Annotated in this window: 110 protein-coding genes and 3 tRNA genes (1 of these 113 cut by a window edge); 63 read left to right on the top strand and 50 right to left on the bottom strand. The window is 68.5% G+C overall.

The features are described from left to right. Positions 1–52 precede the first annotated feature (52 nt). From mscL to J2X34_RS08850, 4 genes are all read right to left on the bottom strand, one after another. Entirely contained in the window at positions 53–493 is a 441-nt protein-coding gene (gene mscL / locus J2X34_RS08865; protein WP_114718212.1) for a large-conductance mechanosensitive channel protein MscL, read from the bottom strand. 80 nt (positions 494–573) lie between these two features. Next, positions 574–1,281 carry an SAF domain-containing protein gene (locus J2X34_RS08860; protein ID WP_114718213.1) on the bottom strand — a complete coding sequence of 236 codons (708 nt, stop codon included), beginning with the start codon at positions 1,279–1,281 and terminating at the stop codon, positions 574–576. A gap of 101 nt (positions 1,282–1,382) precedes the next feature. Continuing rightward, entirely contained in the window at positions 1,383–1,673 is a 291-nt protein-coding gene (locus J2X34_RS08855; protein WP_429516653.1) for an FmdB family zinc ribbon protein, read from the bottom strand. An 80-nt stretch (positions 1,674–1,753) separates the two neighbouring features. Next, a complete protein-coding gene (locus J2X34_RS08850) occupies positions 1,754–2,380 on the bottom strand; it encodes a 5-formyltetrahydrofolate cyclo-ligase (protein WP_429516651.1) in 627 nt (208 codons plus the stop codon). A gap of 59 nt (positions 2,381–2,439) precedes the next feature. Between J2X34_RS08850 and J2X34_RS08845 the strand changes: the two genes are divergently transcribed. From J2X34_RS08845 to J2X34_RS08835, 3 genes are read left to right on the top strand one after another with little or no spacing between them, the layout of a single operon-like run. After that, positions 2,440–3,360, top strand: a complete 921-nt coding sequence (locus J2X34_RS08845) for a UTP--glucose-1-phosphate uridylyltransferase (RefSeq protein ID WP_114718215.1) — start codon at positions 2,440–2,442, stop codon at positions 3,358–3,360. A gap of 51 nt (positions 3,361–3,411) precedes the next feature. Continuing rightward, positions 3,412–4,671, top strand: coding sequence for a molybdotransferase-like divisome protein Glp (gene glp, locus J2X34_RS08840; protein WP_114718216.1), 1,260 nt, complete (start codon positions 3,412–3,414; stop codon positions 4,669–4,671). Positions 4,672–4,678: 7 nt separating this feature from the next. After that, the gene (locus J2X34_RS08835) at positions 4,679–5,314 is read left to right on the top strand and encodes a GNAT family N-acetyltransferase (protein WP_114718217.1); all 636 of its coding nucleotides are present in this window, start codon (positions 4,679–4,681) and stop codon (positions 5,312–5,314) included. Positions 5,315–5,383: 69 nt separating this feature from the next. Here the strand turns inward: J2X34_RS08835 and J2X34_RS08830 are convergent, their stop codons facing one another. Further along, the gene (locus tag J2X34_RS08830; protein WP_254622835.1) at positions 5,384–6,040 is read right to left on the bottom strand and encodes an MspA family porin; all 657 of its coding nucleotides are present in this window, start codon (positions 6,038–6,040) and stop codon (positions 5,384–5,386) included. Positions 6,041–6,659: 619 nt separating this feature from the next. Here J2X34_RS08830 and sepX point away from each other — a divergent pair. After that, a complete protein-coding gene (gene sepX / locus J2X34_RS08825) occupies positions 6,660–7,490 on the top strand; it encodes a divisome protein SepX/GlpR (protein ID WP_114718219.1) in 831 nt (276 codons plus the stop codon). Between the two features lie 162 nt (positions 7,491–7,652). Continuing rightward, positions 7,653–7,725: transfer RNA gene (locus J2X34_RS08820), tRNA-Ala, on the top strand. Between the two features lie 87 nt (positions 7,726–7,812). On the opposite strand, the gene J2X34_RS08815 is transcribed toward J2X34_RS08820, so the two are convergent. Continuing rightward, on the bottom strand, positions 7,813–8,229 hold the full coding sequence (locus J2X34_RS08815) for a helix-turn-helix domain-containing protein (RefSeq protein ID WP_114718220.1): 417 nt from the start codon (positions 8,227–8,229) through the stop codon (positions 7,813–7,815). Positions 8,230–8,462: 233 nt separating this feature from the next. Between J2X34_RS08815 and J2X34_RS08810 the strand changes: the two genes are divergently transcribed. Next, complete coding sequence (locus J2X34_RS08810) at positions 8,463–8,606, top strand: hypothetical protein (protein WP_174907146.1); 144 nt, start codon at positions 8,463–8,465, stop codon at positions 8,604–8,606. Positions 8,607–8,730: 124 nt separating this feature from the next. Next, entirely contained in the window at positions 8,731–9,570 is an 840-nt protein-coding gene (locus J2X34_RS08805; RefSeq protein WP_114718222.1) for an SDR family oxidoreductase, read from the top strand. On the opposite strand, the gene J2X34_RS08800 is transcribed toward J2X34_RS08805, so the two are convergent. Both J2X34_RS08800 and J2X34_RS08795 read right to left on the bottom strand, forming a co-directional pair. Continuing rightward, positions 9,554–10,264: an ABC transporter ATP-binding protein gene (locus tag J2X34_RS08800; RefSeq protein WP_429516646.1), complete on the bottom strand. Its 711-nt coding sequence runs from the start codon at positions 10,262–10,264 to the stop codon at positions 9,554–9,556. The genes J2X34_RS08805 and J2X34_RS08800 overlap by 17 nt on opposite strands. 34 nt (positions 10,265–10,298) lie before the next feature. Next, a complete protein-coding gene (locus tag J2X34_RS08795; protein ID WP_429516644.1) occupies positions 10,299–11,366 on the bottom strand; it encodes an ABC transporter permease in 1,068 nt (355 codons plus the stop codon). Between the two features lie 128 nt (positions 11,367–11,494). Between J2X34_RS08795 and J2X34_RS08790 the strand changes: the two genes are divergently transcribed. Genes J2X34_RS08790 through J2X34_RS08780 form a run of 3 tightly spaced genes read left to right on the top strand, consistent with a single transcriptional unit; the run spans position 11,495 to position 13,846 of the window. Continuing rightward, positions 11,495–12,694 carry a sensor histidine kinase gene (locus J2X34_RS08790; RefSeq protein ID WP_114718225.1) on the top strand — a complete coding sequence of 400 codons (1,200 nt, stop codon included), beginning with the start codon at positions 11,495–11,497 and terminating at the stop codon, positions 12,692–12,694. Then, positions 12,691–13,317, top strand: a complete 627-nt coding sequence (locus J2X34_RS08785) for a response regulator (RefSeq protein ID WP_114718226.1) — start codon at positions 12,691–12,693, stop codon at positions 13,315–13,317. Before J2X34_RS08790 ends, J2X34_RS08785 begins: the two co-directional genes overlap by 4 nt. 22 nt (positions 13,318–13,339) lie before the next feature. After that, entirely contained in the window at positions 13,340–13,846 is a 507-nt protein-coding gene (locus tag J2X34_RS08780; protein ID WP_429516641.1) for a DUF2505 domain-containing protein, read from the top strand. Between the two features lie 7 nt (positions 13,847–13,853). On the opposite strand, the gene soxR is transcribed toward J2X34_RS08780, so the two are convergent. Then, positions 13,854–14,315 carry a redox-sensitive transcriptional activator SoxR gene (gene soxR / locus J2X34_RS08775; RefSeq protein WP_114718228.1) on the bottom strand — a complete coding sequence of 154 codons (462 nt, stop codon included), beginning with the start codon at positions 14,313–14,315 and terminating at the stop codon, positions 13,854–13,856. Positions 14,316–14,407: 92 nt separating this feature from the next. Here soxR and J2X34_RS08770 point away from each other — a divergent pair, with 92 nt between their 5' ends. Further along, a complete protein-coding gene (locus tag J2X34_RS08770; RefSeq protein ID WP_429516639.1) occupies positions 14,408–15,634 on the top strand; it encodes an arginine deiminase in 1,227 nt (408 codons plus the stop codon). Between the two features lie 7 nt (positions 15,635–15,641). Here J2X34_RS08770 and arsC read toward each other — a convergent pair whose 3' ends face one another. Next, on the bottom strand, positions 15,642–15,989 hold the full coding sequence (gene arsC, locus J2X34_RS08765) for an arsenate reductase (glutaredoxin) (protein ID WP_181818639.1): 348 nt from the start codon (positions 15,987–15,989) through the stop codon (positions 15,642–15,644). A gap of 82 nt (positions 15,990–16,071) precedes the next feature. Between arsC and J2X34_RS08760 the strand changes: the two genes are divergently transcribed. The 4 genes from J2X34_RS08760 to J2X34_RS08745 all read left to right on the top strand — a co-directional run bounded on the left by J2X34_RS08760 (position 16,072) and on the right by J2X34_RS08745 (position 19,334). Then, a complete protein-coding gene (locus J2X34_RS08760; protein ID WP_114718231.1) occupies positions 16,072–16,758 on the top strand; it encodes an NAD(P)-binding oxidoreductase in 687 nt (228 codons plus the stop codon). Between the two features lie 43 nt (positions 16,759–16,801). Then, positions 16,802–17,161: a GntR family transcriptional regulator gene (locus J2X34_RS08755; RefSeq protein WP_114718232.1), complete on the top strand. Its 360-nt coding sequence runs from the start codon at positions 16,802–16,804 to the stop codon at positions 17,159–17,161. 102 nt (positions 17,162–17,263) lie between these two features. Beyond that, entirely contained in the window at positions 17,264–17,695 is a 432-nt protein-coding gene (locus J2X34_RS08750; RefSeq protein ID WP_114718233.1) for a DoxX family protein, read from the top strand. Between the two features lie 82 nt (positions 17,696–17,777). After that, positions 17,778–19,334, top strand: coding sequence for a BCCT family transporter (locus J2X34_RS08745; protein ID WP_429516636.1), 1,557 nt, complete (start codon positions 17,778–17,780; stop codon positions 19,332–19,334). 11 nt (positions 19,335–19,345) lie between these two features. Here J2X34_RS08745 and J2X34_RS08740 read toward each other — a convergent pair whose 3' ends face one another. Together J2X34_RS08740 and J2X34_RS08735 are read right to left on the bottom strand one after the other, a co-directional pair. Next, on the bottom strand, positions 19,346–20,401 hold the full coding sequence (locus J2X34_RS08740; protein ID WP_429516634.1) for a phosphatidylinositol-specific phospholipase C domain-containing protein: 1,056 nt from the start codon (positions 20,399–20,401) through the stop codon (positions 19,346–19,348). A gap of 65 nt (positions 20,402–20,466) precedes the next feature. Further along, positions 20,467–22,026 (bottom strand): dolichyl-phosphate-mannose--protein mannosyltransferase, encoded by a 1,560-nt coding sequence (locus J2X34_RS08735; RefSeq protein ID WP_114718235.1) that lies wholly within the window; start codon positions 22,024–22,026, stop codon positions 20,467–20,469. A gap of 23 nt (positions 22,027–22,049) precedes the next feature. Between J2X34_RS08735 and rsmI the strand changes: the two genes are divergently transcribed. Together rsmI and J2X34_RS08725 are read left to right on the top strand one after the other, a co-directional pair. Continuing rightward, entirely contained in the window at positions 22,050–22,889 is an 840-nt protein-coding gene (rsmI, locus tag J2X34_RS08730; protein WP_114718236.1) for a 16S rRNA (cytidine(1402)-2'-O)-methyltransferase, read from the top strand. Positions 22,890–23,405: 516 nt separating this feature from the next. Further along, positions 23,406–27,461 (top strand): NACHT and WD repeat domain-containing protein, encoded by a 4,056-nt coding sequence (locus tag J2X34_RS08725; protein WP_429516631.1) that lies wholly within the window; start codon positions 23,406–23,408, stop codon positions 27,459–27,461. Here the strand turns inward: J2X34_RS08725 and J2X34_RS08720 are convergent. The 3 genes from J2X34_RS08720 to metG form a co-directional block, all read right to left on the bottom strand. Further along, positions 27,382–28,677 carry an aminodeoxychorismate synthase component I gene (locus tag J2X34_RS08720; protein ID WP_114718238.1) on the bottom strand — a complete coding sequence of 432 codons (1,296 nt, stop codon included), beginning with the start codon at positions 28,675–28,677 and terminating at the stop codon, positions 27,382–27,384. The genes J2X34_RS08725 and J2X34_RS08720 overlap by 80 nt on opposite strands. A gap of 88 nt (positions 28,678–28,765) precedes the next feature. Next, positions 28,766–30,001, bottom strand: coding sequence for a DUF2786 domain-containing protein (locus tag J2X34_RS08715; protein ID WP_174908824.1), 1,236 nt, complete (start codon positions 29,999–30,001; stop codon positions 28,766–28,768). A gap of 43 nt (positions 30,002–30,044) precedes the next feature. Next, entirely contained in the window at positions 30,045–31,640 is a 1,596-nt protein-coding gene (gene metG / locus J2X34_RS08710) for a methionine--tRNA ligase (protein ID WP_429516629.1), read from the bottom strand. Between the two features lie 20 nt (positions 31,641–31,660). Between metG and J2X34_RS08705 the strand changes: the two genes are divergently transcribed. Further along, positions 31,661–32,500, top strand: a complete 840-nt coding sequence (locus tag J2X34_RS08705) for a TatD family hydrolase (RefSeq protein WP_429516627.1) — start codon at positions 31,661–31,663, stop codon at positions 32,498–32,500. Positions 32,501–32,570: 70 nt separating this feature from the next. On the opposite strand, the gene J2X34_RS08700 is transcribed toward J2X34_RS08705, so the two are convergent. Beyond that, a complete protein-coding gene (locus J2X34_RS08700; protein ID WP_429516625.1) occupies positions 32,571–33,575 on the bottom strand; it encodes a pirin family protein in 1,005 nt (334 codons plus the stop codon). Positions 33,576–33,776: 201 nt separating this feature from the next. Here J2X34_RS08700 and J2X34_RS08695 point away from each other — a divergent pair, with 201 nt between their 5' ends. The 5 genes from J2X34_RS08695 (at position 33,777) to J2X34_RS08675 (ending at position 39,524) form a co-directional block, all read left to right on the top strand. Beyond that, positions 33,777–34,904: a resuscitation-promoting factor gene (locus tag J2X34_RS08695; RefSeq protein ID WP_114718542.1), complete on the top strand. Its 1,128-nt coding sequence runs from the start codon at positions 33,777–33,779 to the stop codon at positions 34,902–34,904. Between the two features lie 9 nt (positions 34,905–34,913). Continuing rightward, a complete protein-coding gene (locus tag J2X34_RS08690; RefSeq protein ID WP_114718243.1) occupies positions 34,914–36,041 on the top strand; it encodes a resuscitation-promoting factor in 1,128 nt (375 codons plus the stop codon). Positions 36,042–36,070: 29 nt separating this feature from the next. After that, positions 36,071–36,964 (top strand): 16S rRNA (adenine(1518)-N(6)/adenine(1519)-N(6))-dimethyltransferase RsmA, encoded by an 894-nt coding sequence (gene rsmA / locus J2X34_RS08685; protein WP_114718244.1) that lies wholly within the window; start codon positions 36,071–36,073, stop codon positions 36,962–36,964. A gap of 165 nt (positions 36,965–37,129) precedes the next feature. Then, positions 37,130–37,750, top strand: a complete 621-nt coding sequence (lppU, locus tag J2X34_RS08680) for an LppU family putative lipoprotein (protein ID WP_254622836.1) — start codon at positions 37,130–37,132, stop codon at positions 37,748–37,750. A 181-nt stretch (positions 37,751–37,931) separates the two neighbouring features. Next, complete coding sequence (locus J2X34_RS08675; protein WP_429516621.1) at positions 37,932–39,524, top strand: ABC transporter substrate-binding protein; 1,593 nt, start codon at positions 37,932–37,934, stop codon at positions 39,522–39,524. A 69-nt stretch (positions 39,525–39,593) separates the two neighbouring features. Here the strand turns inward: J2X34_RS08675 and J2X34_RS08670 are convergent, their stop codons facing one another. From J2X34_RS08670 to J2X34_RS08660, 3 genes are read right to left on the bottom strand one after another with little or no spacing between them, the layout of a single operon-like run. Further along, positions 39,594–41,852, bottom strand: a complete 2,259-nt coding sequence (locus J2X34_RS08670; protein WP_114718246.1) for a heavy metal translocating P-type ATPase — start codon at positions 41,850–41,852, stop codon at positions 39,594–39,596. Continuing rightward, a complete protein-coding gene (locus tag J2X34_RS08665; protein WP_429516619.1) occupies positions 41,852–42,763 on the bottom strand; it encodes a hypothetical protein in 912 nt (303 codons plus the stop codon). Before J2X34_RS08665 ends, J2X34_RS08670 begins: the two co-directional genes overlap by 1 nt. 8 nt (positions 42,764–42,771) lie before the next feature. After that, positions 42,772–42,981: a heavy-metal-associated domain-containing protein gene (locus J2X34_RS08660; RefSeq protein ID WP_429516617.1), complete on the bottom strand. Its 210-nt coding sequence runs from the start codon at positions 42,979–42,981 to the stop codon at positions 42,772–42,774. A 323-nt stretch (positions 42,982–43,304) separates the two neighbouring features. On the opposite strand from J2X34_RS08660, the gene cspE reads away from it, so the two are divergent. Together cspE and J2X34_RS08650 are read left to right on the top strand one after the other, a co-directional pair. After that, the gene (gene cspE, locus J2X34_RS08655; RefSeq protein WP_031940068.1) at positions 43,305–43,508 is read left to right on the top strand and encodes a transcription antiterminator/RNA stability regulator CspE; all 204 of its coding nucleotides are present in this window, start codon (positions 43,305–43,307) and stop codon (positions 43,506–43,508) included. Between the two features lie 162 nt (positions 43,509–43,670). Beyond that, positions 43,671–44,162, top strand: a complete 492-nt coding sequence (locus J2X34_RS08650) for a nuclear transport factor 2 family protein (RefSeq protein WP_114718248.1) — start codon at positions 43,671–43,673, stop codon at positions 44,160–44,162. Here the strand turns inward: J2X34_RS08650 and J2X34_RS08645 are convergent. Continuing rightward, the gene (locus J2X34_RS08645) at positions 44,147–45,115 is read right to left on the bottom strand and encodes a helix-turn-helix transcriptional regulator (RefSeq protein ID WP_429516615.1); all 969 of its coding nucleotides are present in this window, start codon (positions 45,113–45,115) and stop codon (positions 44,147–44,149) included. The two genes, J2X34_RS08650 and J2X34_RS08645, sit on opposite strands and share 16 nt — an antisense overlap. Positions 45,116–45,225: 110 nt before the next feature. Here J2X34_RS08645 and J2X34_RS08640 point away from each other — a divergent pair, with 110 nt between their 5' ends. The 6 genes from J2X34_RS08640 to J2X34_RS08615 all read left to right on the top strand — a co-directional run bounded on the left by J2X34_RS08640 (position 45,226) and on the right by J2X34_RS08615 (position 50,775). Continuing rightward, positions 45,226–46,185 carry an ATP-binding cassette domain-containing protein gene (locus tag J2X34_RS08640; RefSeq protein WP_429516613.1) on the top strand — a complete coding sequence of 320 codons (960 nt, stop codon included), beginning with the start codon at positions 45,226–45,228 and terminating at the stop codon, positions 46,183–46,185. Between the two features lie 50 nt (positions 46,186–46,235). Continuing rightward, entirely contained in the window at positions 46,236–46,979 is a 744-nt protein-coding gene (locus tag J2X34_RS08635) for an ABC transporter permease (protein ID WP_429516611.1), read from the top strand. Between the two features lie 62 nt (positions 46,980–47,041). Then, positions 47,042–47,980 (top strand): 4-(cytidine 5'-diphospho)-2-C-methyl-D-erythritol kinase, encoded by a 939-nt coding sequence (locus J2X34_RS08630; protein WP_114718250.1) that lies wholly within the window; start codon positions 47,042–47,044, stop codon positions 47,978–47,980. Next, positions 47,980–49,770: an ABC-F family ATP-binding cassette domain-containing protein gene (locus tag J2X34_RS08625; RefSeq protein ID WP_429516609.1), complete on the top strand. Its 1,791-nt coding sequence runs from the start codon at positions 47,980–47,982 to the stop codon at positions 49,768–49,770. The genes J2X34_RS08630 and J2X34_RS08625 overlap by 1 nt, the downstream gene beginning before the upstream one ends. Before the next feature lie 112 nt (positions 49,771–49,882). After that, the gene (locus tag J2X34_RS08620) at positions 49,883–50,380 is read left to right on the top strand and encodes a nuclear transport factor 2 family protein (RefSeq protein ID WP_114718252.1); all 498 of its coding nucleotides are present in this window, start codon (positions 49,883–49,885) and stop codon (positions 50,378–50,380) included. Further along, a complete protein-coding gene (locus J2X34_RS08615; RefSeq protein ID WP_114718253.1) occupies positions 50,377–50,775 on the top strand; it encodes a VOC family protein in 399 nt (132 codons plus the stop codon). The genes J2X34_RS08620 and J2X34_RS08615 overlap by 4 nt, the downstream gene beginning before the upstream one ends. Here J2X34_RS08615 and J2X34_RS08610 read toward each other — a convergent pair. Beyond that, positions 50,765–52,117 carry an MFS transporter gene (locus J2X34_RS08610; RefSeq protein ID WP_114718254.1) on the bottom strand — a complete coding sequence of 451 codons (1,353 nt, stop codon included), beginning with the start codon at positions 52,115–52,117 and terminating at the stop codon, positions 50,765–50,767. The genes J2X34_RS08615 and J2X34_RS08610 overlap by 11 nt on opposite strands. Positions 52,118–52,237: 120 nt before the next feature. Between J2X34_RS08610 and J2X34_RS08605 the strand changes: the two genes are divergently transcribed. Then, a complete protein-coding gene (locus tag J2X34_RS08605; RefSeq protein ID WP_114718255.1) occupies positions 52,238–52,954 on the top strand; it encodes a pyridoxine/pyridoxamine 5'-phosphate oxidase in 717 nt (238 codons plus the stop codon). 29 nt (positions 52,955–52,983) lie between these two features. Next, entirely contained in the window at positions 52,984–54,021 is a 1,038-nt protein-coding gene (locus tag J2X34_RS08600) for an enoyl-CoA hydratase/isomerase family protein (RefSeq protein ID WP_114718256.1), read from the top strand. A gap of 6 nt (positions 54,022–54,027) precedes the next feature. On the opposite strand, the gene J2X34_RS08595 is transcribed toward J2X34_RS08600, so the two are convergent. The 6 genes from J2X34_RS08595 to J2X34_RS08570 all read right to left on the bottom strand — a co-directional run bounded on the left by J2X34_RS08595 (position 54,028) and on the right by J2X34_RS08570 (position 59,823). After that, positions 54,028–55,332 (bottom strand): HAMP domain-containing sensor histidine kinase, encoded by a 1,305-nt coding sequence (locus J2X34_RS08595; protein WP_429516605.1) that lies wholly within the window; start codon positions 55,330–55,332, stop codon positions 54,028–54,030. Continuing rightward, complete coding sequence (locus J2X34_RS08590; protein ID WP_114718258.1) at positions 55,329–56,030, bottom strand: response regulator transcription factor; 702 nt, start codon at positions 56,028–56,030, stop codon at positions 55,329–55,331. Before J2X34_RS08590 ends, J2X34_RS08595 begins: the two co-directional genes overlap by 4 nt. Positions 56,031–56,052: 22 nt before the next feature. Then, positions 56,053–56,454 carry a hypothetical protein gene (locus J2X34_RS08585; protein WP_114718259.1) on the bottom strand — a complete coding sequence of 134 codons (402 nt, stop codon included), beginning with the start codon at positions 56,452–56,454 and terminating at the stop codon, positions 56,053–56,055. A 108-nt stretch (positions 56,455–56,562) separates the two neighbouring features. Next, positions 56,563–57,426: an LLM class F420-dependent oxidoreductase gene (locus J2X34_RS08580; RefSeq protein ID WP_114718260.1), complete on the bottom strand. Its 864-nt coding sequence runs from the start codon at positions 57,424–57,426 to the stop codon at positions 56,563–56,565. Positions 57,427–57,454: 28 nt separating this feature from the next. After that, positions 57,455–58,135: a nicotinamide riboside transporter PnuC gene (gene pnuC, locus J2X34_RS08575; protein WP_429516603.1), complete on the bottom strand. Its 681-nt coding sequence runs from the start codon at positions 58,133–58,135 to the stop codon at positions 57,455–57,457. Continuing rightward, entirely contained in the window at positions 58,135–59,823 is a 1,689-nt protein-coding gene (locus tag J2X34_RS08570; RefSeq protein WP_114718262.1) for a peptide chain release factor 3, read from the bottom strand. The genes pnuC and J2X34_RS08570 overlap by 1 nt, the downstream gene beginning before the upstream one ends. A 252-nt stretch (positions 59,824–60,075) precedes the next feature. Here J2X34_RS08570 and J2X34_RS08565 point away from each other — a divergent pair, with 252 nt between their 5' ends. After that, positions 60,076–61,704: a fatty acyl-AMP ligase gene (locus J2X34_RS08565; protein ID WP_114718263.1), complete on the top strand. Its 1,629-nt coding sequence runs from the start codon at positions 60,076–60,078 to the stop codon at positions 61,702–61,704. A 9-nt stretch (positions 61,705–61,713) separates the two neighbouring features. Here J2X34_RS08565 and J2X34_RS08560 read toward each other — a convergent pair whose 3' ends face one another. Continuing rightward, the gene (locus J2X34_RS08560) at positions 61,714–62,580 is read right to left on the bottom strand and encodes a ribonuclease H family protein (protein WP_429516601.1); all 867 of its coding nucleotides are present in this window, start codon (positions 62,578–62,580) and stop codon (positions 61,714–61,716) included. Between the two features lie 202 nt (positions 62,581–62,782). Here J2X34_RS08560 and J2X34_RS08555 point away from each other — a divergent pair, with 202 nt between their 5' ends. From J2X34_RS08555 to J2X34_RS08510, 10 genes are all read left to right on the top strand, one after another. Continuing rightward, positions 62,783–64,858, top strand: coding sequence for a hypothetical protein (locus tag J2X34_RS08555; protein ID WP_429516599.1), 2,076 nt, complete (start codon positions 62,783–62,785; stop codon positions 64,856–64,858). Positions 64,859–64,860: 2 nt separating this feature from the next. Beyond that, positions 64,861–66,474, top strand: coding sequence for a type I restriction-modification system subunit M (locus J2X34_RS08550; protein ID WP_429516597.1), 1,614 nt, complete (start codon positions 64,861–64,863; stop codon positions 66,472–66,474). After that, entirely contained in the window at positions 66,471–67,685 is a 1,215-nt protein-coding gene (locus J2X34_RS08545) for a hypothetical protein (RefSeq protein WP_429516595.1), read from the top strand. The genes J2X34_RS08550 and J2X34_RS08545 overlap by 4 nt, the downstream gene beginning before the upstream one ends. Next, positions 67,682–68,149, top strand: coding sequence for a hypothetical protein (locus J2X34_RS08540; protein WP_429516594.1), 468 nt, complete (start codon positions 67,682–67,684; stop codon positions 68,147–68,149). Before J2X34_RS08545 ends, J2X34_RS08540 begins: the two co-directional genes overlap by 4 nt. A 49-nt stretch (positions 68,150–68,198) precedes the next feature. Next, positions 68,199–68,528, top strand: coding sequence for a hypothetical protein (locus tag J2X34_RS08535; protein ID WP_429516591.1), 330 nt, complete (start codon positions 68,199–68,201; stop codon positions 68,526–68,528). Beyond that, positions 68,513–68,641, top strand: coding sequence for a DUF6508 domain-containing protein (locus J2X34_RS08530; protein WP_429516589.1), 129 nt, complete (start codon positions 68,513–68,515; stop codon positions 68,639–68,641). The genes J2X34_RS08535 and J2X34_RS08530 overlap by 16 nt, the downstream gene beginning before the upstream one ends. An 89-nt stretch (positions 68,642–68,730) precedes the next feature. Beyond that, positions 68,731–69,486, top strand: a complete 756-nt coding sequence (locus J2X34_RS08525) for a PASTA domain-containing protein (RefSeq protein ID WP_429516587.1) — start codon at positions 68,731–68,733, stop codon at positions 69,484–69,486. Positions 69,487–69,531: 45 nt separating this feature from the next. Next, positions 69,532–70,407, top strand: a complete 876-nt coding sequence (locus J2X34_RS08520; RefSeq protein ID WP_429516585.1) for a hypothetical protein — start codon at positions 69,532–69,534, stop codon at positions 70,405–70,407. A gap of 37 nt (positions 70,408–70,444) precedes the next feature. Continuing rightward, positions 70,445–70,594 (top strand): hypothetical protein, encoded by a 150-nt coding sequence (locus J2X34_RS08515; RefSeq protein ID WP_429516583.1) that lies wholly within the window; start codon positions 70,445–70,447, stop codon positions 70,592–70,594. A 51-nt stretch (positions 70,595–70,645) separates the two neighbouring features. Next, complete coding sequence (locus tag J2X34_RS08510) at positions 70,646–72,214, top strand: DUF222 domain-containing protein (protein ID WP_429516581.1); 1,569 nt, start codon at positions 70,646–70,648, stop codon at positions 72,212–72,214. A gap of 60 nt (positions 72,215–72,274) precedes the next feature. Here J2X34_RS08510 and J2X34_RS08505 read toward each other — a convergent pair whose 3' ends face one another. From J2X34_RS08505 to J2X34_RS08495, 3 genes are all read right to left on the bottom strand, one after another. Beyond that, a complete protein-coding gene (locus J2X34_RS08505; RefSeq protein ID WP_429516579.1) occupies positions 72,275–74,092 on the bottom strand; it encodes a hypothetical protein in 1,818 nt (605 codons plus the stop codon). Between the two features lie 88 nt (positions 74,093–74,180). Beyond that, on the bottom strand, positions 74,181–74,861 hold the full coding sequence (locus J2X34_RS08500) for a DUF4352 domain-containing protein (RefSeq protein ID WP_429516577.1): 681 nt from the start codon (positions 74,859–74,861) through the stop codon (positions 74,181–74,183). Between the two features lie 44 nt (positions 74,862–74,905). After that, on the bottom strand, positions 74,906–75,424 hold the full coding sequence (locus J2X34_RS08495) for a hypothetical protein (protein ID WP_429516575.1): 519 nt from the start codon (positions 75,422–75,424) through the stop codon (positions 74,906–74,908). Positions 75,425–75,600: 176 nt separating this feature from the next. Here J2X34_RS08495 and J2X34_RS08490 point away from each other — a divergent pair, with 176 nt between their 5' ends. After that, complete coding sequence (locus J2X34_RS08490) at positions 75,601–78,792, top strand: type I restriction endonuclease subunit R (RefSeq protein ID WP_302675477.1); 3,192 nt, start codon at positions 75,601–75,603, stop codon at positions 78,790–78,792. A 20-nt stretch (positions 78,793–78,812) separates the two neighbouring features. Here J2X34_RS08490 and pth read toward each other — a convergent pair whose 3' ends face one another. The 5 genes from pth to J2X34_RS08465 all read right to left on the bottom strand — a co-directional run bounded on the left by pth (position 78,813) and on the right by J2X34_RS08465 (position 83,899). Next, positions 78,813–79,391 (bottom strand): aminoacyl-tRNA hydrolase, encoded by a 579-nt coding sequence (gene pth / locus J2X34_RS08485; RefSeq protein ID WP_114718270.1) that lies wholly within the window; start codon positions 79,389–79,391, stop codon positions 78,813–78,815. 125 nt (positions 79,392–79,516) lie between these two features. Then, complete coding sequence (locus tag J2X34_RS08480) at positions 79,517–80,116, bottom strand: 50S ribosomal protein L25/general stress protein Ctc (RefSeq protein ID WP_114718271.1); 600 nt, start codon at positions 80,114–80,116, stop codon at positions 79,517–79,519. 272 nt (positions 80,117–80,388) lie between these two features. Beyond that, entirely contained in the window at positions 80,389–81,864 is a 1,476-nt protein-coding gene (locus J2X34_RS08475; protein ID WP_174908891.1) for an FAD-dependent oxidoreductase, read from the bottom strand. Positions 81,865–82,024: 160 nt separating this feature from the next. Then, positions 82,025–82,582, bottom strand: coding sequence for a hypothetical protein (locus J2X34_RS08470; RefSeq protein ID WP_114718273.1), 558 nt, complete (start codon positions 82,580–82,582; stop codon positions 82,025–82,027). Positions 82,583–82,726: 144 nt separating this feature from the next. Further along, positions 82,727–83,899 carry an aminotransferase class V-fold PLP-dependent enzyme gene (locus J2X34_RS08465; protein WP_429516571.1) on the bottom strand — a complete coding sequence of 391 codons (1,173 nt, stop codon included), beginning with the start codon at positions 83,897–83,899 and terminating at the stop codon, positions 82,727–82,729. A gap of 86 nt (positions 83,900–83,985) precedes the next feature. On the opposite strand from J2X34_RS08465, the gene egtA reads away from it, so the two are divergent. Genes egtA through egtD form a run of 4 tightly spaced genes read left to right on the top strand, consistent with a single transcriptional unit; the run spans position 83,986 to position 88,239 of the window. Beyond that, positions 83,986–85,215, top strand: coding sequence for an ergothioneine biosynthesis glutamate--cysteine ligase EgtA (egtA, locus tag J2X34_RS08460; RefSeq protein WP_429516569.1), 1,230 nt, complete (start codon positions 83,986–83,988; stop codon positions 85,213–85,215). Continuing rightward, positions 85,176–86,504 carry an ergothioneine biosynthesis protein EgtB gene (gene egtB / locus J2X34_RS08455; protein WP_429516567.1) on the top strand — a complete coding sequence of 443 codons (1,329 nt, stop codon included), beginning with the start codon at positions 85,176–85,178 and terminating at the stop codon, positions 86,502–86,504. Before egtA ends, egtB begins: the two co-directional genes overlap by 40 nt. Beyond that, a complete protein-coding gene (gene egtC / locus J2X34_RS08450; RefSeq protein ID WP_174908899.1) occupies positions 86,504–87,232 on the top strand; it encodes an ergothioneine biosynthesis protein EgtC in 729 nt (242 codons plus the stop codon). Before egtB ends, egtC begins: the two co-directional genes overlap by 1 nt. A gap of 35 nt (positions 87,233–87,267) precedes the next feature. Beyond that, positions 87,268–88,239: an L-histidine N(alpha)-methyltransferase gene (egtD, locus tag J2X34_RS08445; protein WP_174908901.1), complete on the top strand. Its 972-nt coding sequence runs from the start codon at positions 87,268–87,270 to the stop codon at positions 88,237–88,239. Here egtD and J2X34_RS08440 read toward each other — a convergent pair whose 3' ends face one another. The 6 genes from J2X34_RS08440 to J2X34_RS08415 all read right to left on the bottom strand — a co-directional run bounded on the left by J2X34_RS08440 (position 88,240) and on the right by J2X34_RS08415 (position 93,116). Further along, positions 88,240–88,749 (bottom strand): N-acetyltransferase family protein, encoded by a 510-nt coding sequence (locus J2X34_RS08440; protein WP_429516564.1) that lies wholly within the window; start codon positions 88,747–88,749, stop codon positions 88,240–88,242. 16 nt (positions 88,750–88,765) lie between these two features. Then, entirely contained in the window at positions 88,766–89,443 is a 678-nt protein-coding gene (locus J2X34_RS08435; RefSeq protein WP_114718547.1) for a hypothetical protein, read from the bottom strand. 145 nt (positions 89,444–89,588) lie between these two features. After that, positions 89,589–90,221: a DUF2461 domain-containing protein gene (locus tag J2X34_RS08430; protein WP_114718280.1), complete on the bottom strand. Its 633-nt coding sequence runs from the start codon at positions 90,219–90,221 to the stop codon at positions 89,589–89,591. A gap of 65 nt (positions 90,222–90,286) precedes the next feature. Further along, on the bottom strand, positions 90,287–91,267 hold the full coding sequence (locus tag J2X34_RS08425) for a ribose-phosphate diphosphokinase (RefSeq protein WP_114718281.1): 981 nt from the start codon (positions 91,265–91,267) through the stop codon (positions 90,287–90,289). Beyond that, positions 91,264–92,742 (bottom strand): bifunctional UDP-N-acetylglucosamine diphosphorylase/glucosamine-1-phosphate N-acetyltransferase GlmU, encoded by a 1,479-nt coding sequence (gene glmU, locus J2X34_RS08420; protein ID WP_429516561.1) that lies wholly within the window; start codon positions 92,740–92,742, stop codon positions 91,264–91,266. The genes J2X34_RS08425 and glmU overlap by 4 nt, the downstream gene beginning before the upstream one ends. A 303-nt stretch (positions 92,743–93,045) precedes the next feature. Next, positions 93,046–93,116, bottom strand: a tRNA-Gln gene (locus J2X34_RS08415). A 220-nt stretch (positions 93,117–93,336) separates the two neighbouring features. Between J2X34_RS08415 and J2X34_RS08410 the strand changes: the two genes are divergently transcribed. From J2X34_RS08410 to J2X34_RS08400, 3 genes are all read left to right on the top strand, one after another. Continuing rightward, a complete protein-coding gene (locus J2X34_RS08410; RefSeq protein WP_114718283.1) occupies positions 93,337–93,927 on the top strand; it encodes a TetR/AcrR family transcriptional regulator in 591 nt (196 codons plus the stop codon). A 166-nt stretch (positions 93,928–94,093) separates the two neighbouring features. Next, positions 94,094–97,741, top strand: coding sequence for a transcription-repair coupling factor (gene mfd, locus J2X34_RS08405; protein WP_429516559.1), 3,648 nt, complete (start codon positions 94,094–94,096; stop codon positions 97,739–97,741). 5 nt (positions 97,742–97,746) lie between these two features. Next, positions 97,747–98,430, top strand: a complete 684-nt coding sequence (locus J2X34_RS08400) for a MazG family protein (protein WP_114718285.1) — start codon at positions 97,747–97,749, stop codon at positions 98,428–98,430. A gap of 69 nt (positions 98,431–98,499) precedes the next feature. On the opposite strand, the gene J2X34_RS08395 is transcribed toward J2X34_RS08400, so the two are convergent. From J2X34_RS08395 to efeU, 4 genes are all read right to left on the bottom strand, one after another. Beyond that, on the bottom strand, positions 98,500–99,240 hold the full coding sequence (locus tag J2X34_RS08395) for a class I SAM-dependent methyltransferase (protein WP_114718286.1): 741 nt from the start codon (positions 99,238–99,240) through the stop codon (positions 98,500–98,502). A gap of 128 nt (positions 99,241–99,368) precedes the next feature. Further along, positions 99,369–100,691 carry an iron uptake transporter deferrochelatase/peroxidase subunit gene (gene efeB, locus J2X34_RS08390; RefSeq protein ID WP_114718287.1) on the bottom strand — a complete coding sequence of 441 codons (1,323 nt, stop codon included), beginning with the start codon at positions 100,689–100,691 and terminating at the stop codon, positions 99,369–99,371. Then, complete coding sequence (gene efeO, locus J2X34_RS08385) at positions 100,672–101,805, bottom strand: iron uptake system protein EfeO (RefSeq protein ID WP_429516557.1); 1,134 nt, start codon at positions 101,803–101,805, stop codon at positions 100,672–100,674. Before efeO ends, efeB begins: the two co-directional genes overlap by 20 nt. Positions 101,806–101,817: 12 nt before the next feature. Then, positions 101,818–102,714 (bottom strand): iron uptake transporter permease EfeU, encoded by an 897-nt coding sequence (gene efeU / locus J2X34_RS08380; RefSeq protein WP_114718289.1) that lies wholly within the window; start codon positions 102,712–102,714, stop codon positions 101,818–101,820. A 194-nt stretch (positions 102,715–102,908) separates the two neighbouring features. On the opposite strand from efeU, the gene J2X34_RS08375 reads away from it, so the two are divergent. The 6 genes from J2X34_RS08375 to J2X34_RS08350 all read left to right on the top strand — a co-directional run bounded on the left by J2X34_RS08375 (position 102,909) and on the right by J2X34_RS08350 (position 107,598). Further along, positions 102,909–103,739, top strand: a complete 831-nt coding sequence (locus J2X34_RS08375) for a lytic transglycosylase domain-containing protein (protein ID WP_114718548.1) — start codon at positions 102,909–102,911, stop codon at positions 103,737–103,739. Between the two features lie 207 nt (positions 103,740–103,946). Then, entirely contained in the window at positions 103,947–105,242 is a 1,296-nt protein-coding gene (eno, locus tag J2X34_RS08370) for a phosphopyruvate hydratase (RefSeq protein ID WP_114718290.1), read from the top strand. Then, the gene (locus J2X34_RS08365; RefSeq protein WP_429516554.1) at positions 105,242–105,961 is read left to right on the top strand and encodes an FtsB family cell division protein; all 720 of its coding nucleotides are present in this window, start codon (positions 105,242–105,244) and stop codon (positions 105,959–105,961) included. The genes eno and J2X34_RS08365 overlap by 1 nt, the downstream gene beginning before the upstream one ends. Further along, positions 105,958–106,494 carry a DUF501 domain-containing protein gene (locus tag J2X34_RS08360; RefSeq protein ID WP_114718291.1) on the top strand — a complete coding sequence of 179 codons (537 nt, stop codon included), beginning with the start codon at positions 105,958–105,960 and terminating at the stop codon, positions 106,492–106,494. Before J2X34_RS08365 ends, J2X34_RS08360 begins: the two co-directional genes overlap by 4 nt. Beyond that, positions 106,491–107,447, top strand: a complete 957-nt coding sequence (locus J2X34_RS08355; RefSeq protein ID WP_429516552.1) for an exopolyphosphatase — start codon at positions 106,491–106,493, stop codon at positions 107,445–107,447. The genes J2X34_RS08360 and J2X34_RS08355 overlap by 4 nt, the downstream gene beginning before the upstream one ends. A 77-nt stretch (positions 107,448–107,524) precedes the next feature. Next, positions 107,525–107,598 (top strand) — tRNA-Leu (locus J2X34_RS08350). Positions 107,599–107,793: 195 nt separating this feature from the next. On the opposite strand, the gene J2X34_RS08345 is transcribed toward J2X34_RS08350, so the two are convergent. Further along, on the bottom strand, positions 107,794–108,039 hold the full coding sequence (locus J2X34_RS08345; RefSeq protein WP_147283438.1) for a hypothetical protein: 246 nt from the start codon (positions 108,037–108,039) through the stop codon (positions 107,794–107,796). A 404-nt stretch (positions 108,040–108,443) separates the two neighbouring features. Between J2X34_RS08345 and J2X34_RS08340 the strand changes: the two genes are divergently transcribed. Both J2X34_RS08340 and J2X34_RS08335 read left to right on the top strand, forming a co-directional pair. Further along, positions 108,444–108,896, top strand: a complete 453-nt coding sequence (locus J2X34_RS08340; protein ID WP_114718294.1) for a hypothetical protein — start codon at positions 108,444–108,446, stop codon at positions 108,894–108,896. 163 nt (positions 108,897–109,059) lie between these two features. Further along, on the top strand, positions 109,060–109,263 hold the full coding sequence (locus J2X34_RS08335) for a cold-shock protein (protein WP_114718550.1): 204 nt from the start codon (positions 109,060–109,062) through the stop codon (positions 109,261–109,263). 81 nt (positions 109,264–109,344) lie between these two features. Here the strand turns inward: J2X34_RS08335 and J2X34_RS08330 are convergent, their stop codons facing one another. The 3 genes from J2X34_RS08330 to J2X34_RS08320 all read right to left on the bottom strand — a co-directional run bounded on the left by J2X34_RS08330 (position 109,345) and on the right by J2X34_RS08320 (position 111,999). Next, positions 109,345–109,530 (bottom strand): hypothetical protein, encoded by a 186-nt coding sequence (locus J2X34_RS08330; protein ID WP_429516549.1) that lies wholly within the window; start codon positions 109,528–109,530, stop codon positions 109,345–109,347. A 100-nt stretch (positions 109,531–109,630) separates the two neighbouring features. After that, positions 109,631–109,972, bottom strand: a complete 342-nt coding sequence (locus tag J2X34_RS08325) for a GNAT family N-acetyltransferase (protein ID WP_114718296.1) — start codon at positions 109,970–109,972, stop codon at positions 109,631–109,633. A gap of 389 nt (positions 109,973–110,361) precedes the next feature. Then, the gene (locus tag J2X34_RS08320) at positions 110,362–111,999 is read right to left on the bottom strand and encodes an acyl-CoA dehydrogenase family protein (RefSeq protein ID WP_114718297.1); all 1,638 of its coding nucleotides are present in this window, start codon (positions 111,997–111,999) and stop codon (positions 110,362–110,364) included. 145 nt (positions 112,000–112,144) lie between these two features. Between J2X34_RS08320 and J2X34_RS08315 the strand changes: the two genes are divergently transcribed. The 3 genes from J2X34_RS08315 to J2X34_RS08305 form a co-directional block, all read left to right on the top strand. Beyond that, entirely contained in the window at positions 112,145–113,233 is a 1,089-nt protein-coding gene (locus J2X34_RS08315; RefSeq protein WP_429516546.1) for an LLM class flavin-dependent oxidoreductase, read from the top strand. Continuing rightward, the gene (locus tag J2X34_RS08310; protein WP_114718299.1) at positions 113,230–113,856 is read left to right on the top strand and encodes an FMN reductase; all 627 of its coding nucleotides are present in this window, start codon (positions 113,230–113,232) and stop codon (positions 113,854–113,856) included. Before J2X34_RS08315 ends, J2X34_RS08310 begins: the two co-directional genes overlap by 4 nt. A gap of 62 nt (positions 113,857–113,918) precedes the next feature. After that, positions 113,919–114,325, top strand: the 5' portion of a protein-coding gene (locus J2X34_RS08305) for an alpha/beta fold hydrolase (RefSeq protein ID WP_114718300.1). Its footprint extends 649 nt past the window's final position; only the first 407 of its 1,056 coding nucleotides appear in the window; its start codon is at positions 113,919–113,921; the stop codon falls past the right edge of the window.

Below are 114,325 nucleotides of genomic sequence, written 5' to 3'. Positions count from 1 at the left end.
GATGGTGCTGTCGCGTTTCCCAGGGAAACAGGACGGAACGGGTCGGAACGGGCTATTCCGGGACGCGGGAGTGCTTGCCGTCCGGATCGATCGAGTCGGCTGCCTCACCGATCCGTCCCTCGGCGAGGATGTCGCGGATCTGGATGAGGAGATCGGCCTCGCTGGCCTTCGTGTCCTCTTTCTCCGTCGCGAAGCGAGCCTTGACGGCGTTCGCCGGCACGATCAGCACGAAGTACACGACGGCGGCGATGATGACGAAGTTGATGATCGCGGTCACCACGGCGCCGACGTCGACGAACGTCGCGTCGTTGCCGGGGATGATCTCCCGGCCCCAGCCCAGTTCGTCGGATCCGCCGACTGCGGCCACGAGCGGATTGATGATGTTGTTGGTGAACGCGGTCACGATCGCCGTGAACGCCGCGCCGACGACAACGGCGACGGCAAGATCCAGAACGTTTCCTCGGAGCAGGAAGTCCTTGAACCCCTTCAGCATATGGATCCCCTCTGATGTCGGTGTCTCGAGGTCGTGTCGAGACTAGTTCAGAGAGGCCGGGACCGGCGCGCCGTGCGCCTCTAGTGCAGCGTCACGGTGATCGCATCGGTCAGCGACGCCGCGGCGACCGCGCCCGCCGCGGGGGCCGGAAGCGCCAACATCACGACGCGATCCCGTCGCTCGGTTCCCGATGACCGCTCCGGGGACACCAGGACGACGGTGGCGCCGGAGGCCAGGATCTCTGCCGAGGGTGGTCGTGAGTCGGTGGTCTGCCGCGACTGGTCGACGGTGAGGACGTCCACCCGGTCGCCTTCACGGATGAGCGCGGCGAGTCCGGAGTCGGACAGTCGCACGGGCACGATCCGTGCGTCGGCGGATCCGACGGCGGCCTCCGCGAGGCGGGGACCCAGGAGTCGGACATCGGTGAGGATCTCGCCCTCTCGGACGGGCGACGACACCGTGCGTCCGAGTGCGGCATCCGGTGCGGGGACGGAGCCTGCGGGGGTGTCGGCTCCGGAGCGATCGACCGTGCGCAGGTCTGCGTCGGACAGGACTTGGCCGGGTGTGAGGTCCCGGGCAGCGACGACGACAGGTTCACCGACATCATCGGGATTGCCTCGGACCAGGAGTATCCCCGCGGCGACGACGAGCACCACCGCGGTGGTGCGCCGCGCGGCGTCGGTTCGTGCCCAGCCCGGACGCGTCATCCGGCCGAGTCGGTCACCGAGCGTCGGGGCCAGCGGTCCGTTGCGGTCGGACACGCGTCGGCGAAACGGGATGGTCAGCATGACGGAAGGCTAGGCCGGGGTGCGGAGACCCGATCCCGTCACGACGGCGACGCGAGCCCGCCTGTGGATGAGCGGCGGGCTGTGGACAGACCGCCCCCTGGTCAGCTGGCGGCGGCGGGGGCGCTGGACGGCGCGGGCGCAGCCGAGGACGACGAAGTCGAGGAAGACGAGGAAGACTCGGACTTCTTTGCGGGCTCGCTCGCCGTGCTCGATCCGCCGCGGCTGTCGGTGCGGTAGAAGCCACTGCCCTTGAAGACGATGCCGACCGAGTTGAACAGCTTGCGGAGCTTGCCGGAGCACTCCGGGCACACGGTCAGGGTGTCGTCGGTGAACGACTGCACGATGTCGAACCGGTTGTCGCATTCGGTGCAGGCGTACGAATAGGTGGGCACTGGGTTCCTCCGCATTGTGTAGTCAAACCGCAGGTGTTGGCACTCTACAGTCGACAGTGCCAACAGTGCGAACCAGATGCCTATTCCTGCGCAGCCCCCGGATCCTCGGTATCGCGCGCGGCGAGGCGCACCAGGCCACGCCCCGGCGTGAGCGCCCACCCCATCGCGACATCGTGCGGATCGGCGGGCAGTCCGGCCACCAGTTCGCTGTCCCGGACCACGGCGACCAACGCCGCCGTGGGATCCGCGAGCCCGAGCGTCCGGTCGTAGAAGCCGGCCCCGCGACCGAGTCGGACACCGTGCTCGTCCACTGCCAACGCCGGTATGAACACCACCGAAGCGGCGCCGACCTCGGCCGACGGCAGAACGGGGCCGTTCGGTTCGCGTAGCCCGTAGCCGGCCGCGACGAGGTGGTCGCGGCCGGTGAACTCGGCCCACGCAAGGGGGCCGGGGTCGCCGGTGACCGGCACCAGCACTCGCGATCCCGCCTGCCGGAGGGCCTCGAGCATGTCGACGGACCCGGGCTCCGTGCCGACGGGGACATACGCGCACACCGTGAGATCGGGTCGTTCCCCTGCCAGAGTCGACACGGCGGATGTGACGAACGAGACCAAGGACGCGTCCTCCGAGACTCGGGTTCGGTCGTCCACAGCTCGGCGTTCCCGGAGGATGTGGCTCCGCCATTCGGTCTTGGACAGCGATTTCATGATCGCCACCTTAGGATCGTGCGACCGGCCGCGGGGGCCGGTGGATAGGGTGGTGAGTTATGACAGATGCCGTCACCAACGACAACAGGTGCTTTCGGACGGCGGTTGTGCCCGCTGCAGGGATGGGAACGCGGTTCCTACCTGCCACGAAGACTGTTCCGAAGGAGTTACTCCCGGTGGTCGACACCCCGGGCATCGAATTGGTGGCGGGGGAGGCGGCCGACTCCGGAGCGAACCGACTGGTCATCGTGACCTCGCCGGGCAAGGACGGTGTCGTTGCTCACTTCGTCGAGGACCTGGTGCTCGAGAGCAAGCTCGAAGCCAGTGGCAAGTACCACCTGCTCGAGAAGGTGCGGAAGGCTCCGGGCCTGCTCGAGGTCGATTCCGTCGTGCAGGAGGAGCCGCTCGGGCTCGGGCATGCCGTCGGGTGTGCCGAGGCCGTCCTCGACGACGACGAGGATGCGATCGCCGTCCTGCTGCCCGACGATCTCGTGATGCCGCGCGGCGTACTCGAGACGATGTCGCGGGTTCGTGCGAAGCGCGGTGGTTCGGTGCTGTGCGCGATCGACGTACCGAAGGACCAGGTCAGCGCCTACGGCGTGTTCGACGTCGAGACCGTCCCGGATGCCACCAACCCAGATGTCCTGAAGGTCGTCGGCATGGTGGAGAAGCCTGCGATGGAGGACGCTCCCTCCACGTTCGCCGCGGCCGGTCGCTACCTGCTCGATCGTGCGATCTTCGACGCGCTGCGCCGGATCACTCCCGGTGCGGGTGGTGAGTTGCAGCTCACCGATGCGATCGCATTGCTGATCGCAGAGGGACACCCGGTGCACGTCGTCGTCCACCGCGGATCTCGACACGATCTGGGAAATCCCGGCGGCTACCTGCGTGCTGCGGTTGACTTTGCGTTGAACAGCGAGGAGTACGGCCCCTCGCTGCGCGAATGGCTGGTCGAGCGGCTGAAGCCGGCCGGCGAGTAGACGTCAGCAGTACGCGGTCGGGTCGACAGGGTCGGGAGGACGAGGAACCACATGCGCTCGGTTGAGGAGCAGCAGTCGAGAGTGACTGCTGCCGCGGTGGCGCCCCGGCCGGTCCGGGTGGCGATCTCCGAGGCACAGGGATTGCTGTGCGCCGAAGAAGTGGTGACCGAACGGCCACTGCCAGGCTTCGACCAGGCCGCGATCGACGGCTACGCAGTTCGAAGTGTCGACGTTCTCGCCGCGGGTACCGATATCCGCGGCGAGGACGGCGAGCCCACCGAACTCACCCTTCCCGTGGTCGGGGAGGTGACGGCGGGTTCGCGTCAGCCGATCCGGCTGCAGCCGCGTCAGGCCGTCCGAGTCGACACCGGTGCTCCGCTGCCGACCCTCGCCGACGCGGTCCTGCCGATGGACCGCACCGACGGCGGCCACGCCCGAGTCAAGGTCTACAAGCCGGTCCGCTCCGGTGACTACGTCCGCCGGGCCGGTGACGACGTCCAGCCGGGCGATGTCGCGGTGCGGGCGGGCACCATCATCGGCGCCGCGCAGGTGGGCCTGCTGGCCGCGGTGGGCCGCGACAAGGTCCTGGTGCATCCGCGGCCGCGTCTGTCGGTGATCTCGGTGGGCGGGGAACTGGTCGACATCGACCGCACCCCGGGACCGGGCCAGGTCTACGACGTCAATTCGTACGCGCTCGCGGCCGCGGCGCGTGACGCCGGCGCCGACGTCAACCGGGTCGGCATCGCGACGATGGATCCGCGCCGACTGCGAGAGGTCGTCGAGGGCCAGCTGATCCGGTCCGAGATCGTCGTCATCGCGGGCGCGGTCGGTGGTGGGGCGTCGGACGAGGTCCGGGACGCGCTGGCCGATCTCGGTGACCTCGAGGTCGAGCGGGTCGCCATGCACCCGGGTTCGGTCCAGGGTTTCGGGCAGCTGGGGCGCGACGAGGTCCCGACCTTCCTGCTGCCGTCCAATCCGGTGAGCGCGCTCGTCGTGTTCGAGGTGATGGTGCGGCCGCTCATCCGGATCGCGCTGGGGCGCCGTCAGCCCATGCGCCGGATCGTCACCGCCCGCACGGTCGCTCCGATCACATCCATCGCCAATCGCAAGGGATTCCTGCGCGGCCAGCTGATGCGTGACGAGTCGACGGGGGAGTACCTCGTGCAGGCGCTCGGCGGAGCGCCCGGAGCGTCGTCACACCTGCTTGCGACGCTCGCCGAGGCCAACTGCCTCGTTCTCGTCGAACCGGACGTCACTGAGGTTCGCGCCGGTGAAGAGGTGGAAGTCGCTTTCCTTGCGCAGCGGGGCTGAAAGAACCGTGTCTGTGCATCCGGGGTGGCCGGCTCGGCTCGGACCGTTGGGGGTTGTCGGCGGTCGCGTGACGGTGCGGCCCGTTCGTCTGCGGGATGCTGCCGTGTGGAGTCGGCTCCGCATCGCCAACCAGGAACACCTCGAGCCGTGGGAGCCGACCGGTCAGGCTCCCTGGGCGGACCGGCATCACATCACGGCGTGGCCGGGGTTGTGTTCGAGTCTTCGCTCGGAGGCCCGCAAAGGTCGCATGCTGCCGATGGCCATCGAGTTGAACGGCAGCATGTGCGGTCAGATCACCGTCGGCAACATCGTCCGCGGTGCGCTGTCGTCCGCGTGGATCGGTTACTGGGTCTCGAAGGACGTGGGCGGGCAGGGCATCGCGACGGCTGCACTCGCGCTGGGGCTCGACCATTGCTTCGGTCCGATGGGGTTGCACCGGGTGGAGGCCACCGTTCGTCCGGAGAATCTGGCGAGTCAGGCGGTACTGCGGCATGCAGGTTTCCGCGAGGAGGGACTGCTGCGGCGGTACCTCGACGTCGACGGTCAGTGGCGCGATCATCTGCTGGTCGCGATGACCGTCGAGGAGGTACCCGGTTCGGTGTCCGATCGTCTGGTGCGGGCCGGACGGGCCACCTGGAGCTGATGGGCGAGCGCCCGGACAGCCGAACGGCCCCGCCGGGGCCCGAGCCCGACGAGGCCGTTCGGCCACAGGTCACACGATGACCGGCGGACCGTAGCTGACGACGACGTCGTCCGCGACATCGGTGGATGCCGTGAAGATGGCGTAGGAGCGGACCGACACCGAGCCGAGGGCGTGGTTGACCTCGAGATGGACATCACGCAGCGTGATGGCGCACTGGGTGGACTTGCACTCCTTCTTCTGCACCGGAACCGTCGCGATGGTGCCTGGCGCGACCTGCGTGGACAGGTTGCCCTCGACCGGGGTCTCGATACCCAGCTCGAGTGCCTGACCGTTGAACAGGTCGACGACCGGCGGGATGTTGGGGTCCGCGGTGAGGTGCACGGTCTCCGCCTGTTCCGGGATGTAGACCACGCCCGGGGTCAGCCCGGCATTGCCGGTGATGACGGCACCGTTGGAGACGTCGGCCTGGTAGCCGATCTGGTATCCCACCTCGAGCACGCCGCCGGTGTAGGGGGAGCCGCCGTTACCGCTGACAGTCGCGAGCGCTCGTCCGCTCGCGAAGATGTCGCGCGTGAACTGATTGCCGGACAGCGGGGCGACGCTGTTGAGCGATTGACCGGTCTGGTCGATGTGGAGCTCCCAGCCGTCGAAACTGACGGCGTGGGCGGAGGTGTCCTGCTGGAATGTGGCTTCGGCGCCCGCCGAACCGACGGAAACCGTGAGCATCACGGCGGCTGCTCCGGCAATGACGGCAGAAGCGGATCGCGTAAGCCTGCGGCGAAGAAAAGACCGGTGATTCACGTGCATGGGAATTCCTCGTCTTCGATTGTTCGCGACCGGAGCGCGCCGGCCTCGGGCAGAGTTCGGGACGACTACGACAATCGTGGACGCCCGGTTGCAGTATTGGTTCTCTGTCACTGATCCGTAAGGTTTTGGCGACTTGTTTTCTCAAATTTGATAAAGAGACGCTAACGATTCTGTTTCGACGGCGAATTGTCGCTGTTATCACTTTCGCGTGAACGGTCGGGAAAAGGCGGGTCCGGGTGTGTGCCCACGCGCCGGCCCGGTTCGGGCGCCGGGCGCAGTCGGTCGCCGGGGTCCGTATCGGGCGGCGTCGCAGGCGGCCGAGTGCCGGCGGCGACGCGGGTATGCGGGGAGTGGTCTTGGGCTCACTTGAATCTCGAGGCTGCAATTTCCTTCTCGAGAGGTGATAATCGAGTGACGGGTGTGACACCTGCGAAACCTGAGTCGGCGCGCCTGCGACGGCAACGGTGCGGATGCCACTAGCCTGAGCAGGTCATTGGCGTCATCAGTGCTGGTAGACGAATGGGAGGAGGTCGTCGGTATGCCGAGTTCCTCGATCATCTGGATCGCGCTGGTTGCCGTCTGGCTGTTCGTCCTTGTTCCGATGCTTGTCAGCAAGCGGCCCCGGATCCGGCAGACGACGGATGCGGCGCTCGCGACTCGAGTGCTGCATCGTGGCGACGCGGAACGCCCGGCACGCGGGCCCGCGGCCGGACATCGGAGCGATCCGAACTGGCGCCCGGCGTCGGTACGGCTGCGCGGTGACACCTACGGCGACGACTCATACGGCACGGATGCGGAGGATCGAATGGACGCTCACGCCGACGCGAACATGATGGACGATGCGATCGACCGCACGCGCGGCGCAGCCCGGGACTACGTCCCGAATCGGCGCGGCCGGGGTGGATTCGATCCCGAGGCCGACGCGATCGCCAGCGCGGCCCGGTACCAGTTCCGTCAGCGCACGGTGCTCGGGTTGATATTCGCGACGATCCTGACGGCCGCGCTCGCCGTGGCGTTGACCCCCGTGATGTGGTGGGTCTCCGCCTTCTCGGTGGTCGCCCTCGTGGGCTATCTCGCCTACCTGCGTCGGCAGGTCCATCTCGAGCAGGAGATCCGCGGTCGCCGCATGGCCCGCCTCGGTCGTTCGCGACTGGGCGTCGAATCGGACTCCGACGAGGAGCTGCGACTGGTCCCGGCGCGGCTGCGCCGGCCCGGCGCTGTGGTTCTCGAGGTCGACGACGGTGACCCGGCGTTCGATCATCTCGACCACTACGACGCGGAGTTCGTCGAGCGTGGCGACCGTGGCCGGCACGACGACTACGAGGTGTCCTACCGCGACGACGGTATGAGGCGCGCGTCCGGGCAGTGATTTCCCGGCAAATTCCTCTTCCGGCTTCAGGGCGCCCGATCACCACGGTGATCGGGCGCCCTGCCGTTTTCGACCATTTTTTGCCGCTGGCCAGGCGATTCGTTATCTCGGCGCGTGTCCTGTTAGAGTTGCCGAGCGGTCAGCGAAAGCGGATCGCGGTTCGGGGCTGTGGCGCAGTTGGTAGCGCGCTTCGTTCGCATCGAAGAGGTCAGGGGTTCGATTCCCCTCAGCTCCACAATAAAGAGGCCCTCTCCTTCGGGAGAGGGCCTCTTTCGTGTTCCGGTACTTCTCGCGTGTCGCGTGTCGCGTACCGCAGGTTCCGTCAGCGCGAGGCGTCCGGCGGGATCTCGGGCAGGCCTTCCGCCGCCCGCAGCTTCTCCGCGAGCGTGGTCAGCAGCGTCTGCGATTCCTCGGACAGATCGAATGCCCGGGTCGCCAGCCGCCGCAGCCCGTAGCCCTGGAGCTGCGTGACCAGTTCGAGGTCATGGTCGACCTTCGAGGCGTAGATGTCGTTGAAGAAGTACGCCGGCTTCACTTTGAAGAACTTCGCGAAGGCCGCGACGGTCTCGTCCGAGGGATTGCTTCTCTGGCCGGAGCGCAGCTGCGATATGTACGGCTTGGATATCTTGTGGCCGTCCGCGATGAGGGCGTTCGCCACTTCCGCATTGGTATGCGGCTTCCGGCCCGGTGGATGGACGGTTTCGAAGAGCTTGTTGAGCCGTGCGGCGAAGTCAGACATCGCGACGATCTTAACACCGGAGATAACCGGCGGGTAGCTCGAATGTATTGATTGATCAATCGTTCGAAACCTGCCGCCGTGGCGCCGTTCGGGACGGTGGAACGCTGCCTTGGCATACGAATAACCTTGTGGTAGCTCACGGCCAACCGCTTGGTCTCGAATCGCTACCACCAGCGCGCGACGCCTGGAAAATGGCGCCCGCGACGGGGAAACTGGGAGGCATGGACCGCAGAATGAGCGACAACGAATTGCGCCGGGCGATTCACGTGCTGCGTGACCGGGCCGACGAGGCCCGCAGCCACGGTCGTCCCGAGGACGCGGAGGGGCTCGAGAAGACCATCCGCGACTACCAGGACGAGATGGCGCAGCGTCTCTGACGCGGCTCCACCGAACCTGCCCGAATCGGCGCCGCAGATCGTCCGGCGCCGATTCCGGTGTGCGCCACGTACACTGCCGAAACGGACTGAACCTGAACCGATCGAAGGCGGGGAACTGCAGGCGATGGCGATCAAGACGCTCGACGGTAAGAAGTGCCTGATCACCGGGGCGGCCAGCGGAATCGGTCGGGCCACGGCTCTCGCGGCGGCCGCGGAAGGTGCCCGGTTGTTCCTCACCGACATCGACGCGGTGGGACTCGAGGAGACCGTCGGCCTCTGCGAGCACGCCGGCGGCACCGTCGAGTGTTCGCGGGCCCTCGACGTGTCCGACTTCGACGCGGTCACCGCGTTCGCCGACGAAATCCACGAACAGTTCGGCAGCCTCGACGTCGTCATGAACATCGCGGGCATCTCGGCCTGGGGCACCGTCGAGAATCTCGAGCATCGCCACTGGAAGTCGATGGTGGACGTGAACCTGATGGGCCCGATTCACATCATCGAGCGGTTCGTGCCCCCGATGATCGCGGCCGGGCGCGGCGGACACCTCGTGAACGTGTCGTCGGCCGCCGGCCTGCTGGCGCTGCCGTGGCACGCGGCTTACAGCGCCAGCAAGTTCGGTCTACGCGGGGTGTCCGAGGTCCTGCGGTTCGATCTCAAGCGGCACGGTATCGGCGTGAGCCTGGTGGTGCCCGGTGGCGTGAAGACGCCGTTGGTGGGCACTGTGCAGATTGCCGGTGTGGACCGCGACGATCCCCGCATCCGTAAGCTCACGCACCGATTCGAGAAGCGCGCCGTGACTCCGGAGAAGGTCGCCGACTGCATCATCGCCGGAATCGAGAAGAACCGGTATCTGGTGTACACGTCCAACGACATCCGATTCGGCTACTGGTGGGCGCGAAAGTTCGCTCCGCCGTACGAGTTCGTGATGCAGAAGGCGAACGACCAGTTCAGTAAGCTGCTGTAGCTGTAGCCGCTGCGATCCCAGCGCCGCGGGGACGCAATGCGCCGCTGTGCATCTCGTAGGCGGCATCCACCAGGTCCAGCTGGCTGAGATCGTGCGTCACCATCACCGTCGCGACCGAACGCTCGCGGCTCAGCTCGGCGAGCAGCGCGACGATCTCGCGGCTGCGTTCCTCGTCCAGCGCCGACGTCGGCTCGTCGACCAACAGGACCGCGGGATCGTTCACGATCGACCGGGCGATCGCGACGCGCTGACGCTGGCCGCCGGAGAGCTGGTTCGGGCGTCGGTCGAGCTGGCCCTCGAGTCCGAGGCTGCACAGGAGTTCCCGGGCCCGCTTGCGGCTTTCGCGCACCGAACCGCCGTTCAGGTGCGTGATCATCTGCAGCTGCTCGGTCGCGGTGAGCGACGGCAGCAGGTTCGACTGCTGGAAGACGAAGCCGAGCTTCTCCCGGCGCATGTCGGTGCGCGCTGCGCGATCGAGGCCCGTGACGTCGGTGCCGTCGATCGCGACGGTGCCCGACTCGGGCGAGATCAGCAGTCCGGCCACCGCGAGCAGGCTCGACTTTCCCGAGCCCGATGGCCCGGTGACGGCGACCAGTTCGCCGCGGTTCACGTCCAGGTCGACGTCGTCGAGGGCGCGCAGGCGGGTGTCTCCGTCGGGGTAGGTCAGTACGGCGTTGCGGAGCGAGATGCTCATGGGAGGTCCTTTCGAGTTCTGTCGGACGCCGGGCTCAGCGCGCGTTCGCGAGCGCGGTCAGCGGATCGATCGAGACGATCCGGGCCAGTGCTGCGGTGGCGCCGATCATGCCCATCACGATCAGTGCGACGAACGGGACGAGCGTGCCCGAGATGGTCAGCGTGAACGGCACGAACTTCGATGCGATCGTGCCCAGTCCCAGGGCGGCCAGGCTGCCGAGGCCGGCGCCGAGCGTCAGGACGATGAGGGACTGCCCGAGGGCGTCCTTGAGCAGGTACTTCGTGGAGGCGCCGACAGCCTTGAGGATGGCGAGGTCCTGGCTGCGTTGGATGGTCCAGACGGTGAAGAAGGCGCCGACGACGAGGGCGCTGACTGTCATCAGCATCGCCTGCATCAGCAGCAGGGATCCGCGCTCCGACGTGTAGGAGCCGATCGCGTTGAGGGCGCCGCCCTCGTCGGTGATCGACGTGCCGGTGGCGGCTGCCGCACTGTCGGCGTCGAAGCCGCCGGAGGTGCGCATCGCGATCACGGTGCCGTCGCTGCCGCCTGCGGCCGGGAGCTGTGTCCACACGTCGTGGTTCATCCACACGACCGGCTGGTGACTGTAGAGAGAGTCGTCGACGAGGGCGCTGATGGTCAAGGTGTCGGCGCCGATGGTGATCTGGCTCCCGACGCCCCAGCCGTTGTCCTTCGCCAGGTCGGCGTCGACCGCGACCGAGGCGGCGTCGAGCGGCACGGGGGCGGCGAACGAGTGTCCGTCCACACCGAACGCCGAGGCCGCGACCTCACGGTCTCCCGCGGAGATCCGGACGGGGGCGATTCCGATGACGGCGGCCTCGTCGACACCGGCGGTCGCGGCGAGGGCGTCGCGCTGCTGCTCGGTTACGGTGGACTCCCCGAAAGACAGGGACTGCCCGTCGGCCGGCTCGCCGAACGCGAAGTTGTCGGCGCCGAGGTGCTTGACCGCGGCGATCGATTGGTTGCCCAGTCCCGTGGTGAGCCCCGACAGCATCACGACCATCAGGGAGATCAGGAACAGCGCCGAACTCATCAGGGTGAATCGGCCCTTGGCGAAGCGGAGATCTCGAATGCTGAGGAACATGTCATCCAGCTTCGCGTGAAGGGGGTGGTTGGGGCATCGCGCATCGGTTGACTTCGCCGGTCCATCGAAAGTTGGAGACAGCGGTTCACGGCGGCGGCGGGTGGTGCCGCGGTGTTAGCGTGAATGCAATGCAGACCCACGACGTGTCCCTTCCCGGTGGCGTCGCGCCGGTGTTGCGCGCGATGCAGATCGGTGCCCACGTCCTGTTCGTTCTGCTTCTCGCGGTGGGTATCGGCCGGGTCCTCGTGTCGCAGGGCGCGCACGAGGCCTGGATTCTGGTGCTAGCGCTCGCGGAGCTCGCCTGGTACATCGGCGGCGTGTCGTTCGTGCGCCGCCGCGGTGTCGTGCAGCGCTCGACGGGCCAGGTCTGGCTGGCGGTGCTGGTGGCGGGCTGGCTGGCTCTGGTGGCGTCGAATCCCAACTTCGTGTGGGTCGTCTTCGCACTGTTCTTCCTGTGCTTCCACCTGCTGTCGGTCCCGGTGGCGCTGATCACGACCGTGGTGCTCACGGTCGTCTCGATCGCCGCGAGTCTGCTGCACGGCGACAGCAACACGGTGGCGTCCATCCTCGGTCCGACCTTCGGTTCGGCTGTGGCCGCGGGCATGGCGATGGTGTACCAGCAGTTGGCCCGTGAGGCGGCGCAGCGTCAGCAGTTGGTCGACGAGCTCACCGACGCGCACCGCGAGCTGCTCGATGCACAGGACGAACTGGTCGCGTTGCAGCGCGAGTCCGGCGCCGTCGCCGAGCGCGCGCGCCTGGCCCGCGACATCCACGACACATTGGCACAGGGTTTTTCGTCGATCCTTCTGCTGGCTCGTGCGGGCCTGCGTGGCACCGATACGGCCCCGACCTTCACCCAGATCGCCGACACGGCACAGCAGAACCTGGTGGAGGCGCGACGGGTGGTGGATGCGCTGCGGCCGTCGGATCTCGAGTCCGCGCCGCTCGAGTCGGCGCTGCGGCGACAGTTGGAGCAGCTGGAACAGCACACCGGGATCGTCGGAGAACTGTTCACCGACGGCGATCCGGTCCCGCTGCCGATGGACTACGATGTCGCGTTGTTGCGGGTGGGGCAGAGCGCTCTTGCGAACGTGCGCCTGCACTCGCATGCTCGGCGCGTGCGGCTGACCCTGACGTACGCCACCGACGAGGTACGTCTCGACATTGTCGACGACGGCATCGGATTCGACGAACGCGAGGCCGGCGGATTCGGGCTGCGGGCGATGCGCGATCGTCTTGCACTGTTAGGAGGAACACTGGTGGTCGAATCGGCTCCGGGCGACGGAACTGCCGTGGCTGCAACACTTCCCGTCGGGCGTCCCCTGTGAGCGTCGTGCGGGTCCTGCTGGTCGACGATCACCCGGTGGTCCGCGCCGGGCTGCGCGCGCTGCTCGCGTCGCACGACGATGTCGAGGTGGTGGCCGAGGCGTCGTCGGGCGAGGAGGCGGTGGCGTTGGCCGCGACCGCGAAACCCGATGTGGTGCTGATGGATCTGCGTCTGGGTGCCGGGATCGACGGCGCCGGTGCGACCGCCGAGATCGTGGCGCGCCCGAACCCGCCGCGGGTGGTGGTGCTCACGACGTACGACACCGACGCCGACATCCTGCGGGCCGTGGAGGCGGGCGCCGCGGGGTACCTGCTCAAGGACACCGCCCCGCACGTGCTGATCGACTCGGTGTTCGCGGCGGCTCGCGGCGAGACGGTGCTCGATCCCGAGGTGGCGCAGCGGCTCTACCGGCGGATGCAGCAACCGCGCGCCGACCTCAGCGCGCGGGAGACCGAGGTGCTGGCACTCGTGGCCGAGGGGCTGTCCAATCGGGCAATTGCGAAACAGTTGTTCGTCAGTGAGGCGACGGTGAAATCGCACCTGGTGCATGCGTTCACGAAGCTCGAGGTCGACAGCCGCACGGCCGCGGTGGCCGCGGCCCGCGAACGGGGCCTGATCGCCTGAGCGGTGCGGTAGCGTCGGCAGAATGCCGAAGCGATTCGAGTTCTCGGCCGATTTCGACCACCCCGTCGACCGGGTGCACGCACTCCTGACCGACGAGGGCTACTGGCGTTCGCGGATGCCGCCGCAGTCGCGCGGATCGGTGCGGGTGGACCGGACGTCCGACGGCGACGGGCAGTCGCTCGTCACCGTGACGATGACCGAGGCCGTCGATACCGACACGTTCCCCGCACTCGTGCGCAAGGTCGTCCGCGGTGAGATGCGGATGGAGCGGATCGACACGTGGCGCGCCGTGCACGACGGCCGGGCGTCGGGGACACTCGCCGGGTCCGCCACCGGCATTCCCGTCACGATCGACGGAGAATACACGCTACGTCCGGGCGCCAGCGGCTCCGTGCTCGATGTCCGCGGCACGACCACAGTGCGAATTCCGCTGGTGGGCAGCCAGATCGAGCTGTTGGTGCGTCAGATGGTGTCACAGGTGGTCGAGCGGGACCGGGCCGAGGCCCACCGTCGGCTCGACAACGGCTGACCGGGTGTCAGTCGATCTCGACGTCGATCACCCGTGCGCCCGGACCCTCGGTTCCCAACTCGTCGTGCGGGTTGGCCAGCGTGCAACTTGCGAGGGACAGGCACCCGCATCCGATGCAGTTGGTGAGGTCGTCACGCAACCTGGTGAGCTGCTCGATCCGCCGGTCGAGATCGGCGTGCCACCGGCTCGACAGCCGCGCCCAGTCGCTGCGCGTCGGGGTGCGGCCGTCCGGCAGCGTGGAGAGCGCGTCGCGGATCTCGGCGAGGGGGATGCCGACCTTCTGCGACAGCCGGATGAACGCCACCCGGCGCAGCACGTCGCGCTTGTAGCGTCGCTGGTTCCCGCTGGTACGTCGGCTCGAGATCAGGCCCTCACGCTCGTAGAAGTGCAGCGCGGAGACCGCCACACCACTGCGCTCGGAGAGCTGTCCGGGCGTGAGTTCCCGGGTGTTCCAATCGGGCATGTCCACGGTGCTCGCCTTCCCTGAGCCGACAACCTGAACAATACTCGAGGATCTGGGTGCGGGGTGCCGACCGTCGTCCACGGGACTACCGTTTACGCATGAGCGTGCGGGAGCCGTCCGAACTGGGTGTCGACACCGAGGTGGGTGCGCTGCGGTCGGTGCTCCTGCATCGCCCCGGCGACGAGCTACGGCGTCTCACTCCCCGCAACAACGATCAACTGCTGTTCGACGGTCTGCCCTGGGTGGATCGTGCGCAGGACGAGCACGACGCGTTCGCGAACGTCCTACGCGGCCGCGGCATCGAGGTGCTGCTCGTGTCCGACCTGCTCACCGAGACCCTCACGACCAGCGGCGCCGCCCGGATGCAGGGCATCTCGGCTGCTGTCGACCCCCGCAAACTCGGGCACGTCCTGGTGCAGGACCTGGCGGCGCACCTGCGCGGCGTCCCGGCCGCCGAGCTGTCGACGATCCTCACGTCCGGGATGACGTTCGACGAGTTGCCGATCGGGACCGGTGCGGCCACCCCGTCGCTCGTGCGGCTGATGCACCACGGCGCGGACTTCGTGATCGACCCGTTGCCGAACCTGCTGTTCACGCGGGATTCGTCGTTCTGGATCGGCGGCCGGGTCGCGATCACATCGCTCGCACTGCCGGCGCGGGTGCGTGAGGCGTCACTGACCGACCTGATCTACGCGCACCATCCGCGGTTTCGTGGGGTACGGCGGGCCTACGAGTCCCACACCGCCCCCGTCGAGGGCGGCGACGTCCTGCTGCTCGCGCCGGGGGTCATCGCGGTCGGGGTGGGGGAGCGGACCACCCCGGCAGGTGCGGAGGCGTTGGCGCGCAGCGTGTTCGAGGACGAGCTGGCGCACACCGTCCTGGCTGTACCGATCGAGCAGCGGCGCGCGTCGATGCACCTCGACACCGTACTGACGATGGTCGACTCGGATGCCGTCGTGATGTATCCCGCGGTGCGGGACACCTTGTCGGCGTTCACTATTCGACGTGAGGACGGCGTTGTCGGGATCGGGGGACCGGAACCGTTCCTGGACGCCGCGGCGGCCGCGATGGGGATCGGCAAGCTACGGGTGATCGACACCGGGTTGGATCATGTGACCGCAGAACGTGAGCAGTGGGACGACGGCAACAACACCCTCGCGCTGGCCCCCGGCGTCGTGGTTGCCTACGAGCGCAACGTCGAGACGAACGCGCGGATGGAGGCGGCGGGCATCGAGGTGTTGCGCATCTCCGGGTCCGAGCTGGGGTCGGGCCGGGGCGGACCGCGCTGCATGTCGTGTCCGCTCGCGCGCGGTCCGCTGGACTGACCGGGAACTAGAGGATCTCGCGCACCTTCTCGTACGGCCGCGCCAGGACGGTGCCGCGGTCGGTGACGACAATCGGCCGCTCGATGAGGATCGGGTTGTCGACCATCGCGTCGAGCAGTTCGTCCTCGGACGCCTCGGCCAGCCCCAGCTCCTTGTACAGTGCCTCCTTCTTGCGGATCGCCTCGCTCGGGAGCAGGCCCGCGTCGTCGAGCAGCTTGCGCAGGCCGTCGCGGGACGGCGGCGTCTCGAGGTACTTGACGACGGTGGGCTCGATGCCGGCCTCCTCGATGAGCTTCAACGTGTTCCGCGACGTGCTGCAGCGGGGATTGTGATAAATCGTTGCGGTCTTCGCCATGAGAGCCATTCTGCACGGGGACAATGGCAGGGAACGCGTATGCATGTCGAATCCGAGTCGAATCGAATGCGAGGAGTCCGCAATGACAGGTCGACGCATCGTCATCGCCGGAGGGCACGGCAAGATCTCCCGGCACCTGACCAAACTGCTCACCGCATCGGGAGACCGCGCGGTGGCGCTGATCCGAAATCCCGACCACGAGGGGCCGGTGCGCGCGCTGGGCGCCCTGCCGGAGATCGTCGATCTGGAACAGGCGACGGCCGACCAGGTCGCCGAGTTGCTGCACGACGCCGATGCGGTCGTGTTCGCCGCGGGCGCGGGTCCGGGCAGCGGTGTCGCACGAAAGGACACCGTCGACCGCGGTGCGGCGGTTCTCCTGGCCGACGCCGCCGAACTGGCCGGTGTCAGACGGTTTGTCCAGATCAGCTCGTTCGGCGCGGGCGAGCCCGTGCCTCCGGGTACGGACGAGGTCTTCGCTGCGTATCTGGCGGCGAAGACGGCCGCCGAGGACGACCTCCGGCGGCGGGAGGGGCTGGACTGGACGATCCTGCGACCCGGCGGGCTCACCGACGACGACCCGACCGGGGAGGTGACGCTCACCGACCCGCCGCTCGAACGCGGCACCGTTCCGCGCGCCGATGTCGCGGCGGTGATCGCGGCGTTGCTGGAGCCCGGTGCGGACGGCCGCGCACCTCGGGCGGTCGGCCGCACGTTGATGCTGACTAATGGCTCGATTCCGATCAGGGACGCTGTAGCCGCGTTACCGTGAGTTCAACCAGCGTGAACGGCCGCAGGACGATGAAAGGGATGCAGTGGACATCGAGATCGACCACGACTCGACGACGCCGCCGTTCGAGCAGCTGCGGGTGCGCATCCTCGAACTCGTGCGAAACGAGGAGTTGGTGGCCGGCGCCAAGATTCCGACGGTCCGCAAGCTTGCGTCCGATCTGGGCATAGCGCCGAACACGGTGGCCCGCACCTACCGTGAGCTCGAACAGCTCGGCGTCATCGAAACCCGCGGACGGCTCGGTTCGTTCATCGCGGCATCCGGGGATCCGACGCGGACGAAGGCGCAGCAGGCAGCCACGGAGTACGTCGCAGCCATTCGCCGCATGGGGATTTCCGACACCGATGCCGCGGCGTTCGTGGCGACGGCGCTGAGGGGGGCGTGACCCGGTTTGGTTGACGCTTCAACTTAAAAGTGTCAGAGTGGGCCTACCCGAGAGCGCGTGATCCTGTTCTTCTCGCGCGTCCCACCACCTCCGAGGACCCTCATGAATTCCACCGCATTCCGCGACGCCACCCTGCTCATCGCCCGGATCGGCATCGGTGTCATCTTCATCGCCCACGGCTGGCAGAAGTTCTTCGACTGGGGCATCGACGGCACGCAGGCCGCGTTCGCGGGCATGGACATCCCGCTCGCCGACGTCTCCGCCATCGCGGCCGCCACCATCGAACTGGTCGGCGGTATTGCGCTGCTCATCGGCTTCGCAACCCGCATCGCCGGTGTGCTGCTGTTCCTGGATATGGCCGGGGCGTTCTTCCTCGTCCACGCCGACAAGGGAATCTTCGTCGGCGACGGCGGCTTCGAACTGGTCCTCGCGCTCGGTGTCGCGTCGCTGCTGATCGCGGGTGTCGGCGCCGGGCGGCTCAGCATCGACGCGGTGGTCGGCAAGAACTCGCGGAGCGTGCTGTCCGCCGGTTGATCCGTCTACTACAGGCACCCGGGACGTCGCCACGACGCCCGGGTGCTTGCTTTTGCCGGTCCGGGTGAGCACCGTGTGAGGAATGGCAGGCGCACGCGAGCTGTCCGGGACCGATCGTGTGGTGTTCGGCGTGGCCGCGAGCGCCGTCGCCGCCATCGTCGTATGGGGGCTCGTAGCCCCCGACAACCTCGAATCGGTCACCGGCGCCATGCTCGAGTGGCTCGTCACCAACCTGGGCTGGCTGTTCGTCATCGCCGCCTCCGGGTTCGTGATCTTCACCCTGTGGCTCGCCGCGAGCCGGTACGGGCGCATCCCGCTCGGCAAGGACGGTGAGAAACCCGAGTTCACCACCGTCAGCTGGATCGCGATGATGTTCAGCGCCGGCATGGGCATCGGATTGATGTTCTTCGGTGTGGCCGAACCGCTGGCCCACTTTGTCGATCCGCCACCGGGGACCGACGGCGGAGTCGGAACGGCTATGGCCACCACGATGTTCCACTGGAGCCTGCACCCGTGGTCCATCTACGCGGTGATGGGTCTGGCCATCGCGTACGGCACCTACCGGCGGGGCCGACCGCAGCTGATCAGTGCGGCATTCTTCCCGCTGCTGGGCCGGCGGAGCGACGGGCCGATCGGCCGCGTCATCGACATCCTCGCGATCCTCGCCACGATGTTCGGCACCGCCGCCTCCCTCGGACTGGGCGCCCTGCAGATCGGATCCGGGCTCGAGGTGGTCGGCTGGATGGGCGAGGTCGGCACGCTGCTGCTCGTCGCGGTGGTCGCCGTCCTCACTCTCGCGTTCGTCGCGTCGGCGGTGTCCGGGGTCGCGAAGGGAATCCAGTGGCTCTCCAACACCAACATGGTGCTGGCGCTGATCCTCGCGGTGTTCGTGTTCGTCCTCGGGCCGACCGTCCTGATCCTCAACCTGATCCCGACGACCATCGGTAACTACGCCGCCGACCTCGCTGCGATGTCCGCCCGCACCGCGGCGTCGAGCAATCCCGAGACGGCGAAGTGGCTGTCGTCGTGGACGATCTTCTACTGGGCGTGGTGGATCTCCTGGACCCCGTTCGTCGGGATGTTCCTCGCCCGGATCAGCCGCGGTCGCAGTATCCGGGAGTTCGTCGTGGGGGTGATTCTGATCCCCAGCCTGGTCAGTCTGCTGTGGTTCGCGGTGTTCGGCGGTGCCGGAATCAACGAACAACGCGAAGGCATCGACCTCGCCGGCCGCGACACCACCGAGAGTCAACTGTTCGGGATGCTCGAGAACCTGCCGCTCTTCGGCATCACGACGATCCTCGTGATGGTCCTGGTCGCGATCTTCTTCGTCTCCGGGGCGGACGCCGCCTCGATGGTGATGGGCACCCTGTCGCAGCGCGGTTCGCTCGCGCCCGCGCGCTGGGTGGTCGTCTTCTGGGGCATGCTCACCGGTGGTGTCGCCGCGTTGATCCTCTGGACCGGAGGCGCCGACGCGCTGAACGGACTGCAGACCATGACGATCATCGCCGCCGCGCCCTTCGTGATCGTCATGATCGGGCTGTGCATCTCGCTGTACCGGGACCTGGCCCGCGATCCGCTGATCCTCGCCGAACGGCAGGAACGGCGACTGTCGGTGCGGGCCCGTCGGCGCTGGACCTGACGGCCCGGCCGTCAGGACCGATCGACGACCATCGACAGCACCTGCGGAAGTGGCGTCCAATCCGTGGACACGACGCTCGCCGAACGCGCCGCGAGTTCCGTGACGCGCCCGCGCGCGGCGTCCTCGGCCGGCGCGACCGGGTCGAGGGCCGGTGCCACGTTGTGGGCATCGGTCATCACCACCAGGTACCCGTTGTCCCGGTACCAGCGCATGTCGATCCCGTCGGCGGCGAAAGCGCTCGCGTCACCGTCGAACACGACGAACCACGGCCGCAGATCCGCGTCGTACCGGGCCTCGCGGGGATCGCCGGGCTGCGCCTTGTGGACCGCCGGGAACGCGGTCGCCAGGCCCAGGCCGCCGACGCGTGCCAGGTCGCGCAGGTGGGTCGCGTACGCCCGGTCGGTCCACCAGTGGTCGAGGGGGTTCACTTCCTGTACGGTGCCGGGGATCAGCTCGAACAGGAACTTGCCGCTCAGTTCGCTGCGGTCCGGCCAGCCGCCGGTGCGGACGGCGTCGTCGAGGGTCGTCGATCCGGCTCGGTCGGCGAGGTCCGCCGGCCCGAACGCCGCGTCGCCGAGATGGCTGCGCACCAGGGCGTCGAACTCTCGGGGACCCCGGCCCAGCGGCGCGGTGAAGCCGTCCTTCATCTCGACCTTCACCATGACCGGCGGATGCGCGGGGTTCGCGTCGTGCCACGCGCGCAGATCTGCGAGACAGCCGCCGAGGAACTGGTCGCGCGGGCCGGTCCGCAGCTGTGCCGCCGACGTCGCGCCCGCACAGTTGTTGTCGTTGCCCACCGGATTCGAGTGCGACACGCGCCAATCCGGTCCGACGGCGTTGGTCCACACGTCGAGTTCGATCATGCCCGTGCCGGCGTCCAACGCGTCCGCGAGGAACGCGTAGCGATGTTTCTCGAACGTGTTGTGCACACCCACCGACGTGACGTCGGAGTATCGCGGGTGGCTCGCCTGGCCGGAATCCGCCTGCGCGATCGGTGCGGCAGCCGGAAACAGCAGGGCGACAATGGCAAACACGGTCCCGGCGAGGGATATCCGAAACCTGGACATTCGGTGCACACTACCGATCCGTGCGCGTGTGCGGACGTCTTTTGCGGGAACGAAGAATCCGGAGGTCAGCGCCAGCTCGGCAGCCACAGCTGCTGCTGCCACAACTCCGGGCTGATCGGCACGGCCGTGAGGATCGGCCACAGCCACACGAAGTTCGCGACCACCAGGCCAAGGTACAGACAGACCGCGAGCAGTCCGGTGCCGCGGCGTTCGGCGGAATCCTTCGCGGTGCCGAGGATCTCGCCGAGTATCAGGGCGATCGCCATGACGAGGAACGGTGCGAGCGCGACCGCGTAGAAGTAGTACATCTGCCGGTCCAGGGTGACGAACCAGGGCAGGAACGCGGCCGCGTAGCCGGTGAGCACCGTCGCGTACCGCCAGTCGCGGCTCACGAACGTCCGCCACATCGCCCACGCGAGAACAGGCAGCGCGAGCCACCACATCGCGGGGGTGCCGATCAGCATGACGGCCTTGACACACGTCGGGCCACCGCAGCCGGACACCTGCTCGCCCTCGGCGTAGTAGTAGAGCATCGGCCGCAGGCCCATCGGCCACGTCCACGGCTTCGACTCCCACGGATGGTGATTGCCCGCCGAATTCGTCAGTCCCGAATGGAACTCGAGGACCTTGGCGCTGTAGTACCAGAGCGATCGCAGCGCATCGGGCACGAACGAGAACGTGCTGCCCGTGCCGATCTGATTGCCCGTCGCGTGCCGGTCCACGCCGGTCTCGCTCGCGAACCACGCCCAGTACGTCGCGAGATACACGCCGATCGGGACGACCACCAGCGCATAGAGAGACGGGCCGATATCGCGGACCGCCGTCCCGACCCACGGCCGACGAACCCCGTACGCGCGCCGGGCCGAGACGTCGAACGCCACGCAGAGCAGGCCGAAGAAGGCGATGATGTAGAGCCCGGACCACTTGGTGCCGCACGCGAGTCCGAGCATGATCCCCGCGCCGAACCGCCACCAGCGCACCCCGAGACGAGGACCGAGGTCGCTGACACCGATCCGGCCCTCCGCCCGCACCCGGGCCATCCGCTCGCGCACCTGGTCGCGGTCGACCACAAGGCAGCCGAGTGCCGCGACGGTGAACAGGGCCAGGAAGATGTCGAGCATGCCGAGTCGGGACGACACGAACGACACGCCGTCGACGATCATCAGGAGGCCGGCGATCGCGCCGACCAGTGTGGAGCGGGCCATGCGCCGCACGATCCGGACCACGAGCAGCACCAGGATCGTTCCGGCGACCGCCGACGCGAACCGCCATCCCCACGCGTTGTAGCCGAAGATCGCCTCGCCCAACGCGATCAGCTGTTTGCCGACGGGGGGATGCACGACCAGGCCGTAACCGGGGTTGTCTTCGATGCCGCCGCCGGTGAGGACCTGCCAGCCCTGGGGCACGTAGTGCTTCTCGTCGAACACGGGCGTGCCGGCGTCGGTCGGGTAGTTCAGCATCGTGAACCGGGTGATCGCCGCGAGCGCGGTGATCACCAGCGACACGACCCAACCCCGCAGTCGATCCGTCGGACCGAAGTCCGGGTCCGGCGCGAGCGGCGCCGGACTCACGGAGCGGACACTGCCGGACGGCGGCGTGGGGCGCTCGTCCGTCAGTTGGGTCACGGGTCGATCGTAGGCTGTCTCCCATGACTGGTCGCCTCGTCCTTGCCGCAACTCCGATGGGCGACGTCGGTGACGCCTCCGAACGACTGCGCGGGGCGCTCGGCTCCGCCGACGTCGTCGCAGCGGAGGACACACGACGGACCAAGTCGTTGGCCTCCGCGCTGGGAGTCACGATCACCGGTCGGGTGGTCAGTTTCTACGACCAGGTCGAGGTCACCCGGCTGCCTGCGCTCGTTGCCGACATCGAGGAGGGGAAGACGGTCCTGCTGGTGACCGACGCCGGCATGCCGTCGGTCAGCGACCCCGGCTACCGACTGGTGGCGGCGTGCGTCGAGAAGGACCTGCCGGTGACGTGTCTGCCGGGTCCCTCCGCCGTCACCACCGCGCTCGCGTTGTCCGGGTTGCCGGTGGAACGGTTCTGCTTCGACGGGTTCCCGCCGCGCAAGCAGGGACAGCGACGCACGTGGTTCGAAGGACTCCGCACCGAGGCTCGCGCGTGCGTCTTCTTCGAGGCGCCGCACCGACTGGCCGCGTGTCTGGCCGACGCCGTGGCGGTGCTCGGCGGCGAGCGCCGGGCGGCGGTGTGCCGCGAACTGACCAAGACGTACGAGGAGGTTCGTCGCGGCACCCTCGCCGAACTCGCGGAATGGGCGATCGACGGCGCGCGTGGTGAGATCACCGTCGTTCTGGAGGGTGCACAGCCGGTGTCGGCGGATCCGGAGGACCTCGTCGCGGAGGTGGAACGGCTCGTCGCCGACGGGATCCGACTCAAGGATGCGTGCGCGCAGGTCGCCGCGGAGACGTCGCCGGGAGTGTCGAAGCGAGAGTTGTACGAGACGGTGCTCGCGGCCCGGCGGGACTGAGTCCTACCGCCGGTCACGCGGGGTGAGGAATCCGAGCTGCCCCCGCCGACCCCCGACGGGCCCTTACCTGTGGGTGGGAGCTTCGACCGAAGTCGAAGTCCCACCCGACAGGGTCGCGGCCGCATCGGCGGGGGCCGCACCCAACAGCACCATCAGGCCCACTGTTGCGCCGATGATCAGACCTGCGGCGATTGCAGGCGGCGTCTTCGCCGTCAATCTCGTCGCTCGTTCGATCATCTCGCGCTCCTTCACCGTGGCGTGCACCGGCAGGGACTACCCCTCGTCAAACTCAGCCCCAACCGGCGACCGCGCCGCCGGCGCAGGGCCGTTGTGCGTCGATGTCGACTTTGCCCCGCTTCGCCCTACAGGAAAACCGAAGGGTCCGCATTTGGGGCTATCATCGCAGTTCGCGGGTGGTGAGGAATTAATCCGCAGCGGAATTCCGCAGGCCCGCGGAAGCGGCAAACAGGTCGAATTGGTGGAAGCGGTCGGGGACCGAGGGAGGGTGCACGGGCGATGACGTCCGAGACGGGACAGACGCCGGACGCGGAGCGGTCCGGTGCGCAGGCACGGCTGTTCTTCGCCGACCAGCTGCGTTTGTTGTTCGCGACCGCGGGCGGCCCCCCGCTCAAGAAGGTCGTCACGGAGGCATCGACCCTGACGCGGTCGTTGGGGGGCGACAAGCCCGCTTCCGTCCAGCGTGTGAGCGACTGGCGTTCGGGCAAACGAATGCCCGCCACGTTCGAATCCGTGCGCCCGGTGCTGGCGGTGCTGATCCGGATGGCCCGACCACTCCACGGGGGACCGCCGCCGACCGACGGGCTCTTCTCGATGCGTCAGTGGGAGACGTGGTGGCGTAGCGCGAACGCGGTCCAGCAAGGACGCGCGACCGGCGCCGGCACCGAGTCGTCGGCGCCCGCCCTGCCCGCCGGTGTGCGTCCCTACCGCGGTCTGGCGCCGTACCGCGAGAAGGACGAGCGGCTGTTCTTCGGTCGCCGCCACAGCGTGAGTGCACTCGTCGGGGCGGTGCTGTCGGCACAGGGCCAGGGACTGGTCGTCGTCACCGGGGCCTCGGGTGTCGGCAAATCGTCGTTCGTACAAGCGGGCCTGATCCCGGAGTTGCGGGGTCACGATCGCGAGGGCGGCAGGGCCACCTTCGCGCCGGTGGTCTTCACGCCCGGCGCCCATCCACTCGCGGCACTGGTCACCGCGGTTCCGGAGCTCGGCGACTGGGTGGAGGAGCCGGACCACCAGCACATCGAGTCCGCGCTCGCGCGAGCCGCGGTTCGGATGCAGGCGAACCAGCTTCTTCTCGTCGTCGACCAGATCGAGGAACTCTTCACGCAGTGCGCGGATCCGGGCGAGCGGGCGCGGTTCCTCGCGATTCTGGACTTCGCGGCCACTGCTCGTGCCGGCGCGGAGCCGTCCGAGACCGCGTCGGTGGTCGCGACGATGCGTTCCGACTTCTACGCTCAGGCGCTCGCCTACCCGGTGCTCGCACGAGCACTGGAACAGCGCAGCAAGGCGGTGTCGCCGCTGCTGCGGGAAGACGTCGTCGAGGTCATCACCCAGCCGGCGCGGATGATCGGGCTCAAACTGGAGCCGGGACTGGTCGACCTGATCCTCAACGACCTCGGGGTGCTGACCGCCGGTGAGGGCAGCGGCACCGTCCTGCCACTCGTCTCGCACCTGCTCGACACGATGTGGGAGCGGCGGCGCGGTGGTCAGCTGACGATCGCGAACTACCGGGCCACCGGGGGAGTGCTGGGCTCGATCGCCGCGGCCGCCGAGCGCGCCTGGGAACAGCTCGACGAACAGGGCCGCGTCCTGGCGCGGGCGATGATGGTCCACCTCGTGTACGTCACGAGTACCGGCACCGACGTAAAGATCCGACGGACCCTGAGCCAGCTCGTGGCGTTCGAGAGCAACGACACCGGGGCCGCGCGGCGCGTCATCGACCACTTCGTCAACGCGCGGGTCCTCGTGGTCGACGGCGACGATGTCGAGCTCATCCACGACGCGGTCATCGACACGTGGCCCCGGCTCAAGACCTGGATCCAGGAGGACCGGTCGTACTCGGCGCTGCGGCAGCAGGTCGAGACCGATGCGGTGCACTGGGAGCACGCCGACCGCAATCACAGTCTGCTCTACCACCGTGGTCGTCTCGACCTGCTGGCCGAACACGCGGCCAACCGGGCGGACAGCGCCGCCGCTGCGGAAGCCGGTGGGATCGCGGCGGTCGCGGCGTCGTTGACGCCCGCGGCCGAGGACTTCCTCGAGTCGTCGGAACGGCAGGTCCGTCGACAGGCGTGGATGCAGCGGACCGTGATGGCCGCGCTCGCGTTCTCCACCGTCGTCGCCATCGTGATGGGTGCGATGGCGCTCGGGGCGAAGTCCCGTGCCGAGAACGAGCGCAGCACCGCCCAGTTCCAGCAGGTGGTGGCGTTGGCGGATGCCCTGCGGGACACCGATCCGACGACCGCGGCGCAGTTGTCCCTCGCGGCCTGGCAGATGCGGCCCGACAACGCCGACGCGTTCACCCGACTGGTCGCGACGGAGAACACGCCGATCTCCCGGGCCCTGCCCGGTCACGCCGGTCCGATCTACGGAGTCGCGATCTCGTCCGACGGGCGCACACTGGCCACCGCGAGCGACGATCGATCGGTGCGGCTGTGGGACTTCACCGATCGCTCTGCGCCGGTGCAGCTCGGCGCCGAACTCACCGGGCCCGAGCAGTACATGTCGTCGGTGTCGTTCAGCCGCGACGGCCGGCTCCTCGCGGCGGGCAGCGGTGACGGCACCATGTGGATCTGGGACGTCAGCGACCGCGCGGCGCCGCGGCCCCTGGTCTCGGGACTGCGAACCGCGCCGGGTGCCGTGCACAACGTGCGCTTCAGTCCCGACGGTCGGCTCCTCGCGGCGCCGCACGACGACGGCACCGTCACCCTCTTCGACACGTCGGCGCCGGATTCCGGACAGTTCCCGGCGTGGACCCTGCGGGGGCATTCCGGCGCCGTGCGGACGGTGTCGTTCCGCGACAACGCGGTGCTCGCGACGTCGAGCGACGACCGCACCGTCAAGGTGTGGGACATCGCCGATCCCGCCAAACCGGTCCAGCTGGGGGCCGAGCTGTCGGGCTTCGACGACGTCGTGCACTCGGTGGCCTTCAGCCCGGACGGCCGAAATCTCGCGGCCAGCAGTGACGACGGGCTGATCCGGATGTTCGATGCGACCGACATCGCCGCGATCCGTCCGGTCGGCGCTCCCGTCCAGGCGCACACCGGTGGCATCTGGACCATCGCCTTCGCGGCCGACGGCGGAACACTCGCGAGCGCGTCGTGGGACGGGACGACGAAGTTGTGGTCGGTGGACCCGAGCACCCGGACTCTCCACGAGCTGCGGCCCGCGCTGAGCGGGAACGGCGGCGGGGTCCCGGCGCTGGCGCTGTCGCCGGACGGCGGCACGATCATCACCGGCGGACAGGATTCGCTGGTGCGGGTGTGGACGCTGCCGGGCGGCACGGTCCCGGTGTCGGACTCGTCGATGACGTTGCCGTCGATGAATCGTGACGGATCACTGCTCGCCACCGCGGGATACGACTCGGCGGTGCGGCTGTGGTCGGTGGACCGGCACGGTCAGATCGAGCGGGCGGGGACGATCGACGTGCCGCGCCCGTTGGGCGGTGCCAACGTCGCGGTGCTCTCTCCGGACGGTCGGGTCCTCGCGACCACGCAGACCGCGGGCGGGCGCGTCCAGCTGTGGGACGTGCAGAACCCGGCGCGGCCGGTGCCGATGGGCCCGCCGATCGCGACGGCGACCCGTTTCACGTGGGAAATGGCGTTCAGCCCCGACGGCCGGACCCTCGCGATCGGGGACGACGACTTCCGGGTCGCGTTGTGGAACATCCAGGATCCGTATGCCCCCGTGCTGCGGGGGCCGAGCCTGCCGGGCCCCCACAACCTGGTGCGCAGCGCGGTGTTCAGTCCGAGCGGTGACGTCCTCGTCGTGGCCAGTGCCGACGGCGAGATCCATGCGTGGGATGTCACCGATCCGTCGGTGCCGCAGTCTCGTCCGGTCGGCGAGGGCGGTCACGACGGCGGCGTGAACTCGCTCTCGTTCAGTCCGGACGGCTCCACGTTGGTCACCGCGAGCGACGACCACACCCTGCTGCTGTGGGACAGGAACGCCGAGGGTGGGTTCAACCCGCGCGGCACGGCGATGAGTGGGCACACCGGGACGGTCTACAGCGTCGCGTTCAGCGCGGACGGTACGCACGTCGTCAGCGGCAGCGACGACGGTTCGGTCCGGCTGTGGAGCGTGGACGGGGACAACGGCGGCGAGGCGGTCGGTGGTCCGCTCACGACGATCGGAACGGGTCGCTGGCAGGTCAACTTCCTGCCGCACTCGTCCATCGTGGTCGCGGGTGGAGGCGACGGTGTGCTCCGCACGTGGCGACTCGACGCGGACGCGGTGACCGAGCGGATCTGTTCGGCTACTTCGGAACTGACTCAGGACCGGCCGGCACACTTCGAGATGCCGGAGTCCGGTCGGGGTGCGTGCGCGACGTCGTGAGCGTGACGATGCTCGCGGCCTTGTCGAGGCATTCCTGCCATTCGGCGTCGGGATCGGAGTCGATGGTGATGCCGCCGCCCACTCCCAGTCCGACGCCGCCGGTCGCGTCGAACTCGACGGTGCGGATCGCGACGTTCAGTTCGAGCCCGGCGATCGGGCTGTGCATGCCGACCGTGCCGCAGTAGACGCCGCGGGGTTCGGGTTCCCAGCCGCGGAGTAGTTGTCGGGCAGAGTGTTTGGGGCAGCCGGTGACGGAGGCCGGGGGGAAGGCCGCGTCGAGCAGTTCGGGGGTGCCGACCGTCTCGGGCAGGGCGGCCGACACCGTCGAGACCAGGTGCCACACGCCGGGCGCCGGCTTGACCCGCAACAGGTCGGTGACCCGTACCGAGCCCGGCTCGGCCACCCGGCCCAGGTCGTTGCGGACCAGGTCGACGATCATCACGTTCTCGGCGACATCCTTGACCGAACGGCGAAGCGCGGCAGGGTCTTCGCTCAGCGGGAGGGTGCCCTTGATGGGGCTCGACGTGACGGTGCCCGAGCGGCGGGACAGGAACAGTTCCGGTGACAGCGACGCGACAGCGCCCCACGTTCCCTCGACGAACGCGGCCCGGCTGGGTCGCGTCTGGTCGACGGCGTCGGCGAAGAAGTCCACGGGGGCACCTGAACTCGTCCCGTGGAATCGCGCGCACACGCACGCCTGGTAGACGTCACCGCGCGCGATGGCGTCGAGGCAGGCCTCGACGCCGTGGCGGTGCGCGCGCCGATCCGGGTCGATCCAGTCGATCTGCCACGGCTGCGGTTGCGCGACGGGCTCACGCACCGCCGCGGTCAGGTCGTCGGGGCAGGACAGGTCGGTGAGGCTCTCGAACCACCAGCATCCCGAGGTGTCCAGCCGCAGAACGTGATCCGTCCAGCCACCGGCGGCCGCCGGCAACGCGCCCGATCGGTCCGGGTAGGCGCGGTAGCCGATCCAGCCGCCGCCGATCAGCAGACCGTCGGGTACGGGTGTTTCACGTGAGACGGACGCCGGGAACGTGAATGCGTCGTCGGGCCGACACGAACTCGCGTGCACGCTGGGTGCGATCACGGCGGCGGCGTCGAACCAGCTGCCGATCAGGCCGGCCGGCGGTGGAAGCTGCCGCGTGACAGCCCGCCGAGCCAATGCGCGGAACACGGCGGCGGCGGTGCCGCCGCTTCCGAGTCGCTCGATCCGCATTGGTCCAGCTTTCCATGGGGCCGTGCCTCAGACGACATCGGTCCGCGGTGATCTGTATCCGGTCGGCACCGGGGGTGTGGGCGGTGCCTCATCGCGCGATCGCCCGGTCTGCGGGCGACAACGAGGCGTCGTCGGCGGCGGACTGTCCGGCATACCAGCCGTCGGCATCGACGGATCTGCTCCGCGATGCCTTGGTGCTCGGGAACAGGCGCTCGAACTCGGCGTCGACGGCCTCCGATCGCGCGGCGAGGACGGGCAGCAGGTCGTCGATGCGCACGTCGGCGTCGACCGCGGCCTCGGCGGTGGCCCGGCTGTCGGTCTCCTTGAGTCGCTGCCCGATGCGGACCGCGAACCCGAACAGGAATGCCTTGCGGAAGGACGTGGTGCGCGAGCCCCTGAAATTGTCAGCGTCGTCAGCGTCGCGCGCACCCGCCGACTGCATCGCCCGGGTGGCCTGGATCAGCAGGGACGTGAACAGCAGGTCGACCTGCTCGAGGTTGAGCGGGCTGCCGACGACGGTCGCGATCGCGAACCTGTCGAACCACACCGTCCGCGACCGGTTGGCCTCGCCGATCGCGGTGAGGAGGTGGACCTTTTCTCGGACATACGGGTTGTCGAGGTGGATGCGGCGGCTCGAGACCGCGGTATTCGCACCGTCGGTCGGCCCGGTTCCCTGCAGCAGGGCCGAGTTGATCGCGTACCGGGTCATGAGGGCCTGGGCCTTGGCGGTGAACGTCTCGGCCTCCTCGACGAAATCGGTGGCCTCCGCCTTGGCCAGCAACCCGCGGATCCTGTTGAGTACCTTCGGGTCCGCGCACCGTGCGTCGTCCACCACATCCGTGGTCTCGGGTCGGGTGCCGCCACGCGGCCACGTCGACGGCGGATCGCACAGCCGGGTCAGGCGGGGGAGTTCGAGCCACTGCACCGTGAGCGCGACCCACTCGCGCACCCCGATCTGCCAGCCCACCGCGTCCAGCGCCGTCGCGAACTCGTCGGGGTCGCAGTAGGCCGGGAGCCCGGCAGCGAATCGCCCCGCTTCGGATTCGCGGTCGGCGATCTGCTCGAGCTGTGCCCGCCACTCGCGCGGCGCGCGTCCGTCGACGTCCGTCGCGCGTGCCTGGTAGAGCACGGCGGCGGCGGCCGTGGGCACGGCGCCGGAGCCGAGGGCCCGACGCGTCACGTGCATGACGTCCGCGGGCTGCCAGCCGCGCTCGTACGCGTCCGCGAGTGCCGTGATCAGCCCGGCCGCCGACCGCTGCCGTGGAGGCATGCAGTCGCCGGCCAGGCGGTCCTGCGTTCGAAAGTATGTTCTATTGCTCCCCATGGCGTGCAGTGTGCACCAGGGGGCCGACAACTTTCGGTGGGCGCTACTCCTCGACCGTCTCCTCGACGTATCGCGGGAACACGCCGACCGGCTTCGGGAGCGGCGTACCTGCGACGATGCGGGTCTCGAGGTCGGTGAACGTGCGCGCTTCGGGCGTCTGCCCCAGGAGGTCGAGGATCTTCTCGGCCGAGCCCGGCATCACCGGCTGGACGAGGATGCCGACGATGCGGACCACTTCGAGGGTGACGTACAGGACCGTGGCCATCCGAGCAGGATCGGTCTTGCGCAGCACCCACGGTTCCTGCTGCGAGAAGTACCGGTTGGTTTCGCCGAGCACGTGCCAGATCGCCTCGAGCCCGAGGTGCAGCGCCTGCACGTCGAACTCGGCGCGGACCTTCGCGAGCAGCGCGTCGGCCTGCGCGAGCAGCGCACGGTCGTCGTCGGTGAGTTCACCCGGCGTCGGCACCTGGGCATCGCAGTTCTTGGCGACCATCGACAGTGAGCGCTGTGCCAGGTTGCCGAGCTCGTTCGCGAGGTCGGTGTTCATGCGGGTCACGATGGCCTCGTGGCTGTAGCTGCCGTCCTGGCCGTAGGAGATCTCGCGCAGCAGGAAGAAGCGGACCGCGTCGAGGCCGTACTGCTCCACCATCGCGAGCGGGTCGACGACGTTGCCGACAGACTTCGACATCTTCTCGCCCTTGTTGTAGAGGAAGCCGTGCACGAAGACGCGCTGCGGCAGCTCCACACCTGCGGACATCAGGAACGCCGGCCAGTACACGGTGTGGAACCGCGTGATGTCCTTGCCGATGATGTGCAGGTTCGCCGGCCAGTACTTCCGGAACTCGTCCGAATCGGTGTTCGGGAATCCCGCGCCGGTGAGGTAGTTGGTGAGCGCGTCCACCCACACGTACATGACGTGCTCGGGGTCGCCGGGCACCGGCACGCCCCAGTCGAACGTCGTGCGCGAGATGGACAGGTCCTTGAGTCCGCTCTTGACGAAGCTGAGGATCTCGTTGCGGCGGGTGGACGGTGCGATGAAGTCGGGGTTCTCCTCGTAGTGGGCGAGGAGTCGGTCCTGGTACTTCGAGAGGCGGAACGTGTAGTTCGACTCCTCGGTCCACTCGACCGGCGTGCCGGTCTCGGTGGCGGTGCGGGTGCCGTCCTCCTGGAGGGTCGTCTCGTCCTCGGAGAAGAACGCCTCGTCGCGCACCGAGTACCAGCCCGAGTACGTGTCGAGGTAGATATCGCCGGACGCCTTCATCCGCTCCCAGATCGCCTTGCTGGCCTCGAGGTGGTCGGCGTCCGTGGTCCGGATGAACCGGTCGTACGAGATGCCCAGGACCTTGTCCATGGTCTGGAAGACATCCGAGTTGCGCGCGGCGAGGTCGCGGACGTCGATGCCTTCCTTGGCCGCAGTCTGCTGCATCTTCAGGCCGTGTTCGTCCGTGCCGGTCATGAAGAACACGTCGAATCCGTCGAGACGCTTGAAGCGCGCGATCGCGTCCGACGAGATGTACTCGTAGGCGTGCCCGATGTGCGGGGCGCCGTTGGGGTACGCGATCGCGGTCGTCAGATAGAACGGGGTCCGGGAGGGCTGGGCAGGCCCGGCCGGCGGAGTAGGCGAGGAAGGCACAGTCATGGTGCGCCTACTCTATCGACGTGAGTAAGGATCGTCCCGCCCCGGACCTGCCCGAGCCGCTTTTTCCACTCGTCGACGCCCACACCCACCTCGATGCGTGCGGCGCGACGGACGCCGCGAGCGTGCGCGAGATCGTCGACCGCGCGGCGTCGGTCGGTGTCGAGCGGGTGGTCACGGTGGCCGACGACCTGGACGCCGCGAAGTTCGCGGTCGACGCCGCGAACTGGGACGACCGTGTTTTCGCCGCCGTCGCGATCCACCCCACGCGTGCCAACGTCCTCGACGAGGCCACCAAGGCGGAGATCGGGCGTCTGGCGTCCGATCCGCGCGTCGTCGCGGTCGGTGAGACCGGGTTGGACCTGTACTGGCCCGGCAAGCTCGACGGCTGCGCCACCGTCGAGGAACAGGAAGACGGCTTCCGCTGGCACATCGACCTCGCGAAGCGGCTCGGCAAGCCGCTGATGATCCACAACCGGGACGCCGACACCGACCTGCTGCGCGTCCTGCACGACGAGGGTGCGCCGGAGACGGTGATCTTCCACTGTTTCTCGTCCGACGCCACGATGGCGCGGGCCTGCGTCGACGCCGGCTACGTGCTGAGCTTCTCCGGCACGGTGAGCTTCAAGAACGCGAAGGCGCTGCGTGAGGCGGCGCCGCTCGTCCCCGCCGGACAGCTGATCGTCGAGACCGACGCGCCGTTCCTCACGCCGCACCCGTTCCGCGGTGCACCCAATCAGTCGTACTGCCTGCCGTACACGGTCCGCGCGCTCGCGGAGCTGCGCGGCGAGGATCCGGCGGAGCTGGCCAAGTCGTCGACCGCGACGGCCGAGCGCGTCTACCGCCTGCCGGCCCGCGACTGACCTCGGCCGCAGCGCCCACTCCCGACCCGGGTGCGCGGGATCCCGCGCACCCGGGCCGAGGAATGGTCACTCAGGCCGACGGCGGATTCGTCCGGGGCTTGATCCGCGCGTTCGGCAGCGGCGGTGCCGGCAGCCGCGCCACGTCGCCGGTGTAGCCCTGCACCGCGCCGAACCGCTCGGACTCGGCCTGCCACGCGTCGCGGAACGCCTCGATCTCCTCGTGGCTGCGGCCGACGAAGTTCCACCACATCACGATCTCCTCGCCGAACGGCTCGCCGCCGAGCAGCACGACGCGGGCTGGTTCGTCGGTGAGGTTCGTCAGGGTCAGCTGTGACGCCCCGATGCCGGCGTAGCCGAGGTCGGCGCGGGCAAGATCGACGCCGTCGATGTCCTCGAGCCGCACCGATCCGGTGTCGACCAGGACTCCGTGCTCGAACGTCGGATCCACGTCCAGCCGGACCGAGGCCCGCGGTTCGAGCGTCAGTTCCGCGCCGAGCAGCGGAGTGAAGGTGTGCACCGGTGACGACGAACCGGCCACCGAGCCGAGGAAGACCCGAGCCGACCCGCCGTCGACGGACACGACCGGCGGTACGTAGTGCTCGAAGTTGCGGGGCGCGTCGCGGGCCGCGTCGGGCAGGGCCACCCACAGCTGGACGCCGTGCAGGATCGTCGTCTCCGGGGTGGAGACCTCCGAGTGACAGATGCCGTGGCCGCCGGTCATCAGGTTGACCTCGCCGGGGCGGACCATCGCGTGCACGCCCTTGCTGTCGCGATGCTCGATCTCGCCGGTGAACAGCCAGCTGACGGTCTGCAGCCCGGCGTGCGGGTGCGGCGCGACGTCCATACCGCCGGTGAGCGCGACGTCGTCGGGGCCGTAGTGGTCGGCGAAGCACCAGGCGCCGATCAGCGACCGCGCACGCTGCGGCAGGGTGCGGCGCACCGGCATCGCGCGCGGCCCGCCCAGCGGCACCTCGCGGAAGGAGATGACCTCGAGCAGAGGACGGCCCGCGGACCCCGGTGCATCGGGGCCGTGCTCGCACTCGATCTCGACGGGCTGGGTTTCGACATTGCTCATGGAACCACCCTCCCATGCGGCGGCAACACGCCCGGGCGGACATTCTTTTCCTCTGGGCCCGTGACCGATTCGTGATCGACCAGCGGCGATTCCGAGATGATTGTCGCAGCGTATGTGCTGATCGACACGTTGTAGTTGCCAGATCACAGCCTCGCCGTTACCGTGCTGTGATCGAACCTGTCGTCAGCCTTGGGACTCCTCGTGTCGCCTTTTGCTCGGATCAACACCGCCAAGTCGCCTCTTCTCTACGTCGTGGTCGCCGCTCTCTTCGCGACCCTGCTCGTAGGTGGCGGACTGGTCGTCACGCAGCACAAGAAGGTCACGCTGGACGTCGACGGCGAGACGATCGCGCTCAGCACGCTGCGCTCCGAGGTCGGGTCGGTTCTGGACAGTGCGGGTTACCCGCTCGGTGAGCACGACGTCGTCGCGCCGGGCCCGGACGCCAAGCTGTCCGACGGCGACACCGTCGTCCTGCGCCGCGCCCGCGAGATCGTGTTGACGGTCGACGGTGAGCGCCGCACGGTGTGGTCGACGGCGCTGACCGTCGACGACGCGATGCGTCAGCTCGCGCTCGCCGGGGACGCGTACGTGTCGGCGTCGCGCGGTCAGCGGATTCCGCTCGAGGGTGTCGAGCTCGACGTGGTCAACGCCAAGACCGTGAAGATCTCCGACGGTGGTGCGCCGCCGGCCGAGGTCCGCGTCGCGGCGCCCACGGTGGGTGAGTTCCTGGCCGCCACCAATGCGACGCTCGAGCAGGCCGACAGTGTCGTTCCGGCACCCGAGACCCCGCTCGCCGACGGGCTCGAGATCGTTGTCACCCGCAGTCGCACCGAGACCCGCACCGAGACGCAGCCCATCGCCGCGCCGGAGCGCCGGGTCGACGATCCACAGCTCACCGAGGGCAAGACCGCGGTGGACAACCACGGTGTGCCGGGCGAGCGCACTGTGACCGTGACCGTCCAGACCGTCAACGGGGTCGAAACCGGCCGCCAGGAGTTGTCGTCCGCCGTCGTCCGCGAGCCCGCCCCGACGGTTCTCCGAGTGGGCACCAAGCCCGTGCCCACCGTCCCGGCCGTCAGCAACGGATCCACGTGGGACGCGATCGCACAGTGCGAGGCCACGGGCAACTGGGCGATCAACACCGGCAACGGCTACTACGGCGGCCTCCAGTTCAGTCAGAGCACGTGGGCGGCGTACGGCGGCACGCAGTATGCGCCGACGGCCGACCGCGCGACACGCGAACAGCAGATCGCGGTCGCCGAGAAGGTTCAGGCCGCGCAGGGCTGGGGTGCCTGGCCGTCGTGCACCAGCAAACTAGGTCTCCGGTAAGGAATCCCGATGTCACCGCTGTCGAAGATCAACTCGAGTCGCTCACCCATGCTGTACGGCGTGGTGGCAGCGACCCTCGTGACCCTCACGGCCGGTGGCGGGATCGCCATCGCGCAGCACAAGACGGTCACCGTCGACGTCGACGGTGAACTGGTCAGCGTGGGCACGATGTCGTCCGATGTCAACGGTGCGCTTGCGGCCGCCGGCTACTCGCTGGGCGAGCACGATGTGGTCGCCCCCGCGGCGGAATCGGGTCTGCACGACGGCGACACCGTGGTGTTGCGCCGCGGCCGCGAGGTGATGCTGACCGTCGACGGCGAGCCCCGTACCGTCTGGACCACCGCGCTGACGGTGGACGAGGCGCTCAACCAGTTCCGGCTCGCGGGTGACGTGCACGTCTCGGCGTCCCGCGCGCAGCGTCTGCCGCTCGACGGCGCCGACATCGATGTGCTGAATCCGCGGACCGTGCGCCTGGTCGACGGCGCGTCCGCGCCCGCCGAGGTCCGCCTGGCGGCGCCGACGGTGGGGGAGTTCCTCGCCGCGAACGGAACCCCGCTCGAGCAGGCCGACACCGTCGAGCCCGCGGCGGACGCCGCGCTGGCCGAGGGCATGGAGATCACGGTCACCCGGGGTCGTGTCGAGGAACGCGTGGTCACCGAGCCGGTCGCGCCGCCGGAGCAGCGCATCGAGGACCCGACGATGAACATGAGCCGCACGGTCGTGGAGAACCCGGGTGTCGCCGGGGTGCAGGACGTCACGTACACGGTCAACTTGGTCAACGGCAACGAGACGGGTCGCGAGCGCGTGTCCGCGACGGTGACGGTGCCGGCCCAGCCCAAGGTGGTGCGGGTGGGCGCCAAGCCGGGCACCGAGGTGCCGCCGGTGGAGAACGGCGCGACGTGGGACGCGCTCGCACAGTGCGAGGCCACGGGCAACTGGGCCATCAACACTGGTAACGGCTTCTACGGTGGCGTCCAGTTCGACCAGAACACGTGGGAGCGGCAGGGCGGCCTCAAGTACGCGCCGCGCGCCGACCTCGCGACCCGCGAGGAACAGATCGCGATCGCCAGCCGCACACAGGCGACGCAGGGCTGGGGTGCGTGGCCGTCGTGTACCAGCAAGCTGGGCCTGCGTTGATCGCGACCCGCGTGCGTTAGGTTCTTCAGGTGTCAGACGCCGTGCCGCCCCCCATTCGCCCACGAGGCCAGGCTGCCCTCCTGGGCCCCGCCGAGGTCCGCGCCCTCGCCGAAGAGTTCGGGGTGCGCCCCACCAAGCAGCTCGGTCAGAACTTCGTGCACGACGCCAACACGGTGCGTCGCATTGTCACGACCGCCGGCGTCGGCCCGCAGGACACCGTGCTCGAGGTCGGTCCGGGTCTGGGATCGCTGACGCTGGCGCTGCTCGACGTGGTCGACAAGGTGATCGCCGTCGAGATCGACCCCAAGCTGGCGGCGCGGCTGCCCGCGACGGTCGCGGACCGCGCGCCCGAGTTGGCGGACCGGCTGTCGGTCGTCGGCGCCGACGCGATGCGCGTGATGCCCGACGAGGTGCCGGGCGAGCCCACCGCGCTGGTCGCGAATCTGCCCTACAACGTCGCCGTTCCAGTGCTGCTGCACCTGTTCGCGGAGTTTCCGAGCCTGCGTACCGCGTTGGTGATGGTGCAGTCCGAGGTCGCGGACCGTCTCGCGGCGGTTCCGGGCAACAAGGTGTACGGCGTGCCGAGTGTGAAGGCCAACTTCTTCGGTACCGTCCGGCGCGCCGGACACGTCGGTCGCGCGGTGTTCTGGCCGGTGCCGCAGGTCGAGTCCGGTCTGGTGCGGGTGGACCGCTACGAGAACGCGCCGTGGCCGATCGACGCCGACCACCGCCGCAAGGTCTTCGCGGTCATCGATGCGGCATTCGCGCAGCGCCGCAAGACGCTCCGCGCGGCGCTGGCCGGCTGGGCCGGATCGCCCGCCGAGGCCGAGCGACGCCTCGTCACCGCCGGCATCGAGCCCTCCACGCGCGGTGAGAAGCTCGACGCTGCCGCGTTCGTGCGGTTGGCATCCGTGCAGCCCTGACCAGCCCACGTCCGGTCTGCTCCGGAGCGTGATTGGCGGCACCGTTTCGGGCGATCGGTCGGTCTGTTTTCGCGGCGTCCAGTCCAGTGGGACAGAATGCAACGGTGGTCCGGCCCGTCGGGCCACCGGGAGATCGCTCCCGGACGATCGATTGCTTCGAGGAATGTGGTTGTGAACAAGGGAATTCGGGCGGTAGTGCGGCGGTCCGGTGCTGTCGTGGTCGCGCTTGCGGCGTTGACGGTGGCTGGATGTGGATCCTCGGTCGAGGGCAGCGCTGCCGCTGCCGACGCCACGTCCTCGACGGTGGCTTCGACCTCGGTCTCGGCCCCGACATCGGTGGCTGGTCAGCAGGGTAGCGACCGCGGTGGGTCGGTCGACATCGACGTCGAGATCGGCGACTGCGTGCGGCTGGGGGGGACCACGGACGACGCGACCATCGACGAAGCAGTCTGCGGCAGCGAGCAATCCAACTACCGGGTGGTCGCCAAGGCGGCGAAGAACGCGCAGTGCGCGTCGGACGTCGACCAGGTGTACTACGAGACCAAGTGGGGCAGCGAGCGTGGGGCGCTGTGCCTCGACATCGACTGGGTGATCGGCGGATGCATGAGTCTGCCGGACGGCGAGGACGAACCGCAGCGTGTCGACTGCGACGACTCGACGGCCGTGAGCGTCGAGCGTGCGGTGGAGATCATCGAGGGCGCGACGGATGTCGACCAGTGCTCGGAGGGCGGCTTCGTCCACGACGAGCGACTGTTCACGGTGTGCACGGAGACGGTGCGCCCGTAGGGCGGGTTCCGTGACGGCCGGCCGGGTCTGTCGGGAATCCGGCCGGCGTCGCTGACACGGTCGAAGTTCCTGCTCGAGGCAAATTCTCACTCAATGGGAACGGGCATTCCGTGCGTTCCGTCACCGGTTAACGTCTGCGCCAATGTGTGGCGGGCGTCACACCTGGGTGACTGGAGGGTGCGTGGGTAGCAGGACGAGGTTCGGCAAGAGCCTGACAGCGGTGTTGATTGTGGGTGCGCTCGCTCTCGCGGGCTGTGCGAGTGCGGAGAGCAGCGGCGACACCCGAACCCCACCCGCGGTGGGCATGGTCGGGGAGCAGGCCTCGGACACCACGGGGTCGGTGGCGCAGCTGACGTTCAGCGTGCAGGCGCTCGCGGCGGTCCTGGACCCGACGAAGACCGCGGCCCGTGGCGGAAGCGGCGGCGACGAACTGGCGGCGGTTTACGACGTGCTGCTGCGCTACGACGGAGACAGCAACGAGTATGAGCCGCGGCTGGCGCAGTCGTTGACGGCGAACGACGCCGGCACGGTGTGGACGCTGAAGTTGCGTCCGGGCGTGACGTTCAGCGATGGCACGCCACTCGACGCGAACGCGGTGGTGGCCAGCATCGACCGATACAACAACGGCCGCGGCAACGGTGCCGCCGTGTGGCTCGAGGCTGTCGAATCGACGACGGCGGTGGATCCGCAGACTGTCGAGTTCCGCCTCCGCACCGCGTGGCCGACCTTCCCGTCGATGCTCGCGCTGGGGCACGGCATGATCGTCGCCCCCGGCGCCGGTGAGGGCGAGGCCTTCAAGCCGATCGGTGCCGGCCCGTTCGTGCTCGAGCGCTACACCCCCAACGAGGAGCGGGTGCTCACCGCGCGCGCCGATTACTGGAACGGCAAGCCGAGCGCCGAGAAGCTGAAGTTCGTCGCGCTCAGCGGTTCGCGCGAGAACCTCGAGTCGATGAAGACGAACGGCATCGACATCGGCTTCCTGCGCGGTAACCCGTCGGCCATCTACGACGCGATCGACGCCGGTTACCCCGGCTACTTCAGCATCCTCGACAGCGGCGGCGCCGAACTCGTGAACAACCGCGAGGGCCGCCCCGGCGCGGATGTCCGGGTGCGCAAGGCGATCGCGCTCGCGATCGATCCGGAGCTCGTCGGCCAGCGCGGCGACGACGGTCTGGGTCTGCCGGGCAAGGCGTTGTTCGACGAGCGTTCGCGGTGGGCCACCGACGTGGATGCCCTGCCGTACGACCCGGATGCTGCACGCAAGCTGCTCGACGAGGCGAAGGCTGACGGCTACGACGGCCGCCTCGATTACGTCGTGCTGCAGGTGCCGAACGAGCAGGCGATCGGCCTCGCGGTGCAGTCGCTGCTGCAGGCGGTGGGCTTCACCGTGAACATCATCAACGCGAACAACGCGGGCGACATCGTCAAGCAGGTGTACGTCCAGCACGACTACGACATGGCACACGCGGGAATCGGTCTTTACGAGTCGATTCCGTTCCTGGGCCTGCAGACGACGTTGGACGGCAGTTCCACGTCGAACTTCTCCGGCTACTCGAACCCGGTCATGGATGCGCTGCTCGACAAGCTGCAGGCCGCGGAAGGCGACGATGAGATCCGGGGCGTGCTGGGCGAGATCCAGACGGAGTGGAACGAGACGATGCCGAGCGTGCCGACCAGTTCGGTCATGATCTACGTGTCCTGGCAGAAGGACGTGCACGGGGTGGTCCCGACCGCCACCGGCATCATGCTGCTCGACAAGGCCTGGCGAGGCTGACCTCCGACGGCCGAGGGGCCCGGCGCGTCTCGATGACGGCGCCGGGCCCCTGTCGTGGGCGGGGTGCGTTCAGCTCGACGGACGGAACCGTCGCAGCCGCAGGCTGTTGCTGACCACGAACACGCTCGAGAACGCCATCGCGGCACCGGCGAGCATCGGGTTCAGCAGGCCTGCCGCGGCCAGCGGGATCGCCGCCGCGTTGTAGGCGAAGGCCCAGAACAGGTTTCCCTTGATGGTGCCGAGGGTCCTGCGGGACAACTCGATCGCGTCGGCGGCCGATCGCAGGTCGCCGCGCACGAGGGTGATGTCGCTGGCCTCGATCGCGACGTCGGTGCCGGTGCCCATTGCCAGACCCAGGTCGGCCTGGGCGAGTGCTGCGGCGTCGTTGACGCCGTCGCCGACCATCGCGACCACCTTGCCGCGCGCCTGTAGGTCCTTGATGGCGTCCACCTTGTCGCCGGGCAGTACCTCGGCGATGACGGTGTCGATGCCGACCTGTGCGGCGACCGTGCGGGCCACCGTCTCGTTGTCGCCGGTGAGCAGGACCGGGGTCAGCCCCAACTCCTTGAACCGCCGGATCGCGTCGGCGCTGGTGTCCTTGACCGCGTCGGCGACCACGAACACGGCGCGAGCCTGTCCGTCCCAGCCGGCCGCGATCGCGGTCTTTCCCAGTTTCTCCGCACTCTGCTTCGCTTCTGCGAGATCCTCCGACAGGTGCAGCGACCAGTCGGCGAGCAGGCTCTCGCGTCCGGCGACCACGGCGTGACCGTCGACGACGCCCTGCACGCCCTTGCCTTCGACGTTGACGAAATTCTCTACGCCGGGCAGGGTTCCGACCGCATCGGCGGCACCGGCGGCGACCGCCTGTGCGATCGGGTGCTCGGACGCGTTCTCGAGCGCACCCACCAGACGCAGGGCCTCGTCGCGGTCGACGCCGTCGGCGGTCACCACGTCGACGAGGGTCATCTTGCCGGTGGTGACGGTGCCGGTCTTGTCGAGCACGATCGTGTCGACACCGCGGGTGGTCTCGAGGACCTCGGGTCCCTTGATCAGCACGCCCAGTTGGGCTCCGCGGCCGGTGCCGACCAGCAGTGCCGTCGGCGTCGCCAGGCCCAGGGCGCACGGGCACGCGATGATGAGCACCGCGACGGCCGCGGTGAACGCCACCTGCAGCGGGTTGCCGGTACCGATCCAGTAGCCCAGGGCGGCAACGGAAATCGCGATCGCGATCGGGACGAACACGCCGGCGATGCGGTCGGCGAGCCGCTGGACGTCGGCCTTGCCGTTCTGCGCGTCCTCGACGAGGGCGGCCATCTGCGCGAGCTGGGTGTCACTGCCGACGCGGCGGGCGCGCACCACGAGGCGTCCGCCGGCGTTGACGGTGGCGCCGACGACGTCGTCGCCCGCCCCCACCTCCACGGGTACCGATTCGCCGGTGAGCATGCTCATGTCGACCGCGGAGCTGCCCTCCACGACGACGCCGTCGGTCGCGACCTTCTCTCCCGGGCGGACGACGAACAGGTCGTCGACACGCAATTGTTCAGCGGGGATGCGGGATTCGACACCGTCGCGCAGTACCGAGACCTCCTTCGCACCCAGCTCGAGCAGGGCACGCAGCGCGGCTCCGGCGGTTCGCTTGGACTTGGCTTCGAAGTACCGTCCGGCGAGGACGAACGTGATGACACCGGCCGCGACCTCGAGATAGATGTTCGCGGCGCCGTCCATCCGGCCTATGGTCAGCTCGAAGGCGTGCGTCATGCCGGGGGTGCCGGCGGTGCCGAAGAACAGTGCGTACAGCGACCAGAGGAAGGCCGCCGCGGTGCCGAGCGAGATCAGCGTGTCCATCGTCGCGGCGCCGTGGCGAAGGTTGGTCCAGGCGGCGCGGTGGAACGGCAGTCCCGCCCACACGATCACCGGCGCGGCCAGGGTCAGCGAGAGCCATTGCCAGTTGGTGAACTGCAGGGCCGGGATCATCGCCATCGCGATCACGGGGACCGACAGCACGGCCGAGACGATCAGTCGGGTGCGCAGCGAATCCAGTTCGCGGTCCCGCGGATCCTCCGCCGGCCCGGATCCGTCGGAGGTCGGGGGAGTCGGTAGCGTCGCGGTGTAGCCCGCCTTCTCGACCGCGCCGACCAGATCGTCGGTGCTGACCGAGCCGTCGAAGGTCACCTTGGCCTTCTCGGTGGCGTAGTTGACGGTTGCGGTGACGCCCTCGATCTTGTTGAGGCGCTTCTCGATTCGCGCGGCGCACGACGCACATGTCATGCCGCCGATAGCGAGTTCGACGGTGCCGTCACGGCCGGTTGCGAGATCTGCCGTAGTCATCAGTGCCCTCCTTCGTGGCCGTCGGTTGTGGGTGCGGGCTCGCTGGCGCCTACCGGCACGGTGAACTCGGCGGTGTGGACGGTGCCCTCGTGCTGGAAGTCGAGGAACAACCGGTAGGTGCCGCTGCTCGGGGCTTGCGCGTGGAATGTCACGTCCGGGCCGGACGCGGTGACGCCGTCGCCGGGTTCGCCCTCGGGATGCACGTGCAGATAGGCGAGGTCGCCGGTGCGCAGCGCGACCAGGTGGCCGTAGGCGCCGAGGTACGGATCGAGGTCGGTGACGGGGACGCCGTCTTGCGTGACGGTCAGCGTCAGCGGGCCGCCCGCGGTGGTGAGGTCGCCGTCCAGGGTCACCGTGTAGCCGTCGACGGTCGCGGCGCGCGACGCGGTCGGCAGCGGCGCCGGCTGCAGTTCGCCGGCGACGTCGACGTCCCGCCCCAGTGTCAACTGTGCGGGGGCGCCGCTCGCCTGGAAGTCGGTGAACACGCGATACGTGCCTCCGGTCGGCCACGTCCAGTCCGTCGACCATGTGCCGTCGGCGCCGAGCGTGGGATGGACGTGCCGGAACTCGCTGGTGTCCGAGCGGACGACGATCAGGTGGAGCTGCTTCTCGTGCAGGTCGTCGTACTCGGTGACCGGGGCGCCGTCGGCGTCCTCGATACGGAAGCTGAGCGCGCCGGCTTCACCGGCGCGGGTGGGAGAGGCGATCTCGCCGAGGGTGTAGCCGTCCTGCGAGACCTGCAACCCCGCGGGGAGGCTCGGCGCCGATTCGGTGTCGGCGGCCGCGTGGCCGCCGGTGTGTGTGCTCGTCATGTCGATCGGGCTTCCCGTGACGGTCCCCACGCCGAGGGCCGCAGCGAAGACGACCGCGAGACCCCCGGCGTAGGTGATGAGCGTGGTGGACGTGCGCATCGGATTCCTCAGATCGGCTGGGCTGCGTATCCCGCTTCCTCGACCGCGGCGGTGACCACGGCGTCGGCGAGCGGGGCGGCGGACGTGACGGTGAGGCGGCCCGAGGACAGATCGACGGCGACGTCGGAGACGCCGTCGATCGCGCCGACCTCCTCCTTGACCGAGGAGACGCAGTGTCCGCAGGTCATGCCCGTGACGGTGTATTCGGCGGTGCTCATGGTGGTCTCCCTCTGTGGTACCACTACCCCCTGTGGGTATTGTTCGAACAGTTCGAAAGGTACCCCCAGGGGGTATGGATGACAAGGGGCTGATTCGAGATGTGCGACACGTCTGGGCCGAGCCGATGCGTATCGGCGCTGGTTGTGGTTGACTGATGGCGGTCGTAGTTTTTGTGTTTGTGTTAGTCCACGCTCGCAAATCCTGAAGTTGCGGGCGGACGAGTTCTCTCCTGAGAGCGACGTAGCCGCCGAGTAACACCGGCCCGGGAACCCCTGACCTGGAGTTTCCCGAGTTTGCACTGTGTAAGAGGAGAGAAAGAAACATGGCAGAAGGCACCGTGAAGTGGTTCAACGCTGAAAAGGGCTTCGGCTTCATCGCGCCCGACGACGGCTCCGCCGACGTCTTCGTCCACTACTCGGCCATTCAGACCAACGGCTTCCGCACCCTGGAAGAGAACCAGCGCGTGCGCTTCGAGGTCGGCCAGGGCAACAAGGGCCCGCAGGCCACCGACGTCACCGCTGTCTGAGCTGACTCGGATCTGCCCGGCTGAGCCGGGTTGACGACGAGAACGGGGCCCCACACCTTCGGGAGTGGGGCCCCGTTCCGTGTGTCCGGGCCCGAATCGTCGCCTCGGCCCCGAATCGGAAGTAAGGTTCGGCAACCGCGCCCGCGCGACGGAAGGACCGAGGTGACGCCCTACGAGTTTCGTGCGCTCAGCGATCGAGCCGAGATCGGTGATGTGCTCCACCGCTACTATCGCGGCGTCGACCGGCGCGATTGGGCCCTGGTGCGCTCGTGCTTCTTCGACGACGCCCACAACGACTACGCCCCCTTCTACCAGGGCGGGGTCGACGAATTCATGGACTTTCTCCGTGACCCTGCCGGCTTCGGCCTGTTCGACCGGACGTTCCACTTCGTCGGGAACATGCTGATCGAACTCGCCGGTGATTCGGACCTGGACACTGCAGACGCCGAGACGTACGTCATGGCGCAGCACACCAGCGCGGCCGACGCCGGCAACACCACCCGCAACTTCCTGACCGTGTGGCTGCGGTATCTCGACCGCTTCGAGCGCCGGGAGGGCCGGTGGGCCATCGCGGACCGGCGGATCGAGGTCGAGTGGATCCGCAACGATGTCGGTGGCATGTGGATGGACGTGCCCGGTCAGGCGCCGCGGTAGCGCTCGGCGACCAGGGCGTGCCGTTCGGCTCGGCGCCGGCACTCGTCGCGCAGCTCGGGCGGATCGAGCACGGTGAAGTCGACGTCGAACGCGCTGAGCCATCGCGCGATCGAGGCCAGCGAGTCGCCGCCCAGCGCGACGACGCAGCGGTCGTCCGGCGCGTGCTCGAGCGTGCCCCACGCGGCGTCCACCATCGGGGCGATCTCGTCGATCGGCGCATCGAGCAGTACCCGCGCCCGGACCTGCGTTACGGCCCGGCTGACGCCGCGCGCAACGAACTCCGCGGCGCCACCCGGCGGCAGTTCGCGGGGCGTGAATCGCGGGCCGGTCGGAATCTTGGGTTCCATACGGTCGACGCGGAACGACCGCCAATCGTCGCGCGTGACATCCCACGCGACCAGGTACCAGCGCAGCCCGGAGCGGACCAGCCGGTAGGGCTCCACCTCACGGCGGCTCTCGCTGCCGCCGTGGGCGCGGTAGTCGAACCGGAGCCGCTCGTGGTTGTGGCACACCGACGCGATCGCCGACAGCACCGATGCGTCGACGGCGCTCGGTGCAGGCTCGCGGTGCACCACGTCCACCTGCAGTGACTCGAGGCGGTGCCGCAGCCTCGACGGCATCACCTGCCGCAACTTGGTCAGTGCCCGCACCGACGATTCGCCGATCCCGACGACCGACCCCGTCGCGCCGGACTGCAGGCCGAGGGCAACTGCGAGGACCTCGTCGTCGTCGAGTAGCAGTGGCGGCATCTCGGCGCCCGCGCCGAGGCGGTAGCCGCCCCCGACGCCGACCGTCGCGTCCACCGGGTAGCCGAGGCCGCGCAGCTTGTCGACGTCGCGCCGCACGGTGCGCGGCGTGATGTCGAGCCGTTCGGCCAGTTCCTCGCCCGACCAGTCCCGGCGGGTCTGGAGCAGGGACAGCAATCGCAGCAATCGTGCCGATGTTTCCCGCATGCATCGCAGCATCCCATCGATTGCGGACGTTAGGTGTCCGCAATTGCTCCTAGTTTTCGTGGCGAGAGGGAACGAACCACGAAAACGGGGAGGTACGGACCATGCACGCGATGATCCGCACGGAGGCGTTGACCAAACGCTTCAAGCAGGGCAAGAACACGGTGGACGCGGTGGTGGACGTCGATCTCGAGGTCGCCGACGGCGAGTTGGTGGCGCTGCTGGGCCCGAACGGGGCCGGCAAGTCGACGACACTGCGGATGCTGACGACACTGCCGGCGCCCACGTCGGGCCGCGCGAGCGTCGCCGGATTCGACGTCAGCGCCGACCGCGACGAGGTCCGCCGCCGGATCGGCTACGTCGGGCAGGGCAGCGGGGCCGGCCACAACCAGCGGGTGCGGGACGAGTTGGTGACCCAGGGCCAGTGCTACGGCATGACGAAGGCGGCGTCCGGGATCCGGGCCGACGAACTGCTCGACGCCCTGGACCTCGCGGACCTCGCCGTCCGCAAGGTGAGCACGCTGTCGGGCGGTCAGCGCAGGCGCCTCGACATCGCCCTCGGGCTGGTCCACCGGCCGCCGCTGCTGTTCCTGGACGAGCCCACCACCGGTATGGACCCGCAGAGCCGGGCCAACCTGTGGGAGCACATCCTGCGGCTCCGGGCACAGATGGGCACGACGATCGTGCTCACGACGCACTACCTGGAAGAGGCCGACGCGATGGCCGAGCGGGTAATCGTCATCGACCGCGGCACGGTGATCGCCGACGACACCGCGACCGCCCTGAAATCCGATCTCGCCGGTGACCTGCTGACGATCGGGCTGGACGAGCCGGCGGCGGCGAGCCGGGTCGCGGGTCTCGCGGAAACGCTCGTGACGGTCCGCGACGTCGAGGTCACAGGCGCCACCGTGCTGGTGCGGACGCGGCAGGGCGACGTGACCCTGCCCGAGCTGCTGCGGGTCGCCGAGGAGCGCGGCCTGCGCGTCGCGACCGCGGAGATCACCCGCCCCACCCTCGACGACGTGTTCCTCGGCCTCACCGGCCGCAGCCTGCGCGAGACCGCTGCGGCGTGACCGCCGATCCCTCGACTCGATCCGACATCCAGACCCGAAGGAGCACTCTCATGACCGGCATCGTCCGCGACAGCGGCATTGTCATGGCCCGCGAACTGCGACCCACGCTGCGTGACCCGGTGAGCGTCGTGTTCAGCCTGGCCCAGCCGCTGATCCTGCTCGCCCTGTTCGGCCCGCTGTTGAAGAGCGTCCCCGGGATGGGGGAGAGCGTGTGGAACTGGTTCATCCCCGGCGTGCTGGTGATGATCGCGATCTTCGGCACCTCGATGACCGGTTCGAACCTGCTGATGGAGATGCAGCAGGGCTCGCACGAACGGATGCTGGTGACGCCACTGCACCGCTCGTCGCTGCTGATCGGGCGGGCCGCGAAGGAGATGGTTCCCCTTGCCGCGCAGGCGATCCTGATCATCCTGGTGGCGCTGCCGCTGGGCCTGGACGTCGATCCGCTCGGCGCCGTGATCGGCATCGTGTTGCTCGGGGTGTTCGGTGTGGGGCTCGGTGCGCTGTCCTACGCGCTCGCGCTGGCGGTGCGGAACCAGGACTGGATGTTCTGGGTGGTGCAACAGACGTTGATGTTCCCGATGCTGATCCTGTCGGGCACGATGCTGCCACTCGACGACTCCCCGGGGTGGATGCGCGCCCTCGTCACGGTCAACCCGCTCGGCTACGTGGTCGACGCGGAGCGGGCCCTGTTCGCGGGCGATCTCGCATCCGGAGCCGTGTTCTCGGGGGTGGTCGCGGCCGTCACCGTCGCGGTCGTGGGACTCGGCGTCGGCGTCCGGTCCGTGCGATAGGCGGAAGTGGCGTCTGAGGTGCGTTTTCGTGACCCCGCGCCGAGCGCCTATTGTTGGAAATTGTGCTTTCCGTCGTCCCACGCCCCGTCACGGTCCGGGCCCCGTCCAAGGTCAATCTGCACCTTGCCGTCGGCGACCTGCGCGAGGACGGCTACCACGAACTCAGCACGGTCTTCCAGGCGCTCTCGCTCAGCGACGACCTCTCGGTGGTGCCCGCGGAGACCCTGACGGTCCGGGTGCGCGGGGAGGGCGCGGCGGCGGTGCCGACCGACCGCACGAACCTGGTGTGGAAGGCCGCGGAACTGCTGGCCGCCGAGGCGGGCATCACTCCCGACGTCGAGATCTCGATCGTGAAGGGCATCCCGGTGGCCGGCGGCATGGCGGGCGGCAGCGCCGACGCGGCCGCCGCGCTGGTGGCGCTCGACGAGTTGTGGGGTCTGGGCCTGAGCCGTGATGAGCTGAGCGGTTTCGCGGCCCGGCTGGGCAGCGACGTCCCCTTCTCGCTGCACGGTGGGACCGCCGTCGGCACCGGCCGCGGCGAAAAGCTGCTGCCGGTGCTCTCCCGTAACACGTTCCACTGGGTGCTGGCGCTCGCGAAGGGTGGGCTGTCGACGCCGACGGTGTTCCGTGAACTCGACCGTCTCCGCGACGAGGGCGATCCGCCGCGGGTCGGTGATGTCGCGGACCTGATGCACGCGCTCGCGACCGGAGACGCCGCGGCGCTGGCGCCGCTGCTCGGCAACGACCTGCAGGCGGCGGCGCTGTCGCTGGCTCCCGACCTTCGGCGCACCCTGCGCGCCGGGGTCACCGCGGGCGCGCTCGCCGGGATCGTGTCGGGCTCCGGCCCGACCTGCGCGTTCCTGTGCGAGGACGCCGACGCGGCCGTCGCGGTGGGGGCGGAACTCTCGGGTGCGGGAGTGTGCCGCACCGTACGCGTCGCGAGCGGGCCCGTGCCCGGCGCGCGCGTGATCGACCCCGAGCCGGAAGAAGGCAGCCACTGATGGCGAATTTGATCAATCTCGAACAGGTTTCGAAGTCCTTCGGCATCAAGCCGCTGCTCGATTCCGTCTCGCTCGGCGTGCAGGAAGGTGAACGCATCGGTGTCGTCGGCCTCAACGGCGGCGGCAAGACCACGATGCTCGAGGTGCTTGCGGGCATCGAGGAACCCGACTCCGGTCGGGTCAGCCGCGTCGGTGGGCTGCGAATGGCGGTCGTCACCCAGCGCGGTGTCCTGCCCGAGGGGTCGACGGTCGGCGACGTGGTCCTCGGACCGCTCGGTGTCGCGGACCACGAATGGGCGGGCGACGCACGGATCCGCAGCATCCTCGCGGGCATCGGGATCGACAACCTCGGCCTCGATGCCGGGGTCGACGGACTCTCCGGCGGCGAGCGGCGGCGTGTCGCGCTGGCCGCGGCGCTGGTGCAGGACCTCGACCTGCTGGTGCTCGACGAGCCCACCAACCACCTCGACGTCGAGGGCGTGCAGTGGCTGGCCGAACACCTGGTGTCGAGGCGCTCGGCCCTGGTCGTCGTCACCCACGACCGCTGGTTCCTCGACACCGTCGCGAACCGCACGTGGGAGGTGGTGGGCGGCAAGGTCGAGAGCTACGAGGGCGGCTACAACGACTGGATCTTCGCGCGCGCCGAGCGATCCCGGCAGGCCGACGCCGCCGAGGAGCGCCGGCAGAACCTGGCGCGCAAGGAACTCGCGTGGTTGCGGCGCGGACCGCAGGCGCGCACGTCCAAGCCCAAGTACCGGGTGGAGGCCGCCGAGGCGTTGATCGCCGATGTCCCCGCCCCGCGCGACAGCATCGCGCTCGCGTCGTTCGCGAAGCGCCGGCTGGGCCGGGTCGTCATCGAACTCGAGGACGCCAAGCTCACCACGCCGGACGGCCGCGAACTGGTCCACGACCTCACGTGGCGGCTCGCGCCCGGCGAGCGTGTCGGCCTGGTCGGGGTCAACGGCTCCGGTAAGACGACGCTGCTGCGCACCCTCGCCGGCGAGCTCGAGCCGGCCGAGGGCAAGCGGATCGAGGGCCAGACCGTGAAGATCGGGTGGCTGCGCCAGGAACTCGACGACCTGCCCACCGACATGCGCGTGCTGGACGCGGTCAAGGATGTCGCCGAGCGGATCACGCTGGGGGACAAGGAAGTTTCGGCCGGCCAGCTCGCCGAGCGGCTCGGCTTCGCGCCGGCCCGCCAGCGCACCCCGGTGGGCGACCTGTCCGGCGGCGAGCGTCGTCGTCTGCAGCTCACCCGCGTCCTGATGGCCGAACCCAACGTGCTGCTGCTCGACGAGCCCACCAACGATCTCGACATCGACACCCTGCAGCAGCTCGAGGATCTGCTCGACGGCTGGGCCGGCACGATGGTCGTCATCTCCCACGACCGCTACCTCATCGAGCGCATCTGTGACACCACGTGGGCGCTGTTCGGGGACGGTAAGCTGACGAACCTGCCCGGCGGTATCGAGGAGTACCTGCGCCGGCGCGCGGTGCTGGCGCAGAAGCCGGAGAACGTGGCGCAGTCGGTGGCGTCCACTGCCGGGGCGTCCGCGCCGAGGGTGGCCCGCGACGGGGCGGCCGATCGGGCGGCCCGCAAGGAGCTCTCGCGGCTCGAGCGCGCGGTCGCCAAGCTCGACGAGCGCGAGGCGAAGCTGCACGCCCAGCTGGCGGAGGCGGCGACGGATCCCGCGAAGCTCATGGCGCTCGACGCCGAGCTCAAGCAGGTGGTGGCCGAGAAGGAGGCCACGGAGGAGCAGTGGATGGAGCTCGCGTCCGAGCTCGACTGAGCCGCGGCGGTGTAGCTGCCCTGCAACGATAATCGCACTACGGACCCCATACGTCCGTGGTGACGGTTAGCCTGCACTTGTACCGTACGGGTCTGGGCGGAGGGCGGGCATCGTGGATCTGGAGGCGATAGCCGAGATCAGTCGGCTCAAGTACCGATACGTGCGTGCCCTCGACACCAAGTCGTGGGTCGACTTCGCGGACACCCTCCTGCCCGATGCCACGGCCACGTATGCCGAGCACCTGCGGTTCGATTCGCGGGATGCGTTCGTGTCCTTCCTGCAGGACACCCTCGGTCCGCACGTGATCACCGAGCACCACTGCGGGCACCCGGAGATCGACGTCAGCGGTGATACCGCGACCGGGATCTGGTACCTGTCCGACACCGTCGTGGTGCCGGGCGACCAGATGCTGATGCACGGCGCGGCCTTCTACGAGGACACCTACCGGCGGGACGCCGCAGGCCGGTGGAAGATCGCGCACACCGCATACGAGCGCACCTACGAGTCTGTGTACTCGCTCGCGGACATGCCGAGCTTCCGCCTCACGTCGAACCGGTGGGCCCTCATCGGCTCGCCGCAGTCCGGAACGGCGTCCGGGATCGTCCCGTGACGGATCTCCCCGCTGCCGGCGCCCTGCCGTATCTCACGGTGCGCGGGGCGGGGCGGGCGATCGAGTGGTACCGGAAGGCGTTCGGCGCCGAGGTGGTGGGCGAGCCGATCGTGATGGACGACGGCCGGATCGGGCACGCGGAGCTGCGGCTGCAGTCCGGGATGATCTATCTGGCCGAGGAGTTCCCGGAGATGGGGCTCAGCGCGCCGGAGTCGGGTGCCACGTCGGTGAGCCTGATGCTGCCGGTCGACGACACCGACGCGGTGCTCGAACGGGCCCGCGACGCCGGCGGCAGGGTGGAGCGGTGGATCTCGGAGAACCACGGCCGCCGCAACGCGACGCTGATCGACCCGTTCGGGCACCGCTGGATGCTGTCGGGTCCGGTCAAGGACTGACGGATTCGCGGGTGCCCGGTCGTGGGGCCGGTCGGCTGGTCCGTACCAGGGTTTCCTTGGACAGGAATACTGCGAGGGCGGACAGTGCAATGAGCCCGATGAAGTACCAGGCGATGTTGTCGGTACGGCCGCCGTTCCCGAGTCCGACGAGCCAGTTCGCCATCAGCGGTGCGGTCCCGGCGCCGAGGACGGAGCCGAACTGGAAGGTCAGGGAGACACCCGTGTAACGGTCCTGCGTTTCGAACTTCTCGGCGAGGAAAGCGCCGATGGGGCCGTACATCGACGCCTGGATGATCGGATTGCCCACCAGGAAGCCGATCGCGACCAGCCAGTAGCTGTCGGAGTTGAACAGCGCGAACATCGGGAAGACGAGCACGACGGAAACCAGCCCGCCGGCGAGCATGATCGGGCGGCGTCCGTATCGATCCGAGAGCCAGGCGAAGAAGGGGATCGCGAAGATGTGGACGACGCTGGAGAAGGTGAGCATGTAGAGGGCGTCCTGGCGCGGCACCACACCCTGGGCCGCGACGTACGGAACGACCCAGACGGCGAGCAGCGCCTGCATGAACAGCGGTCCGGCCGTGGCCAGGATCCCGTACACCGTGGACGCGGGGTACTTCTCGAGAACACGGAGGATCGGTGTGCCGGTGTGCACTTCACCGGCTGCGCGAGCCTTGGCGAAGTCCGGGGACTCTGTCACGCGGTAGCGCATGAACAGTCCGACGATCACCAGCGCAGCGGACAGCAGGAACGGTACGCGCCAGCCCCAACTGAGGAACTCTTCGTCCGGAAGCCCTGCAAACAGGGCCAGAATCAGAGTCGCAAGGACAGACCCGGTGGGGCCGCCGGTGACGGCGATCGATGCGGCGAGGCCGCGACGATCCTGCTTCACGTGTTCGGCAGCCATGAGGGTGGCGCCCGCCCACTCGCCGCCGACGGCGAGGCCCTGGATGACGCGGAGGGCGACCAGGATCAGCGGAGCGGCCACTCCGATCGTCTCGTAGGTCGGCATGAGGCCGATTGCGACGGACACGAGCCCCATCATCATCAAGGTGATGACGAGAATGTTCTTGCGCCCGAACTTGTCGCCGAAGTGCCCGAAGAGGATGCCGCCGATCGGGCGCGAGATGTAACCGGCGAGCAGGATGATGAACGAGAGCGTCGACCCCAGTACCGGATCCATCGTCTCCGGGAAGAACAGCGCAGGAAACACCAAACCTGCTGCGGCGCCGTAGAGCAGGAAATCGTAGTACTCAACCGTCGATCCCAGAAAGCTCGAGACCAGCGCGCGACGCGAATCCTTCGGCGAGGGATCCGTGTGCGCGGTGTGCGGAAGATGCATGGCACTCCTTCGATGTGGCGACGTCAACCGACGAATCCACAGGTTCGACTGTGTGACGCATCACAGCAATCGAGCGTGCCGTACGGCGGCACGCTCTGGCAGACGACTAGGGTTCCGCGTATGTCCGCCAGGCAGATCCGCGCGTCGTATCCGGACACCCGTAGTTGGATCCGTGCCATTCCCGGTGCGTCGGCCACCGCGCCCGCCACCGGACTCCCGATGCCCCGCGCCACGGGGGACACTGCGCTGCCCGCCGATCCGGTGGCCCTGTTCCTGGACTGGCTCGAGGAGGCCGTCGCGGCCGGCGTGGTCGAACCGCACGTCGCGACGCTGTCGACGGTGGACGAGGCGGGCGCGCCCGATGCCCGCACGCTGCTGCTCAAGGACGTCACCGAGGCGGGATGGTGGTTCTCGTCCGACCGGCGTTCACCCAAGGCGCGGCAGTTGGACGCTGATCCGGTTGCGGCGCTGACCTTCTACTGGCGGGAGCAGGGCCGTCAGGTGCGGGTACGGGGTTCGGTGGTGCGCGGCGACGCGGACGTCAGCGCACGGGACTTCCTGGAGCGTTCGGTGACGGCGCGTGCGGTGGCCGCGGCGAGCCGGCAGAGCGAGATCCTCACCGATGTCGCGGAGTACGACGCCGCGGTGCGGGAGTCGGTGGCCGAGGTGGAGGCCGATCCGTCCTACGTCGAGGACACCTGGCAGGCTTGGTGTCTGGTCCCGGAGACGGTGGAGTTCTGGCACGCCGATCCGGGCCGCCGGCACCTGCGGGTGCGGTACCGGCGCAGCCTGGAAGTCGAGGGTGTGAGCTGGGCCCGCGACGCGCTGTGGCCGTGAACCGATCGAGAAGAACATAAGGAGGTCCGGTGACGTCGTTCATCCAGACCCGGGTACACGGGAACGTCGCAGAGATCGTGCTCGATCGGCCCAGGGCGCTCAACGCCCTGGACGCGAGCATGATCCGAGACATACACGCGGCACTGGTGCAGTGGCGCGACGACGACGCGATCGCCGTGGTGCTGGTGACCAGTTCGTCCGAGCGCGCGTTCTGCGCAGGCGGCGACATCAAGTCGGTGCGGCAGTCTGCACTGGACCGTGACCACAACGCCGTCCACAAGTTCTTCTCCACCGAGTACCAGCTCAATGCGCTCATCGCGAACTACCCCAAGCCGTATGTCGCGCTGATCGACGGACACGCGATGGGTGGTGGGCTCGGCATCTCGGTGCACGGATCGATTCGTGTGGTGACCGAGAAGGCCGGCCTCGCGATGCCCGAGACCGCAATCGGCTTCTTCCCCGACGTCGGTGCCAGCTACTTCCTGCCCCGGCTCACCGGCGCGACGGGAATGTACCTGGGCCTCACCGGTGCCCGGGCGTCGGGCGCGGACGCCGTCGTCGCCGGTCTGGCTACCCACTTCGTGCCCAGCGACAAGCTCGACGCGCTCGCCGACGAGATTCGAGAGATTCGCAGCGGCGGAGATGTCGTCGCCACGATCGAGCGTCACGCCACCGAGGCGCCGGCATCGGAGATGGCGGATCAGCTCGACGAGATCGACCGGGTCTTCGGGTCGGGCAGTGTCGCCGACATGGTGGCGCGGCTGACCGGCGACGAAGAGTGGACCAAGGCCACCCGCGAGGCGCTGGCCACGGTTGCCCCCAGCAGCCTGTGGATCACAGCCGAGTTGGTGCGCCGGGGCGCGGACCTGACCCTCGAGCAGTGCCTGGATCTCGAACTGGCACTCGGCGCCGAGGTCACCCGCAACGCGGACTTCATCGAAGGTGTGCGGGCCGTTCTGGTCGACAAGGACCGCAATCCGTCGTGGAATCCGCCGTCGGTCGACGACATCGATGCCGAGGCGATCGAGGCGCTGTTCACCGAGGTCACCGCCGAACCGGCGGAGTAGCCGCGGTCAGACGGTCACGGGCAGGTCGAGTTGCAGGCGTGCACCGCCGAGCGGACTGTCGGTCAGCGCGGCGGTGCCCCCGTGCAGTGACGCCTGCTGCGCGATCAGTGCGAGACCGAGCCCGGATCCCTCCGGGTGCGCGGACGATCCCCGTGCGAAGCGCTCGAACAGCGTCGCGCGTTCGTGCTCGGGCACACCGATCCCGTTGTCGTCGACCGCGATCGTGACACCACGGTCGCCGTTGTCGGCGACGGTGATCCGGACCCGGTCGGCGCGCCCGTGCCGGACGGCGTTGGTGACCGCGTTCTCGAGTACCAGGCGAAGCCCCGACGGTAGCCCGCGCATCGGCAGGGACGGTGGGGTGGAGAGTTCGACGGCCACGTCGGGCAGGCGCCGGGCCGACTCCTGCACGCATCGGTCCGCCAGTTCCACCAGGTCGAGATCCTCGTGATCGTCGGCGTCGGACAGCTCACCGACGGCCAGGCTCTCGAGGTCCGACAGGGTGTTCTCGATCTGTCGTTCGGTGGCCAGCACGTCGCGGATGATCTCGGCGCGCTGCTCGTCGGACAGGGGCATCGTGGCGAGCACCTCGAGGTCGGTGCGCATCGAGGTGAGCGGGGTGCGCAGTTCGTGGGCGGAGACGGCCGCGAAGTCGCGTGCCGACCCGAGTGCTGACTGTGTCCGGCTCTGCGCCTTGCCGATTCGGGTCAACATGTGTCCGATGGCGTCGGCGAGCTCCTCCGCCTCGCGTGCCCCGCGGATGTCGGGGAGGGCGGCGGGCAGTTCGTCGCCGACGGTGTGGGTGGCCGCGGCGAGCCGCTGCAAGGGGCGTACCGCCCGCCCGGCCAGCAGCCAGCCGAGCCCGGCCGCGGCCGCGATGGCGACGATGGCGGCGCCGGCCACCTGCCACTGCTGATCGCGGATCGCGCGGCTCAGCGCGTCCTCGGGAACCGAGACGGCGACCAACGTGCCGGCCGCGCCGGTGATCGGGACGTCCTTGGCGCGGACGGCAGCACCGTCGATCGTGGTCGCGCGGACAGAGTCGGTGACTTCCGCGGCGGGGGTCGCGACGACCACCGGGTCGCGCTCGGCGAGGGGTGAAGTGGGTGCGGCGCCGAATCCCGAGACCGCCGACTCGGACGGCACAGTCAGCGACACCGAGTCCAGGGTGCGATCGAGTTGTTCGGAACTGTTGACGCGCAGGAACACCGCGAAGGCGAATCCGATCGCGGCGATCACGATGGTGGCGGCGAGCGCCGCGACGAGGGCGACGCGGGCCCGCAGGGACAGTGAGCGTCGGCGCGGGCTCACGGCTGATCCCGTAACACGAATCCGACTCCTCGCACGGTGTGCAGCACGCGGGGCATCCCGTTCGCCTCCAGCTTCTTACGCAGGTACGTCACGAAGACGTCGACGACGTTGGTGTCCGCGTCGAAGTCGTAGCCCCACACCAGTCGCAGCAGCTGAACCCGGCTGAGGACGATCCCCGCGTTCTCCGCGAGGACGGCGAGCAGGTCGAACTCGCGTTTGGTCAGCTCGACGCGCTCACCCCTCGCGCGGACACGTCGGCCGGGCAGATCCATCTCGAGCTCGCCGACGGTGACCACACCTGCCGGGACGTCCTTGCGGGGTGCCCTGCGCAGCAGTGCGCGCAGTCGGGCGACCAACTCACCCAGCTCGAACGGCTTGGTGAGATAGTCGTCGGCGCCGGCCTCGAGTCCCGCGATCCGATCGCCGACCGTGCTGCGGGCGCTGAGGACGCAGATCGGGACGTCGTTGCCCATCGCGCGCAGAGCGGTGACGACGCTGACGCCGTCCAGGCCCGGCATGTTGACGTCGAGGACGATCGCGTCCGGGTTCGACGAGCTCACGGCCCGCAGCGCGGAGGCCCCGTCCGGCGCGGTCTCGAGGTCGAAACCGGACAGGCGGAGCCCCCGTGTGAGGGATGACAGGACCTTGGGGTCGTCGTCGACGAGCAGGATACGGGCGCTATCGGTCACTGGATCCATAGTGCCCGGTCCCTCAGGTTACTCAGCAGGCGCGCGCTGTGATCATCGCCGTGTCGGCGCTGTCGGTCGTCGCCGTGACGGCGGGTGCGGCGTCGGCCTCGATGTACGCGGCTTCGCTGAGCTCGGCAGCGGCAGTGCTTTCCGTGGACGCGCCGGCCTCGGTGACCACCGGACCGTTCTCGGCGCTGTCCGCGATCAGCTTCTGGATCTCCTCCTCCGACAGGTTCTCGGTCGAGCACGCTTCGGTGAGTTCCGCGGCGGGGGCGGAGTCGGTCGGGGAGGTGACGGCCACCGGCTCGCCGGAGGGAAGGGAGTTCTGCGCCCAGGCGACGCCGGGGACCGCGAGGGCACCGGCCGCGGCGATGCTCGCGGCGGCGACGGCGATCTTGCGGCGTGTGACGTTGCGGATGAGGGACTTGGTCATGGTCGGACTCCTCGCTCGGTGTCGGAGCCCCGGTGGCCCCGACACCAGCCAAGTTATGGGCGCAAAACTCGGCTCCTGTTAGCGAAGTCTTAGGGGTTGATTAGAGAATCACGGGCGCGCGATCCCGAGCGCCGCGGCCAGCTCCCGCAGCGCAGGAAGCGGATCTCCGGCCATCGGCAGTACCTGGATCGCTACGTGATCGGCGCCTGCATCGAGATGCTCGGTGAGCCGGGGCGCGATGGTGGCGGCGTCGCCGTGCGCGACGAGGGCGTCGATGACGCGGTCGCTGCCGCCGTTGTCGAGTTCGGCGGTCGGGAAGCCGAGACGTTCGAGGTTGCGGCGGTAGTTGCGCAGGTGCAGGTACGGGTTCTCGACGGCCTCGCGGCCGGTCGCCCGGGCGGCGTCCGAGTCGGTACCCAACACCACCTTCTGTTCCGGTGCCAGCAGCGCGTCCGGGCCCAGCACCTCGCGGGCCTCGCGGGTGTGCTGCGGTGTCGTCAGGTACGGGTGCGCCCCGGCGGAGCGGTCCGCGGCCAGCTTCAGGACCTTCGGACCGAGGGCGGCGAGCACGCGCCGCTGCACCGGGACGCCGGCGTCGTCCAGGACGTCGAGGTAACGGACCAGGGCCTCGTAGGGCCGCTCGGCACCCATGCCGGGCACCTCCGGGTGGCCGACGCCGATCCCGAGCACGAACCGTCCGGGATGGCGAGATTCGATGCGGTGGTACGACTTCGCCACCTCGTCGGCGGGTGCGGCGAAGATGTTCACGATGCCCGTCGCGACCGTGATCTTCTCGGTGCCCGCCACGAGGTCCTCGATCACCTGCAGATCCGCCGGGGGAGACCCGCCCGCCCAGATAGCGCCGTATCCGAGGCGCTCGATTTCCGCGCCCACCTCGGGTGGCAGACCGAAGGCGTGACGCCAGACGCCGAACGCGCCGAAGTGCAAGGGCTCTGCTGTGTCCTGTGTCATACCCGCTGCAACGGGACCGGTCGGTGGTTCATTCCTGACGCGGCGCGGAGTCGGTGGTTTCCGGCTGGGCGACGGTCCGCCGCTGGATCCGCAGCCACACCGCGAAACCCCACAGCACAAACCCCGCGTACACGAGATACAGGATCGCCGACGGGTAGTAGCCGCCGCTGAAGAGCAGCGGAACGCCCACCACGTCGACGCCGATCCAGATCAGCCAGAACTCCGTCCACCCTCGGGCCATGCCGAACGTCGCGAGGATGGAACCGGTGAAGATCCACGCGTCGGGCCACGGGCCCCACGAGCCCAGCATCTCGAAGACCTTCGCGAACACGACGGTGCCCACCGCCATCGTGGCGATCATCGCGACCCGTTGTCGCGTCGACGCCCAGTGCGGGAGCACCGCCTTGCCGGAGTCGTGCCGCGACGCCGCCCACCGCGTCCAGCCGTACGCGCTGACCATGATGAACAGCAGTTGCCGCCCGGCCTGCCCGTACAGGTTGAGGTCCTGTGGGGTGTGGAACAGCGCACCCATGAACACCGTGAACAGCAGGGCGTTGCCGATGATGCCCACCGGCCACGCCCACACGACGCGCTTCATGCCGCCGATCGCGGACGCGATGCCGAAACCGTTCCCGATGATCTCGCGCCACAGGATCGTGGCGCCGCCGATGTGCAGTTCGGCGTCGAACAGCGTCTGCAGAACGCTCACTAGTCGCCTGCGGCCACGAGCGGCTCGAGCGTGAGCTCCGGCATCTCCTTCTGGATGTACTGCAGGCGCCACTTGTCGCTGAACAGCGCGAGCAACACGCCGTCGGTGCGGGTGAAGACCTCCACGCCGCGCTGGCGGCCCAGCTCGACGGCGGACTCGGCGTCGGTGCGGCGGCACAGCGCGTAGCCGAGCGGCTCCATCCGTGCCTCGACGTTGAACTCGGCCTTCATCCGGGCCGCGACCACCTCGAACTGCATGGGGCCGACGGCCGCCATGACGGGCGACGCGTCGCCGCGGATGTCGTTTCGCAGGATCTGCACGACGCCCTCGGATTCGAGCTGGTCGACGGCGCGGCGGAACTGCTTGTACTTGCTGGCGCTCTCGGCGCGCAGCACCGAGAAGTGCTCGGGCGCGAACGACGGGATCGGCGGGAACTCCACCTTCTTGTCGGTGAACAGCGTGTGGCCCGGCGCCAGCGCGTTGGCGTTGACGAGGCCGACGATGTCGCCGGGGTAGGCGTTCTCGACAGTGGTGCGGTCGCGCCCGAAGACGGTCAGCGCGTACTTGGTCGCGAACGGCTTGCCGGTCTGCGCGTGCGTGACGACCATGCCGCGCTCGAACACACCGGACACCACGCGCATGAACGCGAGGCGGTCGCGGTGCGCGGTGTCCATGCCGGCCTGCACCTTGAACACGACGGCGCTGAACGGGTCGGTGACTTCGCGCGGCTTGTCGGCGATGTCCTTGCGCGCACCCGGCGGCGGCGCGAGCGCGACGAGAGTGTCGAGGATCTGACGGACGCCGAAGTTCAGCATCGCCGACGCGAAGATCACCGGCGAGGTCTGGCCCGCGAGGAACAGCTCCTGGTCGTGATCCTGGCCGCTCGCCGAGAGCAGTTCGCTCTCCTCGGCCGCGGTCACCCATTCGTCGCTCTCGCGAGCCGCGGCCGCGTCGGCGTCGAGGATCTCCTCGGGAGCGATCTTCGCGCCACCGGCGGTGCGGGTGAAGCGGATGTATTCGACGGGCTCGCCCGCAGCGTCTCCCAGGCCGCGGCGCAGCAGACCGCGGAAGTCGCCCGCGATGCCGACCGGCCAGTACAGCGGGGTGGGGACGAGGCCGATACGGTCGTTGATCTCGTCGAGCAGTTCCAGCGGCGTGCGGCCCGGGCGGTCCCACTTGTTGATCACGGTGATGACCGGGATGCCGCGGTGGCGACAGACCTGGAACAGCTTCAGGGTCTGCGGCTCGAGGCCCTTGGCGGCGTCGATGAGCATCACGGCCGCGTCGACAGCGGTGAGCACGCGGTAGGTGTCCTCCGAGAAGTCGGAGTGACCGGGGGTATCGACGAGGTTGATGACGTTGATCTGGTCGTCAGGGGTCTCGTCGGAGTGGTAGTTGAACTGCAGCGCCGTCGACGACACCGAGATGCCGCGAGCCTTCTCCATCTCCATCCAGTCGGAGACGGTCGACTTACGGCCGGCCTTGCCGTGCACGGCGCCGGCCTCGGAGATCATCTTCGCGTGCAGCGCGAGAGCCTCGGTCAGAGTCGACTTACCGGCGTCGGGATGAGAGATGACGGCGAACGTGCGCCGCCGGGTGGCCTCGGCCTTCAGGGACTTGGGAACGGCACCCGTAGTGGACGCCGTCTCGGCGGTGGTGAGCTCGGCCGAGTCGGGCGCGCTAGTCAACGGGTGAGCCTCTCAGGTTCGTGGTCGGAGTCCGGGCGATGAAGCGGTGGTGAGAAACCGATACCAGGGTACGCGGGCGCTGTGCTGGGGTCCGAGGTCGGCACCGCCGACTGGGTCCGAGGTCGGCACCGCCGACTGGGTCCGAGGTCGGCACCGCCGACGGGTAACAGGTCGGCACCGCTTGTGGATATACGTGTCGGGAACCGGGGGAGACAGTCGTAGTGTCCCGACAGGGACCGGCAGGAGTTTGCGATGAGCAAGTTCACCGACGAGATGTATTCCACGGCCGCGGCGAGTTCGCAGGCCCTGATCACCGGCGAACCCGACGCGCCGCTGCGCCAGGAGTGGGGCGAGGTCCACGCGATTGCGCGCCGCATGGCCGGTGCGCTCGCCGACGCCGGGATCGAGCACGGCGACGCGATCGGCGTTCTGGCCGGCATGCCCGTCGATATCGCCCCGGCCTGTCAGGCGACATGGATGCGGGGCGCGTCGGTGACGATGCTCCACCAGCCCACGCCGCGTACCGACCTGCAGGTGTGGGTGCAGGACACCGAGATGATCATCAGGATGATCGCGGCGACCGCGGTGATCATCGGGTCGCCCTTCGAGGCGGCGGTCCCGTTGCTGATCGAGCGCGGGATCAGGGTCGTGACCATCGACGAGATGCGTGCGGGCGGTGAGATCGACCCGGTCGACACGTCCGAGACCGACATTGCGTTGCAGCAGTTGACCTCCGGGGCCACCGGTTCGCCGAAGGCCGTGCAGCTCACGCACGGCAACTTCTACGCCAACGCCTACGCGATGATCGACCGCGTCAAGTTCAACCCCGACCGCGACGTCATGATCAGCTGGCTGCCCCTGTTCCACGACATGGGCATGATCGCCTTCCTCGCCGTGCCGATGCAGATCGGCGCCACCACGGTCCACATCACCCCGATCGACTTCCTGAATGCGCCGCTGCTGTGGGCGGAACTGATGGGGAAGTATCGTGGAACCCTCACCGCGGCACCGAATTTCGCGTACTCTCTGCTCGCCCGCCGGTTGGCGCAGGCGCCCGAGGGCGAGTACGACCTGTCGACCATGCGGTGCCTGCTCAACGGAGCCGAGCCGGTCGATCCCGACACGATGATCGCGCTCGCCGAGGCCGGCGCCCGATTCGGCCTGGATCCGATGGCGCTCGCCCCGACGTACGGGATGGCCGAGGTGACCCTCGCGGTGTCGGTGCCCGAACCCGGGCAGGGCATGGTGCTCGACCACGTCGACCCGGATCTATTGGAGGCCGGCGGAATGGCGGTGCGCTCCAACCGAAGTAACGCTCGACCCCTCCCGACGCTGGGGCCGCTGGTGCCGGGACTCGAGGGGCGGGTGGTCGCGCGGGACGGGTTGGAGTTGCCGCGCCGCGCCGTCGGCGTGATCGAACTACGTGGAAAGTCCGTCACGCCCGGCTATCTCACCGTCGACGGGCCGGTGCCGACGCAGGACGACGACGGCTGGATCAACACCGGCGACATCGGCTACTTCACCGAGGACGGGCTGGTCGTGGTGTGCGGACGCGTCAAGGACGTCATCATCATGGGCGGCCGCAACATCTATCCCACCGACATCGAGCGCGCCGCCGGATCGGTCGCGGGGGTGCGCCCCGGCAACGCAGTCGCGATCCGCCTCGATGCCGGCGACAAGCGGGAGAGCTTCGCAGTTGCTGTGGAGACCAACGCAATCGACGACGAGGACGAGGTGAAGCGGATCGAGCGGGAGGTCGCGCACGCCGTGGTCTCCGAGGTCGGCGTCCGCCCGCGCAACGTCGCGGTCCTCGGGCCCGGGTCGATCCCGAAGACCTCGTCGGGCAAGCTTCGACGGTCGAGTTCGATCAGCCTGCTCTGACGGCCTGAATCAGGCTGCGGCGAGGACAGGTTCGACGATGCGCTCCGCGATGGCCCGGCGAATCTCGGTCGGGATCTGCGCCTCGTGGGCGCGCCGGACCGCCACGGCGAGCCGATCGGCGGTCTCGTTCAACAGGTGCCCACTGTGACCGCGCACCCAGGAGAATCGGACGTGTCGACCGACCAACGAGTGCCTGATCCGGTCCGCAACCACCGCGGCCTCCCCATCGCGTGGCACCGGCCAGCCCGACTGCAGCACCCCGAGGTGCTGCAGCGCCGCCTGACTGTCGGTGAGAATGTGGAGCCGGCGGTCGGTGAACCGGTCGATCGCGAGTTCGATCGCGAGCAGTTCACCGGTGAGCACGGTCTTGACGTTCGGGACCATCCGCTGATGACGATTGCCTTCTTCGCTCACACAGGCCACGCCGACTCCCCGGCGGCGTGACTTCGAGGCGTCCGTCGCGACGGTCAGCTCCGGCAGCGCCGCGATTCGCAGGCGCTCGAGCTCCTCGCGTGCGGTCGTCCGTGCGCCGGCATCGGCATCGAGGGCATCGAGACCAACGCGTGAGAGATCCGCGACGGCGCCCCGGGCCACCCCGACGATCGTGATCGACGGGAATGCGTCGAGGACGTGATCGATCTCTTTGCGGAGAGTGTTGTCGGTGAGGTGGAGCAGGATGGGCTCCGCGCGGGTGGCGGAGAGGTCGAGGAGGAACGAGAACGCATCGAGCGCCGCCGCGAAGTACGACGCGTCGGTTGCATCGTCGCGGACGAACAGGCGCGTGTGCGTTTCGTCGTTCGCCTGCCACACGGCGACGGCGCGGGCGAGACCGCCGTCGAGGCAGCGGTTCTTGCGGGCGTGGATCACGGCAAGCACGGGCTTTCTCCTTCGTTCGGATCCTTTGTTCGGGTAACACCGAACAGAATGCCCGGTACGTACGACAGCAACGTGATGAAGATTGATAACCGGGGTTATCGACGCTCGCTCGTGAATTTGGGGCGGGGCGATCGGTCCGATCGGATAGATTGCTCGGGCGGCCGTCGACCGAGGCCGGATCGAGGTGGGGGGAGTCCGACGCATGCGCGAGTCAGAACAGTCACCCCTTCTCCTCACCCGGCCGGACATCGCGAAGCTCGCCAAGGTGCAGCGCCCGGTCGTCACCGCATGGGCACAGAGGTACTGCGGCGATGATCGCCCTTTCCCGAGGCCGACCGTCGTCGACGGCGTCCTGGACAAGTTCGATGCCGATGAGGTGGTCGAGTGGCTGCGGTCGCGAGGCCTCGGTAACAACATCTCCTTCGCTGAGGACGTCGCGATCCATGCCGCGCTGGACCACAAGACCTCAATGCACCCACACGCGGTGATCGACGGCATCACGGCCCTGCTGGCCGTCAAAGTGATGTTGGGGGAGCGTCTTGGTGATCTCACGCCCGACGACCTGCTCGACGAGGTCGAAGAGCTCGACCCCGACAACGAGTTTCTCTGTGATGAGCTCGAGGCCCTCGGCGACGAACTCGCCACCTTTGCGCGGTACACGGATCGGATGTCCGACGCCGCGTTCACTTCGGTCGATGCGTTCGAGGCAGTGATGGCGCGCCGTTTCCGGATGCAGCGACCCGAACTGTCCGACAGTGCCCTCGGCGCTGCGGCGTTGTCTCTGGGAGCACGAGTGAGTGTCGCACTCGCGGAAGACACCGACACGCTGTTCATCGATCCGGCGCCGGCGAGTACTGACTTGCTGATCGCGCTGCGAGCCGCATTGCCCGAGTACGCGGAGCCGACCGTCATGACGGGAGGTTCGTCCACTCCGACTGCGCGCCTGGCGCTGCGGCGGCTCGCGGCGCACGGGTTGCGGCGCGAGAGTCCGCCGGAGGAGGGGTTCGGGGCGGACTTCAGCGTCGACCGTCCGGCGGTGTTTCTGACGCAGTACCCGTCGTCGTCCACGACTGGCTACACGGACGTCGACATCCTCGCGGAGATCGAGAACATCTCGTTGCAGATGGGTCCGGGGCAGAGCGCGGTGATCATCGGCCCGGCGGCGACGTTTGCCGACCCGCTACGTGAGCGGGAAGCCGAAGCGCTGCGTTCGGATCTGCTGCGCTCGGGTCACCTGCGTGCAGTCGTCCGATTGTCGGAGGGGTTGCTTCCCTCGCGGCCGGGTCTGTCGATGGCCCTGTGGGTACTGGGCGCGGTGGACCGAACGATTCCGGCCGCCGCTCGGCGCACGGTGTTGGCCGATCTCAGCGCTGTCGAGCTCACCGACGACGTCATCGACGGAGTGATCGCCGACGTCACTGCCGCGATAGGTCCGTGGGAGTCCGTGCGTGCACACGCCTTTCGCTTCGGCCACTTCTACAAGACTGCGGAACTGCTCGCCGCCGGCGGGGTGCTGACGGCGAAGCCGAAGGTGCACCGTCCTCCGGTCGACGCCGGTGAGGCCGCGGCACGTGTGCTCGAACTGGTGGGTGCGCTCGACAGCGCTGCCGGACTTGTCGATGGTGGGCTCGATCTGCGGGTCGAATACCGGACGACGAGGCGCCCGCGGTTCCAGACGGCCGGAGAACTGGCCGCCGCGAAGGAGCTCCGGGTGCTGCCCGGCAACCGGATCGATGCCATCGATATCGAGGCGCGCGGTTCGGTGCCGGTGATCGGTACCGACGAGATCCTCGGTCGCTGTGAAGTCGGATCGCGCGGAATCGACCGCCTCACGTTCGTCACGGACTACCCCAGTGGCCGCTACACCGAGCCGGGCGACATCGTGTTCTGCACCAGCCCGTCGTTCGGGGTGATCGTCGACGTCGAGGGGTCGTCGGTGGTGATGTGGCCGGCCCGGATCCTCCGAATCGCGGACGTGGGCGCTTCCGGGCTGGTACCCGAACTCGTTGCGCGGCATCTGCAGAGCGGCGGGGTGGGGGCCAAACCGCCGGGCGCGATCCGGGGCGGATCGGCTTGGAAGACCTGGGAGATCCCGCGAGTGCAGGCCGATCAGGTGGGTGCGGTCACTGCCGCGCTCGTCGACCTCCGGGAGCGTCGGGCAGCTGCCCGACGGCTGCTCGGCACCCTCGAAGACTTGACCACCACACTGGTGGACGGCGTGGCGCACGGAGCGCTCACCGTCGCACCGGCACCACAGACCGTCACAGAGAAAGGCTGACGATGCCACCGAGGAAGAAGTCTGCGGTTTCTGCGCCGTCGACCATGAAGGAACTCAAGGACACGCTGTGGAAGGCCGCGGACAAGCTGCGCGGGTCCATGGACGCCTCGCAGTACAAGGACGTGATCCTCGGGCTGGTGTTCCTCAAGTACGTCTCCGACGCGTTCGACGAGCGCCGCGGCCAGATCCGTGAGGAGCTGCTGGCGGAGGGGATGAACGAGGATCAGATCTCGTTTCTGATCGACGACGAGGACGAGTACGTCGGCGGCACCGTCTTCTATGTGTCGGAGACAGCGCGATGGTCGTATCTCGCGCAGAACGCTAAGGGTATTCAGGAGGCACCTGGCGTCCAGGCGCGTTCGATCGGTGAGTTGCTCGACGGCGCAATGCGTGAGCTGATGAAGTCCAATTCGAATCTCGCGGGGACGCTTCCGACCGGATTCAACACAGTCAGTGTTGACCAACGCCGACTCGGTGAGCTTGTAGATCTCTTCAATGACACCCGCTTCACCGGACTGGGCGCGACGAAGGCGCGCGACTTGCTGGGCGAGGTATACGAGTTCTTCCTCGAGAAGTTTGCGCGAGCTGAGGGTAAAAACGCCGGCGAGTTCTACACACCCGCGTGCGTTGTGCGTGTACTGGTGGAGATGCTCGAGCCCTACAGTGGCCGCGTGTACGACCCGTGCTGCGGTTCGGGTGGCATGTTCGTGCAGACAGAGAAGTTCATCGAACGCCACGGCGGGAACCCCACCGAGGTGGCCGTGTACGGTCAGGAATCGAACGAACGCACGTGGCGGTTAGCCAAGATGAACCTCGCGATCCATGGCATCACCGGCAATCTCGGGGATCGCTGGGAGGACACGTTCGCTCAGGACAAGCATCCGGATCTGTTGGCGGACTTCATCCTTGCCAATCCACCGTTCAACATCAAGGACTGGACGCGCAAGGCGGACGACAAGCGCTGGAAGTTCGGCGTTCCTCCGGTGAGTAACGCGAACTACGCGTGGATCCAGCACATCGTATCGAAGCTCGCCGAGCGTGGCAGTGCAGGCGTCGTGATGGCCAACGGGTCGATGTTGTCGAATTCCGGTGGCGAAAGAGAGATTCGGGCTAGGCTCGTCGAGGCCGATCTGGTCTCGTGCATGGTCGCACTGCCGACGCAGTTGTTCAGAACTGCCGCGATTCCAGCCTGCGTATGGTTCTTCGCGAAAGTCAAGTCGAACGGGCCGAAGGGCTCCGTCGACCGCCAAGGTCAGGTGTTGTTCGTTGACGCGCGAAACCTTGGCCACATGGTGGACCGTACAGAGCGGACGCTGAGCGACGACGACATCGCCAAGATTGCCGGCACGTTCCATGCCTGGCGCGGAACGGAATCCGCGAACGGGGCTGTCTACGAGGATGAGGCGGGTTTCTGCTACTCGGCCACGCTCGCGGACATCAAGGAAGCCGACTACGCGCTTACTCCGGGTCGGTACGTCGGCGCCGCGCCGATCGAGGAGGATGGTGAACCGATTGGCGAGAAGCTGGAGCGGTTGACCAAGGAATTGTTCGAGCAGTTCGACGAGTCGGCGCGGTTGCAGTCCGTTGTACGCGCGCAGTTGGAGCGGCTGTCATGAGTGATCAAGCCAGAGTTCGATTCGAGTCGCTATTTGCTGTTCCGCTAAGGAACGGCGTCAGCTACCCGGCGCGGCTGCGGGGCTCGGGAATTCCAATGGTCAACATGAAGGAAATCTTTGCATTCGACCGTATTGGTGACGAAGAGTGTGAACTTGTTCCGCTGACCGAACGTGAGATGCAAAATAGTCTGCTTGAATCGGGCGACCTCCTCTTCGCGCGACAGTCTTTGACTTTTGAGGGCGCTGGAAAGTGCGTTCTTGTCGCCGATAGTAGTCGAGTTCGGACCTGGGAAAGTCATCTCATTCGGGTTAGATTGGATAGCCGATTGGCGAATCCTACATATTTCTACTATTACTTTCGATCGCCTATGGGGCGTCGATCGATGGAATCGATCATTCAACAGGTTGCCGCGGCAGGGGTCAAGGGCTCAGACCTAAGGCGCCTGGACGTCCCGTGTCCGCCACTCGAAGTTCAACTCGCCGTTGGGGAGGTTCTGGGCGCAATCGACGATAAGATCGCGGCGAACAGCAAGCTTGCTGCTGCGGCTGAAGCTCTGTTAGCGGCGGAGTTTCAGTCGCTGGGTTCAGATGAGGAGGTTGGGGCTCGTGACGCGCGAGTGATGAGCGACTACTTTGAGCTCAACCCGACATGTCCGCGCCTCACCGAATCCGATCCGGTTTACGTTGATATGCAGAAGCTTCCGACTGACGGAATGCTGATCGCAGACTGGGCGTCACGTCCGGCAAAGGGCGGGGCGCGGTTCATGAACGGCGATACCCTGCTCGCGCGCATCACTCCGTGTCTTCAGAATCGGAAGACCGGCTACGTCGACTTCTTGGACGAAGGCCAGGTAGCCATCGGTTCCACTGAGTACATTGTGATCCGATCCAAGCCGGGGGTGCCGCGAGAGCTGTCCTACTTTCTCGCGACGAGCGAGAAGTTCCGGTCGTTCGCAATCCGTCACATGGTCGGTACGTCTGGTCGACAGCGCTTGTCCGCGAACGATCTTGCGGACTATCCCATCAACGATGTCGATCCCTCGGCCCTTGATCGTTGGGGCACGCGCGCGGCGCCGCTCGTGGCACGCCTCGGATTGGCGCGTGACGAATCCCGCACCCTCGCCGCCACCCGTGATGCCCTGCTTCCACGTCTGATGTCTGGGGAACTTCGCGTCCGTGATGCAGAACGTCAGGTCGAAGCGGTGCTGTGAGCGACGAGGCGCGAACGGACGCGGGGCAGCCAGGGATCGTCGAATCCGGGGCCCCACAAGTGATCGCCGACCTCGACCGAGAAGCCTGGGCGCAGCTTCGGTCGCTTGTCGAGCGGATCGATACGCGTTGGCCCGCGGACGGATCGAACTTCCGCGCCCCGTGGGACCGTGAAGACGTACCCGATCCGCTCGTGGAAGAGGTCGTGAGCTTTCTCCATGACCACGATCTAATCGTCTCCGATTTCGATCAGGCGGCGTTGAATCGGGTGGCAAACCGGCTGAACCTGATGGGCATGCGGAATCTCGCCCCGCAACTCGGTCCCACCGAGGTTCTCGCGATGATCGCCAGCACCATCGGCGTCGGTCGCACATCGGAACGGGCGACCCACAACGCGCTGGAGTTCGGATTGCTGCCGCCGCTTCTGGAACGGCTGCTCGACTTCCAACCAGGAGAGGTCCAGTAAACGCCAGACGTACTCGCTGATTGGACCGCTAAGAGCAGGGGGACAAGCAATGAACGATCGGACTACCCGGCTGCCGGAAGACGCTCTGGCGTCAATGAACCCGCAGGACATCGCCGAGCTGCGGTCACTCGTCGAACGAATCCGACTGCACGAAGGCGAATTCGGATACGTGAACCGTCTGAAGCCGATCCGGGAGGGCGCCCTGGGATTCGGCTACACGGTCGAGGACCCGCTGGCCGACGAGTCGGTGAGGTGGCTCGACTCGAAGGGTCTCCTGGATCGCGCGTTCGTCGGCGCTGCCGAGCCGGCGGTCGGGCGGCTGCCCGAGCGCGGAGACGTTGGGCCGCTTTCGATGTCGCCGAGGTGCTGGGTTTTCTGACGAGACTGGTTCTCGCTGATCGATTCTGTGAGGGCGCGCTCGTCGGTGTCTTCGACAACGGAACGATGCCGGCACTGTTCGAGCGTCTGCTCGTGTTGGTCGCGGAGTCGTAGGCGCGACACCCGCCCGAACTGTCAGTGGCGCCTGTCACAATCACATCCGAATCGGAGGGCACCCAGCCCATCCCTGCAGCATCAGGAAGATGATGAACGCCGTAACTCCGTACCTTCGCGTCCTCGCCGGATTCTTCGCCGGCGTCGTTACCTGGCTGGCGATCGTCAGCCTCGTGCAGCTCGACTTCGGCTCCGTCGCGATCTCTCTGATCATGGCTGCGGGCCTGTGGTATCTTGCCGTCGGTCGACCGATTCGCAACCACTTCGCTCGGATTAAGGCAGAGAAGGACGCCCTGGCTGCCCGGGCCCAGGCCGGGCACGAGGCGTTTCTCGCCGGCGATACCTCCGCGGCCTTCGCCCCGCCACCCGAGGCGCCTGCTAGAAAGCCTGTTCGCCGGGGCGTTGTCATCGCATCCGTGGTGGCCGCTGGGTTCGTCCTGATAGGGATCATCAGCGACATCAGTGACGGACTCGACGCCGATTCGTCGACGGAGGACATCACCGAGACGTCCGCAATGCTGGTACCGGCGCCGCCACCCGCCGCACCCGCCGGGCAGGTACCGCTCGCGCCGCAGCCGTCCTCGGCGGCGTCGGCCGGTTCGGGTACTACCCAGTCGCTGATGCCGAACGTGATGTGCATGAACCTGCAGACGGCGCAGGACACGATCCAGGAGGCCGGGGTCTACTTCTCGCGGAGCGAGGACGCGACCGGCAAGGGCCGGATGCAGATCTCGGATCGCAATTGGGTGGTCGTGGAACAACGCCCCGCAGCGGGCACTCCGATCGCCGAAGGCGATGCAGTGCTGTCGGTGGTCAAGTACGGGGAGCCCGGGGACTGCTCCTGACGCGTCCCGTTTACGAAGCTGGCACCGATACAAGGTGATTGAGGATTGACAAGTTCGGTAGACAATCTGGATGCACTGCTGAGCCAGGCGCGAGCGGCCGCACGGTCGTTGGCCGACGAGCTCGAGTTTTCGCTCGCACTCGTTCTGGAGGAGGAGTCTCTGGAGGTCGATCTCCAGCCGCGCGTATTGGCTTGGAACCGTGCCCGCACCGAACTCGCGATGGCCGTGTTCGGCGAATCCACACTGCAGGCGGGCGGACTGGCGGCCTGTGAGATTGCCATCGTCGACCGTCGCCGCGCGGTGCAACTCGAAGAGGAGTATCAGCAGGCGAAGGCGGAGATCCGCTATCTCGAACAGTCTCCGAGTGAGCTTGCGAGCGAACTCTCGGCGCTGCTCGAAAGTAAGCGTGAGCGCGTAGCGAAACTCGAAGCTGAACTGTCTGCCATTCAGCCGCCGAAACCCATTCAGTTGCCCAAGCCGGCTGCGGCGCCGCAACCGAATGCCAAACCGGCTCCGCCGGTACCGGTTCCACAGGCGCAAGCGAAGCCGGCTCCGAGTCCGAAGCCCGTTCCGGCACCGCGGCCGAAACGCTGCGGAGTGTGCCTGGCGGTCAAGACCTTGTCGCGGTATGAGGACCGCTGGCGCTGCGCAACCTGCCTACACCTGGAGGAGGAGATCGCTTTGGCACGGAGGGCCCTCGCAGCGCTCGGAGAGCCACCGCTGGAGAAGGCGGTACCGAGCGAGGTTCCCGGGATGGCGAAGATTCGCGCGGAGGGTCGCGACGCGATACATGCACTCGCCTCGCGGCGTCGCCAGCCATCCGCCGTCGTGCCGTCTCGGACGGTTACGGGCACGCCGCGGAATGTGCCGCAGAAGTCGGCTCCCGCGCTCGGCAAGCAACGGCGGAACGGGTCTCGCTGACCGAGAACCACTTCAGCCGAGGATAGTGGAGGACGGGATGGACGAATCTGACGATCGCCGCACCGATGCCGAAGCGCTCGCCGCGGGCATGCACGTCGACAAGGAGCGCGTCGCCGAGATCGCGCGTCGAGTGGCGCAGCGCTCGGCAGAACTGAACCGACGCCTCGCCCAGGGGTCGGGGGAGTGAGAACGCGGCAAACGCCTGAGATTGTCGGAGGGCTCCACTAGAGTCGAAAGCATGTTCGATACGGGGGTGTTGGCTGAGGCGGCGGACGCGGATGTGGCCGCCGTCCTCGTCGAGCGGCACGCCCGTATCGCGCGTGAACAGTTCAGTGAGATCGATGCGGTGACAACGCTGTTTGTCACCCGCTGCGAAGAGGATGCGCGTCTCGGTAGGAACGAGGCGCACCACGGCGAGTTCGCGCACGTCGAGGTGGCCGGCCTCCTCGGGCTCACTGAGGTGTCCGCCCGGCGAATGATCGGGCTCGGCTGTGACCTGCGGTGGCGACTGCATCAGGTTCGTGCCCAGTTCCAGGCTGGGCGGATCGACCTCGCGAAAGCCCACGCGCTGTCGGAGGCGCTGGCGAATGTCTCCGACGACAAGCTGGAGAAGATCGAGCGCTGCCTGCTCGACGGTGCGGCGCAGTCGACCACCACGCGACTGAAGGAGCGTGCCCGACGTCTGATTGCGAGGCTCGACCCTGACGGCGCGCGAGAACGGCGCCGACGTGCTGCCGAGGACCGCGACGTGAGAGTAATTGCTGGCGACCACGCGATGTCGCACCTGGACGGACTGCTGCCCGCCGAGGGCGGTCGTATCGTCGCAACCCGACTCCGGGCCATGAGCTTCGACGTCTGCGGACACGACCCACGGACCCATGCGCAGCGCCGGGCAGACGCGCTCGTCGCTCTCGCCGCCGGCCACACCCACCTCGAGTGCCGCTGCGGCAGCGTGGATTGCACCGCCCGCACCGACACCACAGCGAAGAACCGCGCCGGCGTCCAGGTACAGGTGCTCGTCGGAGTCGATGCGTCGACACTGCTGGGACTCGACGACGCCCCCGGGTACCTGTCGGGACACGGCGCGATAGACGCCGATCTGGCCCGCGAACTCGCTGCGGACGCCACGTGGAAGCAGGTCCTGACGCTTTCCGCGGCAGATCGAGCCAGGCTCACCGGCGACAGCAACACCGGGCCGGTGCTCGGGATCGGACCGACACTTCCGTCCCCCGAACAATCTCCACAATCGCTCGCTTCCAGAACGCGAGAACGATTGCGGGCAACAACCTATCGTTCGAGCTCCCAATTGGCGGACATCGTCAGGACACGGGACGGCGTGTGCCGCTTCCCGAACTGCGCCGCGCCCGCCACCGCGTGCGACCTCGACCACACGGTCCCGTTCGATCATGAGAACCCGGATCGCGGCGGGCTCACCGTCGAATCGAATCTGGCCTGCCTGTGCCGGACCCATCACCGGCTCAAGACACTCGGCTACTGGACCGTCCGCCAAGTCGGGCAAGGCCGGCTCGAGTGGATCGATCCCACCGGTCGTACCACCGTGACAGATCCGCAGGGGCCGTTCTCCCATTCGGCGTCGCAGCCGAGTCTCCGCGCCGGCCTCGATCCGCGACTCGTCGATCGGCTTACCGGCTCACGAACCCTTGCACGGCTCCGGTATTCCAAGGCCGAACTCGACCTCGACTATCTCCTCGAAAGCTGGGTCCCCGCACGCCTTCGAGGGCATGGAGCCGCCCGGCCGCCGGCGCCGCCCACGGTCGTCGAGTGCGACGACACCGCGCCCTTCTGAGCTCGGTGCGTCAAACCGCGAAGGCCGCGACGGCTCCCAACCAGCCGCGACGATTTCCTGTCAGCCCAGCCATCCCTGCGGGCCCCACACCGAACCCGGATGATCGCGCTCCGCCAGCGCCGAGAACACGTCGGTCAGCTCCTCATAGTCCGCGTCGTCGAAGAACCTATCGAAGATGAGCTGCGCGACGGTGTTCATGAGGTCGAGCGGCAGGGCGATACAGTGCGCGGTCGCCACATTCAGGCCGGCGAGGATCGCCTCGTACGGTTCACCGCAGGAGGCGGCGTTCCTGACCAGACGCACCAGGTGATCCGGCGCCGAATCCACTGCCTTGCACAGGTCGTTTGCCGTCGGAAGCACCAGGTTCCTCGGATAGTCGTCCGGCAGTTCGTTGAACACGACCCCGTCGCTACTGAGCGGATACGCGGTGACCACACGCGGCTCCTCATCCGGTCGGTGCCGCCACACAACGCACACCCAGACACCGTCGAACTCGCGTTCGTCGAACACCGTCCAGCCGATGACCGTCCGCGAGTGCGGCTCGACCGTCGTCGACTCGATCCGGCTCATCACCGTCTCCCGGGACCAGGCAGCGGGAAATTCCGTCTTGCCGGGAAGCCCGACCCCCGATCCGTGCCCGCCGGCGGGAGGCCGGATCAGGGCTGCGACGTAGTCCTCCGCGAGTTCCCGCGACGAGGGGGTCGAGACGGGCTCGGGGTGCTCCTCGGTCCAGTCCTCCACAGCGTTGCGCCGCAGCCACTCCTGCGGGCCGAGCTCGCCGATCTCCTCCGCGAACAGGCTCACAACCGGCAGCGGGTGCGCGTACGGGGGAGCGCCCAGCCGGTCACAGAAGGCACGGATGCGCTCGTGTGGCACGACCACGCGGTACACCGGTTCCGCCAGCATCGGGACGGAGCCCGAGGCGTACGCCGCGAACTCGAACCGATCGCTGCCCGCGCCGATGAAGAGCTTCCGGCCCTCCGGGTCCGGACCGATCCCGACGAACGCGGAGTCCACGGCGTGCGTTCCGACGAGACAATGTGTGCCGAGCGTGTCGTGCCGCGTCGTCCTCGGATGGGCGCCGGATGTTCGATCCGCCTGCCAGAGAACCAGATCGAGGAAGAGCTCGCGGACCAGGCGTCGATCGTCCGCGTCGAGATCCTGTGCCTGCACTTGCGCGAGGACCGGACTGTCGTCGACCCCCGACGGCCGAAACAGCGCGTCGTGAGCATCGCACCACCCCGCGACAGTGCCACCGGCGCTGTCGATCACCGCCTGGATGACTGCCACCCGATCGGCCTCTCGAAAGTTGTTCCGGCCCAGCGGCTCGACGCGCACGGAGGACTCGGGAATCAGCCTCCAGCCCGTGTATGGCCCGATACTTTCCCGCACCCGAGGATCGGTCCGTTCGTCAGGCTTGACGAAGTGATCCCAGATGTCGTGCGCACTCGCCGGCCGGGCATCGAGCAGGCCACTGTGATCGTCGAGCCTGTCGAGCAGTTCGTCGAGTACTTCCCGGGTCGGGACTGCGGTATGGCGGCGTGGATCCTCGCCCCGGTGCCAGACGCCGTCGACGCCGGTGAGGTGGTAGACGACCTCCGGGTCGGGTGAGGCTACCAGCGCGTCGTCGTTGAGCATTGTGATCTCGATGCGGTCGGCCGCCGGCTGCGCGAGATGCAGCCAGAGCGCGCAGGCGTCGAAATAGTGGAACGCCGATGCCGCAGATTCGACGGCCGCGGCGTGCGGCGCGGACATCGAACTGGGCCGCACCGCTCCGCTGGCGCCCCAGCGAGCAGGATTGTGTGTGTGGACGATTCCGCGCCGTGGCCCCACGGTGTACTCCAGTGTGGCGATGCGGTCGGCGGCCGAGCCGGTCATGCTTGTTCCTCCCCTTGATCTGCTTTACGAAATATGTCGGTGCGGGCGCGGGCACCCCCCAGCGCTCGCGCCCGCCCGATCGGGCCCTCTACCGGAGGGCGACGCGTGAGCCGCTCGAGAACATCGAGTCGTGCAGTTCCATCTCGGCCGGCGCGGTGTCGGCGGGCATGTCGTAGACGACCTTCATCGTCACCTTGTTGCCCGGGTTGATTTCGTCCCAGACCGAGACGTCTGAGTCGAGGGCGATTCCCGCCGACGTGTCGGCGGTGAACTTGCGCCCCTGGGAGTCGTACAGCTCCTGGTCGCTCGGGCTCAGTCCCTTCGGCTTGTCCGAGGTGTTCTGCACAGTCATCGTCACGATCACGAACTGTCCCTGCGCCTTCTTGGTGAGGAACGGGTTGTCGCCGACGGTGCCGAGCCCTGTCTCGACGTCTGTGACGACGAACTCGAACTTGCCGTCACGGACCGGTGCGTTCAATCCGGGCAGGGCCTTCTTCGCGGCCGGTGCCGGTGCCGGTGCCGGTGCGGGCGCCGCCGGAGCCGCGGGTGCTGCCGCGTCGACCGCGACGACGTCTGCTGCCGCTGTCTGACCGTCGGCGGGTGTCGCGTCGTCCTTGCCGTTGCTGATCGCGCTGATCACCACGACGGCGGCGATGGCACCCACCACCCACGGCCACTTCTTGGACTTCTTCTTCGGCGGCTGGACCGCCGGGGGAGTGGCCGGGAACTGGTTGGGCTGTCCGGGCAGGGGATTCTGGGGAGCGGTCATGGTCGACCTTTCTGATGGATGTCGAATGAGATGGAAGCTGGGCGTCAGTCGCCCAGTGAGAGCGCGACGCCGTTCTCGGCTTCGGCTTCGGTGAAGGACAGGCCGCCGCGGTGGGCGATCTCGACCTCGTAGAACTTGCTGCCGCGCGGGACATCGGTGACGGTGAAGTCGAAGATGCAGTAGCCGGAGCTGCCGCTGCTGCCGGTGAAGTGGCCCTTCGCCAGCAGGGTTCCGGACTCGTCCGAAACCGTCACCGCCGCAGAGGAAGACAGATCGCTGTATCCGCCGGCCCCGGCACACGTGAATCCGGTCGGAAGTCCGCTCGAGGTGGTCTTGCCCGTGAGCGTGATCATCCCGGTGATGTCGAACGAGCCGGGTGCACTCGCGGCCCGGACGGCGGTGACGACACCGAACGCGATGCCGACTGCCGCCGCGGTAGCGGCGACGCCGGCACTCAGTCCGATCCAGAACGGCCGCTTGCCCGACGGCTGCGTCGACGGGGTGTCGACGACGGTCGTTCCAAGCGGATCGGACGAGGGCTCGGGCCCGAGAAGAGCGGTCACAACGGACTCCCTGGTTCGGTTGAGGTGATGACCACATCGTGAGGACCGGAGAAGCGCAATGCCAAAGAGATTCCTGATAACTGGGGTTATCGGATGTGGCGATGTGACCTTCGATGACCATTGCGGGTGCCCGGTACTGTTTGCCCTGTTGTGTTGTTGTGAGGGAGGACATAGCAGTGATCGAAAGCCGCGCGCTGACCGAGAACGACTGGGAGCAGATGGCCCTCGACGTTCTCGGTGAACTCGGGTGGAGGCCCACTGCGGGAGCGGACATCGCGCCCGGTTCGGGTGAACGGGCATCGTGGGACGAGCTTCTGATCGTGCCGCGCCTGCGCGCGTCGATCGCGCGGTTCAATCCGCAATTGCCCGACCACGTCGTGGACGAGGCCGTCGCCGCCGTCGCGACGGCAGGGTCGACCGATGCCATCGCGGAGAACGAGGCGATCCACCAGTTCCTCACCGAGGGGCTCCGGAAGATCACCTACGTCGACGAGTCGGGTGAGGAGATCACCCCGACCATCCGGCTGCTGTCGGCGGAACCCGACGACAACGACTGGCTCGCGGTCAACCAGGTGACGCTGGTGAAGGGCGACTATCACCGGCGATTCGACGTCGTGCTGTACCTGAACGGGATGCCGGTCAGCGTCATCGAGCTCAAGAAGGCCGGAGCCGAGAACGCCGGCCTGGTCCAGGCGCACGCACAGCTGCGGACGTATCTGAAGGAGTTCCCGCTCGCCTTCAGATTCGCTGTCTTCAACGTGATCTCGGACGGAATCACCGCGCGGTACGGAACGCCGTTCACGCCCTTCAACCACTTTTCGCCCTGGAACGTCGACGACTACGGCACCCCCGTCACGACCGAGACCCTCACCGACGGCACGACGCCGCTCGACACCGCGCTGTACGGACTGTTCAACCAGGAACGCTTCCTGCAGCTGCTCCGCCACTTCACCGCCTTCGACCGGGACGAGAACGGTCTGCTGAAGCGGATTGCCAAGCCGCACCAGTACTTCGCGGTGAGCAAGGCGGTCGGCAAGACGGTGCAGGCGGTGGCCAGCAACGGCAAGGCTGGCGTCGTGTGGCACACCCAGGGCTCGGGCAAGTCCATGGAGATGGAGTTGTACGCCAACCAGGTGATCCGACACCCGGCGCTCGCCAACCCGACGGTCGTGGTGATCACCGACCGCACAGAACTCGATGGCCAACTCTACGAGACGTTCCTGCGGTCGCGGCTGCTTCCCGAACAGCCGCAGCAGGTGCGCAAGCGCGAGGAGCTCCGGCAGGAACTGTCCGGCCGTACCACCGGTGGCATCTACTTCACCACGTTGCAGAAGTTCGGTCGCACCAAGGACGAGCGGGATTCCGGTGCCAGCCATCCACTCCTGACCGCCCGCCGCAACGTCATCGTCGTCGTGGACGAGGCGCACCGCAGTCACTACGACAACCTCGACGGCTACGCACGACACCTGCGCGACGCACTGCCTCACGCCACGTTGATCGCGTTCACCGGTACGCCGATCTCGTTCGAGGACCGCAATACTCGCGACGTCTTCGGTGACTACATCGACATCTACGACCTGACCCGGGCCGTCGAAGACGGCGCCACCGTTCCGGTCTACTTCGAGAGCCGGCTCGTGAAGGTGTCCTTCGCCGAGGATGTTTCGGAACAGGATCTGGATGCGTCGGCCGACGAGGCGACCATCGGGCTCGACGACACCGAACGTGATCGCATCGAGAAGAGCGTGGCGGTCATCAACGCCGTCTACGGTGCCCCTGCCCGGCTGAAGAAGCTCGCAGCGGACATCGTCGAGCACTGGGAGATCCGACGGGCCGCGATGCGTGCCTTCGTCGATTCCGAGGACAACCCGACCGCCACGGGCAAGGCGATGATCGTCGGAGCCACCCGCGAGATCTGCGCCAACCTGTATCGGGAGATCGTGGCGCTGCGTCCCGACTGGCACACCGACAGTCTGTCCACCGGCAGGATCAAGGTCGTCTACTCCGGAAACCCCAGCGACGAGCCGCCGATCAGCGACCACGTGCGTCGCGACTCCGAGAACGCCGCGATCAAGAAGCGCATCAAGGACATCGACGACGAACTCGAACTCGTCATCGTCAAGGACATGATGCTCACCGGCTTCGACGCGCCGCCGCTGCACACGATGTACCTCGACCGGCCGCTCAAGGGCGCCCTGCTGATGCAGGCGCTGGCGCGGGTGAACCGCACCTTCCGCGGCAAGCAGGACGGCCTGCTCGTCGCGTACGCGCCGTTGGCCGACAATCTCGCGCACGCGCTGGCCGAGTACACGGAGACGGATCAGCAGCAGAAGCCGATGGGGCGCGACATCGACGCCGCCGTCGACACCGCGAAGAACCTCATCACGATCATCGAGAACATCCTGCACGGCTTCGACTGGCGGTCGCAGCTTCAGAAACCCGGTCCGCGAGCCTACTTCGATGCCGCCAATGCGACAGTCAACTATCTGAGGGATCCGCGCAATCCCGAGAACCAGGTGGGGGAGGGTGAGGAGACCCTCGCGGCCCGCTACCGCAAGTTCGCGTCGCAACTCTCGCGGACCTGGGCCATCTGCGGTAGCCACGAGGCGCTCCGCGAGCAGGCCCCGATCGCGCAGTTCTTCGAGGAAGTGCGCATCTACATGGCCAAGTGGGATGCGGAGGAACGCTACGCGCGTGGTCAGGCCGTGCCCGAGGACGTCCAGCGGGCACTGCGGCAGCTGATGGCGGCGTCGGTCGAATCCGGTGAGGTCCTCGACATCTACGACGCGGCCGGGATGCCGAAGCCCTCGTTGGGTGACATCAATGTCGATTTCATCCGCAAGGCGCAGGAAGCGAAGAACCCCAACCTCGCGATCGAGGCGTTGCGGAAGCTGATCAACGACGAGGCGCAGAAGGCCGCCAAGCACAACGTGATACGGCTCCGCGCCTTCTCGGAGAAGCTCCAGTCGTTGATGGTGAAGTACACCAACAGTCAGCTCACCTCCGCCGAGGTGATCGCCGCGCTCGTCGAGATGGCGAAGGAGGTGGCCGCCGAATCGGATCGAGGCAACCGATTCACGCCGCCGCTCGACGACAACGAGCTCGCGTTCTACGACGCTGTCGCACAGAACGAGTCGGCCGTCGAGGAACAGGGGGAGGGCAAGCTCGCGGACATCGCCCGCGACCTCGTGGCGGTGATGCGTCGTGACGCGTCGACCGACTGGACCGTCCGAGAGGACGTCAAGGCTCGCCTGCGATCACAGATCAAGCGCCTGCTGACCCGGCACGGCTATCCGCCGGATCGCCAGCCGGCCGCGATCAAGCTCGTCATCGAGCAGATGGAGGCCATCGCCCCGACGATGGCGGCCTGAGCGGCGGACCGGCTGCGCCCTCAGTGCAGCCGGTTCTGTGCGGCCTCCAGGCCGAGCTGGAGGACCAGTTCGGCAGCGTCGGCGGCTTCCTCGCAGACCAGGTCGAGTTCCTTGCGTTCGACGCTCGAGAACGGCTTGAGCACGTAGTCGGCGGGATCCTGACGTCCCGGGGGCCGGCCGATGCCGACGCGGGTGCGCAGGTAGTCCTTGGTGCCGAGGGAGTTCGAGATCGAGCGCAGCCCGTTGTGGCCGCCCTCGCCGCCGCCGAGCTTGAGGCGGATAGTGCCGAAGTCGAGGTCCAGTTCGTCGTGCACGACGACGATGTTCTCCGGCTCGACGGAGAAGAACCGGGCCAGACCGGATACCGCACCGCCCGACAGGTTCATGTACGACCGGGGCTTCGCGAGGATCACCTGCCGCCCAGCGATCCGGGTCTGGACGATCTCGGCGCCGCTGCGCTTGTGGGCGCTGAACTTTCCGCTCACTCGCCCGGCGAGCAGGTCGGCCACCATGAATCCGATGTTGTGGCGGGTCTTCTCGTACTGGGGCCCGGGGTTGCCCAGGCCGACCACCAACGCGGTGCCGTTCTCGTCGCTCACCGAGGTGTCCTTTCACGATCCGTGTCGTACGACGGCAGCGTCATACGACTGCAGCGCTACAAAGCAACGGCGCGCCGAACCCGAATCGGGTTCGGCGCGCCGCACGACGTTCAGCGTGGAGCTGCTCAGGCCTCTTCGGCCGGAGCCTCGGCAGCGGCCTCGGCCTCGGTGGGCTCGGCGGCCTGAGCGGCAACGATGTTGACGAGCAGCAGATCCGCATCGTCAGCCAGGGTTGCACCCTTCGGCAGCGTGACGCCACCGGCGAGGAACTGGGTGCCGATCTCGGCGCCCTCGATGGAGATCTCGACGTTCTCGGGGATGTGCAGCGCCTCGACCTCGAGCTTGATGGTGTTGGCCTCTTCGGTGACGAGCGCGCCGGGAGCAGCAACACCGGTGAGGACGACGGGAACCTCGACCGAGACCTTCTCGCCCTTCTGGACGATCAGCAGGTCGGTGTGCTCGATGTAGCGGCGGATCGGGTGGACGACGACCGACTTGGTCAGCGCCAGCTGCTCCTTGCCGTCGACCTCGAGCGTCATGACGACGTTGGTGCCGTGTGCGCGCAGGATGGCGGCGAACTCACGAGCCGGGAGGTTCAGGTGCTGCGGGTCGGTGCCGTGGCCGTACAGGACGGCGGGAACCTGGCCATCGCGACGAGCACGACGGGCGGCACCCTTACCGAACTCGGTACGCGCGGAGGCTACGAGGCGATTGGCGTCAGACATTTTGAACGGCTCCTACAACTCACGTGAGATTTCGCTGGCGGTCGGTCGTCGTCGCGGGAGAGGCGGACGGACACGGACGGCCGGGGAGCAGTGCAGACTGCTCGAGCGGAGCCGTAGCCGCGTCGATCACGGTGATTCAGCGTGAAAAAGTTCTTCGCGAATCGCCCTCGCCGAGACAACTTGAAACACTCTACCGGACGGCCTGCGGAAACGGGAATCGGCCCGGTCGACGGCGATGCGTCGACCGGGCCGATTCGGCGAGGGGTGGAGCGTCAGGCCTTCGCGGCGCTCTGTCCGGCGCGACGGCCGAAGAAGCTGCCGTCACCGAGGGACGCGCCGCTGGCGTAGCCGCCGGCCGAGACGCCGGAGGTGCAGCGACCCGCGGCGAACAGGCCCGGAATCGGCTCGCCGGAGACGTGCAGGACCTCGGAGTCGACGCTGGTGCGCAGGCCGCCGAGCGTGAAGCCGCCGGTCATGCCGCGCAGGTCGATGGCCGCGACGGGCGAACCGATCGGCTTGACCCACTCGGCCTTCTTGCCGAACAGCGGATCCTCGCCGTTCGCGGCGTGGCGGTTGTAGACGTCGACGGTGGCCTGCAGCGCGCCGGCGGGCAGACCCATCTCGGCCTCGAGTTCCTCGACGGTCTCGGCCACCCACTTGGGCTGGTGGCGCAGCTGCGGGCTCGACGTCGGACGGGTCATGCCCTCCTCGTACGCCTCCTCGTCGATGACCAGGAACGACTGGTTCTGGTTCTCGATCAGCGTGGCCTGGCCGACGCGGCCCGGGTAGGTGTCCTCGTTGATGTAGCGCTGACCGCGGCCGTTGACCAGGATGCCGCGGATGAACAGCTGCGGATCGCAGAAGAACGCGACCTCGGTGGCGTCCATGTGCGCCAGGTCGGCGCCGAGCGCCTGGGCCATGCGGATCGCGCGACCGTCGTGCTCCTCGATGGAGGCGGCCGGGCGGCCGATCAGACGCGGGGCGTACGCCGCCAGCATGTCGTCGTTGTACGCGAAGCTGCCGGTCGCGAGCACGACACCCTTGCGGGCGCGGACGGCGACGTCCTTGCCGTACTGCTTGGCCTGCAGGCCGACGACGCGGCCGTGGGCGTCGACGATCAGGGCCTGCACGCGCATGTCGTACTCGGCCTTGACGCCCAGTTCGGCGGCCTTGTCGGTGAGCGGCTTCATGAGCATGTAGCCGCCGCCCTTCTCGCTGCTCACGTGCTTGTCCTGCATCTGCGGGACGTGGCCGCGCGGCGCCGGCGGGATGGTCGCGTTGAACGGGGCGGAGTTCTCGCCGCCGGTGTACTGCAGGCCGTCGTCGCCCGGCGGCTCCCAGCCCGGCTCGCCCCAGAAGCTCATCTTGAACGGGACGCCACACTCGTCCGCCAGCCAGTGGTAGTGGTCGACGCTGCCCTCGCAGTAGGCGTCGATCTTGGCCTCGTCGACGCCCGGGCCGAGCGCGGCCGTCATGAACGCCTTCATGTTGTCGACGGTGTCCTCGAAACCGCACGCCTTCTGCAGGGGGGTTCCGCCGCCCATGTAGATGAATCCGCCAGCCATCGCCGCGGCGCCGCCCCAGCCGCCGGTGCGCTCGAGCACCAGGACCTCGGCGCCCTCCGTGGCGGCAGCGACCGCAGCGGAGGCACCGGCGACACCGAATCCGGCGACGACGACATCGGCCTCGTAGGCCCATTCGGTGACTTGATCAGCCTGGATCGGTCGGATCGGTGTGGCGTCAGCCATGTGGTCGTCCTCTCACGAATGAATGTGTGACACAGATCATTTACACGCGCAATAGGTTCGACGGCACACACATCCCGCCCAGCGGGAACCTAACTCCGGTACGCCGACGGGCCGGCCGCGACGCACCACCCTCGAGGGGGAGTGCGGCGCGGCCGTTCGGTCAGCCGTTCGGCTGATCGTTCTTCGGGGGATCCCCCTCGCCCTTGTCGCCGCCGTCCCCCTTGTCTCCTCCGGTATCGGTGTCGCCCGTGCCCGGATCCTTGGTGCCGTCCGGGTCCGTCCCCTCTCCGGTTGCGCCGCCGTCCCCGCCGGGGGCGGAACCGGGATCCGTCTTCTCCTCGTCCACGGGATTGCCGGAGTTCGGATCGGCCGGCGGTTGCTGCTGATCGCCGACCGGTGCGGGTGACGGCGGCGGGGGCGGGGTTCCCGGCCCGGCGTTCTGGCCGCCGCCGGAGCCGCCGGTACCGGTTCCGGCGGCCGGTTGGTTCGCGCCACCTCCGGCACTACCGGCGGACCCACCGGACCCACCGGCGCCCGCTTCGCCTGCCCCCGTAGGCGTTGCCTCCGCGCTCGTCGTCGGCGGCGCCGAGGTCGTGGTGCTGGGCGCGGTGGACGTGGTTTCGGGCACCGGCGTCCCGTCGTCGTCGTTGCACGCGGCGAGCAGGAGACCCGCCGCGAGGATGCCCGCCGACAGAACGGCGGCCTTGGTGCGCTGCATAACTCAATTCCTCCCCAGTGATCGGTTGATGCCAGTCATGTGACTACCGGCGCGTCGGGGGAGTTATATGAGCATTGCGAAACAGTTGTCCGAAATGTTACTCGAGGGTCAGATGTGGCCGAAGTGGCCGAAGTGGCCGATGCGCTATCGGAGCGTCGACAGCGTCCTGAGGACCCACTCGATGTCGCCGTCGGAGACGAAGTAGTGCGGCGACGCGCGGACGACGGCGTCGAGACCGCGTGCGCTCATGTCCAGCAGGGTCGACGAGCGACCGCTCACCGTGACGGTGATCCGGTTGTTCGCGAGGTGTTCCCGGACCAGCGCGGGATCGACGCCGTCGACGGTGAAGGTCACGATGCCGCTCCGGTCGACGCCCAGGTCCCGGACCTCGACGCCGGGCATCGCGCCCAGTCCCTCGCGGAGGGAATCGGCGCGATCGGTGATCGCCCTTGCGGCGTAGTCGATTCCGATGCCCAGGAGGTAGTCGACCGCGGCGCCGAGGCCGAGCCTCGCCGCGACGTCGCACTCCCACAGTTCGAAGCGGGTCGCGTCCGGCGCGGGCCGGTAGTCGTCCGCCGAAATCCATTCCGCACCATGAAGATCGAGGGTCGACGGCGTCAGTGATCCGGCAAGTTCGGTCCGCAGGTACAGGAATCCGGTTCCGCGTGGGCCCCGCAACCACTTTCGCCCTGTCGCCGACAGTGCATCCACCCCGAGGTCGTCGACGTCGATCGGAACCTGCCCGATCGACTGGCACGCGTCGAGCAGTACCAGCGCGCCGTGCCGGTGCGCGAGTTCGACGACCTCACGGACCGGGTTGATCAGCCCGCCGTTGGTGGGCACGTGGACGAGCGAGACCAGTCGTACCCGGTCGTCGAGCATCCGGTCGAGGGCGTCGAGATCGATCCGTCCACTGGGATCGCTCGGCACCACCTCCACCGTCGCCCCCGCCGCGCGGGCGCGGTGCAGCGCGGTGATCGCGTTGCTCGCGTACTCCACCCGTGAGACCAGGATCCGGTCGCCGGCGCGCAACGGGACGGCCCCGAAGAACTCGCACCACGCCCGCGTCGCGCTGTCGACCAGGGCGATGGCGGCCGGTGTCGCGCCGATCAATCGGGCGATCGAGCCGCGGACGGCGGCGAGGTCGTCGGCGCGCTCGTCGGCCGCGACGTACCCGCCGACCTCGGCCTCGCGGCGCAGGTGCCCGATGACGGTCGAGAGGACCGGCTGCGGCGGTAGCGACGATCCGGCGCTGTCGAGGAACACCCGCTCGAGGCATCCCGGGGTGTCCTGCCTGAGCCGTTCGAGATCGAGCACGGCGATTCCTCCTCATCGGTAGCCACATCGGGGAGCGGGCTCTACCCTCGAGAAGGACGCTCGACCGCCCCCGAGGGGAGGATGGCATGGTTGTCGCTGTCGAGTCCACCAGTCTGACGTCGCGCCCCGCAGCGGAGTCGTACGTCGGCGGTGTCTGCTTCAAACTGGGTCCGCCGAGGCTGATCGGCGCGGAGCTCGAGTGGCTCACCGCGCACCACAGTCCTGCTCCCACGCGCCCCGGGCTGGCTGCCATCGCCGCAGCTCTCGGCCCCCATGCATCCCGATCGCTCGTGCCCGATTCCCCCGCTCTACCACTGCCGGCAGGCAGTCTCGTCACCGTCGAACCCGGCGGTCAGATCGAACTCTCCAGCGCTCCCCGTGACAGCGCCCTCGCGCTCTGCGAAGCCCTCGCCTCCGACGAACGGGTTCTGCGCCATCTCCTCGCCCGCCGCTCCATCGCCGCCCATTCGGATGCCGCCGATGCGCGCCGCGCGGCTCACCGACTCCTCCAGCTGCCCCGATACCGGGCGATGGAGGAGCGCTTCGAGGACATCGGCCCGTTCGGCAAGCTCATGATGTGCAACACCGCCGCCGTGCAGGTCAGCGTCGACGCGGGTGCCGATGTCGACGAGGTGGCCCGTCGGTGGAACCTCCTGCACGCCGTCGGGCCCGCGCTGCTCGCCGCGTTCGCGTGCTCGCCGCGGCTGTGTGGCATTCCGCCGGGGGACTGGGCGTCGCAGCGGATGCGCACGTGGCTCGAGTTGGACCCGCCGCGCACCACCGGAACGGCCGACGTGACGCTCGATCCGGTCGGTGACTACGCGCGCTGGGTCCTCGACGTCCCGCTGCTGTGCGTGATCCGGGACGGGCCGTGCTGGACGGCGCCACCCGGCGCGACGTTCGCGGACTGGATCGACGGCGTGCTCGACGACGAACTGGACCGCCGGCCCACCCACGCCGACCTGGACTACCACCTCACCACCGTGTTTCCGCCGGTGCGCGCGGTGGGTCACCTCGAGGTGCGGTATTTCGACGCCCAGCCGGGGGACCAGTGGCGGTTCCCGATCGCGGCGATCGAGGCGCTGTCGACCTCGCCGGACGCGGCGCTCGCGGCCGTGGGTGTGGGAACCACGACGCGCGGCCGGTGGTCCGACGCGGCCCGCTTCGGGCTCGGGGACGGTGAACTGCGCACCGCTGCGGGCGATCTGCTCGAGCTCGCGGCCGAGTACGCACCCGACCGGGGGTTGGCGTCGGGCCTCGGTGCCGCCGCCGCGCGATGTCGCCGCGGGCAGTGCCCGACGGGGGAGCGGTCGTGACGGGGGTGCGCGAGCAGTTGGAGGCGGCGCTGCTGCGGGCCCGGGGACGCAGCAACTCCCTGATCGAGTGCGTCGACGATGCCGATCTGGTGGCCCAGCACTCGCCGCTGATGAGCCCGCTGGTGTGGGACCTGGCGCACATCGGCAATCAGGAGGAGCTGTGGCTGGTCCGCGACGTGGGCGGCCGCGAGCCGGTGCGCCGCGACATCGACGAGCTGTACGACGCGTTCAAGCACGCGCGATCCGCGCGTCCGACGCTGCCGCTGCTCGGGCCCGCCGAGGCGCGGCACTACGTCGGTCAGGTTCGCCGCAAGGTATGGGATGTTCTGGACGCGAGCAGTTTTCGTGGCCGTCGGCTCGAGCAGGACGGTTTCGCGTTCGCGATGATCGCGCAACACGAGCAGCAGCACGACGAGACGATGCTCGCGACCCACCAGTTGCGGAAGGGACCCGCGGTGCTCACCGCGCCGCCGGTCCGGGCCGCCCGCCGGCCGGTGACCGAGCGCGAGGCGGTGATCCCCGCGGGGGAGTTCACGATGGGGACCTCGGACGATCCGTGGGCGCTGGACAACGAGCGTCCCGCGCACCGGGTGCATGTCGAGGAGTTCGCGATCGACACCGTCCCGGTCACCAACGCCGACTACGCGCACTTCATCGAGGACGGCGGCTACCGGCGGCGGGAACTCTGGAGCGAGCGTGGGTGGCGGCATCGACGCGAGTCCGGGCTCGAGGCGCCGATGTTCTGGACCGGTGATGGCGGCGGGAACTGGTGGCGGCACCGTTTCGGGATCCTCGAGCCCGTTCCCCCGGACGAGCCGGTCGTGCACGTCTGCTGGTTCGAGGCCCAGGCGTACGCGCGATGGGCGGGCAAGCGGCTGCCGACCGAGGCCGAATGGGAGAAGGCCGCACGGTGGCACCCGGTGAGCGGGCGCTCGCGCCGCTTCCCGTGGGGCGACGACGAACCCGACCGGACCCGGGCGAATCTCGGGCAGCGCCATCTGGGCCCTGCGCCGATCGGCTCGTACCCCGCGGGCGCGTCCGCGCTCGGGGTGCAGCAGTTGATGGGCGACGTGTGGGAGTGGACGTCGTCGTCGTTCACCGGCTACCCGGGGTTCGCGGCGTTTCCGTATCGCGAGTACTCGGAGGTGTTCCTCGACGGCGACTACCGGGTGCTGCGCGGCGGCTCGTTCGGCACCGACCCGATCGCGTGCCGGGGCACCTTCCGGAACTGGGATCATCCGATCCGGCGTCAGATCTTCGCCGGTTTCCGTTGTGCCCGGGACGTGTGATGTGCCGGCACCTGGGCTACATCGGACCGACGCGATCCGTTCGTGAGGTGGTCTCGGCGGGGGAGTTCTCGCTGCTACGGCAGTCGTGGTCGCCGCGGGACATGCGCGGCGGCGGCACCATCAATGCGGACGGGTTCGGCGCGGCGTGGTGGGGGCCGACGTTGTCGCGGTACCGCAGCGCGATGCCGATCTGGTCGGATCCGGCGTTACCCGAGATGCTCTCGCGGGTCCGCTCGCATGCGGTGCTGGCCGCGATCCGCTCGGCGACCGTCGGGATGCCCGTCGAGCGCAGCGCGTGTGCCCCGTTCGTATCCGGGCATTGGGCGTTCAGCCTCAACGGCCGCATCTCGAACTGGCCCGAGTCGATGATCGGTCCCGCGGCCGGGCTTCCCACCGTGGATCTCCTGGGGCTCGAGGCGCCCACCGATTCGGCGCTGCTGTGGTTGCTCGTGCGCCACGCCCTGCGCGACAACAGCCCCGAGGTGGCGCTGATGCAGGTGACGACGGCGGTCACCGAGGCGGCGCCCGGGTCGCGGCTGAACATGCTCCTCTGTGACGGCCGGCAGCTGTGGGCGACCACGTGGGACCACTCGCTCTCGGCCCTCGTCGACGACGACCGTGCGGTCGTCAGCTCCGAGCCCTACGACCGTAACCACAACTGGAAGGAGATTCCGGACGCGTACATCGTCACCGCGCGTCCCGGCCACCTGATCACGACTCCGCTGTGAGCGTCATCCGAGAAGGTTCTGGAGATCGGAGAGGTATGAGAGCACCGACCCTGGAAGTCCACATCACACCCGACGAACTGGCGGCCGCGCTGCGCGGCGACGCGGCCCGGGGGCTGACGGCGACCCCCAAATGGTTGCCGCCCAAGTGGTTCTACGACGCGCGGGGCAGCGAGCTGTTCGAGCGGATAACGCGGCTGCCGGAGTACTACCCGACGCGGACCGAACGGGCCCTGCTCGAGGAGCATGCCCGCGAGATCGCGGCCCTCGCGGCTCCACAGGTCCTGGTGGAACTGGGGTCGGGTTCGTCCGAGAAGACGCGACTGTTGCTCGATGCACTTGGCACCCGGGGCTCGCTGGAGAAGTACGTCCCGCAGGACGTGTCCGAGAGTGCCCTCCGCGATGCGACGCACCGGATCGCGGCGGAGTTCCCGGAGATCGACGTCCACGGGGTGGTGGGGGACTTCACCGACTCGCTGCACCACCTGCCGGGCGGCGGACACCGGATGATCGCGTTCCTCGGTGGAACGCTCGGGAACCTCGTGCCGGACGAGCGCCGCGTCTTCCTGGCCGGTATCGCCGACGTCCTCGACCCGGGCGAGCATCTGCTGCTCGGCGTCGCGCTGGTGACGGATCCCGCGGTGCTGGTGCCGGCGTACGACGATGCCGCCGGGGTCACCGCCCAGTTCGACCTCAACGTGCTGTCGGTGTTGAACAAACAATTGGGGGCGGATTTCGACCTGGACCGGTTCCGGCACATCGCGCTGTGGGACCCGGTCGAGGAGTGGATCGAGATGCGACTCGAAGCCGACACCGCGATGAGCGTCCGCGTGGCCGACCTCGGTCTGACGGTGCCGTTCGCGGCGGGCGAGCAGATCCGTACCGAGATCTCGGCGAAGTTCCGCAAGAACGGCATCCGCGCGGAACTCACCGCGGTCGGCTTCGACGACGTCCAGACCTGGACCGACGCGGACGAGCGGTTCGCGCTGGTGTGTGCCCGCCGGGGCTGACTACTCAGTGGCGTACGGATCGGGCAGCGTCAGCTGCATGTAGGTCATGTCCAGCCAGCGGTCGAACTTTCGCCCCACCTCGGGCATCTGCGCGACGATCCGGAACCCGAAGCGCTCGTGCAGGGCGATGGATGTGGTGTTCGACGACTCGATGCTCGCCACGATCACGTGGATGCGCGCGGCGCGGGCCCGGTCGATCAGCTCCGCCATCAGCGCAGTGGCGATACCCCGCCGGTGATAGTCGACGTGCACGTACACCGAGTTCTCGACGGTGTGGCGGTACCCGCTCTTGGGCCGCCACACCCCGTACGACGCGTAGCCCGCGACCGTGCCGTCGATGTCCGCGACGAGGATCGGGAAGCCGAGTCGGCGGCGGTCGTCGAGCCACCGCCGCCGCTCGTCCAGATCGGCCGGCGCGTCGTCCCAGTTCGCCGTCGTGTTGGCGATCGCCTCGTTGTGGACCTCGAGGATCCCCGGCAGATCGCCCTCGACCGCGTCGCGAATCAGCATGCCGACCGATCCCTGTCTACTCGCCCGCGCTGCGGCGCGCCTTCTCGAGCGCCGCCAGCGTGCGGAGGATGGTGGCCTTCTGGCTGTTGAGGTCGTTGAGGCGGGCACGTGCCGCCAGACCCTGGGCGGCCTCGGCCAGTCCGATCTGTGTGTCCACCTTGGTGAGCTGGTCGAGCAGGCCCGTCACCCGCTCCTCGAGCGCGGCGACGTCGAGCTTCTTCGCCGGTGCAACGGCAGCGGTCGGGGCGGGGGCCGGCGCGGACGATGCGGTGCGGGGACGCGCGGGTGCCTTGCGGGCCGGAGCCGACTCGGCCTCGAACGCGGTCACGATGCGAGCGGCCTTGGGGCGCATCGACTTGCGGATGAGCGCCGGGTCCGGCGGCTCGGGCAGACGGATCTGGTTCAGGGCCGCGCGGGCGTCGCGGGCGTTGACTCGCCATTCGCGCTCTTCGTCGTCGTCGGACTGCAGCGTGCCGCCGATCGGGCGCAGGCCGTACATGCCCATGAACTTGCGGGCCTCGTCGATGACGGTCTCGTGCTCACGGCAAACCTCACAGCGCGGTTCGTTGCGGAACACTTCGATCGATTCGGCGCTTCCACACCACACACAAGACCCGGGAGTCCATCGGCGAACCGGTTGCGGATTCGGAACAGAGGCGGCGGCGGGGTTTTCCAGGGTCTGCGCGTCGATCACGACGAGCCACAATAAGGCACCGCTCCGACCCCGGCTACACCGAGGTCCACTTTTCTCGTCGCGCGTGACCAAACTCATGTTCGGGAGCACTGGATCTCGGCAAAGTCTTGTGGCACATCAACTCTCCGCGTCGGCCGAGTCCGGCTCACACCACCCCGAAAGCGTCGGCGAACCAGTCCACGAGGGGGCGCATCGCCCGCCAGGCATGCCGGACCTCGTCGGCCGTATCGGCGGTGCCGAGCCAGTCCGGGCACCCGTAGTTGCGACCGGCCGTGAGCGATCGATGACGCAGCAGGTCGAGGCGGGGATGGTCGGCCGCGACACCACGGGGCCGGGTCGCGAGACGGTCCCCGCCGATGTCGTAGCCGGCGGACTCGAGCTTGCGCACGATGCGTTGCAGGGAGCGGCCGCGGCGCTCGTCGTCGACCGTCTCTCGGTAGCGCGCGAGTTGCTCGGGGGTGTGGGCGTAGTGGCCGCCGGCCAGGAACAGCCCGGACGCGTCGATCTGCACGTAGAAACCCACGCCCGAGCAGACCTCGACGAAGCCGCCCTGATGAGTCTTGTACGGCGACTTGTCCTTCGAGAACCGGACGTCCCGGTACGGCCGAAAGACCTTGCCGGAGCCGAACTCGGGCTCGAGGTCGGTGAGCAACTCGACCATCGGCGCGCGGACGTCGGTGTCGTAGACGGACTTGTGCGCCGTCCACCAACTCTTGCTGTTGTCGGCCTCGAGGTCCTCGTAGAAGTCCAGTGCGGCCGTCGGGAATCCGGAGAACACACTGGAAAGGCTACGCCCGTGCCCGGCTCGCGAAGCGCGAATCGGGCACGGGCGCAGTAGACCGCCTAGGCGATGCCGTTGAAGAGGGAAGTCACCGAGCCGTTCTCGAAGACCTCCTGGATGGTGCGGGCCAGCAGCGGCGCGATGGACAGCACCGTCAGCGTCGGGAACCGCTTCTCCTCGGGGATCGGCAGCGTGTCGGTCGCGATGACCTCCTTGGCGCCGCAGTTCGCGAGGCGCTCCGCGGCTGGATCCGAGAACACACCGTGCGTGGTCGCGATGATCACGTCACCGGCACCGGCGTTCTTGAGGACTTCGACGGCGCCGGCGATGGTGCCGCCGGTGTCGATCATGTCGTCGATCAGCACGCAGGTGCGCCCGCTGACGTCACCGACGACGCGGTTGGACTTGACCTGGTTGGGCACCAGCGGATCGCGGGTCTTGTGCACGAACGCCAGCGGCGCGCCGTCGAGGGCGTCGGCCCACTTCTCGGCGACCTTCACGCGGCCCGCGTCGGGGGAGACGACGCAGATGTTGTCGGTGCCGTAGTTCTCGCGCACGTACTGGGCGAGCTGGCCCTGCGCGTGCATGTGATCGACCGGACCGTCGAAGAAGCCCTGGATCTGGTCGGTGTGCAGATCGACCGTGATGATCCGGTCGGCGCCCGCGGTCTTGAGCAGATCCGCGATCAGGCGGGCCGAGATGGGCTCGCGTCCGCGGTGCTTCTTGTCCTGGCGGGCGTACGGGTAGAACGGCAGCACCGCCGTGATCCGCTTGGCGGATCCGCGCTTGAGAGCGTCGATCATGATCAACTGCTCCATGATCCACTGGTTCAGCGGTGCCGGGTGGCTCTGCAGCACGAACGCGTCGCTGCCTCGCACCGACTCTTCGAACCGGACGAAGATCTCGCCGTTGGCGAAGTCACGAGCCGTCTGCGGCGTGACCTTGATGTCCAATTCCTTGGCCACCTGCTCCGCCAGTTCGGGGTGTGCGCGGCCCGAGAAGAGCATCAAGTTCTTCTGCACGTCGCTGGATATCGCGCTCACTGGTCTTCGCCATCCTTTGGTTCTAGCTGATCGGTTTGTTGCTGGGCTGCTAGTGCCGCTGCCTCGGCAGCGGGAGTGCCGGGTCGATTCCGCTCGACCCAACCCTCGATGTTGCGTTGTTTGCCACCCGAGACGGCGAGCGCCCCCGGCGGCACGTCGTTGCGCAGGACCGTGCCTGCACCCGTGTAGGCGCCGTCACCGACACGGACGGGTGCGACGAACATGGTGTCGGATCCGGTGCGCACATGCGAACCGACGACGGTGCGGCTCTTGTTCACGCCGTCGTAGTTCACGAAAACACTGGATGCTCCGATGTTGCTGTGCTCGCCGACCGTCGCATCGCCGACGTAGGTCAGGTGCGGCACCTTCGAGTGTGCGCCGATATCGGCGTTCTTGGTCTCGACGAACGCCCCGAGCTTGCCGGACGCGCCCAGGGCGGTGCCGGGCCGCAGGTAGGTGTACGGGCCGACGGTCGCGGACGGGCCGATCTCGGCGCCCTCGCCGTGCGTGCGGATCACCGATGCGCCCTCCCCGACGGTGACGTCGGTGAGCGTGGTGTCGGGGCCGATGACGGCGTCCTCGCCGATCGTGGTGGCGCCGCGGAGCTGGACGCCGGGACGCAGCGTGACGTCGCGGTCCATCGTGACGTCCACGTCGATCCACGTGCTCGACGGATCCTCCACGGTCACCCCGGCCCGCATGTGCCGCTCGAGGATGCGGCGGTTGAGCTCGCCGGCGAGCTGGGCCAGCTGGACCCGGTCGTTCGCCCCGGCGACGAGGAGGTTGTCGGTGATGTGCTGGGCCCGAACGGTTTTCCCCGCCTGTCGGGCGATCGCGATGACGTCGGTGAGGTACAGCTCGCCCTGCGCGTTGTCCGCGCTCAGCGACGACAGCGCGGCGCGGAGCGTGGCGGCGTCGAAGGCGTAGACGCCCGAGTTGACCTCGGTGATCGCGCGCTGGGACTCGGTGGCGTCGGCCTGCTCGACGATCGCGGCGACCTCGCCGTCGGTGGTGCGCAGGATCCGCCCGTACCCGGTGGGGTCCGGCGCCGTCGAGGTCAGGACGGTCACCGCGGCCGCAGGCTCGGCGGTGTGGGTTCCGACCAGCGCGCGCAGCGTCTCGGCGTCGAGCAGTGGGACGTCGGCGGCGGTCACCAGCACGGTGCCGTCGAAGTCGTCCGGCAGCGCGGTCAACCCGCATCCGACGGCGTGCCCGGTGCCGTTCTGCTCGTGCTGGACGGCCGTCGCGACGGCGCGCCCCAGGTCCTTGGCGACCTCGTCGACCGCGGCACCGACCGCGTCACGATCGTGTCCGATCACCGTTACCAGTTCGGTGGGCTCGACGGCCGCCGCGGCGTGCAGGGAGTGCGCGAGCATCGAGCGCCCGGCCAGAGTGTGCAGCACCTTGGGGGTCTTCGACCGCATTCGCGTCCCGGCACCGGCGGCGAGGACGATGACGGCGGTCTTCGGTGGCATGAAGCTCCCTCGAGTTTCGATCTACGCTTGGCCGCTTGCGCGGGCGGACTCGTCGCGCACGTTCCGACAAAGAATATCGCGACGAGTTCTCGTGATGGCAACGCGCCCGACACTAGCCGCGGGGGAGCACGGTCGTCCGGAGAACCGGGCGGCCCGGGATCGGGCAGCCGTGCAAACCCCCGCTCTCGCGCGGGAGCGAAAGTTAACGGGACGGTAGCAACATCGAACTTACCGGTCGGTAGGTGGTGTCGGGAATCACATTCGATCGGGTGAATGTGAGGGAGGGAAGAGAGCTCGGGAGAGCTCCGCCGCCAGGACTCGAACCTGAACTATCTGAACCAAAATCAGAGGTGCTGCCATTACACTACGGCGGATTACCGCGACCACGAGCTGTCGCTCGTAATGCGGGAACGATCCTCGCATGTCGACGCGCCGCGCGTCGAACCGTAGGCGAAATTCGTTCGCCGGGGAGCTATAAGCTGGCCTCTACCAGCGCCGTCGGTGTTCCGCGCGGCGTGTCGGAAAGGACGGTTACCTCGAGTGTCGCGACCATCACGAGAATCCCAGGGTGCCGAACGCGCGCCGCGCACACGGATGACGGGCACCCAGCGTCGGGAGCAGTTGATCGAGATCGGACGCGCGCTCTTCGCCGAACGCGGGTACGAGGCCGCCTCGATCGAGGAGATCGCCGCGCGGGCCCAGGTGTCCAAGCCGGTCGTCTACGAACACTTCGGCGGCAAGGAAGGCCTCTACGCCGTCGTCGTCGACCGTGAGATGTCCAAGCTGCTCGAGATGATCACGTCGTCGCTGACCCAGAACCGCTCGCGCATCCGCGTCGAGCGGGTGGCACTCGCGCTGCTCACGTACATCGACGAGCGGACGGACGGCTTCCGGATCCTGGTTCGGGACTCGCCGGTCGCCGCCGACGAGGGCACCTACTCGAGCCTGCTCAACGAAGCGGTCCGGCAGGTCGGGCACATCCTCGCCGGCGACTTCGCCAAACGCGGATTCGATCCGGAACTCGCGCCGCTGTACGCGCAGGCCCTCGTCGGCATGGTCGCCACCACCGCCACGTGGTGGCTCGACGAGCGCACCCCGTCGAAGGAGGTCGTCGCGGCGCACCTGGTGAACCTCTGCTGGAACGGGCTGACGAACCTCGAGGCCGACCCGCAGCTCGGGCAGTGATCCGGCGCCCGGGCGCGGGCGCGGATCGGGCGGTCGGCCCCCGTGTCGGCACACGCGCATAGAATCGAGCGGTCTGCATTTCACGACATCAGGAGCGCCGTCGTTGTCTTCCGTGTCCTCTTCAGCTCCGTCCTCGGCTGCCTCGGCCCGCGCGGTCTCGGCCGGAGTGACCACTCCGCTCGCCGGGCTTGCTAGGACCGCCCTCGCGGACAGCGCCATCGGTCGCGTGCGCGAGTACATCGGCCGGTCGGCCGTCGACATCGTCGCCCCCAACCCCGTGCGGCCGTTCGTCGCCGCGGCCCTGGCCGAGCAGACGCAGCTGTTGCTGGTGACCGCGACCGGTCGTGAGGCCGACGACCTCACCGTCGAGTTGCGCGAGATCATCGGTGACGCGGTGGCCCAGTTCCCGTCGTGGGAAACGCTGCCGCACGAGCGGCTGTCGCCGGGCGCCGACACGGTCGGTCGCCGGCTCCAGGTGCTCCGCCGGCTCGCGCGGCCCGAGGATCCCGACTACGGCCCGCCGCTGCAGGTGATCGTGACCACCGTCCGCTCGCTGGTGCAGCCCATGGCGCCGGGCCTGGGCGAGATCGAGCCCGTCATTCTGCGGGTCGGGGCCGAGCACGAGTTCGAGGGCCTGATCTCGAGGCTCGTCGAGCTGGCCTACACGCGTGTCGACATGGTCGGCAAGCGGGGCGAGTTCGCGGTGCGCGGAGGCATTCTCGACATCTTCCCGCCCACCGCGGACCACCCCGTGCGCGTCGAGTTCTGGGGCGACGAGGTCACCGAGCTGCGCGCCTTCTCGGTCGCCGATCAGCGGTCGCTGCCCGAGCTCGAGCTCGAGGTCGCCACCGTCATCGCGCCGCCGTGCCGCGAACTGCTGCTCACCGAGCAGGTGCGCGACCGGGCCGCACAGCTCGCGGCCGACAACCCGGCCGACGCGGCGCTGGTCGAGATGCTGGACAAGCTCTCCGCCGGCATCCCGGTCGAGGGCATGGAGGCGCTGCTGCCGCTGCTGCAGCCCGGCGAACTGCAACTGCTGTCGGACGTGCTTCCCCGCGACGCGCACGTGCTGCTGTGCGATCCGGAGAAGATTCGCACGCGCGCAACCGATCTCGTGCGCACCGGGCAGGAGTTCCTCGAGGCGTCGTGGACGGCGGCCTCGATCGGCGGTGCCGCACCGATCGACACGTCCGTACTCGGGGGCGGCATCGATCTGGGCGCCTCCGCGTACCGGTCGCTGCGCCAGGTGCGGGAGAGCGCCGAGGCGCAGGGCCGGCCGTGGTGGACCATCAGCCCGCTGGCTTCCGGCAGCGACGACGAGACGGTGCTGCCGGTGCAGCCGGCGCCCGAGGTGCGCGGTTCCGACGAGTTGCTCTCGATGCTGTTCGTGAACCTGCGTGCGCATGTCACCACCGGTGGACGCGCGGTGGTCGTGGTGGCGGGTTCCGGTACCGCACACCGGGTCCTGGAGCGGCTGCGTGACGCCGACGTCCCGGCGGGCGAGCTGGCGCCGGGCGCCGAGCCGGCCCGCGGGCTGGTCGGTGTCCTGTGCGGATCGCTGCACGAGGGGCTGGTGCTGCCCGGCGACGACGCCGACGGTGTCCCCGGACTGGTGATCGTCACCGAGGCCGACCTCACCGGCAATCGAGTCGCGGCGGCGGGCGACGGGAAGAAGATGCCCGCCAAGCGCCGGAACCAGGTCGATCCGCTCGCGCTGCACGCCGGCGACATGGTGGTGCACGACCAGCACGGCATCGGTCGCTTCGTGGAAATGGTCGAGCGCACCATCGGAGGCGCCCGCCGCGAGTACCTCGTCATCGAGTACGCCGCGAGCAAGCGAGGTCACCCCGGAGACCGGTTGTTCGTGCCGATGGAGGCGCTCGATCAGCTCTCGCGCTACGTCGGCGGCGAGTTGCCCGCCCTGAGCAAGCTCGGCGGCTCCGACTGGGCCAACACGAAGCGCAAGGCGCGCAAGGCTGTTCGTGAGATCGCGGGCGAGTTGGTCCAGCTGTACGCGGCCCGACAGGCGGCACCCGGTCACGCCTTCGGCGCGGACACGCCGTGGCAGAAGGAGATGGAAGACGCCTTCGCCTTCACCGAGACCCACGACCAGCTGACGGTGATCGACGAGGTCAAGGCCGACATGGAGAAGCCGGTCCCGATGGACCGGGTCGTGATCGGTGACGTCGGCTACGGCAAGACCGAGGTGGCGGTCCGAGCCGCGTTCAAGGCCGTCCAGGACGGCAAGCAGGTCGCGGTGCTCGTGCCGACGACGCTGCTGGCTCAGCAGCACCTGCAGACGTTCACCGAGCGGATGGCGGCGTTCCCGGTGAAGGTGCGCGGGCTGTCCCGGTTCACCGACGCCGGCGAATCCAAGGAGATCATCGCGCAGTTGGCGGAGGGGGAGATCGACATCGTCGTCGGAACCCACCGGCTGCTGCAGACCGGCGTCCGATGGAAGGATCTGGGCCTGGTGATCGTCGACGAGGAGCAGCGCTTCGGCGTCGAGCACAAGGAACACATCAAGGCGCTGCGCACGCACGTCGACGTGCTGACCATGTCGGCGACGCCGATCCCGCGAACCCTCGAGATGAGCATGGCCGGGATCCGGGAGATGTCGACCATTCTCACCCCGCCCGAGGAGCGCCACCCGGTGCTCACGTATGTCGGTGCGTACGCCGACAAGCAGGTTGCGGCCGCGATCCGCCGCGAACTGCTGCGCGACGGCCAGGTGTTCTACGTGCACAACCGGGTGAGCTCGATCGACAAGGCCGCCAAGCGGATTCGTGACCTGGTCCCCGAGGCTCGGGTGGTGGTGGCACACGGACAGATGAACGAGGACACGCTCGAGAAGACCGTGCAGGGCTTCTGGCAGCGTGAGTTCGACGTGCTGGTGTGCACCACGATCATCGAGACCGGCCTCGACATCTCCAACGCCAACACGCTCATCGTCGAGCGGGCCGACTCGCTCGGTCTGTCGCAGCTGCACCAGCTGCGTGGCCGCGTCGGCCGCAGCCGGGAACGCGGCTACGCGTACTTCCTGTACCCGCCGGAGAAGCCGCTCACCGAGACCGCGTACGACCGGCTCGCGACCATCTCGCAGAACTCCGACCTCGGCGCCGGTATGGCCGTCGCGATGAAGGACCTCGAGATCCGCGGCGCCGGAAACGTTCTCGGCGCCGAGCAGTCCGGGCACGTCGCGGGTGTCGGCTTCGACCTGTACGTGCGGCTCGTCGGCGAGGCCGTGGAGGCGTACCGCGCGGTCGCCGACGGACGCCCGGTCGTCACCGAGCAGGAGACCAAGGAGGTGCGGATCGACCTGCCGGTCGACGCGCACATTCCGCCCGACTACGTCACCAGCGACCGGCTCCGTCTCGAGGGATACCGCAAGCTCGCCGCGGCCACCGACGCCGAGGCGATCGCCGCCGTGGTCGAGGAGTTGGTCGACCGGTACGGACCGCTCCCCGAGGAGGTGGGGCGCCTGGTCTCGGTCGCGAAGCTGCGGCTGCTGTGCCGTGAGTACGAGATCGAGGAAGTGGCCGTCACCGGCACCCAGCTCAAGATCTCGCCGATGAGTCTGCCCGACTCGAAGCAGTTGCGCCTCAAGCGGATCTACCCCAGCGCGCAGTACCGTGCCACCACCGGACTGGTGCAGATGCCCCTGCCGCGTGCCGGCTCCGGTGGCATCGGATCGGATCGGGTGCGCGACGTCGAGCTGCTGCAGTACATCGCCGACTTCCTGCTCGCGATGGACGGCAAGGCGGCGGGTTCGGTCGACGTAAGCACCCCCAGCGGTGTGCAGGCGGGGGTCTGAGCCCGATGAGTGCCGGGGGCGAGCGCGGCGACCAGTGGCGCGCCGGCGACGCGCTGATCGAGGCCGTCGAGGTGATGGATCGGCTGTGGGGATTCGGCGGCTGGGAGGTGACCCAGACGCACGACTCGCTGCGGCCGTACCTGCTCGAGGAGGCGTACGAGCTGCTCGACGCCGTACAGGTCGGTGACCCTGTCGGTGTTCGCGAGGAACTGGGGGATCTGCTGTTGCAGGTGCTCTTCCACTCCCGGATCGCGGAGGCGGCAGGTCAGTTCACCGTCGACGACGTCGCCGCGACCCTGGTCGCCAAGCTCGCACACCGCAGCCCACACTTGACCGACGGTGTCACCGGGCCCATCGACGTCGCGGAGCAGGAACGCGCGTGGGAAGTGCGCAAGGCCGCCGAGAAGGCCCGGCAGTCGTGCATCGACGGCATCGCGTTGATGCAGCCCGCGCTCGCGTTGGCCGAGAAGGTGATCTCCCGCGCCCGCAAGGCCGGGCTGCCCGACGAGTTGGTACCCGACGAACTGCGCGTGATCCGACTCGGCGGTCCAGGGAGCGCCGAGGACGAACTACGCAAGGCGACATTGCGATTCGTCGAACGGATCCGGGCCGCCGAGTCCGCCGCGCACGCGGCCGGCGTGCCGTGGGGCGGACTCGACGCCGAGGCGTGGCGAACCTACTGGGTGTAGAACGGCGGGCGGTGTGCATGGCACGGCCGCCACGTCGCTCTCGTTCGGCACGGGTGGTCCCGGTTGGCGTCAGCCCTTGCGGCAGTTCAGTATCGCCGCATGGGGCTTCTCCCAGTAGCCACGCAGGAGAGACGCCGCAGCGTCCGCTTCCGGGGAACGTACCTGCGCATGATCGACCCACTGTGCCAGTTGGAACCCCGAGATGTGCATTGCGTCGTCGATGCTCTGCCTCGTCCAGACGTAGGCAGTGACGGTGTCCTCGTTTTCGGGGGCGGCAGGGTCGAAGAGATCGAGCTGCACCTGCCCGCCGTCCACATCGGGTCCGATCGGAGTGAGCCGGAAGCCGAACCGTTCGTAGTACGACGGATCGCGCTCGTAGTCCGGATGGATCGGAAGGGTGACCAGACGGCCACCGGGCCGAAGCGGTCGCGCCATCTGCGCGCACATGTCGTGGAGTTCTTCTCGTGTCGTGGCATAGGGCAGCACGTAGACGGCCAATACCAGGTCGAATTGGCCTTCGAGGTCGGGTGTCAGTTCGGAAGTGAACGTGATTCCGCGAGGGCTGTTCTGTTCCCACGTGCGCGCATAGTCGAGCATGCCGTCCGAGACGTCGTAGCCGACTACCCGGCGTGCGCCCTGTTCCTTGAGCCATCGCGAGTACATCCCGTTGCCGCAGCCGAAGTCGAGGACGTCGCGTCCCGTCAGATCTCCGAGTGTTGCGAGCACGTTCGGAATCTCCAGATGCCTTCTGAACGGCCAGGCGGCCATGTCCTCGTAGAGATCGGCAAGCTCGTCGAATTGGCTCTGCATACGCACCTCTCCTGTTCAGCGTGGTGTGATGCCTCGAGCCCTCCGGATATGAAGGGGAGACCACACGCTCGTCACGCTAGGCCGAACAGGAGCTACCCGCAGGTACGTTCTGCGCGTCGGGGCGTGCGTTACCGCTGCGCCTCGAACAGCGTCGACCCCCAGTAGCCGCCGTCGCCGACGCCCGGCGGTACCGCGAACACCGCGGAGCCGACGTGCTTGATGTACTCGTTGAGCGCGTCGTTGCGGGCGAGGTTCTGCTGCATCGGGACGAACTGCTTCTGCGGATCGCGGCAGTAGGCGATGAAGAACAGCCCCGCATCGAGGTGGCCGAAACCGTCTGTGCCGTCGGTGAAGTTGTAGCCGCGGCGCAGAATCTGGATGCCGCCCAGTTCCTCGGCGGACGCCAGGCGCACGTGGGCGTCCCGGTCGATCACCGGCTTGCCACCGGCACCCTTGGCCTCGAGGTTGAGGGGATCGAACTCGTCCTTCTCGCCGAGCGGTGCGCCGCTGCCCTTGGTGCGTCCGAACACCCGCTCCTGCTCGTGCAACGTGGTGCGGTCCCACGGCTCGATCAGCATCCGGATGCGCCTGGCCACGAGGTACGAGCCGCCCGCCATCCACGCCTGATCGTCCTGCGGGTCCACCCACACGAACTCCGAGACGGCCGACGGATCCTCGGCCTTGATGTTGCGGGTTCCGTCCTTGAATCCGAACAGGTTTCGTGGCGTCGTCTGGCTCGTGGACGTCGACGACGTGCGACCGAACCCCAGCTGAGACCAGCGCACCGCGACCACACCGAAGCCGACGCGGGCGAGGTTGCGCACCGCGTGGACCGCGACTTGCGGGTCGTCGGCGCACGCCTGGATGGCGATGTCGCCACCGGAGCGGGCCGGTTCGAGGGCGTCGCCGGTGAACTTCGGCAGGTCCACCAGCGCGGCCGGCTTGCGGCCGGCGATACCGAATCGGTCCTTGCCGTTCACCTCGAACAGCGACGGCCCGAACCCGATCGTCAGCGTGAGCTTGGACGCGTGCAGGTCGAGCGCCTCGCCGGTATCGCTGGGCGGGTTGTACTCGCCGGCACCGACGGCACCGTTCTCGGTGGCATCGTCGCCGGCGGTCATCCGCTCGGCCATCTCGGTCCACTTCTTCAGCATCGTCACCAGCTCGTCGCGCGAATCGGTGATGACGTCGAACGCGACGAAGTGCATGCGATCCTGTGTGGGCGTGACGATTCCGGACTGGTTCGCGCCCCGGAAGGCCACCGTCTGCGTGGTCGACTCGGCCGCCTCGGGTGCGGTCAGTCGGCCCACCGCGACACCGGCGCCGGCCAGCACCGCGCCCGCCCCGACGGCGCCGAAGAGGCGCCGCCGGGACAGGCCCGGACGAGGCTCGGGCCGGGAGTTCCCGTCCTGCGGGTTGCTGTCCTGCTGATTACTGTCCTGCGACGACACCCTGCACCTGGCTCACTTCTGCGGACAACGCATCGATCTTCTGCGACAGGGCCTGTCGCTGCGGTTCGGTCACCGTGTCGTACGAGACGAAGCCGTCGCCCCGGCGGTACTGCGCGAGTGCCTGGTCGAGCTCCGCGAACCGCTGGTCGATGCGTCCGGCCAGCTCGGGGTTGCGCGCGTCGAGGATGGGGCGCAGCGATGCGATCGCGGCCTGCGAACCGTCCGCGTTGGCCTGGAAGTCGTACAGGTCGGTGTGCGAGAAGATGTCCTCCTCGCCGGTGATCTTGGTGCGCGCGATCTCGTCGAGCAGGGTCTGCGCGCCGCCGGCGACCTGGATCGGGTCGATCTGGAAGTCGGGTGCGGCCACACCGTCCGCGAGTTCCTGGATGTCGGTGAGGAGCTGGTCGGCCATCGCGTTGGTGTCGGGCTGCAGGCCCTGCACCCACAGGTCCTTCTCGAGTCGGTGGAAGCCGGTCCAGTTCCAGCCCGGTTCGACGTCCACCTCGCGCAGGTCGATGCGCGGATCGAGATCGTCGGGGAAGCTCTCGGCGATCGGTTCGATGCGCTCGTAGTAGGTGCGGGTGAGCGGGTACTGGGCCTTCGCGCCGGCGACGTCGCCGGCCTTGATCGCGGCGACGAACGAGCCCGCGGTCTCCTGCAGCGCGGTGAGCTGGCTGTCGACGTAGCGCTTGTATCCGGCGGCGGCCTCCTCGAGGCGGCCGTCCTGGTCGGTTGCGGCCACCGAGTCGCCGGTGACGGTGAACTCGGTCCGGATGCCGTCGCCGACCATGCCCGGCTTGCACGCGGTGTGGTAGGTCCCGGCCTCGGCGAGGTTGACGATGAGCTGACGCGTGAGGCCGGGGCCGACGTTCTCGACCTCGCCCATCACGCGGTCCCCGTCACCGAAGACGTAGAACTCGGTGACCTTGGCGCCGTTGTTGGTGATCGAGAACGTGGTGTTCCCGGTCTCGGCGGTGTTGCCCGAGATCTCGCAGGAGGTATCGGTGGCGGTCACCGTGATCGCCTCGTCGCCCGCAGCCGACTTGGATGTGCACGCCGCGAGGGCGAGGGGAGCGATCGCGAGCAGGGCGAGCGCGGAGGTGGAACGACGCACGGGCGGAACCTTTCAGGAAACGGTGATCGAGGGGTCTTGTTCGGCGGCAACCGACTTCGGTCGTGCGGCCACCGGGCGCAGGAACAGCGGCAGCACGATCACGAGGTACGCCACCCACGCGACGAGCTGGAACACTGTCGGGTCCGGCCGGAAGTTGAAGATGCCCGAGAGGACGGTGCCGTACCAGCTGGAGCTGTCGAACACCGACGAGATGTCGAACGCGACGGTGGAGCCGCCGGGAAGCCAACCGGCGATCTGCAGCGCGCGGACGCCGTAGGCGAGGATGCCCGCCGCGACGACCACGAGGAACGCGCCGGTGTAGCGGAAGAACCGGGCGAAGTCGATGTGCACGGCGCCGACGTACATCAGCACGGTGAGCACGGCCGCGACGGCGATTCCGAGCAGCAGGCCGATCAGCGGCCACGCACTGCCGGCGGTGTTCTCGGCGTAGCCGACGAGCAGTAGGGCGGTCTCGACGCCTTCGCGGCCGACGGCGAAGAACGCCATCGCGGCGACGGCCACCGGGCCGACGGTGAGGGCACGGTCCATGCCGGCCTTCAGGTGCCCGGAGATCGATGCGGCTGCGGTGCGCATCCACAGCACCATCGCGGTCACGATGCCGACCGCGACGAGCGACGCGAGGCCACTGATCAGTTCGGCGGCGGTGCCGGTGACGGTGGAGGTGCCGAAGTGGATCGCGACGAAGATGCCGACCACCATCGCGACGGCCGCACCGACGCCGGCCCACACCCACTTGAGTGCGTCACGGCGCTCGGACTTGACCAGGAACGCGACCAGGATCATCACCACGATCCCGGTCTCGAGTCCCTCTCGGACGCCGATCAGACCGCTGCCGAACAGCTGTGTCGCGATGGACGGTGCATCGGCGCCGGCGGCGAGGACTGACACTTCATGTCTCCTGATCAGAGTCGGAACGGCCGTCGCGAGATAGGCAAGGCAAACCTGGAGTGGCCACGCCGAAAGTAGCATCCCCTAAGCCCGTCGGGAAACCGCCCCTACCAGGTCTTTTTTGTCCGAAATGGGGCGTTGGTCCCGATTCCGGCAAGCGTCACAACCGTGCGGTCTGGATGATGGACGACGTGATGAGAGATGCCGCGACGCGCACCGGGGTGCCGCGAACGCCAGCGACGGGACTGCCGCCGGCCCCACCGCCGAAACGGCGGCGTCCGTTCCGCACGTTCCTGATCGTGACGTCCTCGCTCCTCGTCGGGACCGCGGTCGTGACGCTCGCGGTGGGACTCGACGAGCTGGACCAGAGGAAGCCGCGGATCGAGATCCCCGAGGGAATTCCCCCCGGGCCCGGTGCGCCGCTCCCGCCGATCGACGTCGACGCGCCCGGACGAACCGCGAACCTGCTGGGGGACTGGGCGGCGCCACTGGCGGACGCCCTGGCGATTTCCCCGACCGCACTCGAGGCGTACGGCTACGCCGCCGCGGTCATGGCCGCGACACGCCCCGAATGCGGCATCGGGTGGACCACCCTCGCGGGCATCGCCGCTGTCGAGAGCAAGCACGGCACGCACGGCGGCTCCCGCGTCGACGACGGCGGGAAGGTGACTCCACCCATCCGCGGCATCCCGCTCGACGGGTCGCCCGGAGTCGCGGAGATCCCCGACACCGACGGGGGAGCGATGGACGGCGACGCCACCCACGATCGCGCCATGGGGCCGCTGCAGTTCATCCCCGAGACGTGGAGCCGCTGGGGCGTCGACGCCAACGGGGACGGGGCGGCCGATCCGGACAACATCGACGACGCCGCGCTCACCGCGGCGCGCTACCTGTGCGCGCGTGGCGGCGACCTCACCACCGCAGACGGTTGGACCGCGGCGCTCATGGCCTACAACCTGTCCGGCGAGTACCTGCTGGATGTCCGGGATCGTGCCGCGGCCTACTCGGTGGGCGTGCGCCGGTGACCGCCGCCGGGACCGCGGTGACGAGGGCCACGCCGCGCGCGCCGCGGGACGGGAGTCGGTTACTCCGGTTAGGCTCAGACCTGGCACTATGCATCCGGCGGCTCACCGTGGTCGCCTGCCCGTAGACAACCCAGACGCTGCCTGTCCGGACCGGCATTTCACTGTCGTCCCCAGCAGCCGTACGAAGCCGCCGAAGGAGAACCATTCGTGGCCATCATTGAGCAGGTAGGAGCTCGCGAGATCCTCGATTCCCGTGGCAACCCCACGGTGGAGGTCGAGGTGCTGCTCGAGGACGGCAGCTTCGCCCGCGCCGCCGTTCCCTCCGGTGCCTCCACCGGTGAGCACGAGGCCGTCGAGCTGCGTGACGGTGGCGACCGCTACCTGGGCAAGGGTGTCGAGAAGGCCGTCGAGGCCGTCCTCGGTGAGATCGCGCCGGCCATCATCGGCCTGGACGCCACCGAGCAGCGCACCGTCGATCAGGCGCTGCTCGACGCCGACGGCACCCCGGACAAGTCCCGGCTCGGCGCGAACGCCCTGCTCGGTGCGTCGCTGGCCGTGGCCCGCGCCGGTGCCGAGTCGTCCGGTCTGGAGCTGTTCCGTTACGTCGGTGGCCCCAACGCCCACGTGCTGCCCGTCCCGATGATGAACATCCTCAACGGTGGCGCGCACGCCGACACCGGTGTCGACGTCCAGGAGTTCATGGTCGCCCCCATCGGCGCACCGACCTTCAAGGAGTCCCTGCGCTGGGGCGCCGAGGTGTACCACTCGCTCAAGTCGGTGCTCAAGGCCAAGGGCCTGTCCACCGGTCTCGGTGACGAGGGCGGCTTCGCCCCGGATGTCGCCGGCACCAAGGAAGCGCTGGACCTGATCATCGAGGCCATCGCCAAGACGGGCCTCAAGCTCGGCACCGATGTCGCGCTGGCGCTCGACGTCGCGGCCACCGAGTTCTACACCGAGGGCACCGGCTACAAGTTCGAGGGCAAGATCCGCACCGCCGAGGAGATGGGCGCGTTCTACGCGGAGCTGCTGGGCCAGTACCCGCTCGTCTCGATCGAGGATCCGCTCAGCGAGGACGACTGGGAGGGCTGGGTCGCGCTCACCGAGCAGATCGGCAACAAGATCCAGCTCGTCGGCGACGACCTGTTCGTCACCAACCCGGAGCGCCTCGAAGAGGGCATCGCCAAGGGTGCGGCCAACGCACTGCTGGTGAAGGTCAACCAGATCGGCACCCTGACCGAGACCCTGGACGCCGTCGACCTGGCCCACCGCAGCGGCTACAAGACGATGATGAGCCACCGTTCGGGTGAGACCGAGGACACCACGATCGCCGACCTGGCCGTCGCGGTCGGCAGCGGCCAGATCAAGACCGGCGCCCCCGCTCGCAGCGAGCGCGTCGCGAAGTACAACCAGCTGCTGCGCATCGAGGAGAGCCTCGGCGACGCCGCCCGCTACGCCGGCGAGGTGGCGTTCCCGCGCTTCGTCTTCGAGGGTTCCGCCAGCTGATGAATCAGCGCGGTAGGTCGCGGTCGGGTCGCCCCTCTCCGGGTGGGCGTCCCGGTCGCCGCGGTGCCGGGTCGGATCAGGGGCCACGTCGGCCCCGCCGGGTCCGCTCCGGCGCCACTGCCGCGCCCACCGGCCGCGTCGAGCCGGCGGCACCGGGTGAAGCCGGTGCCGCCGCCGCGGCCGATGTTCCCGCCCCGTCCCGGGCCCGCTCCAAGCGAGCGGTCCCGGGACGCAGGACGTCCCCGGAACGACCCGAACGCACGTTCTTCGGGCTCTCGACGGGACGTGCCGTGATCCTCGGCGTCGTGATCTGCGCGTTGGCGCTCACCCTCGCGATGCCGCTGCGCACCTACCTGACGCAACGCTCCGAAGCGGACCGCCTCGCGTCCGAGCAGCGCGATCTCGAACAGCAACTCGACGATCTGCAGCGGCAGAAGGAGCAGATCGAGGATCCCGCGTGGGTCGCCACGCAGGGCAGGGAACGCCTCGGCCTGGTCCGGCCGGGGGAGACCCCGTACAAGGTGCAACTGCCCGGCGACTACAAGCCGCCGGAGAAGGATGCGCCGCCCCCACCGCCGTCCACCGGGGCGTGGCACAGCGACCTGTGGCAGCGGCTCACCGAACCGCCGCCGTCCGTCGAGCCCGAACCAGAGTCACCGCCGGCGGCCCCCGTGGTGCCGGCTCCCGCACCAGAAGAACCAGGAGTACCCACCGGGTGAGCGAATCGTCCGTCCCCCAGGAAGACCTCGACGCCGTAGAGGCCCAGCTGGGTCGTGCCCCGCGGGGCGTCCTCGAGATCGCCTACCGCTGCCCGGATGGGCAGCCCGGCGTCGTGAAGACGGCCCCCCGGCTGCCCGACGGCACGCCTTTCCCCACCCTCTACTACCTCACCGACCCCCGGCTCACCGCCGAGGCCAGCCGGCAGGAGTCCGCCGGAGTGATGCGGGAGATGACGGAGCGACTCGGAACCGATCCGGAGCTGGCCGCGGCGTACCGCCGTGCCCACGAGTCCTACCTCGCCGAGCGTAATGAGATCGATTCCCTGGGAACCGATTTCACGGGTGGCGGCATGCCCGATCGGGTCAAGTGCCTGCACGTGTTGATGGCGCACTCCCTCGCGAAGGGGCCGGGTGTCAACCCGTTCGGCGACGAGTCGGTCGCCCTCGCCGCGCGAGGCAAGTTGCGGGGCACCGCGATTCCCGCGGACTGGCCCGAGTACCGCGGACCCGGCGAGGCGGGAGACGGAGAGTGACCAGGGTCGCCGCGATCGACTGCGGCACCAACTCGATCCGACTGCTCGTCGCGGACGCCGACGAGCACGGCCGGCTCACCGACGTCGCCCGGCTGATGCGGATCGTGCGTCTCGGCCAGGGCGTCGACGCCACCGGGGCGTTCGCGCCCGAGGCGATCGAGCGGACCCGCGTCGCGCTCGTCGAGTACGCCGACATCATCCGCGAGACCGGGGCGACGGCCGTGCGGATGGTCGCCACGTCGGCTACCCGCGACGCCTCGAACCGCGAGGACTTCTTCGCGATGACCCGTGAGGTGCTCGGTGCCGTGATCCCCGGCGCCGAGGCCGAGGTCATCACCGGCGACGAGGAGGCGCGGCTGTCCTTCTCGGGTGCCGTCGGTGAACTCGATCCGGCCGCGGGGCCGTTCGTCGTGGTCGATCTGGGCGGCGGGTCCACCGAGGTCGTGCTCGGCGACGCGGCCGGCGTCCACGCCGCCTATTCCACCGACGTCGGCTGTGTGCGAGTGACGGAACGCTGCCTGCACGACGATCCGCCCACCGCGGAGCAGATCGAGTCCGCGCGCTCGTTCGCGTCGGACCGGCTCGAGCAGGCGTTCGCGAAGGTGCCGGTCGAGCAGGCCCGCACGTGGGTCGGTGTCGCCGGCACCATGACGACGCTGTCCGCCGTCGCGCAGGATCTGCCGGAGTACGACGCCGAGCGGGTGCACCTGTCGCGGCTCAGCATCGACCAACTGCACGAGGTCGCGCACCGCCTCGTGACCATGACGCACGACCAGCGGGCCGCCCTCGGCCCGATGCATCCCGGTCGGGTCGATGTGATCGGTGGCGGGGCGATTGTCACCGCCGTTCTGGCCGACGAGCTTTCCAGGCGTGCCGGAATCGATGAGCTCGTCGTCAGCGAACACGACATCCTGGACGGGATTGCAATGTCAGTCTCGCTGGGCGGGTCGTGAATTAGCTCACTGTTTGTTCCGCCTACACTGTTCCTTGGTTTCCACTGTCGTGGCCACCGGAGTCGGGCCGGTGGTGGGCCCCCATAGCCCAATTGGCAGAGGCAGCAGACTTAAAATCTGCAAAGTGTGGGTTCGAGTCCCACTGGGGGCACCTCCGTCCCGCCGCCCGCCGGCACATGGCATCGCAGGTCCCGCCCATCGCAATCCGGTGGGTGGGACCTCCGCCGTTGAGCACGTCACGAACCGTCGGGCCATTCACGGTATCCGCCGCTGACGTCACTGCGCTGCAACCCATTGCGATGACTCCTTATCGGAGTGGCTCGCCTGAGCGTGCTCGACGGTCGGGCTAGCGGCAGTGCCAGTGTCCGTACGCCTGTGGGTTCTGCCAGCGTCGGCACGGGGCGGTGTGGTCGACGCCTGCCTGTGTCGCCGCGACCGCAGTCGGTCGATCTGCGGTGTATGCCGTCTCGGCCGCTGCCGGAGCCGTGGAGATGCTCAGCGGAATTGCCGCGAGTGCGGCCGCCGCCAGGATGTTCGCGAGCATTCGCCCTCCGTGCGTGGCGCTGTGGTGTGGGTCGTTCTCCTGTGTCATCGGTCGATCCTTTCCACGCGGACCAGTGGGCGCCGTCACCGCGAGAGCGCGGGTTCGAAAGGCGCATCGCTCCTGTTCCACTACCCATGTTAGGGCGGGCCACCGCCGGGACGGGAGGTCTGGCGAGGATCGGGGGAGCGCCGGGCGCGGGGGTGACGGTCGCCTTTCCCTGCGCATGCCGTACAGTGGGTCTGTCAGGTGCGCCATCGAGGCTGCATGCCGGCTCGGACACTGGTCCTGAGCCGCCGGACGACGACACCGTCGAATCCCTGACCTCCTCACGAACTCACAGGTCGAGCGCTCGCGAGTCGGGCCCATCGTCGACCGAAAGATCACAGTCAGGCGCGAAGGCGCCGATACGTGTTGTCGCCGAGGCGAACTCGCGACGACCACGAAGGAATTTCATGCACTACAGCACTGTCCATTCGCCGGTCGGGATCCGTCCGGCCTCCTCGGGAGCGCGTCGAGAGCACGCACGCGGCCGGTCCGCGGCGCTCCGGGCGCGCGCCCTGGAGATCGTCGGCATCCTCTATCGGTGTGAACCCGACGCCGCCGCGCAACTGCTGATGCGGCACTCGCAGGAGAACAACCTCAAGGTTGCTGCTCTCTCGGAGGCGTTGGTCGCCGTCGTCGACGGCGCGTCGGATGAGCCGGACGCCTGTGCGCAGACGACGCTCGCGGCGCACTTCTGGCTCCGCGAGATCCGTCGGCTGGGGCGCACGCACCGCCGCAGCGATCGCTGGGTGCGCCACGTCGCGGCGTCCGGCGGCTGCGTTTCCGGGTCGCGGACCGAGGCCCGGAAATCTTCTGTCCGGCAAAGTGATCCGAATCGCGTCGACTTCTTGACTCAAGTGTGATTGACTGAAAGTGGTCATAGTGTTTTGTGGTTGCATGTTTGTGCGCTCGCAATTCCTTTAGTTGTGGGGGATAGATCTCCTCTTCGGGTATCGCTTTCGGCAGTACCGGCCCGGGTCGCTCGAACATCGGCGATTCGTGATCGGCAAGCATGAGGAGTACAAAATGGCAACCGGCACCGTGAAGTGGTTCAACGCTGAAAAGGGCTTCGGCTTCATCGCTCCCGAGGACGGCAGCGCTGACGTGTTCGCGCACTACTCGGAGATCCAGGGCGGCGGCTTCCGCAGCCTCGACGAGAACCAGCGCGTTTCCTACGATCTGGGCCAGGGCGCCAAGGGCCCCCAGGCCACGAACATCAACGCGATCTGATCGCGCGTCGCCCGAATCGGGTGACGACTGACGACAGGCCCCGCTCCGGAAACGGAGCGGGGCCTGTCGTGTTGTCTGGGGTCAGATAACCAGCGCGGCGATACCGACGGGTAGCGCGGCCAGCGATCCCACTGCGACTCCGGTGGCCGCGGTGCCGGTGACGGCCCAGTCGACCACGCCGGGCGGGACGCCGGCCGCGGCCACGAGCGAGGGTCGCCCCGGACGCCGTCGGACCTCGACGGGGTCCTCGGATGCGACGGTGCACAACTGGTGTCCGGGCCTGCTCGACGGCGGCAGGGACGAGGTCAGGAAATCGGGACCGGTACGGTCCGGACTCGCTTCGGTGCGGACGCGGGGTGGTCACCGGTCAGAGTTGTGAGTCGATGACCGCCTGCTGGGCGGCGGGCGTGACGGCGTCGACGTAGCCCTTGAAGTCGTCGTGCTTCTCCAGGAATCCCGCCACGAACGGGCAGATCGGCACGATCCGCTTGTCGTGCGCCACGGTGTCCTCGAGTGCCGCGCGGATCAGCGTGCTCGCCAGACCCCGACCGGCGAAACGCTCGCCGATCTCGGTGTGGAAGAAGATGCGCTGGTCACCGCTGTCGACGAATTGGGTGAATCCGGCGGTGGCATCTCCGACGCGTACCTCGTAGCGGCGGAGGTCCGGTGCGGCATTCACTTCGGGCTGTGCGTCCAGTTCGTCGGCCATGACTCCACTATGACAACGCGGACGCCTCGGTGCGAGCGTTCCGGTGTCCTCATCGTCGGCGGACACCGGGTCGTGGGCGCCGATCTGCAGCCGACGCGGACGGCCACGACGGTCCGCAAGTCCGACGGCGGTGCGGCTTCGGTGGCTTCGAAGGTGTACGTCCACAACGCGCCCGATCGCCCCGGCACCCGGAACGCGAAACGGTGTCCCGGCTCTGCGGTCACGACCTGCGGTTTCGTCGACCACCGTGCGCGGCCGACACGGTTTCCGGACTGTAGTCACCCATTCGAGTGATGTCGCTGATCAGGGCGTACAGCGTGCTCGGCCGTGCCTCGATCATCTTGCTGACGGATACACACACGGGTGAGGGACGGGACATGAGTCGCCTCTCAGGAACCTACTTTGGGGGTCGCACGGTCGATGATCGGGGCCAGATCCAGGCCGGTCGGCAGGGTGCCGAACACGGTGCCCCAGTCGCCGTCCAGGCGGGTCGCGCAGAAGGCGTCTGCCACCGCGGGGTGCCCTTGCCGCACAAGGAGGGCGCCCTGCAGCGCCAGCGCCATGTCGCCGACCACCCGCCGCGCACGGTGCTGCAGCGTGTCGAAATCCGTGAACGCGTCCTTCAGATTCGCGACAGCGGCGTCGAGGCGGGCGTCGGCACCGGCACTGTCGTCGAGTTCCTCGAAGAACGCCTCCACGGACTCGGGCTGGCGGCCCATCGCGCGCAGGACATCGAGGGCAGCGACGTTGCCGGAGCCCTCCCACACCGACAGCAGCGGCGCCTCCCGGTACAGCCGGGGCATCCGCGACTCCTCGACGTAGCCGTTGCCGCCCAGGCATTCCAGGGCCTCGGCTGCGTGCGCGGGGCCGCGCTTGCACACGTAGTACTTGCTCACCGCGAGGGCGACGCGGCGCAGGGTCGACGCCTGCGGATCGCCGTTGTCGGCGCGGTCGGTGAGCGCAGCGAGCCACAGCGCGACGGTGGTGGACGCCTCCGACTCGACGGCGAGATCGGCGAGCACGTTGCGCATGAGGGGCTGATCGATGAGGTGCGCGCCGAAGGCGCTGCGGTGCACGGCGTGGTGGGTGGCCTGCGCGACGCCGACGCGCATCCCGGTCGCGGTCCCGATCGTGCAGTCGAGCCGCGTCATGTTGACCATCTCGACGATGGTGCGGACGCCGCGGCCCTCGTCGCCGACCCGCCACGCGACGGCCTCGTCGTACTCCACCTCGCTGCTCGCGTTCGAGTGATTGCCGAGCTTGTCCTTGAGCCGCTGCAGGTGCATCGCGTTGCGGGTGCCGTCGGGCAGGATCCGGGGGAGCAGGAAGCACGTGAGTCCGCCGGGCGCCTGCGCGAGGACGAGAAAGACGTCCGACATCGGCGCCGACGTGAACCACTTGTGCCCGGTGAGCAGGTAGGACCCGTCCGATTGCGGGACGGCGCGGGTGGTGCCGGCGCGGACGTCGGAGCCGCCCTGCTTCTCGGTCATCGACATACCCGCGATCAGCCCGGGCTTGGTGAGCGGGGCGCGCAGCTCCGGGTCGTACACGCGGGCGGTGAGCAGCGGCTCGTACTGCAGCGCGAGTTCGGGATTGTGGCGCAGTGCCGGCACCGCGGCGTACGTCATCGAGATCGGGCATCCGTGGCCGGCGTCGACCTGCCCCCACACCGCCATCTTCGCGGCGCGCACGAGATGCGCGTGCGGTCGGGGATCCCCCCACGGGGCGCCGTGCAGCCCCAACTCGACGGCGGTGTCCATCAGCTGGTGGTAGGCCGGGTCGTAGGTGACCTCGTCGATGCGGTGGCCGTACCGGTCGTGGGTCCGCAGGACGGGCGGATGAGCCTCCGCGAGATCACCGAGCGCCTGCGCGTCGGCGCCGCCGGCGAGCCGTCCGACGTGGTGCACCTCGTCGAGCGCGTGGTGGGCGCCCTCGCGCTGCAGGGCTTCGAGGATCGGCGGGTAGTCGGCGGCGTCGTAGTCGATCAGCGGCGGAGCCTGGTTGGTGACGTCGTGCGTGACCCTCATACGACCCCCTGGTCGGTGGTGACGGCGATCCTTGTCAGCAGTCAATGACGGTTGGGGGCGATCGTCAAGCAGATCGGTGGAATATCGGGGAGGCGCCCGCGGTTGGTGGCATATAGTTGAAACTTGAAATACTTTGGAGGTAGGCATGCAGTTCGGAATCTTCACCGTCGGTGACGTGACCACGGACCCCACGACCGGCCGGACACCGACCGAGGCCGAGCGCATCAAGGCGATGGTCGCGATCGCGGAGAAAGCCGAGGAGGTCGGGCTCGACGTATTCGCCACCGGCGAGCACCACAACCCGCCGTTCGTGCCGTCGTCGCCGACGACGATGCTCGGCTACATCGCCGCCCGCACCGAGCGGATCATGCTGTCGACGTCCACGACGCTGATCACCACCAACGACCCGGTGAAGATCGCCGAGGACTTCGCGATGCTCCAGCACCTCGCGGGCGGTCGCGTCGACCTCATGCTCGGCCGTGGCAATACCGGTCCCGTGTACCCGTGGTTCGGCAAGGACATCCGCGAGGGCATCCCTCTGGCGGTCGAGAACTACGCGCTGCTGCACAAGCTGTGGCGTGAGGACGTCGTGAACTGGCAGGGCCGCTTCCGCACGCCGCTGCAATCGTTCACCTCGACGCCGCGTCCGCTCGACGACGTCCCGCCGTTCGTGTGGCACGGGTCGATCCGCAGCCCGGAGATCGCCGAGCAGGCCGCGTACTACGGCGACGGCTTCTTCGCCAACAACATCTTCTGGCCCCGCGATCACTTCGTCCGACTGATCGACCTCTACCGTCGTCGCTTCGAACACTACGGTCACGGCTCGGCCGATCAGGCGATCGTCGGCCTCGGTGGCCAGGTGTTCATGCGCAAGAACTCCCAGGACGCGGTCCGCGAGTTCCGGCCGTACTTCGACAACGCCCCGGTCTACGGGCACGGGCCGTCGCTCGAGGAGTTCACCGATCAGACGCCTCTCACCGTCGGCAGCCCGCAGGAAGTCATCGACAAGACCCTCTCGTTCCGGGAGAGCTTCGGCGACTACCAGCGTCAGCTGTTCCTGATGGACCACGCCGGACTCCCGCTGAAGACCGTCCTCGAGCAACTCGACCTGCTGGGCGAGGAGGTCGTGCCGGTGCTGCGACGCGAGTTCGACGCGCTGCGCCCCGCACACGTCCCCGAGGCTCCCACGCATGCGAGTCTGCTGGCCGCGAAGAAGGCGGAGGTGCTGTCGTGACCGACGCGAAAACCCTTACGCTGACGGTGATCTCGGCCGGACTGACGCAGCCGTCGTCGAGCCGGTTGCTGGCCGACCGGCTCGCCGCGGCCACCGTCGACGCCCTCGCCGAACGCGGCATCACCGCGGATGTCGAGATCGTCGAACTGCGCGACCACGCGCACGCCCTCACCGACAACCTGCTCACCGGGTTCGCCGGTGGCGGGTTGCGGGCGGTCATCGACCGGGCGGCGAAGTCCGACGGACTGATCGCGGTCACGCCGATCTTCAACGCGTCGTACAGCGGGCTGTACAAGTCGTTCTTCGACGTCCTCGAGCAGGGGACGCTCGACGGCATGCCGACCCTGCTCGGCGCGACCGGCGGGACCGGTCGGCACTCGCTCGCACTCGAGCATGCCGCCCGGCCGATGTTCGCGTATCTGCGGGCCGCGACGGTCCCGACCGCGGTCTACGCGGCATCCGAGGACTGGGCGGGGTCCGGCGACCAGGGTCTGGCCCAGCGGATCGAGCGGGCGGCCGGCGAGTTGGCCGCGGCGATGGTCGCGCGTGAGAACGTCGGCCCGGCCGATCCGTTCGCGAACTCGGTGCCGTTCGAGGAGTTGCTGTCCCGGCAGGCGCACTAACTGACTCGCGAGTAAGATTCCCGCAACGAACGTCGTCGTCGATCGATACGGGGGAACGGGCTGTGCGGGAATCGGGCTGGGAAACGCGGTTGAACGTCTCGTTGCGCAACGCGTGGGGGCTGACGTTCGGTGACGGCGTCGGGTCGTCGGAGCGGACGCCGTCCGAGCTGATTCATCAAGAGCCGCATCGGGATCTGCACCGCTACGGCCCCGTCGACTCCGGTGCGCCGGTGCTGCTCGTGCCACCGCTCGCGGTCCCGATGCACTGCTACGACCTGCGGCCCGGGCAGAGCCTCGCGGCGCACCTGCTCGGGTCCGGTCGCACGCCCTACGTCGTGGACTACGGGACGATGGGCTACGCCGACCGGAACCTCGGATTCGAGGACTGGACCGACGACATCGTGCCCGGCGCGGTGCGACGGGTCAGCGAACTGCACGGCGGCGCACCGGTGGACGTCGTCGGCTGGAG

Source organism: Rhodococcus sp. BE178, assembly GCF_050433545.1.
In the GTDB taxonomy this organism is placed as follows: Bacteria; Actinomycetota; Actinomycetes; order Mycobacteriales; family Mycobacteriaceae; genus Prescottella.
The sequence above is the reverse complement of the archived record's forward strand: the minus strand, read 5'-3'. Positions and strand labels throughout refer to the sequence as shown.

Coding starts and splice junctions, on each gene's coding strand:
- mscL (WP_114718212.1), bottom strand. CDS start 493: ATGCTGAAGGGGTTCAAGGACTTCCTGCTCCGAGGAAACGTTCTGGAT.
- J2X34_RS08860 (WP_114718213.1), bottom strand. CDS start 1,281: ATGCTGACCATCCCGTTTCGCCGACGCGTGTCCGACCGCAACGGACCG.
- J2X34_RS08850 (WP_429516651.1), bottom strand. CDS start 2,380: ATGAAATCGCTGTCCAAGACCGAATGGCGGAGCCACATCCTCCGGGAA.
- J2X34_RS08845 (WP_114718215.1), top strand. CDS start 2,440: ATGACAGATGCCGTCACCAACGACAACAGGTGCTTTCGGACGGCGGTT.
- glp (WP_114718216.1), top strand. CDS start 3,412: ATGCGCTCGGTTGAGGAGCAGCAGTCGAGAGTGACTGCTGCCGCGGTG.
- J2X34_RS08830 (WP_254622835.1), bottom strand. CDS start 6,040: ATGCTCACGGTTTCCGTCGGTTCGGCGGGCGCCGAAGCCACATTCCAG.
- sepX (WP_114718219.1), top strand. CDS start 6,660: ATGCCGAGTTCCTCGATCATCTGGATCGCGCTGGTTGCCGTCTGGCTG.
- J2X34_RS08815 (WP_114718220.1), bottom strand. CDS start 8,229: ATGTCTGACTTCGCCGCACGGCTCAACAAGCTCTTCGAAACCGTCCAT.
- J2X34_RS08810 (WP_174907146.1), top strand. CDS start 8,463: ATGAGCGACAACGAATTGCGCCGGGCGATTCACGTGCTGCGTGACCGG.
- J2X34_RS08805 (WP_114718222.1), top strand. CDS start 8,731: ATGGCGATCAAGACGCTCGACGGTAAGAAGTGCCTGATCACCGGGGCG.
- J2X34_RS08800 (WP_429516646.1), bottom strand. CDS start 10,264: ATGAGCATCTCGCTCCGCAACGCCGTACTGACCTACCCCGACGGAGAC.
- J2X34_RS08795 (WP_429516644.1), bottom strand. CDS start 11,366: ATGTTCCTCAGCATTCGAGATCTCCGCTTCGCCAAGGGCCGATTCACC.
- J2X34_RS08790 (WP_114718225.1), top strand. CDS start 11,495: ATGCAGACCCACGACGTGTCCCTTCCCGGTGGCGTCGCGCCGGTGTTG.
- J2X34_RS08780 (WP_429516641.1), top strand. CDS start 13,340: ATGCCGAAGCGATTCGAGTTCTCGGCCGATTTCGACCACCCCGTCGAC.
- J2X34_RS08770 (WP_429516639.1), top strand. CDS start 14,408: ATGAGCGTGCGGGAGCCGTCCGAACTGGGTGTCGACACCGAGGTGGGT.
- arsC (WP_181818639.1), bottom strand. CDS start 15,989: ATGGCGAAGACCGCAACGATTTATCACAATCCCCGCTGCAGCACGTCG.
- J2X34_RS08760 (WP_114718231.1), top strand. CDS start 16,072: ATGACAGGTCGACGCATCGTCATCGCCGGAGGGCACGGCAAGATCTCC.
- J2X34_RS08750 (WP_114718233.1), top strand. CDS start 17,264: ATGAATTCCACCGCATTCCGCGACGCCACCCTGCTCATCGCCCGGATC.
- J2X34_RS08745 (WP_429516636.1), top strand. CDS start 17,778: ATGGCAGGCGCACGCGAGCTGTCCGGGACCGATCGTGTGGTGTTCGGC.
- J2X34_RS08740 (WP_429516634.1), bottom strand. CDS start 20,401: ATGTCCAGGTTTCGGATATCCCTCGCCGGGACCGTGTTTGCCATTGTC.
- rsmI (WP_114718236.1), top strand. CDS start 22,050: ATGACTGGTCGCCTCGTCCTTGCCGCAACTCCGATGGGCGACGTCGGT.
- J2X34_RS08725 (WP_429516631.1), top strand. CDS start 23,406: ATGACGTCCGAGACGGGACAGACGCCGGACGCGGAGCGGTCCGGTGCG.
- J2X34_RS08720 (WP_114718238.1), bottom strand. CDS start 28,677: ATGCGGATCGAGCGACTCGGAAGCGGCGGCACCGCCGCCGCCGTGTTC.
- J2X34_RS08715 (WP_174908824.1), bottom strand. CDS start 30,001: ATGGGGAGCAATAGAACATACTTTCGAACGCAGGACCGCCTGGCCGGC.
- metG (WP_429516629.1), bottom strand. CDS start 31,640: ATGACTGTGCCTTCCTCGCCTACTCCGCCGGCCGGGCCTGCCCAGCCC.
- J2X34_RS08700 (WP_429516625.1), bottom strand. CDS start 33,575: ATGAGCAATGTCGAAACCCAGCCCGTCGAGATCGAGTGCGAGCACGGC.
- J2X34_RS08690 (WP_114718243.1), top strand. CDS start 34,914: ATGTCACCGCTGTCGAAGATCAACTCGAGTCGCTCACCCATGCTGTAC.
- J2X34_RS08670 (WP_114718246.1), bottom strand. CDS start 41,852: ATGACTACGGCAGATCTCGCAACCGGCCGTGACGGCACCGTCGAACTC.
- J2X34_RS08665 (WP_429516619.1), bottom strand. CDS start 42,763: ATGCGCACGTCCACCACGCTCATCACCTACGCCGGGGGTCTCGCGGTC.
- J2X34_RS08660 (WP_429516617.1), bottom strand. CDS start 42,981: ATGAGCACCGCCGAATACACCGTCACGGGCATGACCTGCGGACACTGC.
- cspE (WP_031940068.1), top strand. CDS start 43,305: ATGGCAGAAGGCACCGTGAAGTGGTTCAACGCTGAAAAGGGCTTCGGC.
- J2X34_RS08645 (WP_429516615.1), bottom strand. CDS start 45,115: ATGCGGGAAACATCGGCACGATTGCTGCGATTGCTGTCCCTGCTCCAG.
- J2X34_RS08640 (WP_429516613.1), top strand. CDS start 45,226: ATGATCCGCACGGAGGCGTTGACCAAACGCTTCAAGCAGGGCAAGAAC.
- J2X34_RS08635 (WP_429516611.1), top strand. CDS start 46,236: ATGACCGGCATCGTCCGCGACAGCGGCATTGTCATGGCCCGCGAACTG.
- J2X34_RS08625 (WP_429516609.1), top strand. CDS start 47,980: ATGGCGAATTTGATCAATCTCGAACAGGTTTCGAAGTCCTTCGGCATC.
- J2X34_RS08610 (WP_114718254.1), bottom strand. CDS start 52,117: ATGCATCTTCCGCACACCGCGCACACGGATCCCTCGCCGAAGGATTCG.
- J2X34_RS08605 (WP_114718255.1), top strand. CDS start 52,238: ATGTCCGCCAGGCAGATCCGCGCGTCGTATCCGGACACCCGTAGTTGG.
- J2X34_RS08590 (WP_114718258.1), bottom strand. CDS start 56,030: ATGGATCCAGTGACCGATAGCGCCCGTATCCTGCTCGTCGACGACGAC.
- J2X34_RS08585 (WP_114718259.1), bottom strand. CDS start 56,454: ATGACCAAGTCCCTCATCCGCAACGTCACACGCCGCAAGATCGCCGTC.
- J2X34_RS08580 (WP_114718260.1), bottom strand. CDS start 57,426: ATGACACAGGACACAGCAGAGCCCTTGCACTTCGGCGCGTTCGGCGTC.
- J2X34_RS08565 (WP_114718263.1), top strand. CDS start 60,076: ATGAGCAAGTTCACCGACGAGATGTATTCCACGGCCGCGGCGAGTTCG.
- J2X34_RS08555 (WP_429516599.1), top strand. CDS start 62,783: ATGCGCGAGTCAGAACAGTCACCCCTTCTCCTCACCCGGCCGGACATC.
- J2X34_RS08550 (WP_429516597.1), top strand. CDS start 64,861: ATGCCACCGAGGAAGAAGTCTGCGGTTTCTGCGCCGTCGACCATGAAG.
- J2X34_RS08545 (WP_429516595.1), top strand. CDS start 66,471: ATGAGTGATCAAGCCAGAGTTCGATTCGAGTCGCTATTTGCTGTTCCG.
- J2X34_RS08535 (WP_429516591.1), top strand. CDS start 68,199: ATGAACGATCGGACTACCCGGCTGCCGGAAGACGCTCTGGCGTCAATG.
- J2X34_RS08525 (WP_429516587.1), top strand. CDS start 68,731: ATGATGAACGCCGTAACTCCGTACCTTCGCGTCCTCGCCGGATTCTTC.
- J2X34_RS08515 (WP_429516583.1), top strand. CDS start 70,445: ATGGACGAATCTGACGATCGCCGCACCGATGCCGAAGCGCTCGCCGCG.
- J2X34_RS08510 (WP_429516581.1), top strand. CDS start 70,646: ATGTTCGATACGGGGGTGTTGGCTGAGGCGGCGGACGCGGATGTGGCC.
- J2X34_RS08505 (WP_429516579.1), bottom strand. CDS start 74,092: ATGACCGGCTCGGCCGCCGACCGCATCGCCACACTGGAGTACACCGTG.
- J2X34_RS08500 (WP_429516577.1), bottom strand. CDS start 74,861: ATGACCGCTCCCCAGAATCCCCTGCCCGGACAGCCCAACCAGTTCCCG.
- J2X34_RS08480 (WP_114718271.1), bottom strand. CDS start 80,116: ATGTCTGACGCCAATCGCCTCGTAGCCTCCGCGCGTACCGAGTTCGGT.
- J2X34_RS08475 (WP_174908891.1), bottom strand. CDS start 81,864: ATGGCTGACGCCACACCGATCCGACCGATCCAGGCTGATCAAGTCACC.
- J2X34_RS08470 (WP_114718273.1), bottom strand. CDS start 82,582: ATGCAGCGCACCAAGGCCGCCGTTCTGTCGGCGGGCATCCTCGCGGCG.
- egtA (WP_429516569.1), top strand. CDS start 83,986: ATGGTTGTCGCTGTCGAGTCCACCAGTCTGACGTCGCGCCCCGCAGCG.
- egtB (WP_429516567.1), top strand. CDS start 85,176: ATGTCGCCGCGGGCAGTGCCCGACGGGGGAGCGGTCGTGACGGGGGTG.
- egtC (WP_174908899.1), top strand. CDS start 86,504: ATGTGCCGGCACCTGGGCTACATCGGACCGACGCGATCCGTTCGTGAG.
- egtD (WP_174908901.1), top strand. CDS start 87,268: ATGAGAGCACCGACCCTGGAAGTCCACATCACACCCGACGAACTGGCG.
- J2X34_RS08440 (WP_429516564.1), bottom strand. CDS start 88,749: ATGCTGATTCGCGACGCGGTCGAGGGCGATCTGCCGGGGATCCTCGAG.
- glmU (WP_429516561.1), bottom strand. CDS start 92,742: ATGCCACCGAAGACCGCCGTCATCGTCCTCGCCGCCGGTGCCGGGACG.
- J2X34_RS08410 (WP_114718283.1), top strand. CDS start 93,337: ATGACGGGCACCCAGCGTCGGGAGCAGTTGATCGAGATCGGACGCGCG.
- J2X34_RS08400 (WP_114718285.1), top strand. CDS start 97,747: ATGAGTGCCGGGGGCGAGCGCGGCGACCAGTGGCGCGCCGGCGACGCG.
- J2X34_RS08395 (WP_114718286.1), bottom strand. CDS start 99,240: ATGCAGAGCCAATTCGACGAGCTTGCCGATCTCTACGAGGACATGGCC.
- J2X34_RS08375 (WP_114718548.1), top strand. CDS start 102,909: ATGAGAGATGCCGCGACGCGCACCGGGGTGCCGCGAACGCCAGCGACG.
- J2X34_RS08365 (WP_429516554.1), top strand. CDS start 105,242: ATGAATCAGCGCGGTAGGTCGCGGTCGGGTCGCCCCTCTCCGGGTGGG.
- J2X34_RS08345 (WP_147283438.1), bottom strand. CDS start 108,039: ATGACACAGGAGAACGACCCACACCACAGCGCCACGCACGGAGGGCGA.
- J2X34_RS08340 (WP_114718294.1), top strand. CDS start 108,444: ATGCACTACAGCACTGTCCATTCGCCGGTCGGGATCCGTCCGGCCTCC.
- J2X34_RS08335 (WP_114718550.1), top strand. CDS start 109,060: ATGGCAACCGGCACCGTGAAGTGGTTCAACGCTGAAAAGGGCTTCGGC.
- J2X34_RS08325 (WP_114718296.1), bottom strand. CDS start 109,972: ATGGCCGACGAACTGGACGCACAGCCCGAAGTGAATGCCGCACCGGAC.
- J2X34_RS08320 (WP_114718297.1), bottom strand. CDS start 111,999: ATGAGGGTCACGCACGACGTCACCAACCAGGCTCCGCCGCTGATCGAC.
- J2X34_RS08315 (WP_429516546.1), top strand. CDS start 112,145: ATGCAGTTCGGAATCTTCACCGTCGGTGACGTGACCACGGACCCCACG.